The organism is Kribbella steppae (genome assembly GCF_004342025.1).
Taxonomy (GTDB): domain Bacteria; phylum Actinomycetota; class Actinomycetes; order Propionibacteriales; family Kribbellaceae; genus Kribbella; species Kribbella steppae.
The window spans coordinates 406,619-521,961 of the sequence record NZ_SLWN01000001.1; the positions used below are offsets into that span (position 1 = coordinate 406,619).

Below are 115,343 nucleotides of genomic sequence, written 5' to 3' on the forward strand. Positions count from 1 at the left end.
AGCTCGCGGTCGACCACCGACTTCTCCGCGGCCAGCTCGGCCAGGGTCTTGTGCTCGGGGAGCGATTTGCGTTTGTGGGCGACCTGATCCAGCTGCAGGTCGAGATCCTGCAGTTCCAGTAACCGGCGTTGGACAGCGGGCTCGGCGTTCAGAGTCGGCTCCTTAGTTCGTTCAGTTGTCAGTTGCCGCGGACTCAGAGCCGCAGGTTCCACGCGTCCGTACGGAGCGTCGAGATGTGAGTGTCCACGGTACTGCCTTGGTCTGCCAACCCTTCGAGCAGGAGCCGCTCCGCGTCCCGCAGCCACGGCCACTCGCTGGCCCAGTGCGCGACGTCGATTAACGCGGGTCCTTCGTCGTACGCGCGGGCCTCGGTCGCGGGGTGGTGCCGGAGGTCGGCAGTGACATACGCGTCCACGCGCGCGGCGCGAACTCGGTCGAACTCCGAGTCACCCGCTCCCCCGACCACGGCGACAGTCTCGATGGTCCGGTCAGGATCTCCGGACACCCGTACGCCGTGCTCCGTCTGCGGAAGGTTGTCGGCGACCAGCCGGGCGAAGTCCTTCAGCAGCATCGGTTCCGGGAGTACGCCGACCCGCCCGCCGCCACGCTCACTCGGCAGCACGGCCAGCTCGTAGATGTCGAAGGCCGGCTCCTCGTAGGAGTGGGCTGCCTTCAGCGCTTCGACGACGGCTCGACGGTTCCGCCGCGGCACGAGCATCTCGAGCCGGTTCTCGGCGACCACCTCGATGTCGCCGACCTGTCCGACGGTCGGGTTGGCACCTTCGAGCGGCCGGAAGGTCCCTTCGCCGGTCCCACTCCAGGCGGCCCGTTCGTAGTCCCCGATCCGGCCCGCACCGGCCTTCGCCAACGCGTCGAGCATGGCCTGCGTTTCCTCGACCGGGACGAACACGACGAGCTTGTCCATCGGGTCGGACGGCAGGGCCTTGAGCGGACGGGTGTCCCGTAGACCGAGAACGGCTGCGAGGGCGTCACTGACACCTGGGTTCGCATTGTCCGCGTTGGTGTGGCACACGTGCAGAGCCGTGTTGCTCTTGATCAGGTCGCGGACGACGCGGCCCTTGGGCGTCGTACCCGCGACGCTGTGGACCCCGCGCAGCAGGAGCGGATGGTGGGTGACGAGGAGGTCGAAGTCACCAGTGATGGCTTCGTCCACGACGGCCCGCATCGGGTCGACCGCGAACAGAATCCGCCGTACCGGTTGGTCCGGATCCCCGGTCACCAGCCCGACCGCGTCCCAGCTCTCCGCCCAGGCTGGGTCATACAGCCGATCGAGCACAGCAACCACGTCACCAACCGTCGGATTCACAATCCCCATCCTGCCGCACGGGGTGGCGTACTCGGTCCGTGGATCCTGGGTGGTCATGTCTGTCGGTCCAGCGCCGTAGCGAGCAGGTGCTCGGTGCGGTGCATCGGCGTGCTGGAGCGAAGGTCTCGATGTGGTTTTCATCGTGACCTTCGCTCCAGTGCGGCGAGGTGCCGTGCCGAGTGCCGCACAGTAGGCGCTGGACCGACAGACATGGCCTCGGCAGGATCCACGGATCGAGGGTCAGATCAGCCAGGCGGTGGTGTCACCCGGCAGTTTGTCGCCCTCGAGTGGACCGCTGGCCAGGACTACCGCGGCCTCGGGGAGCTCGACCGGGGCGGCGCCGAAGTTGGTGATGGACTGCCAGCCGCCGGGCCGGGTGAAGTGCAGGACGAAGTCGCCGCCGTCAGCCCAGGTGAGCGAGTTGCCTGTCTGGAGTCCCCGGCGTACGGCGAGAGCCTTGCGGTAGAGGCTCAGCGTCGACCCCGGGTCGCCCTCCTGCGCCTCGACCGAGTAGCCGCCGAACCACTTCGGCTGCACCAGGTGCGAACCGCCCGAGCCGAAGCCGAACGACAGTCCGTCGACCGTCCACGGGATCGGCACCCGGCAGCCGTCGCGACCCTTCTCAGCACCCTTCGACCGGAAGTACGCCGGGTCCTGCAGGTTCGCCGCCGGCAGCTCGCCGACCTCCTGCAGCCCCAGCTCCTCCCCCTGGTACAGGTACGCCGATCCCGGCAACGCCAGCATCAGCAGCACCGCCGCACGCGCCCGCCGCAGGCCCAGCTCGACGTCGACCGTCGGCTCGGTGCCGTTGCTGAGCAGCCACGCCTTCCCGTCCTGCCAAAGGCCGGACGGGTCCTTCGGCAACCCGTACCGGGTCGCGTGCCGGACGACATCGTGGTTGGAGAACACCCAGGTCGAGGACGACCCGTTCTGCTCGGCCAAGGCGAGGTTGTCCTCGATCACCTGCCGGAACTTCTCGTACTCCCAGTCCGCCTGCAGCAGGTCGAAGTTGAACGCCTGCCCGAGCCCGTCCGCACTCGCGTACCGGGCCCGGCGCGCGGCTGGCACGAACGCCTCGGCCACCGCCGACCGGGGCGGGTCGTACTCGTTCAGGACCGTCCGCCACTCGCGATAGATCTCGTGTACGCCGTCCTGGTCCCAGAGCGGATGCGCGCCGTTGGACTCGGACTGCCGGGGCAGCGTGGTCTTCGACGGGAACGGCTCGCTCAGGTTCTTCACCAGGGCGTGCGCGACGTCGACGCGGAAGCCGTCGACACCGCGATCCGACCAGAACCTCAGTGTCGTCAGGAAGTCCGCGCGGACCTCCGGGTGCTCCCAGTTCAGGTCCGGCTGCTCGGCCGCGAACAGGTGCAGATACCACTGCCCGTCCTCGAGCTGCGCCCACGCGGATCCGCCGAACACCGAGTCCCAGTCCGACGGCGGCTCGTCGCCGTCGCCTTCGCGGAAGATGTACCGGTCCCGGGCCGGCGAGTCCTTCGGGGCGTCCTGCGCCTCGACGAACCATTCGTGCCGGTTGGAGGTGTGGTTCGGGACGATGTCGACGATCAGCTTGATCCCCGCCTCGTGCAACGCGGCGACGAGCTGGTCGAAGTCGTCGAGGGTCCCGAGCCGCGGGTCCACGTTGCGGTAGTCGTCGACGTCGTACCCGCCGTCGGCCAGCGCGGACGGGTAGAACGGGCTCAGCCAGACCGCGTCGATACCCAGGGACGCGAGGTACGGAACGCGGCTGATGATGCCCGGCAAATCGCCGACACCGTCACCGTTGGCGTCGGCGAAGCTGCGCGGGTAGATCTGGTAGACGACGGCCTGGCGCCACCAGTCTCGGTCTGTCGTCGGCTGCGTGCTGGTCAAGAAGGCCTCACTTGGGTCGGCAGGCGCGGGGTTCAGGTTTCCAGGCGGTTGCGGCGACATTGCCCGCTTGTTTATATAGACTCTAAATTTAGATTCTGCAGTATTCTGCGCTTCCGTTCCACGACAGGTCAAGGGGCTTTTCATGGCGAGACCAGCGGCCACTCCGCCCACGGCGACGCCGCCGATGCTGCGCCGGGTCAACGCGGGGAAGCTACTCGGTGTGCTCGCGAAGGCCGGGGTGATGACAGGAACCGGCCTGATCGAGGCGACCGGCCTGACCCGCGCCACCGTGCACGCGGTCTGCAACGACCTGATCTCGATGGGCTGGGTGGTCGAGCTCGATCCGGGCCGCGACACCTCCGTTGGCCGGCCGTCACGGCGGTTCGAGTACAACAGCCGCGCCGGATGCGTGCTCGGGATCGACATCGGCGCGGGTAAGACCACCGTGCTGGTCACCGATCTGCGCGGCGAGACGATCGCCAAGGTGGTGCGCTCGGTGTCCGGCGACCCGACGGCGGCCGACCGGACCGAGATCGTGCACGAGACCGTCGTCGAGGCGCTCGAGACCGCGCAGGTGACGGATGCGCAGGTGCTCGCGGCCGGCGCCGGTGTGGCCGCGCCGGTCGATCGGGACGGCAACATCCTGGTCGACGACGAATTTTGGCGGCGCTTCGACACCGGTCTGGCCCCGCGACTGACCGTGCTGCACGGCTGGCCGGTGCTGCTGGAGAACGACGCGAACCTTGCTGCCCTCGGCGAGCACTGGCGTGGCGAAGGCCGGAACGTCGGCGACCTCGCCGTACTGCTGGCCAGTGAGCGGTTCGGGTCGGGCTTGATGGACTCCGGCCGACTGCTGCACGGCAGCCGCGGCGGTGCCGGTGAGATGGTCTATCTCAAGCTCGTCGAGGGCGTCGGCGACACCCACGGCATCGCCCGGATCGCCCGCGAACGCGGTGTCGCGGCCGTCGCCGATCCGGCGGTGGAAACGGCACTGCGGACCCTGGCCGGCGACCGACCGGTCACCGCGGAGCTGGTCTTCACGGCCGCGGACGCCGGTGACGAAGTTGCCCTAGGCATCCTCGAGTACGTCGCCGGCCGGACCGCCCGGGTGGTGGCCACGCTCGGCATCCTGTTCAACCCTGAGCTGATCGTGCTGGGCGGCGCGGTCGCCGAAGCATCCAAGTCGCTGCTGCCCGAGATCGAGGAGCAGTTGGCCGGCTTCACCAGTACGCCGCCGCGCGTCGCCGTCTCGTCCCTTGGCGACGCGATCGTCTCCGTCGGCGCCGTCCGGCACGCCCTCAACTACGTCGAGCAGAACGCCCTCGACCTGCGCCTCAGCTGCCGGCCCGGGTAAGGGCTCTGACGACCGCTTCGAGGACGATCAGGTTCCGGCCGGACGTCGTACCGGTGGCGACGCCCTCCGGGACGAGCGCGCGATCCTCCGGGATGCCGGTGCACAGGACGACGGTGTCCGGGCCGCGGTTCTGCAGCAAGGTGGTCAGCGCTTCGCGCATCCACGGCGTACGTACGGCGTCCTGCACCGCGATGACCAACGGGCGACTGGCCGCGGCCGCCGCGGCACGGGCGATAGCACCCTCGGACTGGGTGCCGGCGCCGTCGAGCAGCCTGTGTTCGCCGCGCAGGACCACGCCGTCCGAACCGGGTGCGATCCGGCTGAAGATGTCCGGAAGCCCACTGAAATAGGGGTTCCAGGCCGGGTGCAGGCCCTGAGTCAGGTCGACCACGTACGGCGCGCCACCGAGCGCCGGCAGGGTCTGGCCGGCGACCACACGAGTGGCGACCTCGCGGATCGGGGCGCCGTCGAGGCCGGGCTGCCGGGTGCGGGTCTGCAACGTCGCGGCGAGGGCACGGACCCGGCCGGCCGCGTCGGCGACCCGCTCGGCGTCGAGGGAACCGTTGCTGACCGCATCGACCATGCGGGCGGTGAGCGCGCGCGGGTCGGCGGCTCCGATCGCGATCATGGCGAGATCTGCACCGGCCCGGACGGACGCGACCGCGGCGTCCTCGATCGACTGGTTCTTGGTGATCGCCTGCATCTCCAGCGCGTCGGTGGTGATCACACCGTTGAACCCGAGTTCCTCGCGGAGCAACCCGGTGAGGAGGCGACGCGACAGCGTGGCCGGCTGGTCGTCGTACGCGGAGAAGACGACATGGGCGCTCATCACCACGTCGGCGCCGGCCGCGATGGTGGCCTTGAACGGAGCGAGCTCGACCTCGGTCACCTGCTCGATCGAGCGGTCGACCCGGGGCAGGTCGAGGTGTGAGTCGACACTGACGTCTCCGTGGCCAGGGAAGTGCTTCGGGCAGGCGGCGATCCCGGCCTCGTGGACACCTTCGACGAAGGCGACGCCGTGCCGCGAGACCAGGTCCGCGGTGGCGCCGAACGAGCGGGTGGAGATGATCGGGTTCGCCGGGTTGCTGTTCACGTCGACCGACGGCGCGAGCATCAGGTCGATACCGAGACTCGCCAGTGTCGCGGCGGCGTCCCGCGCGGACGCGCGGGTCAGGTCCACGTCGTCGAGGTCGCCGAGGATCCGCGGCGAGGCCAGCGGCCAGGGGTTGGCCGGAGCGAGGTGGCTGAACTCGCCGCCCTCGTGGTCGATCGCGATGACCAGGTCCGGCCGCTCCGCCCGGAGGGTGGCGGTCAGGGCGGCGACCTGTTCGGCGTCGGCGACGTTGCGGGTGAACAGGATGACCGCGCCGAGTCCGGCCGCGACAGCGCGACGCAGGTCGTCCGGGGCGGTGGTCCCGTCGAAGCCGACGATCAGCGCGCCGGCGGCCTCACGATCCAGGTGATCACTCATTCCCACACCTTCTCGTGCCCACGGTCCTCCCGCCACCCGACCCCGTCACCCGACCCCACCTCGCTCCCCACCGCGATCCTCTCGCTGCCCTGACCCCTGCCCCGCTGCCCCTGCGCCCCGCCCCTGCCCGTCGGCACCGCCAACTGCTGCCGCGAGCGCCTTCGCGCGCTGGACCGCCTCCGGCGGAGGCCCTTAGTGAGCGCGGGAAAGCGGGTGCCCAACCCATCACGGACAGCTAATAATTAGCGCCCGTCGCCACCCTGAGTGCGATCGTTGTCAGGGGTTGTCAGGGCGAATTCTGAGCGTACGCACGTGGGTTCTGCCCGGATTCCTGGAAATGACCCCTCGCTGTCCGGGCCGACTACGGATAACGTTGTCTCTCGACCTTGACCGCTCTCGACGGAGCCAGACACCGTGACCGTACAGATCACTCACGTCTCCTCGCCCGAGTTGTTCGCCGGCAGCGACGACGATCCCCGCCAGCTGCTGCGGGTGGAACTGACCCGTTCCACCAGCGACGGCGCGCTCTCCGTGCGAGTCGCCGGCGACGGCGTCTCCGGTGCGGCGGACCTGCCACCAGGCGACGGCCCGGTCCGGGTCGAGGTCCCGCTCTCGGTCGCTGATGGGCTGCGCACGCAGTACGGCGCGAGTGTCGCGGCGACCGTGACGGTCTCGGCGGACGGTGTCGACGTGGCGGACGGTGTGGACGTGGCGTCGGACAGCGGCACGGTGGTGATCGCCGAGCCGGGCTGGACGATGGTGATGGTGTCGCACTTCCACTACGACCCGGTCTGGTGGAACACCCAGGCGGCGTACACGACCAGCTGGGACCTGCAGGGTCCTGACGGCACCACTCGGCCGGTCTACACGCACAACGCGTTCAGCCTGGTCGACGCGCATCTCAAGCTGGCTCTGCGCGATCCGGCGTACTGCTTCGTGCTGGCCGAGCTCGACTACCTCAAGCCGTACTTCGACACCTTCCCGGAGAACCGCGCGGTCCTGCGTCGGCTTATCGCGGAGGGCCGGGTCGAGATCATCGGCGGCACCTACAACGAGCCGAACACGAACCTGACCGGTGCGGAGACGACCATCCGCAACATCGTGTACGGCGTCGGGTACCAGCGCGACATCCTCGGCGGTGACCCGCAGAACGCGTGGCAGCTGGACGTGTTCGGTCACGACCCGCAGTTCCCTGGGTACCTGGCCAAGGCCGGGCTGACCGGGTCCGCATGGGCACGTGGGCCGTTCCACCAGTGGGGACCGCTGCGGCAGGCCTGGGGTGACCCGAAGGCCGGGACTGCGGCGGTCATGCAGTTCCACAGCGAGTTCGAGTGGATCAGCCCGAGTGGGGACGGCGTACTGACGCACTACATGCCGGACCACTACGGCCCGGGCTGGGAGCTGCAGCACGCGCCGAGTGTCGAGGCAGCGGGCGACACGGCGTACCAGCTCTTTGCCACGCTGAAGACGGTCGCAGCCACTCGCAACACCCTGCTGCCGGTGGGTGGGGACTACACACCGCCGAACAACTGGATCACCGCGCTGCACCACGACTGGAACGCTCGCTACGCCTGGCCGAAGTTCGTCTGCGGTACGACGAAGCACTTCATGGACCGGGTCCGGTCCGAGCTCGCCGAGACAGGGCGCAGGCCGTCACCGCAGTCGCGGGACATGAACCCGATCTACACCGGCAAGGACGTGTCGTACATCGACACCAAGCAGGCCCAGCGCGCGGCCGAAGTGGCCGCGGTCGACGCCGAGAAGCTCGGGACGTACGCCGATCTGCTCGGGCTCGGCCGGTTCGCTGAGGCGTCGCTGGACAAGGTCTGGCGGCAGCTCGCGTACGGCGCGCACCACGACGCGATCACCGGGTCGGAGTCGGACCAGGTGTACATCGACCTCGTCACCGGGTGGCGCGAGGCGCACGATCTGTCGGATGCCGCGCGGACCGCTTCGTTGGAGGCGTTCGCGGCACGGATCGACACGTCGGCCTTCGGTGCGCACGCGGTGGTCGTGACCAACACGCTGTCGTTCACGCGGACCGATCTGGCGACCGTGCAACTGCCGGACTCCGGCGGTCCGTGGCAGATTGTCGACAATGCTGGTGTTGACGTTCCGTCGGTGGTCGAGGGTGACAAGCTCACGTTCCTGGCCGCTGAGGTGCCGTCGCTGGGGTGGCGGACGTACGCACTGACTCCTGCGGCTGGCGCTGGTTCGGCCGGCGGTGGTGCTGCATCGGCTGCTGGGGCTGGTTCCGCTGCTGGCGCTGGCTCGGCTGGTGCTGGTGTTTGGGGGCCGGCGGATGCGAGCGAGTCGGTGGAGAACGAGTTCTTCAGTGTGACCGTGGATCCGTCCCGCGGCGGTGGGATCAGCGAGATTGTCGACAAGCGAACCGGTCGACAAGTTCTCAAGGGCCTCGGCAACGAACTGCGGGTCTACGAGGAGTACCCGGACCACCCACGCTTCGGCGAAGGTCCGTGGCACTTGCTCCCGTCGGGTCCGGTGGTCGGCTCGAGCGAAGCGCCGGCGAAGGTCTTCACGCAGGCCGGACCACTCGGCAGCCGGATCGTCAGCCGTGGTGAGGTCGACGGGATCTCGTACGAAGCTGTCGTCACGGTGTACGACGGTCTCGACCGGATCGAGTTCACCACCCGGATCCTGGACCACGCCCAGTCGGATCGTCTGGTCCGGGTCAAGTTCCCCGCCGACGTCCCCGGCGCCCTCCCGCTGAGCGAGGTCGCCGGCGCCGTCGTCGGCCGCGGCTTCGGCCTCATCGACGTCGACAGCGCCCAGGCCCCCTGGACCCTGGACAACCCCGCCAACACCTGGTTCGGCCTAGGCTCCACCGCGCGAGTTGACCTGGTGGATGCTTCAGGCAACCACGTTGGCACCCGCCCGCTGGCGATCGCGGAAATCGTCGTACCAGACGACTCCGACCCAGCCGAGGTCCGCGACCTGGTCGTAGCCCTGGCCCGAGTAGGCGTCACCGCCACCACCTCCCTCGCGAGCGGCTCCCGCTACGGCCACCTCAAGGTCGACTCCAACCTCCCCGACCTCCGCATCCTCGTAGGCGCAGCAGCCTCACTACTGCACCAACTCGACAAAGACACCGAGGCGATGCCCGCCGCCGCTCCTCCGAGCGAGCCGCCCGCCCTCTCCCCAACATCCACCGCCGTCTCCCCCACATCCGCCGCCCCCTCGCCTGCGTCCGCCGCTGTCTCCCCCACCTCCGCGGCCGAGGCGGAGCCCGGCGCCGCTGCTCCGGGCGAGCCGAACGCCCTCTCCCCCACATCCGCCGCGCTCTCCTCCACATCCGCCGCCGACGGCGGGGCTTTGTTTGTTCCGCCTCGGACTGCGTTGGCTGAGGTTTGGCAGCCCAACGCGGATGTTCGGGATGTGCGGGCTATTCCTGCTCTTGTTCTGCCTACGCCGGCTGCGGTTGCTGCGGCTGTTGCCGAGCTCGCCGAGGCGCGCGTTACCGCGACCGTTCAGGGCGAGGGCGTGATCGAGGAGTTCGAGGATCGGACTGTTGCGCTGCTGACGTATGGACTGCCTGGGTTTGCGGTGGATGCGACGGGTGCGTTGCATGCGTCGTTGATGCGGTCGTGTACCGGCTGGCCGTCGGGGATCTGGATCGATCCGCCGCGGCGGTCGGCGCCGGACGGGTCGGCGTTCCAGTTGCAGCACTGGACCCACGAGTTCCGGTACGCGTTGACCAGCGGCGACGGCGACTGGCGCAAGCAGCAGTTGCCGAGCCGCGGCCAGGAGTTCTCCTCACCGTTGCTCGCGGCAACCACCACCGCGCACGACGGCACCTTGCCGGCGACACACTCGCTGCTCCAGGTCAGCCCGGAGCGCGCCGTGCTGGTCTCCACGCTGAAACCGGCCGGCAACCCCATCGCCCGCGGGTCGGGTGTCCCGGCCGACCCGCGGGACGGCGTCACCCTGCGCTTGATCGAGGCAACGGGCCTGGGGTCGACGGCAACGGTCACCTCTGCCCTCCCGATCACCGGCGCCCACCACGCCGATCTGCTGGAGAACCCGGCCGCCCCGATCGAGGTTGCTGACGGCAACTTCACGATCGACCTGGCCGGATCCGCTGTCGATACCTTCGTACTCGAGGTCGATGGTTCGGCCCCCGCGAACCCCGCCGTACTTGGCCAACCGGGCGAGCTGGCCCAACCGTCGTACGCACGCTACTGGCTGCACAACCGGGGACCCGCGCAGATGGGCTTCCTGCCGGTCAGCCTGTCGGTCTCCCCGACCGTGGCGCGCACCGCGGGCAAACCGTTCGAGATCTCGATGGTGATCGCGAACCAGTACGCCGACACTCCGGCCGAAGGATTGTTTACAATCGGACTCCCGGACGGGTGGACAACTGACCAATCCGATCGTTCACTCCGGCTCGAGCCGGGTGGTTACGTCCGCCACCTCGCGAACGTGACACCACCGGAGAACTGCGAGCCCGGGCAGTACTTCGTCGCCGCCCGGGTGCTCACCAAGACCGACGAGCTCGCCGGTGGTGCCGGCGTCACGGCGGTCGAGGACGTCGTCACGGTGTTCGTCGGCGAGAGCCCAGAGCTGACCGCGACTCTCGGCTTCGGGATGCCACCAACCGAGGAGCCGGAACACGGCTCGGGCGCGGTCGAGGGCGAGCCAGGACGACCGACCGGTCTGACCGTGACGCCGTCGACGCAGGACCTGCGGCTGACTCCCGGTACGTCGGAGACATTCGAGCTGGAGTTCGCGAACAACACGTCGTCGGAGATCCGCGCCGAGCTGCAGCTGGCATCGCCGTACGGGACCTGGTCGTGGTTGCCCGACCCGGTCCGGCTGGTCGTCGTGCCGCCGAAGTCGTCTGTCACCGTTCCGGTGCCAGTGCAGGCTCCGGCGGGTGCGACACCGGCGCACGCCTGGGTGCTGCCGAAGGTGATGTGGTTCGGCCGGGCCCAGTACGCACCCACCGTCCGCCTGGAGATCCTGTGACGGCCGCTGTCACCGTGGGCCACGGTCATGGGCACAGCCACGGGCAGGGGCACAGCCAGGCGCCGGTGGCGCCACCGGAGGTGATGGCGTACCTCAACGGTGAGCCCGTGCCCCGCGAGCTGCTCGACGATCGGCTCGCGGTCCTGCGGGCCGGCGACGCCGCCTGCGTTCTCCCCCGGCCGGACAGCCGCGAGGGCCGCCAGCTCACCCGCTGGGTCGCCCAGGTCGTCCTCACCGAGCAGCTCTGCCTAGACGAACTCCACCGCCACACGAACGCCGAACCCGAGACTCCGCCCGGACCGCAGGACGTCGCACCCGCCGAGCCTCCTGCCGCCCCGCGGGACGTCGAACTCGAGACGTCTGCCGGGCCGCAGGAGATCGCGCCCGGGGCGTCTGTCGGATCGCGGGATGGTGCCGATGCGGGGGCGATCGACGTGTCGACGGCGATTGCGGTCGGGTCGATCACGGCTGCGGCCCTTGCCGGTTCGGAAGCGGTACGACGGGTTGCCGGGCTGGTGACCGCGGACGTACGGATCGCGGCCGAGCAGTTGGCGTACGCGGCCGACGTACTGGGTGAGGAGCCACCGGCGGATCCCGGCGTACCCGTGGCGGGCTGGCATCGCGAGTTGCTGCTGAGCGCCCGGCTGGAGGCGTTCGCGCGCTGGCTGAACGCGGCCATGCACGAGCGGGTCCAGCTGGTCCGCGGGCTCGAGCACCCGGGCGATAGCAGCCAACCTGACAACCTGCACCGGCACTGACGGGGGGACGATGAGCGACGATGCAGTGAGTACGGTTCTCGGAATCGACATCGGCGGCACGAAGATGGCCGCCGCTCTCGTGTCCGCCGACGGCCGGATCTTGACCGGGGACCGGATCCTCACCCCGGCCGGCGGCGCCGACGAGGTGTTCGCCGCGCTGGCCGAGTTGATCGACAAGGTCCGCGGCGACGCGACGCCGCTGGCGGTCGGGATCGGTTCGGCCGGGCCACTGGACCAGACGCATGGGTTGGTGTCGCCGGTGAACATCGGCGGCTGGCGGAACTTCCCGCTGGTCGACCGGGTCCGCGCGCTGGTCGGCGACGTACCGGTGACGCTCGGGGTGGACGGGCACTGCTTCGCGCTTGGCGAGTTCTGGACCGGGGCTGGGCGGGAGGTCGACACGCTGCTCGGCATCGTGGTGTCGACCGGTGTCGGCGGTGGACTGGTCGTCGACGGGAAGCCGCTGATCGGTCAGTCGGGGAACGCCGCGCACATCGGTCACGTGGTCGTGGACCTGGACGGCGAGTCGTGTGCGTGCGGGTCGTCCGGGTGCGTCGAGGCGTATGCGAGCGGGCCGCGGATGGTTGCCCGGGCCAAGCGTCGCGGCTGGCGGGCCGACGAGGCGGTGGATGCCGCCGTACTGGCTGCCGACGCGGCCGCCGGGGACGAGCTCGCGCTGGCGACCTTCGATGACGGAGCCCAGGCGCTCGCCGCCGGTATCGTCGCGACCGCGGTCACCGTCGACCTCACCACGGTGGTCATCGGCGGCGGAGTCGCCAAGGCCGGCCCGATCCTCTTCGACCCGGTCCAGGCCTGGGTCAAGCGCCTCGCCCAGCTCCCCTTCGTCACCGACCTCAGCGTCGAACCCGCCCAACTCGACAACGCCGGTCTCCTCGGCGCCGCCCACCAAGCGTGGTCCACTCTCAGCTGAACTCCCGCGACCCCGGTTGAAGCGCTCTCACCACCTCGAGTGATTCATTCGTGACCTCACGCACAGTTATCTCGTGCAGAAAAGGGTGTCCCGCGCACCTTTGCGCAATTCTTACCCAATTGCCCCGAACCGTGTAACGACCGCCCCCTCGTACCCGATGCAACGAATGGATGGGGTGGGGGCACGTCATCCACGGTCGGTCGAGGGGGCCTGGACTGACCACAACGGCCGGTCACGGGGGGCCTGGACCGACCAGAACGCGAGTGCGGCGGAGAGGAGACTCTCCGCCGCCATCGCGTGGCAGTACGTCAGTGAGGTAGCAACGTCCGCCAGCGTTGTCCGAGGCAACGCTCGACCCAGAGGGATCGGTCCGGATGGACGTCGCCGCACTCCTCCTCTTCGCTACCTTCATCACCGCTGTCGCCGTCGCGCGCGGCGTTGCCGCCCTGCATGGTTGCCTGCGCGGACGAGCCCTCGCCGGCTCGGCTCCCGCCGCGACCATCGCAGGCGCGGTCACGGCCTGCTCACCGGAGACCGGCACCGGTTCTCGCCCGGGTGCTCTCCCGGGCTCCGGCTCGGGTTCCGGTGGGCAGGGCGACGGCGGGCACGCACGCCGGATGGGCGTGCTCGGCTGGACCGGACCGTTGATCGCGCTGGTCGTGATCACCTCGGTCATGGCGCTCGGGTCCGGATCCGGTGGGAACGGAACTGGCCCGGCCGGCGTCGGAACCACGGCCGGCAGTGTCGGGTCAGCGCTTGCGATCTACTCCGTGCTCGTCTGCGTGATCAGCGCCTCATCGCTGTTCCGCGGCAGACCTGCACGGAGTGCGATCGGTCCTCAGGAGGGATGAGGATCGACGCGGGTTCTGCACCGTGGACGGTGGGCCGGTGGGTGCGGGAGGGCTGCCACCGACACAACTCCCGTCCCCGGTGCAGAACCGACGTCCTGGCCTAGACCTCGCCTGGGCAGCGCTCTCCGCGGCCGGGTCTGCTGACAACCGCAGATCCCGGTCGCACCACGTCAAGCTGGCGCACTGCGTCGTACCCCTCGCCACCGGCCGAAGCGTCGCACCGGTTAGGGCTTGAGCCACTCGGGTTCGGGGAGACGGCTGCGGTCCAGCCGGCCGTTGTCGTCGAGCGGGAGTTCCTCGATCGGGATCAGGTCGGCCGGGACCAGGTAGATCGGCAACTCCTTGCCCAGGTCAAGCATCAACCGGGCCAGCACCGCGGGATCGCTGTCCTCCAGTACGACGTACCCGAGCAGGCACGTGTCACCGGCCAGATCCGCACACGCGACCACCACCGCGTCGACCACACCCGGCTGATCTGCCAGTACGTGTTCGGTCTCGCCCGGCTCGACCCGGTGACCGCGGATCTTCACCTGGTCGTCCGCGCGACCGAGGTACTCCAGCGTCCCGTCCGCCCGCCAGCGACCGAGATCGCGGCTGCGGTACAGCCGACCGCCCGGATGACCCGGGTCCGGTACGAACACGCGCTCGGTCTCGTCCGGACGGCCGATGTAGCCCTGGGCGACGGCCGCACCGCCGAGGTGGATCTCCCCGACCGCGCCGACCGGCACCGGCCGGAGCGCCGCGTCCAGCAGCCGTACGACGACGCCCTCGACCGGACGGCCGATCGACGGCCGGTCCTCGGCCGGGTCGACCTCGTGGATCGTGGTCACGATCGACGCCTCGGCCGGGCCGTACTCGTTGAACAGCCGGCAGTCCGGATGCACCTCGAGGAAGTCGCGCACCTTGTGCGTGAGCACCATCGCCTCGCCGCCCGCGACGATCTCGCGCAGCGCGGGCAGTTCCGGCAGTCGGCGCATGGTCGCGAGCAACGCCGTCAACGGGCTGAATGCCATGAACAGCCGCTCGACACCGTGGTCCCGCAGCGCCGCGATCACCGCGTCCGGGTCGTACCGGTCGTCCTCGCCGATCAGCACCAGCGGCGCACCCGACGCGAGCGCGGTGAACAGCTCCTGCACGTGGACGTCGAACCCGAACGACGTCCACTGCAACGTCCGCAGCGAGCTCCGGGTCCGCAGGTAGTGCCGGATCAGGTTGACCGGCCCGCGATGCGGAACCAGCACGCCCTTCGGGTTACCGGTCGAGCCAGACGTGTAGATGCAGTAGGCAACATCATCGGCCGCCGACCGCACTGGCGGTCCCTGCTGCGACCGCAGGTCGCCGTCCACCGCCGCGACCGGAACCAGCCGCAGCCCGAGCCGATCGGCCAGCGCCGCGTCGTCACCTACCAGCGCGACCGCGGACGAATCCTCGACCATGAACGCCCAGCGCGACTCCGGTACGCCGGGATCCAGCGGCAGGTAGGCCGCGCCCGACTTCAGTACGGCGAGCACCGCGACGACGAGTTCGGTGCCTCGGGCAACACGTACGGCGACCAGTTGCCCGGGCTTCACGCCGAGGTCGACGAGTTGCCACGCGACCGCGTTGGACCGGCGGTCGAGTTCGGCGTACGTCAGCTCTCGCTCGCCCTGGATCAGTGCGATCGCGTCGGGTGTCCGGGCGACCTGCTGCTCGAAGAGCGTGTGCAGTCCGCTGAGCTCACCGGCCACCACCGCGTTCCGCCGTACCCGGCCGATCAGACCGGCGGGGTCGATGTCGCCCTCCAGCTCACGCAACGTCTCGAGGTCGGACTCGATCGGCAGCATCAGGTCGGGCAGGCGCAGGTGCGGTTGGCTGGTCGCACGACGCAGTACCGCTTCCAGGTACCCCAGGAGGCGATCGATGGTGCTCTGCTTGAACAGGTCGGAGCGATAGTCCGCCGTACAGGTGATGCCGGCGCCGTGGTGAGTCAGCCGCAGCCGCAGGTCGACGTGCTCAGGCAGCTCCTCCTCACCTTCCTCGAACTCCACCAGCACCTGGAAGAGCGGGTCACGCTCCAGTACGGCGAGATCGGTGCCGGCGTGGTCGTACGCACCGGTCGTGACGTCGCGGACCCGATGCGCGAGCTCCCCGAGATCAGGCTCGCCGGACAGATCGATCCTGATCGGCAACGCGCGCTGCGCCGTCGTCGAAGTGTCGCCCTTCGGCCGGATCAGCGCGGTCCCGATGGTCACATCGTCCTGCGTCGTGAACCGTCCGAGCACAGTCCCCACCGCTGCCAGCATCACCATCAGCGGGCTGACCTTGCGCTCCCGGCTGAACACAAACACCGCGTCGCCGAGCTCGCTCTCCAACTCCTGCTTGACCGAGGCAACACCCGGCTCACCCGCCGGGCGATCTCCCGGCAAGACCAACGGCTCCGCCCCGGCCAAAGCCAGATCCCAGTACTCGAACTCCCGCCGCCGAAGCTCCCGCTCCTCCCGCAACGCCTCCGCGGCAGCATCATCCGGTACGACGCCGGCAGCCGCCGAACCTCCTGCGGACACCTGCTCCGCCCGCACCCTGGTAGCCGAAGCCAGTGAGGCTTTGGCCTCGCCGGCGGATGCCTCCTCCGCAGCGCTCGCCGGGACGTCGGCACTCTTCGGGACGTCGGCGCTCTGCGGGACTTCGGCACCCTCCGGCTCTGAAGCCTCATCAGTGGTGCCTGCGGTTTCTGGAGTGTGCTCGTTGAGGAGGGCCAACTGCTCGCGCATCAGCTTGGTGACGCCGTCGACCAGCTGGCCTGCTACCCGGAGCTGTTGAGACATGAGCGCGGCCATGCCGGACCCAGGCAGCTCAGCCTCGCTGGTTGCCTCCGCCGCCTCGTCCACCTTCGCGGCCAACTCAGCGAGCCCCGACCCCAGCACCGCCAACGCAGCCCGCGGATCGCGAGCCGGCGCTTCCTCGGCCGGATCCTCAACAGCAGAAGGCGTTTCAGCCACCTCGGCGCCCTCGGCAACTTCTTCGGCCATGTCTGAGGGTTCGATGTCCTCGGCAACTTCTACGCCCCGGATCACCGCGGTCTCGGGCTTCGGAGTTTGGACGGCTACCGCGGTCGCGAGTTTGTGCGGCGTCGTGTGCGCAGTGAAGAGGTCTTCGGGCGTGAGCTTGACGGCGAAGCGCGTGTTGATCTCTTCGATCACGGGGGTCATCGACGCAGGGTTGGCGCCGAGTTCCGCAAAGGTGTGGTCGACGGTCAGGTCGTACGGGTCGAGCGACAGCTTCTCGCAGGTCAGGTCGAGCACCACGTCGAGAGACTCGCGGTACCGCTCAGCCGAGACCTCGTCACCCGACAAGGAGCCCGCCTGGAGCAGGTAGTCCGCATCCAGCTGATGCGTCTCCGCCGGTAGAGCGAACGGCGACCGATCCCCCGCCTCGTTCTCGTCTGCCTTCGCAATCTCGGCCGGATCCGGCTCGGTCGGCGGGTCCAGCGGGATCCTCTTCACCGCGGGACCAGTACCGCTCACCGGCTCGAAGGCCGCAGCCTGCGCCCGCGCCGCCCGCTCGAACGCACTCGGCTGCATCCGCGTACCCGACCGCCCAGCAGCCGCGTCATCGGTATCACCCGCAGCAGAACCAGCAACAGTGGCCGAGGGGTCGATCGGGTGGTGCACCCGACGGAACGGGTACGTCGGCAACGGCACGCGACCGCCATCGGCGTACACCTTCGACCAAGCGATCTCCGTGCCCTGCTCGTATAGCTCGGCCAGGCCGTTCATCGTCGCCAGGACCGGATCCTGCCCGAGCCGCTGCGCCGGAATCCACGTGCTGTTCGGTGCGATCCGGCGACCGGCCGGGCTCAATACGGCGTCGGGCCCCAGCTCCAGGAAGCGCCGGCACCCAGCCGCAGTGACCGCCTCGACCGCGTCGCCGAACAGCACCGGCTGGCGCAACTGGCCGACCAGGTAGTCACTGTCCAGCACAGTCCCCGACTCGAGCAGCTCGCCGGACCAGCTCGACACCATCGGCGTACGCAGCGGCTTCAGCGTGATCTCGCGAACGATCGCCGCGAAGTCCGCGAGGATCGGGTCCACCAGCGAACTGTGGAACGCCCGGTCGACGTCCAGCCGCTGCCACGCGACCTCCAACCGGTCGAGCTGCGCGGCCAACTGCCCGACGATCACTTCGGACCCGGTCAGCACGAACGACTGCGGACCGTTGCCTGCGGCAATCTCCACACCCGGCGTCTGCGCCAACTCGCGGACCCGATCGGCATCCGCCCGTACGGCGACCATCGCGCCAGGCACCGTGCCACGCTGCATCAGCTCGCCGCGCTTGGCCGTCAGCCGTACGCCGTCCTGTAGCGACAACGCACCGGCCACACACAGAGCGGCGTACTCCCCGACACTGTGTCCGACCACCAGTGCGGGCTGTACGCCGAACGACTGCCACAACCGCGCCAACGCAAGCTCAAACGCGAACAGAGCAGGCTGCGCGGTCTCTGTCGGCCAGACGCCCTCAGACGAACCGGCAGGCGTCAGCAACAGCTCAAGCAGGCTGCCACCGGTCTCCTCGGCGTACACGCGGTCGCACTCGTCCAGCACCGACCGGAACACTGGGAAGCGAGCTGCAAGCCCAGCAGCCATGCCACGACGTGCGGCACCCTGTCCGGTGAACGCATAGCCCAGTGGCCCGGGTCCACCGCGCGGCACCTCAGCTGCCTGCGCTGTGCCGAGTGCATCGACCAGCTCGGCCTCCGACGAGCCGGCGACAGCGATCCGGTGCCGGTACGCCGGCCGGCCGAGTGCCGCCGTACCAGCAAGGTCGATGAGGCGGTGGCCGGTGCCGTGGCCGAGGTCTGTGCGGTACAACTCGACCAGGTCGGCCAGCGCGTCCAGGTCGGGCGCGGACAGCGGCAGCACGACCGGACCGTCGTCGCCACGGCGGATCTGCCGCGGTGCCTCCTCCAGGATCACCTGTGCATTGGTGCCGCCGGCATCGAGTGCGCCGACGCCGGCGCGCAACGTCGTACCGGCCTCCCAGTCGCGGACTTCGGTGCCGATCACGAACGGGCTGCCCTCGAGCGCGAGGTCCGGGTTCGGCTCGGTGTAGTTGATCGTCGGGACCAGCATCCGGTGCTGCAGCATCAGGATGGTCTTGATCAGGCCGGCCATCCCCGCGGCGCTGTCGAGATGACCGATGTTCGGCTTGATCGAGCCAATCGTGCAGAAGCCGACCTTGTCCGTGTGCCGGCGCAGCGCGGTCGTCAGCGACTTCACCTCGGCCGAGTCAGCGGTCGCGCTGCCGATCGCGTTGGCCTCGATGTAGCTGAGCGAGTCGGCCGCGAATCCGGCGCGCTCGAGCGCCCGTTCGATGAGTTCGACCTGGTTGCCCGCAGGCGCGTCCTCGTTGCTGACCGCGGTGCCACGGATGACGGCGTACACGGTGTCGCCGTCGGCCACTGCCTGGTCGAGCCGCTTGAGCAGTACGGCGGCCACACCATTGCCACCGACCGTGCCGTCCGCCCCGGCGTCGAACGCGCGGACCTGACCACTCGGCGACAGGATCGACTCCGGCGCCGGGTGATAACCCGTTGCCTGAGGCACCTGTACGGCGGCCGCACCGGCAAGCGCGAGATCCGCGTCGCCGGATCTGAGGGCCTGGCAGGCGAGATGCACCGCGACGAGCGAGGACGACCAGGCGGACTGTACGCCGATCGCGGGGCCGGTCAGGCCGAGACGGTACGCGACCCGGGTAGCCAGGGAGTCGCGCGGCTGGTTCTGCTGGGCGTAGAGGTTCATGCCGGAGCCGGCGAAGACGCCGACGCGGCTCGCGGTCCCGGCGTACCCGCCGTGCTCGAGCGCCTGGTAGCAAACCTCGAGGAACAGCCGCTGCGCCGGATCCATCAACTCGGCCTCGCGATCGCCGAGCCCGAAGAACTTCGCGTCGAACGACGCCACATGATCGAGCGCACCATTCACGGCGACGAGATCGTCGTCCGGGTGCCCACCGGCCTGGCTCACCTCATCGGGCGTGTACCGGCGGATGCTCTCCACCCCACCCACCAGGTTGTCCCAGAACTGCTCCAGCGTCTCCGCCCCCGGGAACCGCCCAGCCAACCCCACCACAGCCACCGGCTCAACCACCGCCGCCTTACCACCCACCCCCCGCCCAACCTGCCCCTGAGCCGCAGCCGCCGCCAGCGCGGGCTCGGACGCCACCACAGTCTCGGATCTAGCCTCGCCCCCGACGGCTGCAGCCGCAGCGATCCGCGCGGGCTCCTGCTCGAGGGTCGACTCGCCCTCGGCGCTCTGCTCGGGCTCCGCGGTCTGCTCGGGCTCCACAGCCTGAGCAACCTCCTCCGCGGCTACGACGCCCGGCTCAGCCTCCTCCGCGACAGATGCAGCCTCGGCAGCAACCTCCTGAGACCCGGAAGTCACGTCCTGCTCGGAGGTCGACTCGCCTTCGGCGCTCTGCTCAGGCTCCGCGGTCTGCTCGGGCTCCACAGCCTGAGCAACCTCCGCGGCTACGACACCCGGCTCGGAGTCGGCCTCGCCGGTAACGGACTCGGTCTCGGTCTCGGCGGCAGGCTCAGCCGCCTGAGCAACCTCCTCCGCCGGTACGACGCTCGGCCCGGACTCGGCCTCCCCCGCGACGGATGCAGCCTCGCCAGCAACCTCCTCGGCCCCGGAGCTTTGCTCCTGCTCCGAGGTCGTCGCCGGCTCGACAACCCCAGAAACCTCAGCCTCCGACTCAGCCCTCAAGCCAGCGACCTGCTCGGCCGCGGGCTCGACCTCGGCGGATTGCCCGGCCTCAGGAGCGTCCTCCGCGGGTACGACGCCCGGCTCAGATCCGGCCTCGCCGGTAACGGACTCGGCGGCGACGTCAGGTTCGGACGTCGCCTCCGCCTCGGCGGTGACCTCGGGCTCGGGGTCGGCCTGGGGCTCGACGGCCTGCGCGACCTCCGCCTCCGACTCACCACTCGAGTCGGCGACCTCATCGGTGCTCGACTCGAGCTCAGTGGTCTGCTGGGGCCCGGCGGTGTGCTCGGGCACCGCGGCCTGAGCGATCTCCTCCGCAGGTACGACGCCCGGCTTGGACTCGTCCTCCCCCACGACGGATGCAGCCTCGCCAGCTACTTCCTCAGCCCCGGACGTTAGCTCTTGCCCAGCGGTCGACTCGCCATCGGCGGTCTGCTCGGGCTCGGGAGTCTGCTCGGGCCCGGCAGCCTGCTCGGGCTCCGCGGCCTGAGCAACCTCCTCCGCAGGTACGACGCCCGGCTTGGACTCGTCCTCCCCCACGACGGATGCAGCCTCGCCAGCTACTTCCTCAGCCCCGGACGTTAGCTCTTGCCCAGCGGTCGACTCGCCATCGGCGGTCTGCTCGGGCTCGGGAGTCTGCTCGGGCCCGGCAGCCTGCTCGGGCTCCGCGGCCTGAGCAACCTCCTCCGCAGGTACGACGCCGGGCTCAGATCCAGCCTCGCGAGCGAGCGGTCCAGCCTCGGCGGCAACCTCCTCGGGCCCGGAGGCTAGCTCCTGCTCAGAGGTCGACGCCTGCCCCGAGGTCGGCCCGGGCTCGACCACCCGAGCAACCTCCGCCTCCGACTCAGCGCTCAAGCCGGCGACCTGCTCGGTGGTCTGCTCGGACTCGGCGGTCTGCTCGGACTCGGCGGTGTGCTCGGGCTCCGCGGCCTGAGCAGCCTCTTCCGCAGCTGCGGTGTCCGGCTCGGACTCGGCCTCCCCCGCGCCGGACTCAGCGCTGGCCGCGTCGGCCTCGGCCTCGGTGGCGACCTCAGCTTCGGAAGCCGGCCGCGCCTCGGCGGTGACCTCGGGCTCGAGGCCGGCCTGGTGCTCGGGGTCGGCCTGGCGCTCGACGGGCTGCGCGGCCTGAGCGGCCTCCTCGGCAGGTGCGGCGTCCGCCTCGGACTCGACCTCCCCTGCGCTGGACTCGGCGCTGGGCATGTCGGACTCGGCCTCGGTGGCGACCTGAGATTCGGAAGTCGGCTCCGCCTCGGCGGTGACCTCGGGCTCGAGGCCGGCCTGGTGCTCGGGGTCGGCCTGGGGCTCGACGGGGTGCGCGGCATCCTCAGCTGGATCAGTGACCTGCCCGGTGGTGGCCCCGACCTCGGTCGCGGCCTCAGGCGCCTGAGCAGCCTCCTCCGGGGGCACGACGGTCGGCTCGGAACCAGCCTCGCCGGTGCGGGACTCGACCGCGGCGGCGACGGTTTCGGTCTCGGAGCTGACATCGGGAACCGAGATGGAGTCGAGCTCCTGGGTGGGCTCGGCCTCGGGGTCGGCGGGCTGCGCAACCTCCGCGGCAGCCTCAGCGACCTGCTCGGTGGAGGGCTCGGGCTCGATGTCGGTCTCAGGCTCGGCAGCCTGAGCAACCTCTTGGCCAGGCTCGACGCTGGAGCCGGATCCGGCCACGCCGGTGCCGGACTCGGCCTCGGCGGTGGAGTCGGGCTCAGGGGTGGAGTCAGGCTCCGGAGTGGGCTCGGCCTCGGCGGCCAGAGCAACTTCTTCCGCGGGCTCGACCCTCGGCTCGGGGCCGGACTCGGAGGTGACAGAGCCGGGTTCGGCTGTGGCCTCAGGCGCGGGAGTCGAGCCGGCTTCGGAGTCGCTGTCAGGCTCGGCGGCGGCCTGAGGCTCGGCTACTCGAGCGGCTTCCGACCCAGGCTCGGAGGTCGACTTGACGACGGGTTGCGTGGTGGATTCGGGCCGAGGGTCGGCCTGAGCAACCTCCTGCGCGGGCTCGGCACTCGGTACGGGGCCGGGCTCGGCGGTGACGGAGTCGGCGGTCACCTCGGGCTCAGAGGTGGCGGCTGTGGGCTCGGGGGTCGGCTCGGGTCCGGCTGTGGGCTCCGGTTTGGCTTCGGCGGTGGGCTCGGGTCCGGTGGTGGGCTCCGGTTCGGCTTCGGCGGTGAGGTCCGGCTCGGCCTGGGCGGTGGCCTCAGGTTCGGCTTCGGCGGTGAGGTCAGGCTCGGCAAGCCGAGCGGCGTCCGTCGCGGTTGCCTCGATTGGCTCGCCGGTGGTGTCTGGCTCGGGCTCGGTGGGCTGGGCGACCGCCTGCTCGGGCTGCTCGCTCGGCCTGGGGCCGGGCTCGGCGGACTCGTCGTCGGCGCCGGGGGTTGGCTCGGGGTACGGGAGCGACTCGTGGGGTGCGGTCGCAGTCGGGGCCTGTGCGTCGGCTTGCGGGCTGACGGGCGGCTCGGTTGGTGCGGGCGCGGCGTTGCTCGGCACCGGGGTGGTGTTGGCCGTTACCCGAGGGAGCAGGGTGGTGGCGTCTGGGTCGGCGGGTACTGGCGCCTGCTCGGGGTGGCGGGAGAAGGCTGTGCTGTCGAAGTAGGCGTTGGTTTCGTCGGGCTCAACTCCGGAGTCCGGCTCGACCGCAGAATCCGGCCCGACTGCAGGGGCCGGCTCGACTGCGGGGTTCGGCTCGACTGCAGAGTCCGGCTCGACTGCGGGGGCGGGCTCAGCTGCGGCGTCAGGGGCTCGGGGGGCGCCTAGGGTGGGGCGTTCGGGTGGGGTGGGGATGGATTGTTGGAGTGTGCGTTTCCAGGCGAGGCGGACGACTGGGAGTTCCATCGTTCGTTCGCTGGCGTCTTCTTCGACCGAGACGCGGGTGTCGGCGGCGTCGGCGGCCGGGCCTTCGCCGGCTGGGCCGGAGTAGGAGCTGGCTCCGGCTGGTTCGACGTACGGGCTGGGAGGCGTCTCGAGGGTGCCGTCGATCCAGCGTTGGCGAAGTAGCGGGCGGAGGATCTTGCCGCCGGGGGTGGTCGGGAAGTCGCGTCGCGGTACGCCGATGACCTTGGCCTCGAGGCCGAGCCGCCCCTGGATCAGGCTTCGGATCGCCTGGTCCATCCCCGGGATCGACTCGGGTGTGAGCGCGTAGAACACGACCAGCCGGTCGGTCCCGGTCTCCGCATCCGCGATTCCGCAGGCCGCGATCAGGCCGTGTTCGGCGCCGACGACGGATGATGCGACCGACTCGATGTCGTGGGCGTAGTACAGCTTCCCGGACATGATGATGCGTTCGCTGTCCCGGCCGGTGATGATCACCTGCCCGCCGGTGATGAAGCCCTGGTCGCCGGTCGCGAGCCACTTGCGGGCCGGCCAGTTGCCGATCGGGAACGCGGCCCGATCCGCCTCCAGGTTGCCAAGGTAGCCAGGTGTCACCCGAGCGGACGCGATCTGCAGATGCCCGATCCGGCCCTCCGGCAGGACCGCGCCGTTGGGCGCGACGATCCGTACGGTCGTCCCCGGCGCAGGTGCACCCACCGACACCAGGCTCAGTACGCCGGGCGCCTCGGCCCGCGCCTTGCCCGGTCGAGCCACCGCGACCTTGCCGGTCGAGGGTCGCTGGTCGACCCACTCGACGATTCCGGTCGGCGGGATGCGGACGCGGTGCACGTTCGGCGTCAGCCCGGGGCGCGCGAACGTGATCCCGGTGACGGTCTCGGTCATCCCCCAGGCCGCGACGAACGTCTCGGGTACGACGCCGAAGCGGTTCGTCAGCCGGAGGAACTCGGACATCACCGGCACGGTGATCTGCTCACCACCGCTGACGAGACTGCGCAGCGCGGACAGGTCCCAGTGCCGGTCCGTCTCACCCGCGATGGCCTGGGTGGCGAGGCGGTAGCCGAAGTTCGGCGACCAGGAGTGGTTGACCCGGTGCTGGTCCATCAGGTCCAGCCAGCGCAGCGGGTTGGTCAGCACCCAGTCGGTGTTCACGTGGATGTTCGTGCAGCCGGTGAACACGGGCAGCAGGTGGTACAGCAGGAACGCGCCACTCTGGTCCAGCGGCAGCCAGTTCAGCGTCGTCTGTCCTGGGCGGACCGGCAGCATGGCCGGCGTACCGGCCGCGAACTCGACCAGCCCGCGATGGGTCAGCTGCACGATCTTCGGCGTACCGGTGCTGGTCCCTGACGACATCATCAGTACGGCGACATCGTCGGCAGCCGGCCGATGGAACTCAGACGTCGGCTCGTGGCCGGCCAGCGCGTCCGGGTCGAGGACGGGCAGGCCGAGGTCGTTCGGGAGGTCGGACGGGCGGCCGATCAGGACCGTCCAGCCGAGCAGGTCGGTCACCTTGCGGAGCCGCTCGCGGCCCTCCTCGGTCCGGTCACCGTCGGCGCTCGGCGCCATCAGCAGCGGGCGGATGCCGCCCAGCGTGCAGGCCCAGAACGAGGCGAAGAAACCGACCGGTTCTGTGCAGTGCACGACCGCGGGATCTCCGGCGCGTACGCCGTTCGCCCGCAGCCCGGCCAGGATGCGAGCGGCGAGTTCGAGCAGGGTCGGGAAGTCGAGCTTGGTCTCGCGACCGTCCGGCCCGATCTCGACGACACCGGCGCCGCCGAAGTCGCGGGCAGCCCGCAGCAACGCACTCGGTAGGTCGCGCGGGTACCCGGCCGGAATCATCAGGGCCGGTCCGGTGCTGATCGCCGGCCGGTCCACACTGCTCCTCACCACGCCGATGCCACCGCCGGGAGGAGGATGGGTACGGCGTCAAGCGGGAGCGCAGGCCGACACGTCACCGGGGCAACGGTGGCCGGTTGGCGACCCACGGACACGCGCCTCCCCAACTGGACGGAGCCGGGCTCAGGGCAGACCCGTCTCGCTCTCACCGACAGAAAGCCCCGTAATTCCGCCTGCCGGAATGATGCCGTGACCGAGTGTTCCCGGTGCGTCATCGCGCCGACCGACAGCCGTGAACCCTACCAGCCGCGACCCGCCCTGGAGGAGTCCGATCTCGGCAGCCGACAGTTAAGAATTCGCTCGCCCGCCGCCACCCAGCACAACGAGCAGCGCCGCCCCCGGGTACGCCCTCCGCCGACACCGTCCGATCACCGGAATCCCACCGGGCGGACCGCCAGGCCATCACAATGCAGCGACGGTCAGGAGCCCCCGCGGCAACCCCCGCCGAACCGTCAGTTGTGATGGCCTGGCGGTCCGCGCCGTCCCGACAAACAGCGTCGAGCTCGGTAGAAAGACCGCCCCGCCGAGGAACCAGAAACGCAACGAGCGAGGTCGGCGCGCGCATTTTGCGCGGCGGACCTCGCTCGTGAGCGAGTGGGCGAAGAGGGGATCGAACCCCCGACATCTTCCTTGTAAGGGAAGCGCTCTACCGCTGAGCTATCCGCCCTCGCATCGACGGCGCAGTCTACCCGAGATGTGGAGTCAGACGTGCCAGGGCCTCGGCGTAGTCGTCCGGGTTGCGGGCCTCCGGGATCGGGTTGACCACGGACCACCGGATCACGCTGTTGCGGTCGACCACGAAGGTGCCGCGCAGCGCACAGCCGCGCTCGGAGTCGAAGACGCCGTACGACGACGCGATCGCCCCGTGCGGCCAGAAATCGGTGAGCAGGCCGAACTCGAGCTTCTGGGCGTCCGCGTACGCCCGCAGCGTGAACATCGGGTCACACGAGATCGCCAGGAACTCCGCCGCCGCGAGCAGGTCGGGCCGGTCCCGCAGCGTGGTCAGCTCACTCGTGCATACCCCGCTGAAGGCGTACGGGTAGAAGACCAGGACAACGTCCCGGCGGCCGTGGAAATCGGCCAGCCGGACCTGTTCGCCGTGCTGGTTCCGGGCGGTGAAGTCCGGTGCCCGGCTGCCGACCGCAGGCGTCACCAGACGGTCAGCCCCGGCCGCGCGCAGACTTCGGCACCACCAGCTTGGTGGCCGACCAGTCGTCGGTCACGGTCAGGCTGCTCGTCGTCGCGAGTCCGGCCGTCGGCGCGGCCTCGGCGATGTCGCTGGCGTCGACGTACCCGTCGCGGCCGACCTTCGGGGTCAGCAGCCACACCACGCCGCCGGCCTTCAGGTCGGTCAGGATGTCGAAGAAGGCGTCGACCAGGTCGCCGTCGTCCTCCCGGAACCAGAGCAGGACGACGTCTACGACCTCGTCGGTGTCGTCGTCGACGAACTCCTCTCCGGTGATCTGCCGGATCGCGTCGCGGAACTCGTCGTCGCAGTCGTCGTCGTACCCGATCTCCTGCACGATCCAGCCGGTCTCCAGGCCGAGCCGGGAAGCCATGGTCGGCCCCCCGCTCTTGCCGTCCGCGTGGTCCGCGGTCGCGCTCACGTGTCCTCCTCCGTGGTCCCCGCTTGCCTGGGGGTAGGCGTCAGTAGCGATAGTCCATCGTGGCCTACCGCGTCGCGCAAGTATGCACGAGGGTTCCGTGACGTGTCCGGTATCCGCGGGGTGAGCGCGGTCCGTGTCCGGTGGGAACACGCTCGAACGACCAGAATCGGGCCCCTGTGGAAGGCGAAGTAGAACGCATTCCGAACAGGTGACAGGATTGCGGTGAAGACAACCAGAGAGAACGGCAGGACACCGTGGCTTCCGGACACGAACCACCAGCCATCATCACCGAGGGGATGCCCACCCAGCTCCCCGACATCGACCCCGACGAGACGCGTGAGTGGGTCGAATCGCTCGACGCCGTCCTGGACGAACGGGGCAAGGCGCGAGCGCGCTACCTGATGCTCAAGCTGATCGAACGAGCCCGGGAGCGACAGGTCGGGGTGCCCGCGCTGCGGAGCACCGACTACATCAACTCGATCCCGCCCGAGCGGGAGCCCTGGTTCCCCGGTGACGAGCACATCGAGCGACGGATCCGCGCCTTCATCCGGTGGAACGCCGCGGTGATGGTCAGCAAGGCCAACCGCAAGGGCCTCGAGGTCGGCGGCCACATCGCCACCTACCAGTCCGCGGCCAGCCTGTACGAGGTCGGCTTCAACCACTTCTTCCGCGGCAAGGACCACCCCGGCGGCGGCGACCAGGTCTTCATCCAGGGCCACGCCTCCCCCGGTATGTACGCACGCGCCTTCCTCGAGGGACGGCTGTCCTCGGACCAGCTGGACGGCTTCCGCCAGGAGGTCTCCCGCGGTCCGCACAACGGACTGTCGTCGTACCCGCACCCTCGGTTGATGCCGGACTTCTGGGAGTTCCCGACCGTCTCGATGGGACTGGCCGCGCTGAACTCGATCTACCAGGCCAGGTTCAACCGGTACCTGCACCACCGCGGCATCAAGGACACCAGCCAGCAGCACGTCTGGGCGTTCCTCGGTGACGGCGAGATGGGTGAGCCGGAGTCGCTCGGCGCGATCGGCCTGGCCGCCCGCGAGGAGCTGGACAACCTCACCTTCGTGATCAACTGCAACCTGCAGCAACTGGACGGCCCGGTCCGCGGCAACGGCAAGGTGATCCAGGAGCTGGAGGCGTTCTTCCGCGGCGCCGGTTGGAACGTCATCAAGGTGATCTGGGGCCGGGAGTGGGACAACCTGCTGGCGCAGGACCACGACGGCGCGCTGGTGAACAAGATGAACACCACCCCGGACGGCCAGTTCCAGACCTACTCCGTCGAGTCCGGCGAGTACATCCGGAACAACTTCTTCGGCGGTGACCAGCGGCTGCAGGCGATGGTCCGCAACCTGTCCGACGAGGACCTGCGCAAGCTGCCCCGCGGCGGTCACGACTACCGCAAGGTGTACGCCGCGTTCAAGAGCGCGACCGAGCACGTCGGCCAGCCGACGGTGATCCTGGCCCAGACCATCAAGGGCTGGACGATCGAGGCGCTGGAGGGCCGCAACGCGACCCACCAGATGAAGAAGCTGACCTCGGACGACCTGAAGGCGTTCCGCGACCGGCTCTACCTGCCGATCGAGGACAAGGACCTCGAGGACGCGTACAACCCGCCGTACTTCCACCCCGGCACCGACTCGTCGGAGTACCAGTACATGATGGAGCGGCGCAAGCAGCTCGGCGGCTCCCTGCCGGAGCGCCGGGTCGCGCCGAAGACGACGCTGAAGCTGCCCGGCGACGACGTCTACAAGCCGCTGAGCAAGGGCAACAACTCGCCGGTGGCGACCACGATGGCGCTGGTGCGACTGTTCCGCGACCTGATGAAGGACCCGGAGATCGGCCACCGGATCGTCCCGATCGCGCCGGACGAGTACCGCACGTTCGGTATGGACTCGATGTTCCCGACGGCCAAGATCTACTCGCCGCACGGGCAGCAATACGAGGCGGTCGACCGCAATCTGCTGCTGTCGTACAAGGAGTCCGAGCAGGGTCAGCTGCTGCACGAGGGCATCAGCGAGGCCGGCGCGATGGGCTCGATGATCGCGGCCGGTACGGCGTACGCGACCCATGGCGAGCCGATGATCCCGTTCTACATCTTCTACTCGATGTTCGGGTTCCAGCGGACCGGTGACTCGCTCTGGGCGTTCGGCGACCAGCTCGGCCGGGGCTTCCTGGTCGGCGCGACGGCCGGCCGGACCACGCTGACCGGTGAGGGTCTGCAGCACGCCGACGGTCACTCGCCGCTGCTCGCCTCGAGCAACCCGGCCGCGGTGCACTACGACCCGGGCTTCGCCTACGAGGTCGCGTACATCGTGAAGGACGGCCTGCGCCGGATGTACGGCTATGGCCTGGACAAGGACAAGCCGTTCGGTGAGGACGTGTTCTACTACCTGACCGTCTACAACGAGCCCGTTCCGCAGCCGGCCGAGCCGGAGAACCTCGACGTCGAGGGACTGCTGAAGGGTATCTACCGGTTCAGCGAGTACGAGACGGCCGAGGGCGACGACGTACCGCGGGTGCAGCTGCTCGCGTCCGGTGTCGCGCTGCCGTGGGTCCGCAGGGCCCAGCAGATCCTGGCCGAGGAGTACTCGGTGGCCGCCGACATCTGGTCGGTGACCTCGTGGAACGAGCTGCGCCGGGACGCGATCGCGGCCGAGGAGCACAACCTGCTGCACCCGGACGAGCCGGAGCAGGTGCCGTTCGTGACCGAGCAGCTGAAGGACACCAAGGGCCCGGTGGTCGCGGTCAGCGACTTCATGCGGGCGGTCCAGGACCAGATCTCCCGCTGGGTGCCGAACGACTACACCTCGCTCGGGACCGACGGCTGGGGCCTGGCCGACACCCGGGCCGCGGCCCGGCGCCACTTCCACGTGGACGCCGAGTCGGTCGTCGTCGCCACGCTGGAGATCCTGGCCAAGCGCGGTGACGTCAAGCCGGAGGTCGCCGCCGAGGCAGCCCGCAAGTACCGCATCGACGACCCGACCGCGGTCGCCGGCGTGAAACAAGAGGGCGCCGGCGCCTGACGGTTGTTTCGGAACAGCCGCTCACCTTCCCGGTGAGCGGCTGTTTTCGTTCCCGTGGGAAAACGGCGGACCTCCAGGCCCGCACACCGGGGTACGACAAACCTCGTAGGGAGCGGTCTACGCAGGTTGCGCATTCCGTCCGACGCGCCTCGCGGCCCCCGGTCCCTACCGTCGGTGACATGACTGGCGCAAGCGTTGCTCTTCTCGCGGGGACGGTGTCCACCCTCCTCTTCGCGTCGAGCGCGCTGCCGATGGTGATCAAGGCGATCCGGACCCACGACCTCAGGTCGTACAGCCCGGCGAACCTGGTGCTCGCGAACGTCGGCAACGCCGTCCACTGCATCTACGTGGTGCACCTGCCGCCGGGACCGATCTGGGCCCTGCACGGCTTCTACGTCGTGACGTCCGCGCTGATGTTGCTGTGGTGGCTGCGCTACCACTCCGGCCATCGCGGCGTCGCCACTGACGGGCGGAGGCTCGCATGAACACCGAAAGTATCGAGACCGTCATCATCGGTGCCGGACAGGCCGGACTGGCCACCGGCTACCACCTGCGCAAGCGTGGCCGACCGTTCCTGATCCTGGACGGCAACGTCCGGATCGGCGACCAGTGGCGGGCGCAGTGGGACACGCTGCGGCTCTACACACCGATCAAGTACGACGGCCTGCCCGGACTGCCGTTCCCGGGTGAACGCTGGGGCTACCCGACGAAGGACGAGGTCGCCGACTACCTGGAGTCGTACGCGGACCGCTTCGACCTCCCGGTCCGCAGCAGCACCCGGGTCGAGAAGCTCGAGTCGTCCGACGGCCGGTATGTCGTGACCACGGGCACCGGAACCATCCACGCCGACAACGTGGTGGTTGCCACCGGCACCTTCGGCAAGACGCCGTACCTGCCGGACTTCGCCGTCGACCTCGACCCGGCGATCCGGCAACTGCACTCCAGCGAGTACCGCCGGCCCGAGCAACTGAAGGACGGACCGGTGCTGGTCGTCGGCGGATCGCACTCGGGGACGGACATCGCGTACGAGGTCGCCACCAGCCACCCGACCATCCTGTGCGGACGCGATCCCGGCCAGATCCCGGTGCGGCTGGGCACCCCCGGGGCGCGCGTCTTCTTCCCGGTCTTCCTGTTCCTCGGCAAGCACCTGATCACCCGGCGGACCCCGATCGGGCGGAAGGCCATGGACGAGGTCCGGTTCCACGGCGGACCGATGCTCCGTGTCAAGCGCGAGGACCTGCTCGAGCGAGGGGTCGAGCGGGTCCTCGACCGGGTCACCGGTGTCCGCGACGGGCTGCCGGTGCTCGGCGACTCCCGGGTGCTGGACGTGGCGAACGTGGTGTGGGCGACCGGGTTCAAGCAGGTCTTCGATTGGATCCAGCTGCCGGTGACCGGTGCGGACGGCTGGCCGTCGGAGCTGCGGGGCGTGGCTACCGACGCGCCGGGCCTGTTCTTCTGCGGCCTGTCGTTCCAGTTCGCCTTCAGTTCGATGGTGCTGCCAGGCGTCGGCCGGGACGCCGCGTACGTCGCCAAGCGGATCGCGACCCGATCGGTTCGGACTCTTGCCGCTGCCTGATCCATCGCGCATGCTCACGGGTGAGGGGCATGTGATGGGGATTGTCGACGATCTTGAGCGAGCTCGGGCGGCGTTCGAGCGGCGCGACTGGGCCACGGCCTACGAGCGGCTGGCGGCCGGCACCGACCTGCAGGCCGCCGACCTGCTCTCGCTCGCCACCGCCGCCTACCTGGTCGGCGACAACGACGCCTGTATCCGCGCGTTGCAGCGCGGCTACCGGCTGCAGGTCGACGACGGCAACCCCCTGGGCGCGGTTCGGTTCGCCTTCTGGCTCGGCCTGGTGCACAACCTCCGAGGTGAAGTGGCCGTCGGCAACGGCTGGTCCGCCCGGGCCGAGCGGCTGCTGGCGGATCAGCCCGACGACGTGGTGGAGCACGGCTACCTCCGCATCCACGAGTTCTTCCGTCAGCTGGGACAGGGTGACTTCGCCGGTGCGTTGCGGCTCGGCACCGAGATCACCGAGCTGGCCAGGCGGTTCGACGACTCCGACCTGCTGGCCCAGGGACTCGTCTGCCAAGGCCGCTTGCTGATGTACTCCGGCCGCGTGCCCGAGGGACTGGCACTGCTGGACGAAGCGATGGTCGGCGTCGCGGCCGGCGAGGTGTCGCCGATCTTCGCGGGCAACACGTACTGCGCGATGATCGAGGCGTGCCAGGAGATCATGGACTTCGCCCGCGCGTCCGCGTGGACGACGGCGCTGACGCGGTGGTGCGACACCCAGCCGGATCTGGTGCCGTACACCGGGCAATGCGCCGTACACCGGGGACAGATCCTGCGGTTGCACGGTGCATATGGGGACGCACTGGCGGAGTTCAACGACGCGTGCCGTCGGTATGCGGCGTCAGGTGCGCAGGCAGCCGCGGGACTCGCGTTGAGTGAGTGCGGCGACATCCTGCGGATTCGTGGTGACTACCTGTCAGCCGAGGCGTCGTACGACGAGGCCGCGGGATTCGGGTACGAGGCTCAGCCGGGCCGGGCGCTGCTGCAGCTGGCTCGTGGGCGTACGCCGGCCGCTCTTGCCGCCGTACGACGGTTGCTCGCGGAGACGGGCGACCAGGTGCACCGGTCCCGATTGCTCGGGCCGGCTGTCGAGGTGCTGCTCGCCGGTGGTTACGTCGATGACGCAGACGCGGCCGCTGTGGAGTTGTCGGGGACCGCGACCGGCTTCGGGTGTGCGGGGCTTCGCGCAGCGGCGGAGTACAGCTTGGCTCTGGTCGCGTTGGAGCGTGGCGATCCGGACCACGCGCTGCCGCACGCTCGGGTGGCGACGCAGGTGTGGAACGGGCTCCAGGCGCCGTACGAGGTTGCCAGGGCGAAGGTGCTGGTCGGACGGGCGTTCCGGCTGCTCGGCGACGAGGACTCCGCGGCTTCCGAGTTGACGTCGGCGGTCCGGACCTTCACCGAGCTCGGTGCGGCACCGGCCCGGCAGGAGGTCGAGAAGCTGCTGCACCGCGACATCGCCGGCGGGCTCACCGGGCGCGAGCTCGAAGTCCTGCGCTTGGTTGCGTCGGGCAACAGCAATACCGAGATCGCGCACCGGCTGGTGCTCAGCGACAAGACGGTGGCGCGGCACCTGACCAACATCTTCACCAAGCTCGATGTCCCGTCCCGCACCGCGGCAGCGGCGTACGCCCGGGACCACGACCTGCTCTGAAACGCTCTCGGGAGGGAACCGGTTCACTCTCACGGGTGAGGTCCGGCCACGGGCGGACGTTGAATGCTCGGAGTGTGAAAACGACTGAGCGACCTGTGCCACCGTGGGCCTACTGGCTGGCCCACGCGATCCCGTTCATGACCCTGCCGTCCGGTCTGTGGCGACTCGGGCTCGTGGCGGGGTCCTCGATGGGCGTAACCAACGACGCCGGCCACCCGATCTACCTGGAGGGGACCGGCGAGACGATCTACGTCATCTTCCTGTCGCTGTTCTCCGAGGCAGTCGCGCTGATCGCCTTCGGCCTGGTCAAGCCCTGGGGCGAGGTCGCACCCCGCTGGATCCCCTTCATCGGCGGCCGCCGGGTCAACCCCTACGCCGCCATCGTCCCCGCCGTCCTCGGCGCCCTCTGCCTCATCGCCATCTGGACCTACGGCTTCCGGGACCTCTTCACCAACCACTTCATCCCGTTCTCCAGCCCAGCCTGGAAAACCCTCATGATCGCCTGCTACGCCCCGCTCCAGCTCTGGGGCCCAGCCCTCCTGGTCCTCACCTGGGCCTACTACCGCCGGCGCGTCAGCGTGCCCGTGGCCTTGGTTTCAGCGCGATAGCGGGTAGCGCGGGTGCCGGCAGCGGGTCGCCGTCGTAGCCCGGCACCATGCCGAAGCGGTCGGTGCCGCTGGCGGCGATTGCTTCCTGCCAGGCTTCGCGGGCGGTGACGATCTCTTCGTGGCTGCGGCCGATGAAGTTCCACCACATCACCAACTGCTCTTCGAACGGTTCGCCGCCGAGCAGGAGGAGCCGGGTGCCGTTGTCTGAGGCAACTAGATCGACCGACTCACGGCCGTCGCCGAGGTAGACCATCTCGCCGAACGACGGGGTGAGGTCGCCGACTGTGACGGAGCCGTCGACGATCAGTACGGCGTACTCGTTGGACGGAGTGAGTGGCACCGTCACCGTGCGACCGGGGTCGATGGTGAGGTCGGCGCCGACGAGTGGCGTGTAGGCCGGGGCGGGTGAGGTGACGCCGGCGACGGTGCCGACCATGACCGTGGCTCGGGCGCCGTCAAAGTCGATCGTCGGCAAGTCGGCGTACGCGTTGAAGGCGGGTGGGACCGTCGTACGCACGGAGTCCGGCAGCGCGACCCACAGTTGGGCGCCGTGCAGCATCGGCGGCGCGGTCGGGGTCGATACCTCGGAGTGCGCGATCCCGTTGCCCGCGGTCATGATGTTGAGCTCACCCGGCCGGACCATCGCGTGCGATCCGACGCTGTCGCGATGCTCGATCTCGCCTTCGAACAGCCAGCTGACCGTTTGCAGACTCGTGTGCGGGTGCGGCGGGACCCGCATCCCCCGCTCCCCTGGTACGTCGTACGAGTCGACGCGACTCGTCAGGTCGTCCGGCCCGTAGTGGTCCACGAAGCACCACGCACCGACCATCCGCCGGTTCTTGTTCGGCAGCAGCCGGCGTACCTTCGTCGTCCGGCCGAGGACGACCTCACGCGGCTCGAGAAACTCCAGCACCGGCCCATCATTGCCGCCGACACACACGATCTCGGCCGGGTCCTTCTCCAAGTCGCTCACGAGTCCCATCCCTTCGCTGCCTGCCGAGCGATTCGCACGATACGCCGATTCAGCGGGCCTGCTACACGCGCCCTTGGATCAGGGTGCGGATGCCGAGTGCGACCAGCACCGTGCCACCGATCGCTGAGACCGACCGGGTCAACGCCGACCCTCGGCTGTTCGCTGTCACGAGCCGGAGGACGCCTGTACTTACGGTCAGCCAGACGGCCGTCAGTGTGACGTGCACGGCAGCGAGCGCGAGCAGGCCGGGCAGCCCGATCGCATCGCGCGAGAGGAACTGTGGAGCCAGCGTCAGATAGACGGCCGCCGCCTTCGGATTGAGCACATTGGCCGTCCACGCGGACCGCAGCGTCACCGGCCCGAGCCGTCCGTTCGCGACCGGTGCCGACCGTGTCCGCGATCGCCACAGGGTGATGAGGCCGAGCCCGATCAGGTAGAGCGCACCGACGAGCCGGACCACCTCGTACGCGGTCGCGGAGCGCATCACCAGCGCCGACAACCCGGCCGCGGCGAGACCGGCGTGCGTGAAGATGCCGAGACCGGTGCCGAGGACAACGGTTCGTACGCCGCGGACGTTGCCGGCCAGCGCCTGCGTCGTCGCCAGCGCAAGACGGAGAAAGTCATAATCGGCACCCTAATGCATAAATTGAAATATCCGTTAGAGTGTCATCATGCAGAACGTGGTCCTCGACAGTGGCGCCGACGGCGAACTGGCACTGGCTTTCGTCAGCACGATCCGGCACGACGGACACGGCGGCGTTGCCGACGACTTCGCGTCCGACCATCAGGTGGCAGCCTGGATCGAGGCACACTGGCCGGGCACTCGCGCCGACGCCACGACCCTGCGAGAACTCCGCCGGGCCGCCCGCGCCGCCTTCGCCGCGACGGTCTCCCCCGCACCTCCCAGTCGCGCGGACGCCACGAACCTGATGACCCCGGCGACAGCAGGAAGGCTGCTCACCGACGCGATCGCCGGGCTGGGGCTGACCCACGAGGTCGATCTGGACAGCGGCTCAGTGGAGGTCCGTCGTACCTCCGGCAGCCGCGGTGAACCGCTGGTCCTCGGCTCGCTCGCGCTGGCCGTGGCCGACTTCCTCAGCGGCCCATTGTCCGGCCGGCTCCGCAGCTGCCAGGCACCCCGCTGCGTCCGCTACTTCGTCCAGAGCCACGGCAAACAGCAATGGTGCAAACAGTCCTGCGGTAACCGCGCCCGCGTCGCCCGGCACGCGGCCCGCCAGCACTGATCGCTAGCTGGCCCAGTCCCGCAGCTTGTCCTGGTCCCAGGTGTTGATGACGCGGTCGGGGGTCACACCGCAGTCCTCGGCGCGCTCGCAGCCGTACACCTGCCAGTCGAGCTGGCCGGGCGCGTGCGCGTCGGTGTCGATGGAGAACATGCAGTCCATCTCGACCGCGAGCGACAGCAACCGCTTGGGCGGGTCCAGCCGCTCTGGGCGGGAGTTGATCTCGACGGCGGTTCCGAACTGACGGCACGCCTCGAACACGATCTCCGCGTCGAAGTCCGACTCAGGCCGGGTACCGCGGCCGCCGGTGATCAGGCGGCCGGTGCAGTGGCCGAGGATGTCGACGTGCGGGTTCGCGATCGCCCGGACCATTCGCTCGGTCATCGGCTCGGCCGCCATCCGCAGTTTCGAGTGGACGCTGGCGACGACCAGGTCGAGCCGGGCCAGGATCTCGGTGTCACAGTCGAGCGAACCGTCCTCGAGGATGTCGACCTCGATGCCGTTCAGGATGGTGAAGCCGTCCAGCTCGTCGGCCAGCTTCTTGTTCAGCTCGGCGACCACCTCGAGCTGCTGCATCCGGCGTTCGCGTGACAGCCCGTTGGCGACGGTGAGCCGGGCCGAGTGGTCGGTCAGCGCCATGTACTTGTGCCCGAGACTGTGCGCCGTACGCGCCATCTCCTCGATCGGGCTGCCACCGTCGGACCACTCCGAGTGCAGGTGCAGATCCGCCTTGAGCTCCGTGCGCATCGCCGTACCAGCGGTGGTGAGAGCGCCCGCGGCCTCCTCGAGTTTGACCAGGTACGACGGCGTGCTGCCGTCCATCGCCTCGAGGATGACGGCCTCGGTCTTCGGCCCGATCCCGGGCAGCTCGGTCAGCGTCCCGGCCCGGCGGCGGGCCCGAACCTCGGCCGCCGGCAAGGCCGCGATCGTGTCGGCAGCTCGCCGGTACGCCTTCACCCGATGTGTCGGCTGCTGGTCGCGCTCCAGGTAGTACCCGATCGCCCGCAGCGCCGCCACCGCATCCGCCACACCTTGCTTGTCCGTCATCACCCCATGATGGCAGCGCGGACCGCCAGGCCATCACAAATGGGCGATCGGGAGTCGCCCGGGCGAGAAGGTGGCCGGGGTCCGCGATTGTGATGGCCTGGCGGTCCGCGGCTCCGGTTATGGTCGACACGTGGCGAAGGCGTCGAAGGGGCATCTCGCGCGGGCGGAACGCTTGCAGGGCGCGACTGGCGCGCTGGCCACCGCCGCGATGGCCGCGATGGACGAGAAGCTGCCCTGGTTCGGCAAGCTGTCCGCGCAGGACCGGTCCTGGATCGGGTTGGTCGCGCAGTCCGGCATCACCGCGTTCGTCGACTGGTTCCGCGACCCCGAGGAACACTCGTCGATGCCGATCCGGATGTTCGGTTCCGCGCCGCGCGAGTTCACCCGGGTCATCTCGCTGCACCAGACCGTCGACCTGCTCCGGACCACGATCGAGATGATCGAGAACACCATCGGCGACCTGCTCCCGCCCGAGGACGTGCCGGTGGTCCGCGAGGCGATGCAGCGCTACGCCCGCGAGGTCGCGTTCGCCGCGGCCACTGTCTACGCGCAGGCCGCCGAGATGCGCGGCGCCTGGGACGCCCGGCTCGAGGCCCTGGTCGTCGACTCGGTGATCCGCGGCGAGGCCGACGAGTCGGTCCGCTCCCGCGCCTCCGCCCTCGGCTGGACCGGAGCCGGTACGACGGGATCCGGGGAGGTGACCGTGGTCGTCGGCCGGGCGCCCGAATCGGAGCCCGGCAGCGCCAACGTGGCCGACGTGGTCCGGCACGCGGCCCGGGAGGCCGGTGCTGACGCTCTGTGTGCGATGCAGGGCGACCGGCTGGTGGTAGTACTCGGTGGTACGAGCAAACCTGTCGAGATCGTACAAAACCTCGCTCAGTGGTTCGGACCCGGTCCGATCGTTGTCGGACCGGTGGTGAAAGACCTGATGGCGGCCGTCACGTCCGCTCGCGCGGCCATCGCCGGACTCCGCGCGGCACCCGCGTGGCCGGCGGCTCCACGACCGGTCCAGGCCGACGAGCTGCTGCCGGAACGATCACTCTCCGGAGACGGCCACGCGCGTCGCCAACTCGCCTCTGACGTCTATGGCCCGCTCACAATAGGCGGTGGCGTGCTACTCGACACCGTGTCGGCGTACCTCGACTCGGGCGGATCGATCGAGGCGACGGCTCGGGCGATGTTCATCCACGCCAATACTGTCCGGTATCGACTGAAGCGTGTGGGCGAGATCACGGGCTACTCGCCACTGAACCCCCGAGACGCTTTCACACTCCGTGTCGCACTGGCCTTGGGCCGCCTGCTCAACCCCGAGCCGGGTAGCTCCGTTTTGTAGGATTCCTACAAAGTCGGCCCGGTAGAATTCGTGCGGCATTCCAGCCCACGGACGGCCCGGCTCAGGGAGAGTTGTCACGTGCTCGTCATCGTCGCGCCCGGTCAGGGTGCCCAGACCCCAGGATTCCTCGAGCCGTGGCTGGAAGATCCCGCGTTCGAGAGCCGGCTGAACTGGCTCTCCGCGGTGGCCGGCTTCGACCTCGCCAACTACGGCACCAAGGCCGACGCCGACACGATCCGGGACACCGCGATCGCGCAACCGCTGCTGGTCGCGTCCAGCATGCTGGCCGCGCTGGCGGTGTTCCCGCACCCGTCCGACGCGCTCAGCAAGGTTGGCGCCGTCGCCGGGCACAGTGTCGGTGAGATCGCGGCCGCGGCCGGCACCGGCGTGCTCAGCGCCGAGCAGGCGATGGTGCTGGTCCGCGAGCGTGGCAAGGCGATGGCCGCCGCCTCAGCGCTGACCGCCACCTCGATGACCGCCGTCCTCGGTGGCGACCGGGACGAGATCCTGGCCAAGCTGGCCGAGTACGGCCTGACCGCGGCGAACGACAACGGACCCGGCCAGATCGTCGCCGCCGGCACGGTCGAGGAGCTGGCCGCGCTGGCCGCCGACCCGCCGGCCAAGGCCCGGCTGATCCCGCTGTCCGTGGCCGGTGCGTTCCACACCAAGCACATGGAGCCCGCGGTCCAGACGCTGGCGAAGTACGCGACCGCGATCAGCACCCACGACCCGCGGACCCGGCTGATCTCGAACCGCGACGGCCAGGTCGTGCACGACGGCCAGGAGGTCCTGAGCCGGCTCGTCAGCCAGGTCAACTCCCCGGTCCGCTGGGACCTGTGCATGGAGACGATGGCCGACCTGCAGGTGACCGGCATCCTCGAGCTGCCGCCGGCCGGCACACTGACCGGGATCGCGCGGCGCGCCCTCAAGGGCGTCGAGACGTTCGCACTGAAGACTCCGGATCAGCTCGACGACGCCCGTGCGTTCGCCGAGAAGCACGGCAGCCCGTCCGAGATCGACGCGTCGCCGACCTGGCGGTTGCTGGTCGCGCCGATGAAGGGCACGTTCACCCGCGAGGCCCAGGTCCGGCGCGAGCCGGGCGACACGGTCGAAGCCGGAGAGGTTGTCGCCCAGGTGAAGAGCCTGCGCGACGAGCTCGACGTCAAGGCACCGCACGGCGGCATCGTCGTCGAGTGGCTGGTCGAGGAGGGTGACCCGGTCTCCCCCGGACAGCCCCTGGTCCGTCTGCACCCCAACGGAACGAACTGATGACTCAGTCCAGGCCGGGAGGCCCCATGACCGCGATCACCGCTCAGACAGGTACGCCGTACGCCGGTGTTCTCGGCATCGGGTCGTATCGCCCGCGCCGGGTCGTGCCGAACTCGGAGATCCTGGAGCACATCGACTCCAGTGACGAGTGGATCCAGACCCGGTCCGGGATCAAGGAGCGGCGCTGGGCCGAGGAGGACGAGACCGTCCTGATGATGTCGGTGAACGCCGCGAAGGACGCGCTGGCCGACGCCGGGATCGAGCCGGCTCAGATCGGCTGCGTCATCGTCTCCACCGTGACGCACCTCTACCAGACCCCTGCGATCGCGACCCGGGTCGCGGTCGAGGTCGGCGCCCCGACCGCGGCCGCGTTCGACATCTCCGCCGCCTGTGCGGGCTTCTGTTACGGCGTCGCGATGGCCAATGACTTGGTCCGCGGCGGCAGCGCGAAGTACGTGCTGGCGATCGGCGTCGAGCGGCTGAGCGACCTGACCGACCGAGCCGACCGCAGTACGGCGTTCATCTTCGCCGACGGAGCCGGTGCCGCGGTGGTCGGGCCGGCCGACGAGCCGGGGATCGGCCCGGTCGTGTGGGGTTCCGACGGGACCCAGCACGAGGTGATCAGCCAGGAGGAGTCGTGGCAGGAGGCGGTCAGCAGTTCCAACTGGCCGCACCTGCAGATGGACGGCAACCCGGTGTTCCGGTGGGCGTCCTTCGAGATGGCGAAGACCGCGCAGCAGGCGCTCGACGTGGCCGGCGTCAAGGCCGAGGACCTCGACCTGTTCGTGCCGCACCAGGCGAACATGCGGATCACCGACGCGATGCGGCGGACGCTGAAACTGCCCGAGCAGGTCAAGGTGGCGCGCGACATCGAGCGGCAGGGCAACACCTCGGCCGCGTCGATCCCGCTCGCGATCACCGCGATGCGCGAGTCCGGCGAGGCGAAGAGCGGCGACCTCGCGCTCATCATCGGCTTCGGCGCCGGATTGGTGTACGCCGCCCAGGTCATCCGGCTGCCGTAGTACTCGTCCATAGTTGTCCGGGCCGGCTCAGGTGGCCGGCCCGGCTGAAGTAAGCCAGAGAAACTCCGAAAGGGAAACCAAGAACATGGCCAGCACCGAAGAGATCCGTTCCAACCTCGCCGAGATCGTGAACGAGATCGCCGGCATCCCGGTCGAGGACGTCCAGCTGGACAAGTCCTTCACCGACGACCTCGACGTCGACTCGCTCTCCATGGTGGAGGTCGTGGTGGCCGCCGAGGAGAAGTTCGACGTGAAGATCCCCGACGACGAGGTGAAGAACCTGAAGACCGTCGGCGACGCGGTCGCGTTCATCGAGCGCGCCCAGAACGGCTGACCAAGCCCTGCTTTGTGCTGGCCGGTGCTCATCGGACCCCCGGTCCGGTGAGCACCAACACACCCCTCGTTGACCGATCCCCGAACTTTGAAGGATGAGGTAACCATGTCGAAGACCCGAGTCGTCATCACCGGGCTCGGAGCCACGACCCCGCTCGGGGGTGATGTCTCCAGCACCTGGGAAGGGCTGCTGGCCGGCCGCTCCGGCGCGCGACGGCTGACCGACGAGTGGGTGGAGAACCTGGCGGTCCAGATCGCCGCCCCGGCCGCGGTCGAGCCGACCGAGGTGATCGAGCGCGTGAAGGCCCGCCGGCTCGACCGGAACGCGCAGCTCGCCGTCGTCGCCGCTCGCGAGGCCTGGGCCGACGCCGGCCTGGAGGACTCCGGGCTGGACAAGGAGCGGCTCGGTGTCGCCTGCGCCTCCGGCATCGGCGGTCTGCACACCACGCTGGCCAACTACGACGCGCTGAAGACCAACCCGCGCCGGGTGTCGCCGCTGGCGATCCCGATGCTGATGCCGAACTCGTCCGCCGCGTACGTCAGCCTGGAGTTCGGCGCCAAGGCCGGCGTCCACACCCCGGTCTCGGCCTGTGCCTCCGGCAACGAGGCGATCGCGCTGGGCCTGGACCAGATCCGGCTCGGCCGCGCGGACGTCGTACTGGCCGGTGGGACCGAAGGCGCGATCATGGCGCTGCCGCTGGCGGCGTTCGGGCAGATGATGGCGCTGAGCAAGCGCAACGATGAGCCCGAGAAGGCGTCGCGGCCGTGGGACGTGGACCGGGACGGGTTCCTGCTCGGTGAGGGCGCCGGCATCCTGGTGCTGGAGTCGTACGAGCACGCCAAGGCGCGGGGCGCGAAGATCTACGCCGAGCTCGCCGGCGCGGGTATCTCCGCCGACGGCCACGACATCGCACAGCCCGACCCGACCGGTTCCGGCGCGCGCCGGGCGATGGAGCGGGCTCTGGTCGAGGGCGACCTGGTCCCGGCCGACATTCGCCACATCAACGCGCACGCCACCTCGACCCCGCAGGGCGACATCGCGGAGTCGCTGGCGATCCGGCTGGCGCTCGGCAAGGACGCGGACAACGCGATCGCGACCGCGCCGAAGTCGATGATCGGTCACCTGCTCGGCGCGGCCGGCGCGGTCGAGTCGATTGCGACCGTCCTGGCGCTGCACCACCGGGTGTCGCCACCCACCATCAACCTGGACAAGCTCGACGACCAGATCGAGCTGGACGTCGCGACGGAGCAGCGCAAGCTGGCCGACGGGGACATCGCGGCGCTGAACAACTCGTTCGGCTTCGGCGGTCACAACGCCGCCATCGCCTTCAAAACGATCTGAACCGTAAACGATCTGACCGTAAAACGGGCTGACCGTTCGAGGGTCCAGGGCCGCATCCCGGTCCTGGACCGCAGTTTCCTTCTCACCCCCGGAGACGCCATGACCACCGCAGCTCCACAGAAGCCCGCCAAGCTAGCGCGCGAGGAGGACCCCCGGAACCCGGTCGCCCGACTGACGCACCTGCTGGACCCGGGCAGCCTGGAGCTGATCACGCCGGACACCTTGTGCGGGATGCTCGCGGCGCGCGGCACGATCGCGGGCGCTCCGGTGATCGCGTTCTGCTCCGACGCCACGGTGATGGGCGGCGCGATGGGCGACGAGGGCTGCGACGTGGTGGTCAAGGCCTATGAGGTGGCGCGACGGGAGGAGCTGCCGATCATCGGCCTGTGGCACTCCGGCGGTGCCCGGCTGGCCGAGGGCGTGCTCAGCCTGCACGCGGTCGGCAAGATCTTCTACGCGATGACACAGGCGTCGGGGAAGATCCCGCAGATCTCTGTGGTGCTCGGCCCGGCCGCGGGTGGCGCGGCGTACGGCCCGGCGCTGACCGACATCGTCATCCTCGGCCCGGAGGGACGGATCTTCGTCACCGGTCCGGACGTCGTCCGCTCGGTCACCGGTGAGGACGTCGACATGCTGCGCCTCGGCGGTCCCGAGCCGCACGGACGACGGTCCGGCGTCGTCCACATCACCACCGACACCGAGGCTGCGGCGATCGAGCAGGCGCGCCGGCTGGCGGATCTGTTCGCGAACCAGGGGTCGGTGTCGGGCGACGTACCGGACACCGATCTGTCCGGGTTGCTGCCGGAGTCGGCCAAGCGTGCGTACGACGTCCATCCGCTGGTCGGAGGGGTGCTCGACGAGGACTCCTCCGTCGAACTGCACCAGCGATGGGCACCGAACATCGTCACCACGCTCGGCCGGCTCGGTGGGCGGACCGTCGGCGTGATCGCCAACAACCCGCTGCGGTTGGGCGGTTGTCTCGACGCTCTCTCGGCCGAGAAGGCGTCGCGGTTCGTGCGGATGTGCGACGCGTTCGGCGTCCCGCTCGTGGTCCTGGTCGACGTACCCGGGTATCTGCCCGGTGTCGGTCAGGAGTGGGATGGCGTCGTACGGCGTGGGGCGAAGTTGCTGCACGCTTTTGCGGAGAGCGTCGTACCGCGGGTGACGTTGGTGACCCGGAAGACGTACGGCGGGGCCTACATCGCGATGAACGCCCGGTCGCTCGGCGCTACCCGGGTCTTCGCCTGGCCGCGAGCCGAGGTGGCCGTGATGGGCGCGGTGGCCGCGATCCGGGTGCTGCACCGGCGCAAGCTCGCCGAGGTCGATCCGGAGTTGCGCCCCCAGGTCGAGGCGGAATTGGCCGCCGAACACGAGAAGATTGCGGGTGGCATCGAACGCGCCCGCGAGATCGGCGTCGTCGACGAGGTGGTCGACCCCGCCAAGACCCGCTCCGCCCTGGCCGCCGCCATCGCCGAAGCCGACACCGGCCGCCGCGGCCAGCACGGCAACATCCCGCTCTGATCAGGACCGCGCAGCCATCGAGTCGCCTGAATCTGGGATCGCGACACGATGGTGATGTGGTTGACACGGCGAGGTTACTGGTGTTGGTGGGGTCGGTGGTGCAAGATGTACGCAGTGTTCTGTCGGGTGCCTTGTGGTGCCGGGTGGGAGGCTGGTTCCGCTGGGATCGACACGGATGTTCGAGAACGCTGGGGAAGGCGCCCCTCGAGCACAGGAGGTCCCGGTGGCGACAACTCGTGGCGTTCTCTACGTCCACACGGTGCCGTCAGCGTTGTGCCCGCATGTCGAGTGGGCCGCGGGCGGCGTACTTGGCGTGCCCGTGAAACTGGACTGGACGCCTCAGCCGGCGGCCCAGGGCACCTATCGGGCCGAGCTGTCGTGGCAGGCCGAGGCCGGCACCGCGGCGAAGCTGGCATCCGCGCTGCGCGGGTGGCAGAAGCTCCGGTTCGAGGTGACCGAGGAGCCGAGCAACGGTGTCGAGGGTGAGCGGTACTCGTTCACGCCCGAGCTCGGGGTCTTCCACGCGACCACCGGCGTGCACGGCGACATCATGGTGCCGGAGGAGCGGCTGAAGGCGGCGATGCTCAAGGCTGCCAGCGGCGAGGCGGATTTGACCGAGGAGGTCGAGCGGCTGCTCGGCCGGCCATGGGACGACGAGCTCGAACCGTTCCGGTACGCCGGTGACGGCGCGCCGGTGCGGTGGCTCCACCAGGTCGTCTGAGGCTCTCACGGATGGGGCGAACCTGAGAACTTCTGAAGAAAGCCGAGAAAGGTACGGACTTCGCCGAACTTTTGGACAAGACTCAGCATCAGACATCTCACTAGGGTGGGAGGGGCCGTGGCCGCTGGGCCACCGGGTGTCGGGACACCCCCGGTTGTCGCAAACAGCGGCCGCACCACGTGAAGGGCGCGGATCTTCGGATCCGCGCCCTTCGTGCGTCTACGCAGAGGACCTGGGGACCAGGCGATGAAGACGCCGTCCAGGTCGGGTACTTCGCCAGCAGTTCCTCCATCGCGCGGCTGCCGCCGTCCTCACTGAAGTCGCCGACGCCGAAGCCTGAGACGCACGACCTGAAGACGCACGGGGCCTGAGACGCACGAACGCCCCCGCGATCACTCGCGCGGGCGTCGGGCGTTCACCGGACCAGTCGGGCGTTCACCGGATCAGGGGAAGCGGGACGCGAGAGCGATACAGGCCCCCGCGGCCGCCAAGGTGAAGAGCATCGCGATCCCGGCGAAGCGGGCGGTGACTTCCTTGTCCACCTCGTCGTACCCGACCGAGGAGCCGATGTCCTTGTAGACGTCCTCGAGCTCACCGGCCGACTCGGCCGTGTAGGCCTCGCCGCCGCTGACCTCGGCGACGCTGCGCAGCTCGGCGCGGTCCGGTGGCACCCGCTGGCGGATGCCGTCCATCTCGATGAAGCCGGAGTCGGTGCCGAAGCAGATCGTGTAGACCGGCGTGTTCTTCGCCTTGGCGGCCTGCGCGCCTTCCTGCGCGGTCCGGCCGACCGTCCGCTTACCGTCGGACAGCAGCACGATGCGCGCCGGGGCCGGGTCGTTCGGGTGGTCCGGGTCCGGCGGGACCTGGGTGAGCGCCTGCAGCGAGGTGAAGATGCCCTCACCGGTCGCGGTCGACTCGGCCAGCTCCAGCCCGTCGACCGAGCGCAGCACGGTGGCCCGGTCGGTGGTCGGCGGCACGATGATGGACGCCGTACCGGCGAAGTTGACCAGCGCCACGTTGAACTTGGACGGCAACTGGTTGATGAAGTTCTTCGCCGACTTCTTCGCCGCTTCCAGCCGGTTCGGCTCGATGTCGGTCGCCATCATCGACAGTGACACGTCGATCGCGACCACGATGGTGGCCCGCTCGCGCGGCACCTTGACCTGGTCCTTGGGCTGCGCGAACGCCACGATGCACGAGACCGCCGCCAGCAGCGCGAGGACGACGGCCAGATGCCGCCGCCACTGCGGACGCCGCGGCGCGACCCGGTCGAGCAGCGCGATGTTGGTGAAGCGGAGGGCGTACTGCGCCCGGCGGTGCTGCAGGAAGATGTAGCCGGCGACCACCACCGGGATGATCAGCAGGAACCACAACCGCCCGGGAGACAGGAACTCCATCAGCGAGACACTCCCTTCGGCGGTTGGTGCAGGCGGGGCGCCACTCGCCGGTACGCGAGCACGAACCGCACGGTGTCGGCGACCCAGTCACGGTCGGTCCTCAGTACCAGGTGCCCCGCACCTACCCTACGCAACGCGGTCCTGGTTCGTTCCCGTTGCGCCAGAGCGGCCGCCGCGAACGCCTCGCGGACCTTGCGCCGCCGGGTGTCGATCTCCCGGACCGCGCCGGTCTCGGGGTCACCGATCATGACCACGCCGATATTCGGCAGTTCCAGCTCGCGCGGATCGACGATCTCGACCGCGAGCACCTGGTGCTGCGCGGTGAGCTTGCGCATCGCCCGCTCCCAGGACGGCTCCATCCGGCTGTCGACCTCGCCGTCCTCCGGGGTGAGGAAGTCGGACACGATCACCCGCAGCCCGCGCTTGCGCTGGGTCCGGGCCATCGATTCCAGCGCCGCCGCCAGATCACTGCGGTGCGCCTCCTGGTCTCCGCTGACCTGCTCGGCCAGCAGCGCCCGCAGCAGCCCGTACAGGGCCAGCCGCCCGGACCGTGCCGGCCAGCGCCGCAGCGCCGAGTCGCGCAGCATCAGCCCGCCGAACCGGTCCCCCAGCCGGTGGGTCAGGAACCCGACCGTGGCGACCGCTGCCACGGCAAGCTCGCGCTTCTCCAGCTGCGACGTACCGAAGTCCATCGAGGCGGACAGGTCGACCAGGGCCCACGTCTCCAGCTCACGGTCCGCAATCAGGTCCCGCACGTGCGGAACCGTCGTACGCGCCGTCACCGCCCAGTCCATCCGCCGTACGTCGTCCCCGACCTGGTACTCGCGGGCCTCGGCCAGCTCGGTGCCGGGACCAGGCAGCAGCCCCAGGTGCTCACCGTGCAGATAGCCCTCCAGCCGCCGTACGACGGTCAGCTCGAGCCGCCGGAGTGCACGCTCGGGAGCGAGCTGCGAGATCGTCATCGCAGCCCGCGGGTCCGGTCGGTTGGGCATCTAGTGTCCCGGCTTCGGGGTTGCTTGAGTGATTTCGGTGTCCAGGTGCGTGCATCGCGGTGCTGAGCGAGCGTCCTCAATGCGGAGCATCGTGGATGCTCGAGCAGTGCCGTGAAGTACGTGCATGGGCGCCGAAAGCGCCAAGCAACCCCGGAGCCGGGACACTATACAAACTCCGGACGGCCGGAGCCGTCGGTGCCGTCGCGCCAGACCGGCTGCGGCGGCGGGACGGTGGCGAGGATCCGCTCGATCACCGCGCGCGGGTCGATGTTGTCCGCGACCGCGTCGAAGGTGAGGCCGAGGCGGTGGCCCATCACGTCCAGCGCGACGGTCTGCACGTCACTCGGCAGCAGGTAGTCGCGGCCGTGGATCAGCGCGAGCGCCCGGCCGGCCGCGATCATGCCGAGGGTGGCCCGCGGGCTGACGCCGAGCTCGATGATCGGCTCCAGGTCGGGCAGGTGGAAGTCGGCCGGCGTCCGCGTCGCCATCACCAGGCGGACGGCGTACTCCGCGACCAGGTTGTGGACGAAGACCTGCTCGGCCGACCGCTGCAGCTCCAGGATGGTCTCCGGCTTGAGCACCTGCCGCGGCTCCGGCGGATCGACGCTCATCCGGCGCAGGATCTCGAACTCCTCGTGCCCGCGCGGGTGCGGTACGTCGATCTTGACCAGGAACCGGTCGCGCTGCGCCTCCGGCAGCGGGTAGACGCCCTCGGACTCGATCGGGTTCTGGGTGGCGATCACGATGAACGGCTTCGGCATCGGGAAGGTCTGGCCGCCGATCGACACCTGCCGCTCGGCCATCAGCTCCAGCATCGCCGACTGCACCTTGGCCGGGGCCCGGTTCACCTCGTCGGCGAGGACGAAGTTCACGAACGTCGGGCCGAGCTCGATGTCGAACGCCTCCCGGGTCTGCCGGTAGATCCGGGTACCGACGATGTCGGACGGGACCAGGTCAGGAGTGAACTGGATCCGGGCGAACGTACCGCCGACCACTGACGCGAAGGTCCGGACGGCGAGCGTCTTGGCGACACCGGGGACGCCCTCGAGCAGACAGTGACCCTTCGCGAGCAGCGAGACCATCAGAGTCTCGACCATGTGCTCCTGGCCGACGATCACCCGCTTGACCTCGCTGATGGCTTCGCCGATCAGCCGGGACTGCTGGGCCACCGATCCAGCCGGCACAGTGGTTTCGGTCATGCCTGTCCTTCCGGGGTCCACGCTCGGACCTTTGTCAACGCCGCGCCGTCTTCCGGCGCACTCACAACACCGGCCATTCCATCAGATCCCCGGGTCCCCCGGGCGCACGGCCCACCAGGTCCATCCCTATCCTCCCCATCCGCTCAAATCCGCACTCCCCCGGCGGCCTGTCGTCACTGGGGGTGTCTGATGGTTCCGCGCCGTAGCGAGCAGGTGCTCCGTGCGGTGCATCGGCGTGCTGGAGCGGGAGGTCTCGATGCGGAGCATCGTGGCCTTCGCGCCAGTGCGCTGAGGTGCCGTGCGTAGTGCCGCGCAGCAGGCGGGGAACCATCAGACACCCCCACGGCCGGTGAGCATCGCCCGGTCCGGAATCCGGGTGTGGCGACAGTGCTACCAGGGATGTGGTGGGATTGGGGGTGATGACTGCGACGGAATCACACACCGAGGTGCGGCCGGCGGATGCGCCGGAGGAGACCCCTGCCCGGTTGATTCCGGAGGCGCTGCCGCTGATGCCGGAGGATCCGCCCCGGGTGGGCGAGTTCTGGCTGCGCGGCCGGCTCGGCGCGAACGCGGCCGGTTACCTGTACACCGCCGCCGACGAGCACGGCCGGGAGGCCGTGGTCGCGATGATGACCGAGGGCTCGGCCGACGACGCCGCGGCGCGGGACCGGTTCGTGACCGCGGTCGACGAGGTGCCGGGCGACGCCGTCCTGGCGCACAACGACTCCGACGACGACGATCTGGCGCTGTGGGTCGCGATCGGGCCGATCCGGGCCGACGACGGGACCAGCGCGGCCGCGGACGAGCGGCTGATCGCGGAGCGTCGCGGTGAGGACGTACTGTCCGCGGTCCTGATGGACCGGATCCCGCACACCGGCCGGTTCCGCGGCCCGGACTTCCTGCACTACTGGGAGGGCCGCCGGCGGCCTGGACTATTCCGGATCTGGCCGCTGCCGTGGCCGAACTCACTCCGGGCGGCGTCGCGGTGGGCGCTGATCCTGTCCCTGATCACGATGGCGATCATCATGGCGCTGGCGGTGTTCCTCGCCTGGCTGCTGTTCCGCAATGCCGAGCCGCTGGAACCGGAGCCGGTCATCCCGACCCCGACCGGTACGGCGACGGTCACGGTCACCCCGACCACACCGCCGCCGAACACCGGGTCACCGTCCGGCTCACCGTCGACCGGCCCCAGCCCGACTCCGGTGCCTACGACCGGCATCCCGACCGGCGTCCCCAGCTCCCCGGGCTCCCCCGGCACCGGCGATCCCGGCGACAAGTTCTAGGTCGTCCGCTCGGGGACTGATCTAGGTCGTCTGTTCCCCGGGTGCGGCTGAGGCTCAGCAGGCCGATCAGGCTGATCACGGCCCAGCTCCCTTCGAGCAGCAGGAAGCCCCACGACGACTCGACCGCGGCGATCACGGCGAGCACAGCGGAGCCGACCAGGTTGAGGAGTTGGTACGACGCGGTGCGCTGCCGCAGCCATCCGGCCTGGGCGGCCGCGAAGGCGGTCAGGATGGTGAGCGCACCGGCGATCTCGACGAGGTCGATTGCATGCATCGGAGTGCCCCTCCAGGGGCGGGCGCCGTCTTGTCGTGGACCGGGTACGACGCCAACTCGTCCGGGAAGCCGTAGAACACGGCTCCTCCCTTCAGGTTACCAACTTGAGCAACTCCGGATCGCGCCAGAGCGTGGACGGCACCGGCTGCCGGACCAGTGCCGCGTCGGCCCGGATCTCGGCCGGGCTGGCGGCCGCGATGAGCACCGAGGTGACCGCGGAATGCCTGCTGGGAAAGGCGAGTGCGGCCTGCGGCAGCGAAACGCCGTACCGCTCGCAGACCGCCGAGATCCGCCGCGCGCGGATCGTCGCCGGGTCGCTCGACTGCTCGGTCTGCAGCACCTGCGGGGTGAGGATGCCGGACACGATCACCGACACCCCACGCGCCAGGCATCGATCGAGCAGCGGCGTCGCGGACTGGTCGAGCAACGAGTACTGCCCGGCCAGCAGGACCGCGTCCAACTCGACGTCGCGAACGATCCGGTCGAGCACCCGCCAGTCGTTGCACGCGACACCGATCGCCTTGATCACACCGTCGCGCCGAAGGTCGTTCAGGACCGAGTACGCCGCTTCGTCCTGATCCCGGATGAACACCAGATCGACGGCCAGCCCGAGCCGGTCCATACTCGACCGCACCGAGTCCCGCGCGTCCGCGCCGGCCACCTTGGTCGACAGCAGGAACTCACTCCTGGGCCGCCGCTGCAACGCCGTACCGAGGCGTTCCTCGGAGACGCCGTACGCCGGGGAGGTGTCGAAGAACCGGATGCCGGCCTGGTACGCCGCGTCGATCGTGGCGATCGCCTGCGCATCCCCGTCCGGACCCGGTGATTCGCCGAGTCGCGAACCACCGAGCCCGAACCGGGGTGGCCTGAAGTTGCGCGCCGAGACCGGCGCGAGCGCGTGACTGGGAGCGGCCATCGCACTGTCACCTCGCCTGGTCGGGTTGCTACCAGGATCGGGGTTGCGCGACGAGTTCGCATCTCGAAACCGCACGCTCTTTCGTGGCTCAGCGACCCGAGTCGTAGAGCGTCCTCACCTCCGCATCGGTCAGCGCGCGGTCGTACAGGTGGACCTGGTCGACAGTGCCGTCGAGGTAGTCGACCTGGTTGCCGCCGAACTTGGCCCGCCCGATCACCGTGTTCCCGGTCGACGTCGCATCCAGGCTGCACGCGCCCTTCGTGGCGACCAGTTCGCCATCCAGGTAGAGCTTCAGCTCACCCTTCACCACATCGCGTACGCCGGTCAGGTGGTACCACTGACCCGGGTTCGGCTTCGTCGGTGAGAGCGCCCGCAACCCCGGGAAGCTCATCGCGAACCGCTGGTCCTGACCCGAGTACTGCAGGAAGAACGCGCTGTCGCGTTCGCCGTCCTGGCTGACGATGGTCTGGAACGCACCATCGGCCTTGTTCAGCCTCACCCAGGCCGCGGCGGAGTAGTTCCCGTTGGTATCGAGCAGCGCGGCGCCGGTGTCGACGTACTGCCCGGATCCGTTCAGGGCAACGCCTTCTCCGTTCTTGCCCGGGGCAAAGGTTGCCCCGCCCACCAATGTCGCGTCGTTGTTGCCTACAGCATCTTCTGTGGTTCCGTCGAGTGGATAGAAGTGGATGCCGTCGGCACCTGGTGTGCCGGGTCCTGGGTCCGGATCGCCGGTCCCGGTGCCGTCCGCGCCGGCGATGATCGCGTTGTTGATGGTCCGGACCTGGGCGAAGTCCATCTTCGGGACCTGGCGGTCGTAGGTGAAGAAGCCGTTCAGCTCGCCCTCGACATCGGTGATCTGGGTGTAGACCGAACCGCTGATACCGCAGGTGTTGGCCGATCGCAGTACGTCGCGCTGGTTCTCGACGTACCGGCGGGTGAGGGTGGCTGAGTCCGGTGTCATCTCGTAGGCGAAGCCGTCGCCGAACCACATGTGATCCGGCGTCTTCAGACCGAAGCCACCGTGCTCGCCGTCCACCGCAGCACGCTCACCTGCGGGTGCCGGTGTCGCCGGGCCGAGGTACGCGTGGTGGTCGATGAGGTCGCCGCGACCCGAGTCACCCTTGGAGTTGCAGCAGTTCATTCCGCTGTGTGCGTTGACCAGGCGGGACGGGTCCTGCGCCTTCACCGAGTCCGCGATCTGCCCGGTCTCGACCCGGTCCCATTCGCCCCAGCCCTCGTTGAACGGCACCCAGACGGTGATCGAGGTGAAGCTCTTGTGTTCCTCGATCAGCTCGTGCAGCTCGGCCTTGAACTGGGTCCGCCACGGCTCGGGCATCGCGTCCGTCTTCGACGACGGCATGTCCTGCCAGACCATCAGGCCGAGCTTGTCGGCCCAGTAGTACCAGCGATCCGGCTCGACCTTGATGTGCTTGCGGACAGTGTTGAAGCCGAGGACCTTGTGCTGTTCCAGATCGAACCGCAGTGCCTCGTCGGTCGGCGCGGTGTTCAGTCCGTCCGGCCAGAAGCCCTGGTCCAGCGTCGACAGGTTGAACAGGATCTTCCCGTTCAGCGCCATCCGGAGCTTGCCGTCGGCACCTTTCAGCATCCCGACCGAGCGCATTCCGGCGTACGAACTGACAGTGTCGACCGTCTTGCCGCGGTCGATCAGCCGGGCCTTCACGTCGTACAGGAACGGGCGGTCCGGGGACCACGTCCTCGGGTTCAGGATCGGCAGCCGGAGCTCGGTATCGGCCTTGCCGCGGACCTGGCCGACCGCGCGACGACCGTCGTACGCCGTGACTTCCACCTCGAGCCCGGACGGGCCGGAGGTGTCGGCGGTGACTCGCAGGTTCTTGCCGGACGGGTGGAAGGCGAGGTGGCGCGGTCCGGCACCGGCCTTTAGTTGCGGCAGCGGTGACACCGAGGAATCCGCGGCGGGTGATTCTCATGCCACCGGGATGCTGATCGAGGACGGGTCGCCGGCCGGCGAGCTGAAGGTGACCGTCTTACCGATCGCGCTGCGGCCGAGGTACCGCGGGTCGACCGTGTCCACCACGAGGACGAGGTGATGGCCGGCAGGCACCTCCCAGCTGGTCGCTTCCAGTCTGAGGTCGATCGGAACAGCCTTGCCGGGTGTCGCACCGCGCAGCGTGAACGGCTTGTGCGAGATGAGCGAGCCGAGACCGAGTGCGTCGACGTCGTACAGATAGGCGAACAGCGACGTATCCGGACCGGATGGCTTGACTGTCAGGTGCAGCTTCGGCGAACCGTTGACGATGGCGCCACTGGGGTAAACCGGGCCGGACCATACACCTGCGAACGACCTGTCCACCAACGGCGTCGCCACACCGGTCGGAATCGACAGAAGCCCTTGCAGAGCGCCGGAAACGAGCGCCACACCGCTGTCCGCGATCGTCGGAACACCGGCCCCGATCCCGCTGCTCCACCCCGTCGATGCCTGCGTCTGGAGCGCGCCGGTCCGCGACAATCCGGTCGGCTTGGTGAGGTACGACGTACGCGATTGACCGACAGCCGCCCAGCTCGGGTATCCCCGCCAGACGCCGCGTTGCGACTTCAGCTGGACCGGCGCTTCATCGTCCGCGCCGTTGTTGGCGCCGGTCAGGTAGTGATGCAGCCAGGCGGCGAGTTCGTCCCAGGTCTCGTTGGGCAGGCCGATCGCGCCGGTCACCTCCGGGGTCGCGTGATCGCCGTGGGCCAGCAGTAGCCGCTTCGGCCCGGTCAGCCGGGTGAAGAAGTCGGTGTACTGCGTCGGCGGGAAGATCGAGTCCTCGAAGGCGTTGGCGAGGAACACAGCTGGCTGGTTGGCGTTGATCCGGTCGACCACGGTCGCCGCGGAGCGGACCGGCGCCAACTGCTCCGCCTCCGCGATCGCCCCGTCGAAGTTGCCGCTGAGGAACTTGGACTGCAGCGACGTCATCTCCGGACCGGGCCGGCCGGTGATGTTGCCGAGGGCAAGCAGGCCGGCGACGGACTGGAGGGCGAGCGTCCCGTTCGGGTCGAGTGAGACGATCAGGTCGGCCCAGCCGCTCATCGCGCCGACCGCCTTGATCCGCGGGTCCTGCGCACTCGCGAGCAGCGAGGTGCCGGCGCCGTACGAGATCCCGACCGCGGCGACCCTGTTGGTGTCGGCCGGCGTGTGCTGGTCCGCCCAGTCGATCACTTCGGTGACGTCGGCGACGGTCGGCGGGCCGGCGATATCGATACCGCCGCCGGTGTCCCAGAAGCCGCGACTCGAGTACGCGATGACCTGGAACCCGGCAGTGGCCAACTTCGTGCCTTGGCCGACATACTCGACGTTCGGCACACCCCAACTGGACGGCATCACGACCAGCGGGAACGGCCCGTCGCCCTGGCCGGTCGGGGTCAGCACGACGGCGCCGATCTCGATCCCACCCGCGCCGGGGATGCGCTGGTACGACGTACTGAACCCGGCCTGATCCGCCTCGGCACCGACGGCCGGACCGATCGTGATCAGGGCAAGGACGACAGCGAGGGCGGCTGCGATTCTGCGCACGGGTGCGACCTCCGGCTCGGGATTACCGGAGGGTAACCGCAAAGTTGCCGGTGTGTCACTACCTCGGCACGGTGAGTGTCGGATCGACTCCGGTCGCCTCGACCGACCAGGCCCACAGCCGCTCGGCCAGTGCCGGGTTCCGCGCGGTGCGGGTCAGCCACGCTGTCGTCGGCGCACCGCGGAACCCCAAGAAACGTGGACCGTAGTAGCCTCCGGGCGGCATGTCCGGGGTGGTCGCGGCGTACAGGCTCGGCCAGGCTCCGGCGGCCGCGGACTGCGCGACCAGCTTGTTGACACCGGCCCACATCCGGACCTCGAACGCTCGCCCGGCCAGCTCCGGCCCGGCCGCCTGGAGGTGCGTGGCCGCGTAACCAGGATGCGCGCCGGCGCTGAGCAGGTCGACCCCGGCAGCCCGCGCGCGGCGGTCGAGCTCGAGCATGAAGAGCACGTTGGCGAGCTTGGACTTCCCGTACGCGACCCACTTCGAGTAGCCCTGCTCCGGCCGCCGGAAGTCGGTGGCATCGATCCCCCGGGCGGTCGTGTGCATGAACGAGCTGACCGTCACCACCCGGCTCGAAGGTGCCTTCAGCAACAAAGGCAGCAGCCGGCCGGTGAGGGCGAAGTGGCCGAGATGATTCGTGCCCAGCTGCAGCTCGAACCCGTCCGCGGTCTGCCGGTACGGCGTTGCCATCACGCCGGCGTTGTTCACCAGGAGATCGAGCTTGTCGTAACTCTTGACGACCTGGTCGGCGGCTTTCTCGACGCTGGTGAGGTCGGCGAGGTCCAGCTCGACGACAGCCGGCTCCCGGCCCGATGCTTGGGTCAGGTCTTGAGCGACCTGCGCAGCCTTCTCCGGATTGCGCGCCCCGATCAGCACGTCGGCGCCGTGTCTGAGCAGTTCGAGCGCCGTCTCGTAGCCGAGTCCGCTGGTGGCTCCAGTGACGAGCGCGCGACGTCCGGTCAGATCGGGGATGTCCGCCGTATTCCAGGTCATGGGGCCTCCCGGCCTGGACTGAGGAGTGGAGGGAGCGAAGCGACTGGAGTGACGAGGGAAGGCCGGGAGTTAAAGCCCCATGACCCGCCGCGCCGGAGGCGTGGCATCAATACAGTCATGCGCCCACAGTAGTCGGGGGCGCACAACCTGGCGTCCGCGTGGATCAGAGGATTTTGCGGGCCTGGAAGGCTTCGGTCACCTTCGCGGCCGTGGCCTTGCCGTAGAGGAGACGGGCCGCCTGCACGGTGACCCGGGCGGCGTCGGCGAACGTGGTGTCCGGCGCGTAGAAGAACGTGCCCTCGAGGATCACCTTGTTGGCCTTGGTCCGGCCGAGCGCCTTGTGGATGTCCCACAGCGCGTTCGACCAGATCTCGCCGTCGTCATGCACCTGGTTGACGATGTCGTCGGTGGTCTTGCCGGTGTCGGTCCGGCGCAGGCAGTGCGGCTCGGTCGTGGTGTACGACGTCGCGTCCCAGTCCATCACGCACGGCAGGTCGAAGTTCCGGCTGACCGGCACCGACATCGTCACGGCCCAGTAGTCGCCGAAGCCCTCACCGATCGCGCCGGCCTGCACCGTCTCGCCGTACCCGGGGACGATGTCGTCCTGGATCGCGTGACCGTACTCGTGCCAGATCACCTCGGCGTCCTCGCCGTCGTCGACCCCGCCCTCGCCCATCGTGATGACGTCCTTCGACGGGTCGTAGAACGAGTTGTCACCCTTGTAGGTGTTGATCTCGAAGTCCTGCGACTCGTTGTTGACCTCGGTGAAGCCGAGGCTGTGGATGTACTCCTGCGTCTGGTTGACCTGGTAGTACGCCATCACCTGCTCGAACCGGTCGTCGTCGCGGTAGTACAGGAACTGGTTGTTCGCGCTCTCCGCCAGCCCACCCTTGGCCTTGACGATGTTCACGTACAGTCCCTCGAGCTTGCCGTTGCCGGCCAGGTTGCGCAGGATCACGTTCTTGTGCGCCGGGAACAGCTCATCGGTGTTCGCGTCGTCCTGGTCCGTCAGCTTCTCGTCCCGCTCACTGACCACCGGGTTCGGGTCGAACACGAGGCCACGGCCGTCGACGTGATCACTGATCACCTTCGACTCGACCACGCTGCCGGACTTCGCGTCGACCAGCGAGCGGGTGACGCCTTGGGCCGACCTGCTGGTGACGTTCCAGACCAGACGCGCGTCCGGACCGCCGATGACAGCCAGCTGCGCGGCACCGGCGGTGGCGGTCGGGGCCGGCGTCACGTCCTTCTCCGGCCCGGCGATCCGGGCCCGGGCGGCGCGGGCACTCACGGCCGCGTTGGCCGACTTGGTCGCCGTTGCCGACGGCACCTTCGCGGTCACATCCAGATTCGCCGGTACGGCGTCGCGCCCGTCGGCGACCTGGACCGCGCCGGACTTGGTCACATGCTTGGCGTAGTACCCGTTGATCACGGGCAGGCCCTTGAAGGTCTGCTGGTACCAGTAGTGCTTGCCGAGCAGTGAGGTCTTGGTCTTGATCAGCTGGAGACCGGCCGGGTTCGCCGCGGAGCTCTCCGGCGCCGCCCCCGCAGCACTGGTGAAGGACAGCCCGATGGCGGCGGTGGCCAGACCGGCGGTGACGACCGCGATCACGCGTTTCGCCATATTTCCCCTCCTAGGTAGACGAGTTGCGTAACGCAACAACTACGATCCGTCGACCCTAGTTGGCCGAGTGCGCCGGTGGGAAGGAAAAGTTCTCGCCGTTCCGCGGGCGCAAGGGAAATCAGCCACCAGCTCTTGAGCCGGCACTTGAGGCTCCGACGCCTGAGCCGCCGGTGCTTGAGGCTCCGGGGCTTGAGCGTCGGGGCTTGAGCCTCCGGTACTTTGGCCGCCGGGCGCTTCAGCCGCCGGCGAGGAGCCGGATGACGTTGGGGAGGACCGAGACGCCGACCTCGGGGTCGATCGCGCGCTGGACGCCGAGGCCGACGCCCAGGCTGAGCAACGCGGTGGCACAGTCGGCGGCCGGCATCGGCAGCGTGATGCCGAACTCCTTCGCGTGCTCCTCGAGCAGCCCGGTGACCGCGTCCCGGATGTACGCGTTCCGCTTCGCGAGTTCCCGTCGTACGACGTCGTCCTGGCGCGCGCGGGTGGCGAACTCGACCTCGAAAACGGTCCACGCCTGGTCGCCGATGGTCGCCTCGGCCCAGCGCTGGAAAGACTGGAGCATCGCCTCGAGCGTCGTGGCGCCTTCCAGCGCGGCCGCCATCCGGTGCGCCTGGTCGGCCCGGATCGCGTCCACCACAGCCAGGCAGAGCTCGTCCTTGTTGCGGAAGTTCGAGTAGACCGCGCCCTTGGAATAGCCGGCCTCGTCCGCGACCTTCTCCAGAGACGTGGCGCCGTACCCGTCTCGCAGGAACAGTTCGGTCGCGGTCGCCACCAGCGTCTCGCGGGTCCGCGCCTGGCTCTCCGCCCGCGTCATCCTCGGCATGGTCCGACTCTAGTGCCTACGGTATTGGCATCCTCTTGGTATTCGGATACCGTCAGTCTCTGGATTTCGGAGGTGCTCATGGATGTAGTCGTAGTCGGCGCCGGTGCGTCGGGGATCGGGGCGGCGATCCGCCTGCTGCAGGCCGGGATCACCGACTTCACGGTGCTGGAGAAGTCGTCGGAGCTCGGCGGGACGTGGCGCGACAACACCTACCCCGGGTGTGCGTGCGACGTACCGTCCGCGCTGTACTCGTACTCGTTCGCGCCGAACCCTTCGTGGACCCGCGCATTCGCCGGGCAGTCGGAGATCCGCTCGTATCTGTCGGACACCGCTGCTCGGTACGGCGTCACGCCGTACATCCGCTGTGGAGTCGAGATGCTGCGGGCGCAGTGGGACGGGGCCGCGCAGCGGTGGTTGCTCGAGACGAGCGACGGGCCGTTGGAGGCGCGTGTGCTGATCACGGCGACCGGGCCGTGGCACCAGCCGCTGATCCCGTCGATCCCGGGTGCGTTTGATGGACCTGTCTTTCACTCGTCGCGGTGGGACCACTCGATCGACTTGAGTGGTCTTCGGGTGGCCGTGGTGGGGAGTGGCGCTTCGGCGGTGCAGTTCGTACCGGCGATCCAGGAGCTGGTCTCGTCACTGCATCTCTTTCAGCGGACCGCTCAGTGGGTGTTGCCGAAGCCGGATCATCATGTGCCGGGTGTTGAGCGGTGGGTGTTCCGACGGTTTCCGATGGTGCAGCGGTTGTTGCGGCGGCTCGAGTACCTGGGGATGGAGGCTCTCGGGCTCGGGTTCCGGCATCCGTGGATCATGCGGGCGGTGCAGCAGGTGGGGCTGTTGCATCTTCGCCGTTCGGTGCAGTCGGCATCGTTGCGTGCGGCACTCACTCCGTCGTACACCCTTGGATGCAAGCGACTGCTGATGTCGAACACGTACTACCCAGCGCTTGCCCAGAGCAACGTCTCCGTGCATCCGACTGCGGTCGCATCGTTCGACGGTCGCCGGGTGATCGGGGCCGATGGCACCGAGGCGCTTGTCGATGTGGTCATCCTCGGCACCGGTTTCCGGATCCTCGACTTGCCGGTGGCAACGAAGGTGTACGGCGCCGACGGGCGCTCGCTGGCCGATCACTGGCAGGGCAGTCCGCGGGCGAATCTGGGGACCGCGGTGGCCGGGTTCCCGAATCTGTTCAACCTGCTCGGGCCGAATCTCGGGACCGGGCACACGTCCGCCTTCATGATCCTGGAGGCGCAACTCGACCACGTGCTGGGCGCTGTTTCGTCGTTGCTGGATCACGGCTGGTCGAGCCTTGACGTACGTCCTGAAGTGCAGGCGTCATTCGTCGCGGAGGTCCAGGAGGCCTTGCGCGGGACCGTCTACGAGACGGGCGGGTGCGCGAGTTACTACCACGACGTGAACGGCCGGAACAGCTTCAGCTGGCCCTGGTCCAGCGGCCGCCTCAGAACACGCGTCGCCCACTTCGATGCCTCCGCCTACACCATCTCGGCCCCCTTGGAGGTCGTCCGATGAAACCCATCGACCTGTCCCACGCAGTCGTCGTCATCACCGGCGGAGCCCAAGGAATCGGCCTCGCCACAGCCCAAGCCTTCGCCACCACCGGCGCCACTGTCTACACCGGCGACCTATCCCCCCACCCCACCACCCCCACACCCTCCGACGCCGCCAGCGCTCCCACCGACCACCCCCACACACCGACACCCCACGCACTCTCCCAGTCCGCAGCCGGTCCTGATCCCGACGCCATCTCCCCCGACAGCGTCGGCGGCGCCGGTCGGATCCATGGGCCTTGGGTGCTGGATGTCACCTGCCGGGAGTCGTTCGCGTCTTTTGTTGACAATGTGATTGCCGACGCCGGGCGCATCGACGTACTGGTGAACAACGCCGGCGTGATGCCGCTCGGCTGGTTCCTGGACGAACCCGACGCGCTCAGCCGGACCACGCTCGACGTGAACGTCTGGGGCCTGATCCACGGTATGCGCCTGGTCCTGCCCGGCATGATTGCCCGCGGCAACGGCCATGTGGTGAACATCGCCTCGATGGCCGGCAAGATCCCGTTCCTGGGGATGGCGGTCTACAACGCGTCGAAGTACGCCGCGGTCGGCCTCACCGCCGCCGTACGTCGTGAACTCCATGGCACCGGCGTGACCGCGAGCGCCGTACTGCCCAGCGCCGTACGTACCTCCCTCTCCTCCGGTGTCCGCCTCGGCGGCCTACTGCCGACCGCGGACCCGTCCGACGTCGCGGCCGCCGTACTGCGAACCTGCCGGACGCGACAGGCCGAGGTCGCGGTGCCGCGTTGGCTGGGCGGGTGGAAGGTGCTGGACGGGTTGGTGCCGTCGTCGGTGATGGCGCTCGGACGCCGATTGGCCGGCGACGACCGCGGCCTGATTGTCGACAATGCGGCGCGCGCAGCCTACGCGGATCGGCTCACGTCTTTCAGCCGGATGCGAGAGGTTTGACCGGATACTCGCGGAGCACGAGCGAAGTGGTGACCGGACCCAGCCGACCGATCGCGTCGACGACCTGCTCGAGCCGGCCGGCGTCAGGAGTGTGGACGTCGAGCAGGAAACAGTCGTCGCCGGTGAGACGGTAGGTCGCGGTTACCTCGTCGAGTGTGGCGAAGAGCTCGAGCGCGTCGGGGATCCGCGCGTGCGTCGTCCGCACCCGGACGGCGGCGTGGATGTTGAGGCCGATCCGTGCAGGATCGACGACAGCGCGGTAGCCGGTGATCACGCCGGACCGTTCGAGCCGCTGGATCCGTGCCGACACCGCCGGCTGCGACAGATTGACCTTGCGGCCGATGTCCGCGCCGCTGAGCCGTCCGTTCGTCTGCAGGATCGCCAGGATCTCCCGGTCGATGTCGTCCAATGGATTCGTGTTCGATTCGCCCATCTGCCTTCACTTCATCAGTTCACGTAGTCCGACGATGATGATCTCGCCCATGATGGCAGCTCACTGCAGCCACCAAGGGAGTCTTCCATGCGATTCATCATCGTCCCCGGCCTCGACGGCTCGGACGACAACCACTGGCAGTCCACCTGGGAATCCGGTTGGCTCCCCGGCGCGACCCGCATCAGACCGGCCTCCTGGACCCACCCGGACCGCGACGACTGGAGCACCGCCATCGGTAACGCGATCGCTCTCGCCGACGATCCCGCCGTACTCATCGCGCACAGCCTCGGGTGTCACGCGGTTGCACATTGGCTGACCACGGTCGGCTCACCCACCGTCCGCGGCGCCTTCCTGGTCGCGCCGCCCGACCCACTCGCGCCCACCTTCCCCGTGGACTTGCTCCCGACCTTCACCAACCTTGACGCGAAACCCCTCCCCGTTCCAGCTCTCCTGATTGCCAGCGACAACGACCCGTATTGCAGCGTCGACGCCGCCACCCGACTGGCCACCGACTGGGAAGTTCCTCTCATCACCACCGGCAACGACGGCCACCTCAACTCGGACAGCCAGCTCGGCCTCTGGCCGCTCGGCCAGCAACTCCTGACCAGCTTCCTCGCCGGGCTCCGCGCCAGCTGAGTAGAGGTCCAAGGCTGACCGCTTCTCCTCCTAGCGTTGGATCCGTAAACCAGGAGAGGATCAGCCATGTCGAAGTTGAGTCTGCAAGCCCTGAACCGCGCCACCCTGCACCGCCAGTGGCTGATCGAGCGCCACGACGCGACCGCCCTGGAGGCGATCGAGCATCTGGTCGGCATGCAGGCCCAGTCGCCGCTCGCGCCGTACGTCGGATTGTGGACCCGCCTCAACGGTTTCGATCCCGCCGAGCTGGCCAGGCTGATCGAGGACCGCGAGGCCGTGCGCGGTTCGATGATGCGGGCAACGATCCACCTGATGTCGAGCCGGGACTTCCTCGCGTTCCGCCCGCTGATCCAGCCGCGGCTCGAGCGCGAGGTGTTCCAGAACATGACGTATGGCCGGCACCGGCTCGAGGGGATCGACATCGACGCGGTGCTGAAGGCCGGTGCCGAACGCATGGCCGAGGGCCCGGCGACCGCCGTACAACTGCGTGAACACCTCGCCCCGCTCTGGCCCGACCGCGAACCCCCCGCGCTGGCTCACGCCGTACGCTGCCTGCTCCCCACCATCCAGACCCCACCCCGCGGCATCTGGGGCAAGGGCGGCAACCCCGCCATGTCCACCGCCGACCTCTGGCTCGGCGCCCCAGTCGACCCCAACCCCTCGGCCGACGACCTCGTCCGTCGCTACCTCGGCGCCTACGGCCCCGCCTCGGTCGCCGACGCCCAGAACTGGTCCGGCCTCACCCGCCTGTCCGAAGTCTTCGACCGCCTCGACCTCCGCACCTACACCGACGCCGAATCAGGCCGCACCCTCTACGACCTCCCCCACATCGACCTCCCCGACGAGGACATCGAGGTCCCGACCCGCTTCCTCCCCGAGTACGACAACCTCCTCCTGTCCCACGCCGACCGCACCCGCTGGATCGACACCGCCACCCGCCAATCCCTAACCCTCCAAGAGGTCCTGACCCGAGGCTCCACCCTCCACAACGGCCAAGCCACCGCCCTCTGGAAACTCACCAAATCCACCAAAACCCAAGCCACCCTAGAAATCCAGCCCATCACCAAGCTCCCCCGCTCCACCCGCACGGATATCGAAGCCGAGGCCACCACCCTCCTAACCTTCACCTCCCCAACCGCCACCCACGAGATCAGGTTCATTTCATAACCTGACGAACATGGCACGCGGATCAGATCGCGGAACATGAAGCTGTGTTTGAGGAGATAGGGTCGCTGGACGCACCTCGAGCGCCTGGTTGCGCTTGGCGACCGACGGGTGCACGCGAGCTAATCCGGCTATACAAAGGCCGCCCCCGAGCATCGCTCTGCTGCATCTGCCAGTCGGGTCACATGCTGCTAGCAGACACCACTTCCGGTCGCCGAATCGTGCGACCGTGGTCGCAAACTGCTTCCTCGCCGGTCGTGGCTCAGGACGGATCTGGCAATGTGCCTGGGTTTGCCCTTTCGAGAGTTTGGACTCTCTCGACCAGGGAAGGCGTACTCGACATCAGTTGGGTCCTGCGATTCGTGTCTCTGCCGAACATCTGCTGATTCTGCATCTGCCAGCCGTACAGGACCTGAATGAGAGTGGCTCCATACCCCATGAGCGCCGCCCGTCGGTCAGCCTGCTTGACCTGCCAACGATTGAGCCACGCGAGAATCGGTGGTGCGATGAACGGGGTCAGGAACAGCATCGCCGTCAAGTAACCGTCGCCGAACGTCAGGACCGCAAGCAGGATTCCAGAGTAGGCAAGGAAGAGAAACCCCCCGACGGCGCAACCAATTGCGGGGACTTTCTTCATCAGTTGGACCAACGCTCGCACACCGACCAGCGCACAACGAGCGGGGATCGAATACCAAAAGTTGAGCAGACTGAGCCAAGCACGGCCGCCAACGTGGTAACTAAGCTCATGCGCGAGGACCGCCTCCAAGTGAGACGGCGGCAGCGTGTACAGGGCCCATCGAGTCACAGCGACGGTATGCCCCGGTGTTGGGGTTGCATTCACGTCATCAGACTCCTGAACCCACAGGGAAAACCGACGACCGTCAACAGCTGCCCGGCGGAGCAACTGCAGCCAGATCGGCCCCAATCGTTGCTCCTCAACGAGCGTTGGCCGCCGCAGTCGATAGAGGTAGCGGGCGACCAGATCCTCTACCGGACTCACGAACGTCACTGCCCCGGACAGGATCCACAACCCAACGACGAGCCAGTTCCAGCTCCCGAAGATGTTGGAGATCCAGATGACGATGACGAGGCTCCAAAAGAACCACGGCACAGCTACGAGCAGCGTCGTCGCTGCGGAGACTTCCGGGCGTGTTCCCGATCCCTCTCTCCCCTTGCCGACTCCGCCGTTCTGCTCATTGCCAGGAGGCAGCTGGTTCCACGGCGTTTGAGGCGGCATCTGTCGAGGCTCATCCATTGACGGCTGATCAAATGGCTGCCCAGGAGTGCTTCCCACCTGATCACTCTGATCGTTCGGTTCACTCGGGCGGGTCATCGATCTCATTCCTCCGGAACGGCTGGACAATCGCAATGGCGCACAATCAAGTGTCCACTCAGTACACGGACACGTGGACGTGGTCGAAGTGGCCGCCGGTGGCGTCGGTGGGGCTGTAGACGCCGCCGCCGTTGTACGGGATCCAGGTGCCTCGGCGGGCGGACCAGATTTTGCCGTACCAGATGACGTAGCGCACGCCGGTCTGGCCTGCGGTCTTGACCGCCCAGTTGGCGATCTGGTCGCCACGGGCGCGTGCTGGCGATGATCTGCGTGCGTCGGCGCCGACCATGATGTCGCAGGCTTTTCCTCGAGGGTGGTCGCTGGTCGGGTTCCAGACGTGTGCGTCCCAGCAACTCATGCTCAGTGTGCCCAGGTTCTTCCGCGCTTCGGCGACCCAGGCCGCCGTACGCGGAGTGACCATGCCGCCCGTTCCGGTCGGGTCCGTGACGGTTTGCTGCTCCGCCGGCCACACGCCGTTCACCGGCTGGCCTGAGATGAGCCCTTCCCCACCGCAATCCTCATCGTCCGAGACGCCTTCAGTGATCGTCCCGCCAGCGGGTGCCTTCGATCGGCCGGCGTACGGGTTGCCGGACCGCTTGAGGTCGATGCCGGCGGCGGCCGCGATCTGCCGTGCCTCTCCCTCACGCAACGCGTAGCGATCGGGATAGGCGGAGACTTGAACGCGCTGAGCGGCGTCGCCGTACCCCATGGACGGCCAGCCGTTGATGTCGACCAGGCCGGGCGGGTTGGGTGCCCCGGATCCGCCGAAGAACGCCTCCGCGGCGTAGTGCGGATTCATGATCTGGGTGACCGAACCCCAGCCCGCCCCGGGACGTTGCTGGAAGAGACCGACCGAATCCGCGTCGCCGTAGGTCAGGTTCTGCAGGTCGGATTCGACGAGCGCGGTCATCAGGGCGATGAGCGTCGCCTGGCCGGGAAGCCCACGTTGCACCGCGACCTGGTCGATCAGCTTGGCGAACGCCACCTGAGTCGCCCTCAGCGGACCGCGGGCAATGGGGTTGCCGACCTGACCAGGTTGCCCCGGGAGGCAGGCTGCCTGCGGCTGGCTGGCCCCTCCGAACGGAGCAAGCATGAGGAGGCTCGCAACCCCGACCACGGCCAGGGCGGCCGCGGCTTTAACGAACACACCTCTGCTCGCGACCGCGAGGAGTCCCCTGCCGAGATCGCGCTCATCGAACATCGCAGCCCCGCACGGATGTGGTCATGGCCCTGTACCACCTGACACGTCACTGATGACCCATTGGGCGTTCTGATTCACCAACGTGACGAGCAGGGGTACGTCGAATCGCTGAGCGTTCTTTCCGGTGACATCGATGGTGACCTTGATGAATCGCGTGATCCGCGCCGGTGTGTCGACCGGCGCCTCCGCATTGGCCGGCGGGGAACTGACCGGCCACGAGATCACGGTCGACTTGCCACCGTCCTTCTTGAGTGCCTCGTACGTCGGGTCTCCGGCCGCAGTGAAGCTCGACGCGACCTCCGGAGTCATGTACTTCGCACACTTGGAGACCAAGGCCGAATACGTCTCAGCGGCCGGGTTCCGGGTGTAGAAAGCACGTGCCCAGGCACCGACCACATCGGTTGCCTGCGCGGTCGACTCAGCGGACGGCCGCCGAGTCTGCGGCGGCGGAGTCGTCAGCGGCGGCGTCGTGACTTGCGGACTCTCCTCCTCTTCCGGCTGGGTATTCGACGGTGCGGTCGGCAGAACCACCGATCGACCAGGCGTCAGCAGGCCAACGGGAGCGCTGTCGTCGGAGCTCTCGCCACCGAGCAGGCGCGGCAAACCGCCGCCCAGCCCGAGGATGATGATCGCCAGCAGGACGACCAACGCCACGATGACCGCAGGGCTGGTCGGCTCGGCCTGGCGCTGGTTGCGCAACCAAGCCATCCGCTGCGCATGGTCCTCACGCCGCCAGTTCTTCTTCGCCCGACGGCGCTCACGACCGCTGAGCTCGTCCAGATCCTCCGGATAGTCGTAGTCCGTACTCATCACCGAACGCCAACTGTCCGGTGCGTCCGGCTGCCGACGTTCCGCGCGCGCCTCGTACTCGGCGTCGGCTGGAGAGTTGCCGCGATCGCGACGACGCGGCCCACGGCCGGCGCCTTCCCGGCGATTCTCAGTCGATCGTTGCTTCCGAGCCATCCGCATCACCTACGCGTCGGCACGTGTACGGTCACGCCGTCCTTCGTGATGGCGGAGTACTCACGGAACCGGCGCTGCTGCTGAGCGGGTGCCCGACGCCGCTGACGATTCTTCGGCGGTCCCTCGCGGAGGCTGGCCGAACGGGTGTGCACCACCCTGGGGTCGTACCGCGTCTCACTGACCGGTGCGGGCGCGGGGCGACGCGAATGGCGAGCCTTCTGCGCTTCGGCTGACACGCCACGCGAACTCCCTGAGCCGCTCGCGGGAACCACGTTGGCAGCCGAGACAGAGATCGTCCGCCGCCCTTCACCCTTCGACTGGGCGCGAGCGCGGGAGAGATTCAACGCAGACGTACTCTTCGCCGGCCCACCGGCGCCGGCCGCCCGAACACCGCCGGCTTCACCAGCCATCTGCTGCCCACCTGGCCCGACGCCGCCGGACGTTCCAGCGCCTTCAGTTCTGCGCCGTTCTGGCCCTGCGGTGAGCTCGTACGGCGAACTGGCCGCGCCCCCTCGAGTCAACGACCCAACCGCAGGCGCCTGTCGGTAAACGCGAACAGAGGTGACCCGCTGCGAGCCTCCTTCGGTTGGTCGCAGGCGATCCTTGCTCCGCTCAGGGAGAGGTGCAGCGCCACGGCCACTGAGCGCGCCCATGACTCGCCTGACTGCGCCCATAGCCCCTCTACGCGCAAGCCCTCCGAGCATGATGCTGCCAGCTCCGGGTCGCATCATCGAGGTCAGGTTGTCCAGAAGCCGACGGAGCTTGAAACCAACGATCAGGACCGCGATCGCAAGGCCACTGACTGGGAGCCAGCCCAGGCTGCCGCTAAGACTGAAGACAGCTGTCACAAGGGTCAGCGCCGTACCGAACACCAACATGGCGAGAAAGGATTGGAGAACCAACCCAATCAATGCTTCGAACCAGTTCAGCCCCCATTGTCGTGGTCGGCCGGGAATGATCCATAGGCACGCGAAGAAGACTCCTACGACAAGTAGTAACAGGCAGCCGATGAAGGCCATCAGAGCGGTGAACGCCAAGGCAATGTTCAAGAACGCGAACAGAGTCGCGGCAATCGCCGCCAGCATAACGACGGCCACGCGCCCGAACGGATTATCACCCTTCACCCATTTCACCGTTGGCGCATCGCCGCCACCTTCGGCCGGAGTGATCACGTCATCTATGTACTTCTTTCGCGCCTCAGGATCGACACCGGTGTCGAGCATCCCCTTGCCATACCGCTGACACGCCGCGATCGAACCAAACTCTGAAATGCACCATGGTGTGACGGCGAATCCACGCCAGCTTGCATCAGCGGACTTGCGTAACAGCGTGTCTTTCGGCGTTCCGGTGAACCCCGGCTCCGGCCAGGGCAGAGGAGACTGCATCGTTGGCCCCATGGCATCCGCCGAGGCCGTCATCACCGCACCCGCACCGAGCTGACGCGCTCCATCCACTCCGCGCAGCCAGGTGGCCGGCGCCAGTGCGAAGCTGATGCTCAGGACCCCTGCCACGAAGACCCACACCAACTGACCGAGCGCGGTCCCGGTTGCCTTCCGCTGCGTGTACGCCGCGACAGCACCGAAGGCAAGTGCTGATGGCAACAACCAGCCGACCAATTGAGTACCGGTGGCCCCGATCGTCGCTGCCGTCGCATCAGTCAGGGGCTTCACGTCCGTAAACGAGAAGAGCCACCACCCGACCGATATGGCGCCACGTGTAATGGCGACGATGTACATCATCACCAGATACGCGTAGCCGTTGAAGATCATGTTGAACGTATCGCTGATGCCCTTGTCGAAGTCCAGGCCGTACACCATGGGGCTGTACTGCTCGAAGAGCGTCCGAGTGTCGCCGTGGGTGAGGTCCGGAGTCGGGAGCAGGTCGGCGAAGCCTGTCGGGTTCGTTGGACCTTGATCTGGGTCGGCGGCCAGGGCGAGTTGGGTGGTGACGATCAGGGAGATGGCGAGCACTGTCACGGCCGTCCGCAGACGGCGTGACCAGGTCATGCGACGTGCTCCTTGTTGCCGGAGTTTGAGGTCTGGGAGTTGCCGTCTGGGGATGTGGTGGGGGTTTCGCCGTGGGCCGGGTACATGGCTTCGTTGTAGGCGGCTTCGTCGGCTTCTTGGTCGTAGACCTCGTCGGGGCCGATGGGGGATTCGTAGCGCAGGGGGTGATTGTGGTCCTGGCCGTTGGCGTGGCCGTGGTCCTGGCCGTTGGTATGGCCGTTGGAGTGGTTCTGGTTCTGGCCGTTGGAGTGGTTCTGGTTCTGGCCGTTGGGGTGGTTGTGGCCTTGGCCGTTGGGGTGGCCGTTTTGGTGGACCGGGGTGGTGGCGGGCGAGGGGTGTGGTGGTGCCTCGGGGGCCGCGGGGGGGTGCTGCGGCGCATATGACGCCTGGGCCGTGTGTGAAGGCTCGACCGTTGGGGCTGTCTGCGCCGCGTGTGAGGGCTCGGGGGTTGGAGCCGTGGGCTGCGGCGCGGGGGGCGGCGGGGGTGCCGGGAGGGTGGACTCCTCGGTGGGGGTTTGGGTGTGGGCCTCGGCTTGGGCTGTGGCGGTGGCGGCGGGGGTGAGGACTTCTTCCTCGTCGTCGGCGAAGGGGTCGACGTCCTGAACGACGGGGATGGATTGGGTGGGTTGGGTGGCGTGTTCGGATTCGGGGGTGGTGCGGAGGAGGGCGGCGACCTGTTGGCTGGGGATGTCGATTTGGACGGTCGCTACTTCGTCCCAGCGGTCGCGCATGATGCAGTGGCCGTGGCGGATGCTCTTGCCGTTGGCGGCGGTGTTGATGCCGCGGACAAGGGTTTGGTACGGCGGCGTCTGCGGCCGGCCCAACAGCTCCAGCAGCGAGTCGACCTGCTCGCGGGATCGGAGGCTGAAGGCGAACAGGGTGGTGATCTGCTCGACCAGGCCGGGGAGCTTCAGGATCGATGCCGGGTCCTGGGTGTCGAGGACCAAAGAGGCGCCGAGGGCGCGGCCGACACGGGCGATGTAGTCGAGGAAGGACGCGCCGTCCGGGGTCTTCGTCAGCAGGTGCACCTCGGGCACGATGACGACCTTCGAGCGGCCACGGAACTCGCGGCGGCCCGTCGTACGGACCATCCAGGCGAGGCAGCCGCGCAGGCAGGCCATGCCGACACGTTCGATCGGCGACCAGGATTCCGGTGCCGACTCGGGTGAGGGCAGGGTGAGGCCTGGCATCTGGACGACCCACAGACCCGGGTTGGTGGTCAGCGAGGACAGGCCGGACGGTGGGCCGGCCACGACGGAACCAAGGCCGGTCTCGACCAGGTCGCGCAGGGCGAAACCGACCGTACGGATGGTCTCCGATTCGGAGGCGCAGAGCCGCTGGATGACGCCCCAGGACGATGGATCGGGCGACTGGATCTCGGCCCGGGTCGCGGCCATGACCGGAGCTTCGGCCGCGCCACGCAGGTGTGGAGGAAGCAGCAGCATCAGCTGCGAAGGCGCCTGCAGCAAGGCGTCGTCGACCGGGAGAACACGGAGCAGGTCGGCAGCGCCGGAGAACTGTGCGGTGATCTCGATGACAGCAGTCGGTACGCCGTACTCCGCAGCGACCGCGGACACGCCGGCGGCGTCACCCTTCAGGTCGAGGAGCGGCACCCAAGCGCCGGCGAAGGCGGAGTCGAGACCACCGAGCATGGCGGCCGTCGTCTTGCCTCGACCAGAACGACCCAGGAAGAGAGTCGTCGTCGCGTCACCCAAAGCAGAACCGGCGGCCGCATCGAAGCGGACCAGACCCGGCGTGGATCCGGTCAGGTAGCCGATGGCCGGGCCGGTCGCGTCACCGATCGACGCGCCACCCCAGAACCAGGAGCCGAAGAACGCCGTCGACTCACGCACGTGCCCGAGGTCGGGTACGCGCAACTGGTCGCCTGGCAGGGATTCCAGCCAGAGGTCGCGCTGTTCGTCCGCGCCGGCGGCGACGCTGATGCCGCGGTCGGCGTAGTGCGCGATGACCGCGTCGACGTACGCCTCCAGGTCCTCGCGGGTGTCCGCGCTGACCAGCAGCCGGGGGTGGTCCTCGACCAGGGTCAAGCCGCTGCGGTTGATATCGCGTTTGACCTCGCGCATCACGCGCTCGGTCTCGACGATCTCGTCAGCGGTCTCCTCCGCGGTGCCCTTGGCGGCGGACCGGCGCTGTTCCTTCGCGCTCTTACGAGTCTCGTCGACCAGGTGCCGCGCGGTCTTCTTCGTCAAGACCCGGAAGCGAACGGACGCCTCCACGGTCACGTCGATCTCGTCGCCGTCGTCGTCGATCGCCTTGATCTCGGACAGCGTGCGCAGCCACTCCCCCGGGCCCGGTGTCTCGAGCTCCTCGGGGAAGTCGGTCATCGCGAGCACGGTCGTGTACGCCGCGATCTGGCCGCGAGCGTCATAGATGCGCAGGTGATCGGTGTACGGCACCACCCGGCCCGAGGTGAGCCGGGCCAGGGACGCACCGGTGATCAGGCCACGGCGGGGCGCGGCGACGGCACCACGGTGCATTTCGCGGCTGATCAGCCAGGAGATCACCTCGGCCGGCGCGGTGTGCGCCCGCCAGACGGTGGAGCCGAGCTGACGGCCGAGCTTGCGGACCCGCTCGTCCAGGTGGGCGAGCTCACGGGCGCTGACGCGCCACGACGTCGTACCGAGGGCGTCGCTGATGGAGCCCCGGACCTGGGCGGTCGCGCGGGGGTCGCGGTCACTGAGGTGTACGCCGAGGGCGACGTACCGCTCCGGCATCCGCATCTCGTCGATCCGGTCGGCCCGGGTCTGTGCCCAGGCCTCGTGGTCGCCGAGCCGGTAGTGGCCGGTCACGGAGTCGATGTAGTCCTGGCCGGTCGAACGGCCCCAGACCACCTTCAGGTGGCTCAGCCGGTCGCCGAGGATCGTCGCGGCAGCACTCACCGCGGCGTCGAGGGCCGCGTCCTGCTCGGACTCGGTGGCCAGGTCCGTGTTCGCCACCGAGATGAGGAACCACGCCTCGGCACTGCGTTCGGTGACGAGCAGGCCGTCCGCGATGGCGACCAGGCGAGGCGGCGGCAGGCCGCGCTCGCGGCCGACGCCCACCAGGTTCAGGAGCTTGTCAGCGATCTTCATCTGTGCCTCTTCCCAGACGACGTCCTGCGACTGACCCGCTGCACGTGGTCCGCCCCAAGCAGGCGGGCACGCTGGTTGACCGTGATGTCCGCACCGGCGCGGACTCTCGGATCCAGCTCCACCACGACCTCGCGTTCCCATTCCGGGGTCACCCTGGCCTTCGCCAGGTTGGCCACCTTCTGGGTCGCGATGCGCTCACGCCATGGCAAGTACTCCGTCTTGTCGGCGGCCCGGGCGCCGAGTCCGATGATCGGGCGGTGGGCGCGCAACGCGTAGCGGACGGCGAGCGCCCACTCGGTCACGCGGCGGCGGCGTTCGTGGAACTTACCGGGGCGCCAGCCGAAGGCGGTGATCACGAACGGCGGGACGATGTACAGGCTGACAGTGGACTTCTGCGGCACCCCGATGAACGGGACGAGCAGCGCGACCCAGAGCACGATGATCACCGCACCGAAGATGATCATCCGCCGCCGGGCGCCTTCTCCCAGATCGATACCCAGCAGGTCGTACTGCCGGGTCTCGATCTCGAAGTGGTGGGTCAGGGTACGGCCGACACGCATCAATTACCTCCGGACAACAATCCCCAGAAGCCCTTCAGCACATTGATGGTCTGGTTGTTGGCGTAGATCAGCCCACCCACCAGCACCCCGGCCGCGATATGGCCGAACAGCTCGCCCCACTCGCGCTTGAAGTAGTGCCCGATCGCGCGCAGCACGAGGATGGCGATGAAGATGTTCCCCGCGATGACCAGGACCCAGTCCTTGAAATCCGCGCCCGTCGGGACGTTACTGTCGACCAGTGGCGCGGCGAGCTGAACCACGCTCGCAGCAAGTTCGTGCGTCATCATTGCGGTGTCTCCCTTAGTGCCTCGGTCGTCCGACGGCTGGTCGCTGGTGTCATCCGACGGCAGCCACTTGCCATCGTTGTGCTCCGTCCGTGGCGACAGTGCGCCTCAGCGTGAGCGTGTACGTCTGGTCCAGGGTGGTATCTCCCGCCCCGTCCCAGGTGACGGCCGCGGTCGCCCGCCGCTCGTCGTCGTTGCCGGTGAAGACCTGCCAATCCTTCAGTTCGCCGAACTTCACCGAACCGTTCAAGCTGCGGATGGTCGAACCCGGTGCGGTCACTGCCGACACCTTGTTGTCGGACTCGGCGTACGCAGCGAAGAAGGCCTCCGCATCCTTGAGCGTCGCCGCGGTCAGGTCGTCGTCCGGTGCGCCGGCCTCCGGCATGTTGTCCGGTAACGCGGCCCGCTCGTCCGGTACGAACGTCGGCGGCCCGCTGGCCACGATGCGTGACGCGGTCCGGGCGACCGGGACGGACAGCCGCTCCCAGCTGTATCGCCCAGCGACCCACGCTCCGCCGCGCTTGGTGTACGGCCTGACTTCCACGCGTACGTCGACCACGGCGGTGACACCACCGGAGTCGACCTTGACCTCGCCCGGGTAGGCCCGGTCGGCAGTCTGCTTGCCGCGACCGTTCCAGCCGGCCCGGCTGTCCAGTCCGGCCGCCAGGTCGAGGGCGATCTGGGCCGGCCGGGCGTCCGCATTCGCCTCGTCCCAGTTCAGGTAGGAGACGGCGTACCGGGTCGCGACCGCGCGGGCCTCGTCGGCCGGGAAGCCGCTCTGATTGCTGACCACGGTCTCCGGGGTCCGGTTCGGGGCGACCCAGGAGCGGACGCCGCTGATCGCTGCCAGCAGCAGCACGACGACCACCAGGCCGCGGAAGAACCGCCGGGCCCAGGTGGAGAACGACGACTCGGGCTCGGTCGACCACGGCGGCTGCCCGGGCTCGAGCGGCTCCCGGACCGGTCCGGGAGCAGTGTGCGAACCATGCGGCGAGCGCTGTTTCAAACGTTCGGGTGTGCGGTGGCCTGATTGTGAGGCGTCCGGCGTACGCGAGGACGGACGACGTGGCGGTGCCATCACTCCGCCGGCCGGCGGATGCGCTTGAGGAGCCGAGTACTGCGCCGCTACGCCCTGTGCCTGGCGAGGGGTGGGTGACACCGGTCCATCGGGGTGGTCCCACCACTCCGGGGCGGTGTTCGACGGGCGTTTTTTGCCCGGCTTCTTCGTGCGCCGCTGATCCGACCATTGCTCACCTTTTGGCGGCAGATTCAGCAACGTTCGCCACCAACTCATCGCTACCCGCCCCTCAGACAGCAGTTACGCGGACAGTAGCCGGGAGAATACGGCAAGCAACTGCCGTCCGGGAGACCTCAGACCAGGATCCGGATGGTCTATCGCTCCCCGCAGCCATACTGTTACCCCGCTTGCGGGCAGTGTCACCCATATCGGGCAAGAGTGACACCTTCAGTACCGTCGTCATAGCTCCTCTCTCATGCCCGATCCGGTCGATCGGGCAGCGCACACCATGCCACACGCTGCGGGCAGGTTCGAATATCCGTGCGAACAACATGGTAAAGAACAGATCAACTGTCACGCATAGTAACCGATCTGTGGACTCGGCCTGTGGAAAACTCTCCCGTGGCGAGGGGTCAAATACCGCTTTCCCGGGCATAGGGTCGCAGTAACCCTGCTACCCCTGGAGGACCAGGATGGAAACTCGCCGACTGGGCAGACTCGGGCACGACAGCTCGGTCCTCATCTACGGCGCCGCATCGCTCGGCGGGGTCGACCAGGATCGGGCCGACGCCTCGATCCAGGAGGCCCTTGATGCCGGTATCAACCACTTCGACGTCGCAGCCGATTACGGCGACGCCGAGCTCCGGCTCGGTCCGCGGATGCCGGAGATCCGCGACCGCATCTTCCTCGCGACCAAGACGGGCCGCCGTACCGCTGAAGAGGCGTGGGCCGAGATCAATCGGTCGCTCGAGCGACTGCAGACCGATCACGTCGACCTGATCCAGATGCACGCGGTCTGTGATCTGGAGAATCTCGATCTCGTCACTGGTAAGGGCGGTTCGCTCGAAGCGGCGATCCGGGCCAAGGAAGAAGGTCTGGTCCGGGCGATCGGAATCACCGGGCATACCGACCAGGCGCCTGCCGTCCATACCGAAGCATTGCGCCGGTTCGACTTCGACAGCGTGCTGACACCACTGAACTACCGGCTGTCGACGGATCCGCAGTACGCCGCCGACTACGCCGCCCTGGTGGATGCGGTGAAGGCGTCCGACGCCGCGCTGATGACGATCAAGATGATTGCCCGGCGCAACTGGCGGGAGGGCGAGGAGAAGACCTACGACACCTGGTATCGGCCGTTCGACGAGCAGCGCTATGTCACCGCGGCGACCGCGTGGCTCCTCAACGGGCACCCGGAAATCACCGGCCTCGCCACGGCCGGCGAGACTCGGTTGCTGCGCCAGATGGTCGTCGCCGAGCGCGAGCGTGCCGACCTCACACCGGAGGCCGCCGCCGCCATCCTCGGCGAGGTCCAGGACTACACGTCACCCTTCGTGGACATCCCGATCTGACGGGACGTGTGCCACGTCACACCCGTTTCGCCGCATTTCGGTCACCTCCCGATACGGTCAAGCGCTTGTACGTCGTACCTGCGTTCGGACGCCGGTACGACGTACATCGGCCGGGAACACCCGCGGCCGATTCGGTGTTGTAGAGGCTGTATTCGTCTAAATTTCGGAGGTCGTAGTGGCAACGGTCGAGCTGTCCCAGGAGAACTTCAACGAGGTCGTCAGCGGTGAGGGTCTCGTGCTGGTGGACTTCTGGGCGGAGTGGTGCGGCCCGTGCAAGATGTTCGGACCGGTGTTCGAGAAGTCGTCCGAGGAGCACTCGGACATCACTTTCGGCAAGGTCGACACCGAGGCACAGATCGAGCTCGCCCAGGCGTTCGAGATCCGCTCGATCCCGACCCTGATGGCCGTCCGTGACGGCGTCGTCCTCTACTCCCAGCCCGGCGCGCTGCCGGCGCCCGCCCTGGAGGATCTGATCGGCCAGCTCCGCGCCGTCGACATGGAAGAGGTCCGGGCGCAGATCGCCGCCCACGAGGCCGAACACGGCACCGAGCCGCACACCCACTGAATCAAACGTCTGTGAGCCAGAGCTCACAGACGGCGGTACAGCGAATCCGAGTGCTCAACCATGGAGTGCTCGGATTTGTCTTGCCACGTCACCCCTGGCGCTGCCGTCCTTGAGGTGCGGACTTGCGTCGATGGCCGATCGCAGCGCGGCATGCTCGGCCGGCGAGAGGCGGTTCCACTCGTCGCGGACCAGCCTGAGCGCGTGGTACTGCTCGTTCCCGGTCAGCGGTCGGCTCACGGCCTCGAGCAGGATCTCACCGTCGATCAGCGAGGGATCACCCTCCATCAGGCCCAGGGCGAGCACCCGCACGATCGGCGTACCTTCGCGGAACATCGCCTTGACCTCGTCCTGGTCGAACTTCTCGACGACCGCTGCGCCGGCCACGCGCTCGATGATCCGGTCGAGCACCATCGCCCGGACGTTCTTGAGTTCGGGACCACGCAGCTCTGTGTAGATCGTGGCGTAGGCATCGAGCTCGCGGCCGAGGCCAAGTCGCTGCAGGCTGTTGGCAGCTCGCCGGGCACTGGCGGCGACCTGCCGCACCAACTGCACCTCGAACTGGCCGAGTCTCGTCGACCTGATCCGGTCGATGATCGACGGCGTGATGAGCAGCAGGACGCCAATCCCCAGCACCAAGGCCAGAACGCCTTCGTCGACGTCGGAAAAGAGCCCCACCAGGCCGGTGACGAGCAGACCGACGCCCGCCAGGAGACACACAGCGCGAGCCGCGACGTCGAGTGTCCTCGGCGCCTGGTCCAGCCAGGAACTCCTTCGCGCAACCGGGCCGCGTGGACCGGGCGCCTGAGGAGGCATCTGGGGTTGGCTGAACGGCTGTGGGGCGTGACGACCAGAAGCTGAAAGCCCTTCGTTGGTGTCGGACATCGTCGTGGCCTCCCAGGTCGATGAGGTGTCAACGATGGTGCTCCGCAGCCCGACGTTCGGCAACAGCCCGGCCAAGCGACCTCAGGTTGTCAGCTTCGCGTCACTGGTACGGCGCATGAGGAGTGAGCGGCCGACCTGGTCGGTGAACACCCTGTCACAAGGTGATGGGAGCGGGCCCTGGGCAGGAGAACTCGGCCAGGGCCCGCTCCGGGCTGACCGGAGGCGGCGGCAGGTGAGCCACAGGTGGCGCAGGGCGGGTGAGGCAGAACCGCCCGGGACGGGTCACCTGGAGTGCCGCTCGAGGTGTGGGTCAGCGCAGGTGGAGGGACCACGTCATTGGAGTCCCTCCCGTTGTTGTCAGCGGAGTGGGTTGAACGGTGCCAGCTCGCGCGGGCTGCGGCCGGTGGTGATGGTCTCGGCCAGCAACTGTCCGGTGATCGGGCCGAGGGTGATGCCCCACATGCCGTGACCGCCGGCGGCGAAGACGCGCGGTGACGCGGTGGCGCCGATCAGCGGGAGGCCGTCCGGAGTGCACGGGCGCGGTCCGACCCACTCGAAGGTCCGCGCGTCCAGGTCGGCGTCGCGGAGCAGCGGCCGGGCGGCCTCGACGATCGCGTCGATCCGGCGCGGGTCGAGCTTCGCGTCCGGCTTGCGGAACTCCATCATCCCGGCGACCCGCAGCCGGTCACCGAGCGGCGTGCAGGCGATCCGCTGCGCCGGGAAGTACACCGGGCCGGCCGGCACGTGCGCGATCGGCACGCTGAAGCTGTACCCACGACCGGCCTGTACGACGGTCTTCACGCCGAACCGCCGGGCCAGATCGCCGAGCCACGCCCCGGTCGCCATCACGACGGCGTCGAACGGGTCGGTCTCACCGTCACCGGTGATGAGGCGGACACCGCGGATCTCGTCGACGATGTCCTTCACGACGACTCCGCTGATGATCTGCCCGCCGCGGGCGATCACCGAGTCGGCCAGCATCCGCACGTAGTCGCCCGGGTTGATGAACCGCTGTCCGTGCAGCCGGATCGCGGCGCCGATCTGGTCGGACAGCGAAGGCTCGATCTCACGGGCGTCGTCACCGCTGATCGGCTCGAACTCGATGCCCTGGCCGGCCGCGTGGATGTGCTCGATCTCCTCGAGCAGCACGCTGCGCTCGGCCTCGGTCCGGTACGCGGCCAGGAACGACTTGGCCTCGTACGTCTGCGCCTCGACGCCGGCCTTGGCCAGGAAATCAAACGCAGTCAACGCCTGGCGGTTGATCGGGACCAGCGACTCCATCGCGGTCTTCCAGCGTCCGGCGGTGCTGTTGCGAGCGAAGCGGGTGAGGAAACTGAGGAGCCGCGGGCTCGCGGTCGGTGGAACGTACACCGGTGAGGAGGGGCTCAGCACCGCGCGGACGCCGTACTTGAGGACGGCCGGTTCCGGCAGCGGGGTGGCCAGGCCGGGCGTGAGCCAGCCGGCGTTACCCCAGGACGCGCCCGCGGCGACGCCTTCGCGATCGAGCACGGTGACCTCGACGCCGGCTTCCTGGAGGAACCAGGCGGTGGCGAGTCCGACCATGCCCGCGCCGACGACAGCGACGCGATCGGGAACGATGTGGGTGGAACCAGTAGCAGAACCAGCAGCGACCATGTATCGATGGTGCGTCGACGGCGGACCGCTGTCATGGTGCGATCACACCACAGAAGAGACAAATGACTGTGCGCAGAGCACAATAACCTCCATGATCACCGCGCCTGACTTGATAGTCGCCGTCGGCCCTGCCCTGTTCGAGGTGGTGGTGACCGGCAAAGGCGACCTAGAGGTCCGTGACGTCTTCCTGGCCGACCCGCAGGAGCCTACGACCGGTCAGCCCGGCGATCTGGTGCTAGGACTCGGTCTGCGCGACGCAGAGGACGCGGTGGAGCTGGTGGAGCGCTGCGCCGCCGGCAACGCGTCAGGAGTCGTTTTGCGTACGACGCTCGCCCACGAACCCACTGTGATCGCGGCAGCCGAGCGCTGGTTGCTCACACTCGTCGCACTGCAGCCGAGCGTCACGTGGGCCCACGTGGTCTGGCTGCTGCGCGGTGTCATCGACAGAGCCGCCGCACCCGACTCCCCTGCCGCTGGAGACGCCGGAGTGCACCAGGAGCTGTTCGCACTCGCAGACGCGGCCGCAGCGATCGTGGACGCGCCCGTCACCATCGAGGACAACCAGTCACGCGTACTGGCGTACTCCTCCGGCCAGGACTTCACCGACCCCACCCGTGTCTCCACCATCGTCGGCCGACGCGTTCCGGCCGAGGTGATCGCGCACTTCCGGGCCCGTGGCATCTTCCGCCGGCTGGCGCGGTCCAGCGAGCCGTTTCTGGTGCCTGACGGTCCCAACGGGATCCGGCCGCGTCTCGTCGTACCTGTGCGGGCTGGTGGTGAGTGGCTCGGGTCTATCTGGGCTGTGGTGGACGGGCCGGTCAGTGATGAGGTGACTGCCGAGCTGAGCAACGCTGCGTCGGTGCTGGCACTGCATCTGCTGCGGCTACGGGCACAGGCGGATGTCGCACGGCGGAGTGCCATCGACCGGTTGCGGACGATCCTCCGGCAGTTCTCGCCCGACAATCCGATCGACGTACGGCTGCCACCCCAGCCCTGGCGGGTCGTCGCACTCGGCTCGCCAGACGGGTACGACGTACCGCAGCAACTCGATCTGTGGGAGTCGACCGGTCGTCGGCACGGGTGGAGCGAGCCGCAACTCGCAGACCTCGACGGCACCGTGCTGGCAGTCGTCACGGACGCGGACGGCCCCGGCTCGTGGAACTGGTTGAGCAAGCTGGTCGCAGAGCAGGCCAAGACCGCTCCCGGCACCATCGCCGCGGCAGGCGGTCCCGCACGTGCTCCTGCCGACCTGCCGAGCTCACGCGCCCAGGCAGTCGAGCTGCTGGGCCTGGTACGACGGGGAGCCGCGCCCGGACCCGCATTACGCGTGGAGGAGGCCTGGCATGTGCTGACTGTTCACCGAGCAGTCACCTCGTTGGACACCAGCAAGCTGGACGGACCGCTCGCGACACTGCTGCGACACGACATCGAGCACGACACCGGGTTCGTCGACACGTTGCAGGCGTGGTTGGAGTACCCGGGCCAGCCGCAGCGCGCGGCGCGAGAACTTCACTTACACACGAACACGTTGCGGCACCGGATGAAGCGCATCGGCGAGATCGCGGCACTGAACCTGTCGGATCCGCGGGAGCGGCTCGCCCTGCAACTGCAGATCGCGGCGGTGCGCACAGAGCACTGAGATGTTCGCCACAGCCCTACGTAACAAGGCTTCACATTCCGGCAACTGTTGGGCAACATCCGCCTGATTAAGTCTTCCTCAGAAACACCGAGCAACACCCCAAGGACTGTCCCAGCTTTTCACCAGGAAGCTGGGGCACCGTTCCAGCCTTTCACCAGGAGGCTGGACCGGCCGGTCCGAGCTTTTCACCAGGAAGCTCGGGCTTCTCGTGGGCCCGGCGGTTGTCTGAGCGATCGCCGGGCCCCAGGAGAAATCCCTGCCACGACAGGGAAATCAGGCCAGTCGATTGACGATCCGGGTATAGAGCCCCGGCAGCAGTGTGGCGGCCGGCACGATACGGGGTGCGAGCAACGATCTGTTGCGGGCCCAGAGCAACGATCCGGTCAGCAGCCGGCACTCCCAGGACACCCGGCGCCAGGCCGCTTCGTAATCCTCGGGCCGATCCTGTTCCACACAGCGGACCAACTCCGCGGAGGTTCGCAGCGCGACCGCGATTCCCTCACCGGTCAACGCGTCGACGTACCCCGCGGCGTCGCCCACCAGCAACACTCTCCCGGCCACCCGCGCCCGCACTCTCTGCCGCAGCGGGCCGGCTCCCATCACCGCGTTCGCCGGACAGGAGCCGCGGAGCCGCCGCTTGAGCGCCGGGAACGCGTCGAGGTGCGAGTCGAAACTCCCCCGGGCCGAGGTGAGGATGGCAACGCCGACCAGATCGTCGGCAACAGGTGTCACGTAGGCCTCGCCGAGCGGTGACCAGTAGACCTCGACGAGGTCGGTCCAGGGGGAGACAGAGAAGTGCTGGCGCAAACCCCGTCGAACCTCGCCCGATGCAGGAGAGGCAAGACCTAGCTGGCGACGGATGCCTGAGTGGAGGCCGTCGGCCGCGGCCAGGTAGCGGGCGGTGTAGCCGGCCGCCGTGACTGAAGTGGTGTTCTGGGTGATGGGGCCTACGCGAGCGTCGACCACCGGCACGTCGAGCGAGGCTAGGCGGTCGATCAGGGCTTGGTGGAGCGTCGTACGGCGTACGCCCAAGCCGGGACCGGCGTGAAAGCGGGCGTCGACCTGGTGGTGGGCGTCCAAGTATCTGATGCCGTAAAACGGGCGGCCCGACAAGCCCACCTCCAACCGGCCCAGATACTCGGCCGCGCTGTGCGCGATTCCCTCCCCGCAGGCCTTGTCGATGGGAGCCGTCCGTGGCTCGACCACCACGACGGACAACCCGGACATCGCCGCGCGGATCGCGGTCGCCGCGCCGGCCGGCCCGGCGCCCGCCACCAGGAGGTCGATCACTTGAGCAGCGCCGAGTTCAGGGCCGCCTCCTCGGTCCGGATCCGGACCGCCAGCAACGGAATGTTCAGCACCGTGAACACTGTTGCCGTCACCCAGGCCGTGTGGACCAGCGGCAACGCGATGCCCTCGGCAATCACCGCGACATAGTTCGGATGACGCAGCCACCGATACGGGCCGCCCGCAACCAGCCGCAGCCCTGGTACGACGATCACCCGCGTGTTCCACTGATGGCCGAGCACCGCGATGCACCACCACCGCAGCCCCTGCGACAGCAGCACCACCGCGAACATGGTCCACCCGAGCCAAGGCACGAACGGCCGATGAGCCGCCTCCGCCAGACACCCCGCCAGCAGCCCGGTGTGCAGCGCCACCATGAACGGATAGTGCCCGCGTCCCGACTCCACTCCACCCTGCGCGAAACTCCATCGGGCGTTCCGCAGCGACACCACCAGCTCGGCCACGCGCTCCAACGCGACCAGCAGCACGAGTACGACGTACCAGCTCATGGGGCCTCCCGGCCTGGACTGAGGAGCGCAGGGAGCGAAGCAACTGGAGTGACGAGGGAAGGCCGGGAGCCAAGGCCCCATGACCACGCCGGCGCCGAAGGCCCGGCCATGTGCACAGTCATGACCACTCCAGCAGGACGAGCTCCGAACAGAACCCAGGCCCCATGGCCAGTAGCAATCCCATTCCGACAGGATCTCGCCGCATGGTCTCACCGAGCACGTGCAGCACCGATGACGACGACAAGTTGCCAACCGCATCGAGCGACTGCCAGGTCAGATCCAGCGCTCTCGGCCGCAACGACAGCGTCTCCGCAACCGCCTCCAGCACCTTCGGCCCGCCGGGATGGCTCACCCACGTCCCGATCTCCGGCACGGTCAGCCCCTGACCGGACAGGAACTCGCGCACATCCCCGCCGAGGTACCGGCGCACCACCTCCGGCACGTCCGCACCGAGCACGATCCGGAACCCGCCCGACCCGACGTCCCACCCCATCACCCGCTCGGAATCCGGGTACAGCCGGCTCCGCGTCGCCACCACCGACGGCCCGGACGCCAACGGATGCTCCGACCCCATCAGCACCACCGCGGCCGCACCGTCCCCGAACAAGGCCCCACCCACGAGGTTCGGCAACGACGAGTCGTCCCGTTGCAGAGTCAACGAGCACAACTCGACAGACAGCAGTACGGCGACGTGCGTCGGCCAAGCCTTCAGATAGTCGTGCACACGAGCGACCCCCGCCGCCCCGCCCACACAGCCCAGCCCGAACAACGGCAGCCGCTTGATGTCCTCCCGCAACCCCAATCGCAACGCGACCCGCGCGTCGATCGAAGGCGCCGCCACCCCGGTGACCGTGGTGAACATCAGCAGATCGACATCGTCCAGCGTCAGCCCGGCATCCTTCACCGCCCCGGCGACCGCCTCCGCACCGAGGTCCACAGCCGCCGCGATCCAGGCGTCGTTCGCCTCGCCGAAGTCCTTCAGTACGGCGTACTGCTCCAGCGGCAACGCGAGGTGCCGGTACGACACCCCCGCGTTCGCGTGCAGCCGGCGGAGCAACGCCGTACCGCTGCCGTCGGGCAGGCAGATCGAGGCGAAGGCGTCGGTGAGCTCGGACTGCGGATAGCGGTACGGCGGCAACGCGGGCCGGACCGCTGCGATCCGCGTCATCGTGGCATCGTTACTTCGGTGAGCCCAGTCTTCACGACCGTGAGAGGTCTCGCGCTGGCCTGCCATCCCGGACCGACGGCCGCCGTCACCGCACTCACCACGGCCGTGGCCTGGTCGGCCGGGCGAAGTCCGGCCGGGTGTCTCCTCGTCGCAGCAACGATCCTCACCGGCCACCTCTCGATCGGCTGGAGCAATGACGCGATAGATGCCGCCCGCGACACCATTGTGAACCGCCAGGACAAGCCAGTGGTACGTGGACTGGTGAGTCGCCGCACTCTGATCGTGGGTGCCACGGTCATGCTGATCGTCACCATCCCCGTCTCACTGGCCAACGGAACAGCCGCCGGCCTGATGCATCTGCTCTTCGTCGCCTGCGCCCTGGCGTACAACCTCGGCCTCAAGTCGACCGTGATCTCCTGGCTCCCGTACGCCGTCGCGTTCGGCGCACTCCCCTCGTTCGTCACCCTCGGCACGACCGGCACCTGGGCGCCCTGGTGGGCCACCGTTGCCACCGCCCTGCTCGGAGTCGGTGCCCATCTGGCAAACGTCGTACCCGATCTGGCCGACGACCTCGCCACCGGCGTCCGCGGCTGGCCGCAGCGGCTGGGCGCCTACGCCCGCCTCCTCGCGCCGATCCCGTTGGCCGCGGCCACGCTCCTGCTCGTCGTCGCGCCGCCTGGACCTGTCGGCCTGATCGGCTGGATCGTGCTGGCGGTCGTCGCAGCGCTCCTGACCATCATCCTGACCTGGAAGAACGCGCCCTTCCTGGTCACCATCGCCGTCGCCGCGGTCAGCGTGGCTGCCCTCGTCATCCGCGGCGACGCGCTAGTGCCGTAGCTCCTGGAGCTTGGTCTTCACGCCTTCCTTGAGCACACCCCAGCGGTCCTCGTCGCCACGCCACAGCGACTTGGCCGTCTTCTGGATCTGGTCCCAGCCGGCATGTGGCGGAATCGGCGGTACGTCGGGATCGCAGTGCACATCGAGCAGCGTCGGCCGGTCCGCGGCCAGCGCGGTGTCCCAGGCCGACCCGAGTTCGTCGCCGTCCCGAACGGTGACCGCCGCGAGTCCCACCGAGCGCGCGAAAGCCGCGTAGTCGACCGAGGGGAGCGTCTGCGAGTCCGGGAACTTCGGTGCACCCTGCAACGACCGCATCTCCCAGGTCACCTGGTTGAGATCGTTGTTGTGCAGCACGGCGATCACCAGCCGCGGATCGCTCCACTCCTGCCAGTACCGCTTGATCGTGATCAGCTCGGCCAGCCCGTTCATCTGCATCGCGCCGTCACCGGAGAACGCGACGACCAGCTTCCCGGGGTGCGCGATCTTCGCGCCGATCGCGTACGGCACCGCGGACCCCATCGTCGCCAGCGTCCCGGACAACGAACCGTGGGTGGTGTCGTTGAACCGCAACTGCCGCGCGTACCAGTCAGCCGCCGAGCCGGAGTCCGCGACCACAATGCAGTCGTCGGGCAGGCGCTGCGAGAAGTCGTGGAACAGCCGCTGCGGGTTCACCGGATCGGCCTCGACCTGCGCGGCCGCGGCCATCACGTCCCACCAGCGCTGGACGCCGTCCTCGATCCCGGACCGCCAGGACCGGTCCTCCTTCTGCACCAGGTACGGCGTGAGCTCGCGCAAGGTCGCCGCGGCGTCGCCGACCAGGTTCACCTCGTACGGGTAACGCATCCCGATCATGGTCGGATCCACATCGATCTGGACCGCTCGCGCCGAACCGAAGTCCGGCAGGAACTGCGAGTACGGGAAGCTCGACCCGACCGTGAGAAGCGTGTCGCAGCCCTGCATCAGCTCCCAGCTCGGCCGGGTCCCGAGCAATCCGATCGAGCCGGTCACGTACGGCAGGTAATCGCTCAGCACGTCCTTGCCGAGCAGTGCCTTGGCCACACCCGCGTTCAGTAGCTCTGCGACCAGCTCAACCTCACGCCGGGCACCGCGCGCGCCCTGGCCGACCAGGATCGCGACCTTCTTGCCACTGTTCAGTACGTCGGCCGCCCGCAGCAGGGCCTGCTCGTCCGGCAGTTGCGTGGCAGCCGCGAACCCGAGACTCGACGGGACCATCTTGAACGCGTGCGGAGGCGGTGAGTACTCCAGCTCCTGTACGTCGGAGGGCACGATGATCGCGGTCGGTGCGGATCGGGCCAGTGCGGTCCGGATCGCCCGATCGATGACATTCGGCAGCTGCTCGGGCACGTTGACTGTCTCGAGGTACTCACTCGCGACGTCCTTGAACAGGGAGTGCAGACCCACCTCCTGCTGGTACGAGCCGCCCATCGCGGACCGGCTCGTCTGGCCCACGACGGCGACCACCGGGACGTGGTCGAGCTTGGCGTCGTACAGGCCGTTCAGGAGATGGATCGCGCCGGGGCCGGAGGTGGCCATGCAGACGCCGACGCGCCCGGTGAACTTGGCGTAGCCGACCGCCTGGAAGGCACTCATCTCCTCGTGCCGGGACTGGACGAAGCGCGGCCCTTCCTCGGTCCGGGTCCAGGCGGCGAGGATGCCGTTGATGCCATCGCCCGGGTAGCCGAAGACGGTGTCCACCTGCCAGGCCCGGAGCCGCTCGAGCAGGTAGTCACCGACGGTCGTCGCCATGGTTCAACCTCCGAGAGAGGGGATACTCGTCGGGTGCCCCAGGGCGCCTCGTTTATGCGGCGTCGGGTTTCAGGGGTGCGTTGCTGCCGAGGATGGCGGCGGTGAGGGCCTCTGCGGGCTCTTTGGCGGCGCGGGGGTTGGTGATCAGGACCAGGTCGATGGCCGGGAGTTCGGGCAGGCCGGCGCTCGGTGGGGGTTCGACCAGGTCGGCCGGCATCAGGGAGCGGGCGAAGATCGCGATGCCGAGGCCGGCCCGGACGGCTGCGAGTACGCCGTTCACGCCGCGGACGATGCAGGTGATCCGGCAGGACCGGCCGGCCTGCTCCAGCGTCTGCACACCGAGCGACCGGCTCAGGCTGGGTGCCTGGTACGCGACCAGCGGCACCGGACCGTCCGGCGCGATCCTGGTCCCGTTGATCCCGGCCCAGACCAGCGGATCCCGCCGTACCAGCCGTCCGTTCGGCTCGTAGCCGGTGCCGACGCTGTGCTTCACGTAGGCGAGGTCCAGGTGACCCGACTCCACCCGGCGGAGCAGGTTGGGGCTCTGGGCAACCGTGAGCTCGAGGTCGATCCGCGGGTACAGTTGCCGGAAGTCGCGCAGGATCCGCGGCAGCGGGGTGAGGGCCAGGTCGTCGGTGACGCCGAACCGCAGCCGGCCGCGCAGCTCTGAGCCGGTGAAATACCCGGCCGCCTCCTCGTGCGCGGCCAGGATGGTCCGGGCGAACCCGGCCATCGCCTCGCCGTCCGCGGTCAGCGTGACCGTCCGCGTGTCGCGCAGGAACAGTGGTCGCCCGACCGCCACTTCGAGTTTGCGGACATGTTGGCTGACCGTCGGCTGCCGGATGCCCAACCGCTCGGCCGCCTGGGTGAAGCTGAGCGACTGCGCCACCGCCAGGAACGTGCGCAGCTGATCAGGGTCGTACATCGATGGACCTCCCATTACACGACGCTATAAGAGTAATAGGAGTAATTCGCTATCCGAATTCAGTACCCAACCGTGAGGATGGAGGTGTCCTCCCCTGACCAGTCCACTCGTGTAGGGATCGCTCTTGACCACCCGGGCCACCGGTACTGTCCCATCCGCCCCCGACTTCCACACCCACCGCCGTACGAGCAGCGCCGAACCGCAGCGGCGCCCCGGCTTCCGGGACACCTTCAGCGCTCTGCAGGTCCGCAACTTCCGCTTACTGGTCAGCGGACTGCTGGTCAGCTCGACCGGCGGCTGGATCCAGCGCATCGCCCAGGACTGGCTGGTGCTCACCATCACCGGCAGCGCCACCGCGGTCGGCATCACCACCGCGCTGCAGTTCCTCCCCACCCTCCTGCTGGGCCTGTACGGCGGAGTGATCGCGGACCGCTTCCCGAAACGCAAGGTCCTGCTGGTCACCCAGACAGCGATGGGCACGGGGGCCGCCGTCCTCGCCGTGCTGGCCTTCACCGGCCAGGTGCAGGTCTGGCAGGTCTACATGATGGCGCTGTTCCTCGGTCTGGCCACGGCCGTCGACAACCCGACCCGGCAGTCCTTCGTCACCGAACTGGTCGGCAAGGACCGGGTCCGGAACGCGATCAGCATGGTCTCGTCGACGTTCCAGCTGGGCAGCCTGATCGGTCCGGCGCTCGGCGGCATCCTGCTCGGCACGCTCGGCACCGGCTGGGCCTTCACGCTGAACTCGGTCACCTTCCTCGCCTCGATCTCCGCGCTGCTGATGATGCGCGAGCACGAGATGCCCGGGCTGCACGCGGCCCGTCGGGCGAGTGCCGGGATGCGGATCCGCGACGGGCTGAAGGACGGCGTGCGCTACGCGTTCCACGAGCCGGCCGTCCGCTGGGCGATCGCACTGGTCGGGATCTACGGCATGTTCGCGATCAGCCTGCCGGTGACGCTGACCGCCTTCGCCGACCGCGTCTTCCACACCGGCGCGACCGGGTACGGCGTACTGAACTCGGTGGTGGCGGTGGGAGCGCTGATCGGCGCACTGTTGTCCGCGCGGCGGGTCCGGACACCTCGGCTGCGGAACCTCGTCGGCATCGCTTCACTGCTGACCGTGACTCAGGTCCTGGCCGCGATCCAGCCGTCGCTGTGGACCTTCATCCCGGTGCTGTCCGCAATGGGCATGGCGACGCTGATGTTCCTTACGGCCGCGCAGTCGATGGTCCAGCTGACCACCCCCGACGGGCTGCGCGGGCGGGTCTCCGGGATCTACAACCTGGTGTTCATCGGCGGCGGTGCGGTCGGCGGACCGCTGGTCGGCTTCCTGGCCCAGAACTGGGGTGCGCGGAGTGCGCTGCTGATCTCCGGACTGATCCCCGCTGTGGCGACCATCGCGATCGCCTTCCGGCTCCGGCGCGACGGCCGGCTCCGGCTGGTCCTGGTCCGGACCCGCTCACCCTGGCACCAGCCGCCGGTCCGACTCAACCTCGAGCAGACCTCGATCCAGCTGTCGGCTCCCACGAGCCACCCGACGACTCCGACTTCGCGCCCCTTCGTGCTCGGACGTCGTCAGCACCAGCGCACCGACCCGCACGCCCGCCCCCTGCGCCCCCGCCGCCGGCCGCAACACCACTGAGCTACCGGGACAGGGTCGAGTAGCTGCCACCCGGCCCTGTCCCGGTCACCGCGCCTACAGACAGTCATCGGGCTCGAATACTTGACGTTGTAAATTAAGCGACTCTAGGGTCGGGGGCGTCCGCTCTCTCCTCCCCTGGAGGAACACCCACATGTCTGTCTCCCCCCGGCGTACCAGACGCCGTACCGCAGCCGTCGTGCTGGCCGCCGTCGCCCTGGTGTCGACGGCAGCCGCGATCGCACCGGCCGACGCGGCCCAGCCAACAGCAGTCCAGCCGGGTCCCAAGCCGACCCTGGTCGAGCCCGACTCCGCCTTCCAAGGCACCCCGGACCTGACGCCGTCGGCCAGGACGCCGGCGAAGTACCCGCAGGTCGCGGCCAAGCCGTACATGGGCTGGAGCAGCTGGAGCCTGCAGTCCACCAACTACCCGGGGGTGAACCCGGACGGCCCCGGCAGCTTCATCAGCGAGAAGAACATCCTCACCCAGGCCCAGGCGATGGCGAGCAAGCTCAAGCCGTACGGCTACGAGTACATCAACATCGACGCCGGCTGGCAGCTCGGCGGTGACGAGTACGGTCGCCCGGTCGCGAACACCCAGCGCTTCCCGCGCGGGATGAAGGCGGTCGGCGACGACATCCACAAGCTCGGCCTGAAGTTCGGCATCTACACCGTGGTCGGCCTCGGCTTCGACGTCTACCGCGACGGCAACACGCCGATCTACGACGCGCCCGGCTGCTTCACCCGCGACATCGTCTACCCGGACCTGCGCACCACGAACGGCTGGGACCAGGCGTACAAGATCAACTACGCGAGCCCGTGCGCGCAGAAGTACGCGGACTCGATCGCCAACCTCTTCGCCGACTGGGGTGTCGACTTCATCAAGATGGACGGTGTCGGCCCCGGTTCGTGGAAGGGCGCCCCGGACGACCCGAACCACAACAACACCGAGGACGTCGAGGCCTGGTGGCGCGCGGTGCAGAACGCCGGCCGCCCGATGATGTACACGCTGTCGTGGTCGCTCAGCCACCGGTACGCCGATGTCTGGAAGCAGAACTCGAACGGCTGGCGGATCGACACCGACGTGGAGTGCTACTGCGACACCATCGTCCGCTGGGACGGCTCGGTGAAGCAGCGCTGGTGGGACCTGCCGCAGTGGGTCGACGACGCCGGACCGGGGCACTGGAACAACCTGGACGCGATCAACGTCGGCGTCGGCGAGATGGACGGTATCAACGAGGCCGAGCGGCAGAGCTACATGACGTTCTGGGCGATCAACGCGGCCCCACTGTTCGTCGGTGACGACATGACCAAGCTCGACTCGTACGGCCTGAAGCTGCTGACCAACCGCGAGGTCATCGCGATCAACCAGGCCGGCAACCCGGCCCGCCCGCTGAACCAGGACCAGCTGCAGCAGGTCTGGTACGCCAAGAACGCCGACGGCAGTGTCACGGTCGGTCTGTTCAACCTGGCCGAGACCCCGGCCACCGTGACCGGGAACTTCGACCAGCTCGGCATCACCGGCAAGGCGACCGTCCGCGACGTCTGGGCCAACAAGAACACGCGCAACGTGACCGGCCAGGTCAGCGCTGCGCTCCCGGCCCACGGCTCGAAGCTGTACAAGATCACGCCGAACCTGCCGGAGTCGCCGACCAAGCCGGCCGACCTCACGGCGACCGACGTGAGCCGTACGACGGTCAGCCTCGGCTGGCAGCCGAGCACCGGTGCCTCGTCGTACAAGGTGTTTGCCAATGGCAAGCAGGTGGCGAGCAGCACGAGCACCAGCGTGGTCGTGAGCGGGCTGCTGCCGCAGACGCAGTACACCTTCGAGGTCAAGGCGATCAACGGCGGTCGTACGTCGGACGCCAGCGCGCCGGTCACCATGTTCACCTCGAAGTCGGGTGGACCGGTGAGGTACGAGGCCGAGGCGTCGACCAGCACGCTGACCGGGAACGCGGGCATCTCCGGCTGCACCCTGTGCTCGGGCGGCGCGAAGATCGGCAACATCGGCTACGACGCATCGGTGACGCTGAACAACATCACGGTGCCGACCACCGGCACCTACCTGGTGAAGATCGCCTACACCGACGGTGACACCAGCCGGCAGAGCATGCTCACCGTCAACGACGCCGACAGCTATTGGGTGAACTACCACGGCCTTGGCGACAACGACTGGGGTACGCCGCAGGTCACCTACCTGCCGATGAAGCTCCAGGCCGGAGCCAACTCGATCAAGGTGCACAACCCGTCCGGCTACATCGCCGACATCGACTGGATCACCGTCTGACGGCTGTCCACAGATCGCGGGGCCGGCCTTCCCCTGGGCCGGCCCCGTGCCTTTACTGGATGAATGAGCGCCTACCCCGAACCTCTGGTCCCCGCCGGCTCGACGGCTCCGGTCCCCCGACGAATCCGCGCGACGCTCGGCGATCGCGTCGTACTGGACACACAGGACGCGATCTACCTGTGGGAGTTCCCGCCGTACCCGCAGTACTACGTCCCGGTCGCGGATGTGGCCGACGGCGTGCTGACCGACACCGGCGAGACCAAGACGTTCGACCACGGTGTCGCGCGGATCCACACCGCGGGGTCGGGTAAGGCGTGGGTGTACGACGACGGGATCGCGAAGGACCGGGTCCGGTTCCAGTGGGACGCGCTGGACAGTTGGTTCGAGGAGGACGAGGAAGTCTTCGTCCACCCCCGAAACCCGTACGCCCGCTGCGACGCGATCAAGTCGACCCGTCACGTCCAGGTCGCCGTCGACGGCGTCGTCCTCGCGGAGTCAGCGTCGACCGTGATCGTCTTCGAGACCGGGCTGCCGCCGCGCTACTACTTCCCGCGCACCGCGGTGAAGCTCGAGCAGCTCACGCCGAGCAGCACCGTCACGGCGTGCCCATACAAAGGCAAGACGTCGGCCTGGTGGTCCGTCGGAGAGCACCCGGACCTCGCCTGGTCCTACGACTTCCCGACCGCGCCGCTGCTCCCGATCGCCAACCACATCGCCTTCTTCGACGAGAAGGTCGACACCACCGTCGACGGCGTACAGCAGGCCCGCCCGATCACCCCGTTCTCGGACTGAGTTCCGCGATCATCGACTGGAAGTGCGGGCATTCGGTGAAGTCGGGTGCTTCGCAGGTCAGGGCGTGGCCGATGAGGCGCTTGGACTCCTGAGCTTGGCGGATCTGCTCGTCCAGGGCAGTGTCCTGCTCAACCAGAATCTGCTTCCGTTCTGGACCGCTCGGCGCATCGAACATCCGGCGGATCTGGTCGAGGCTGAGACCGGCCGCCTTGGCGCGCTGGATCATCACCACGCGCGCGACGTGCGATTCGTCGTACTGGCGCCGTCCGCCGACGCGGCCGGCCGGGGTGAGCAGCCCTTCGTCCTCCCAGTGCCTGAGGACGTGGGTCGCGAGCCCGAACCGGCCCGCCAGTTCGCCGATCCCGAACCTCAGATCGCCGATGTTACGCCGCCATCCATGGTGATGATCGCGCCGGTGACGTAACTGGCCAGCGGGGACGCGAGGAAGACCGCGACGTTGGCGACCTCGGCGGGTTCGCCGACGCGACCCATCGGGATCTCGGCGACCATCTCCGCCAGCAGCTCGTCCTTCGGGCGACCGCTGGCGCGGACCGCGGCCTCGAGCCCTTCGTCCACCCGGGCCGTGCGGGTCATGCCGGGGTTGATCACGTTGACCCGGACGCCCTGAGCGGCGTACGCCTTCGCGTAGCCGACCGACGCCAGCATCAGTGCCGCGTTGGCCGCGCCGCCGCCGATGTGCAGCGGGTTCGCCGCGCGGCCGCCCTGGCCGACCACGTTCACGATCGCGCCGCTGCCGCGCTCGGCCATCTCGCGGATGATCGCCTCGGTCGCGTGCATGTAGGTGAAGTACTTCGCCTCCATCGCCGCGTGCAGCGCCTTGCTGTCGAGTTCGTCGACCGGCGTACGGCGGGCCGCTCCCGCACAGTTGATCAGGATGTCCGGTACGCCGATCCGCCCGAACGCGGCCTTGGTCGCGTCGGAGTCGGTGAGGTCGACCGCCTCGACGTCGTACTGCAGCCCCTTCGCCGCCAACTCCTCCTGCGCCTTCGCGAGATTGCCGGGATCACGGGAGATTCCAGTCACCTTGGCGCCCTCGCGCGCGAGCGCCTCCGCGCAGGCCAGGCCGATGCCCTTGCTGGCTCCGGTGACGACCGCGGTCCGGCCGGACAGTTGCAGCTCCACGTGACTCCTCAGGGTTGACGTCCTGGTCTTGCCGTCAGTCAGGGTTTGGCGTCGTACTCGTCGCGGGCGGCGCTGATCTCGTCCATGTGGTCGTACGCCCAGGTCCGCATCGTCGCGACCGCCGCGGCCAGGCTCAGGCCGAGCGGAGTCAGCGTATAGCTGACCGTCACGGGCACCGTGGGCACGACCGTACGCCGGACAACGCCGTCGCGTTCGAGATGGCGCAGGGTCTGGGTGAGCATCTTCTGGGTGATGCCCTCGATACTCACCTTCAGCTGACCGGACCGCAGCGTGCCCCGTTTCTCGAGCGTGCTGATCACCAGCATCGTCCAGGTGTCGCCGATCCGGCCGAGCACCTGACGGGTCGGGCAGGCGCCTTTCGTGGCGTCCCACCTGCTTCTGACCTGGTCGGTATCCATGAGGTGCCTAGAGCAGTAATAAGTGCTGTCTTCCGCTCGCCACGAGGGGGTTCGTAGCGTCGTTGCCGAGTCTAGGTGAGGGAGCAAGACAGCGATGAGAGCAATCGTCCCGGTGGACAGTGGCAAGGTCGGATCGGCCGAGGTCGATGAGGTCCGGCCGGCCGCCGGCGAGTTGGTGATCGAGGTGGCGGCGTTCTCGATCAACCGCGGTGAGACTTTCCAGTTGGAGCGGCCGCGCGACGGCTGGCGGCCGGGCAAGGACATCGCCGGTCGCGTCGTCGAGTCCACCAGCGACGGCCCGCCGGTCGGATCCCGGGTGGTCGCACATCTGCCGCACTCGGGCTGGGCCGAGCGGGTGACCGCACCGGCCACACAGGTCGCCGTACTGCCGGACAACATCCCTTTCACGCAGGCTGCCGCGCTTCCGCTGGCCGGGCTGACCGCACTGCGTTTGTTGCGTACGGCGGGCAGCGTGATCGGACGGCGGATCCTGCTGACCGGAGCATCCGGCGGAGTCGGCCACTACTTCACCGAACTCGCGGCCGCGGCCGGCGCATCCGTCACCGCCGTCGTCTCGTCCCCCGAACGCGGCCAGCGACTGCTCGAGCTCGGCGCCGAGACCCTCGTGTACGACGTCTCGGACGCGAGCGGACCGTTCGACCTGGTCCTCGAATCGGTTGGCGGCTCGAGCCTGCCGATCGCATTGTCGAAGCTCACCGCCGGCGGTCAGCTGATCTGGTTCGGACAGGCGAGCCGGCAACCGGTCGAGCTGGACTTCTTCAACCTCTTCACCGGACCGGAGAACGCGACCATCCGGCACTTCCATTACACCGACGGCCGCGACGACGAGGATCTGGCGACGCTGGTCCGGCTGGTCGCATCCGGCCGGCTGCACCCGGAGCTCGGCCGGATCGAGGACTGGTCGCAGACGAACGTCGTACTCGATGCCCTACGCAATCGTCGCATCCGCGGCAACGCCGTACTGACCCTGCAGGAGGAGACACCACTGATGGACCCGAAGACAGTTGTGACCAAGTACGTCGAGGCGGCAGCGGCCGGAGATCGGCCGACGATGCGGGAGAGCTTCGCGCCGGACGTCGTGTGGACCTATCCGGGCGACCTCCCGTTGTCCGGCGAGTGGAAAGGCCGGGACGCGGTCCTGGACGAGTTCCTCGGTGCCGCCGGCGATCTGTTCGCGCCGGGTACCCGGGTGACGATCACGCTGACCAATGTCATCGCCGACGGGGAGCAGGTGTTCGCCGAGTGGACCTCCAGGGCGACGGGGCGGGCCGGTGGTGCCTACGACAACAAATGTGCAGCGGTCTTCACTGTTTCCGGCGGGCAGATCGTCGCAGTCCGGGAGTACACCGACATCGACCACACGCGCCGGGTGCTGTTCCCGCACGGGTAGATGCCCTGAGCAATCGTCACCTTTCCGGATTCCCGGGCCTTCGGCAACGAATTGGAATTGTCGCTACCTCCGGCCTTGAACAGGCAAGTACGATGAGTAACCAGATCGACACTCTTTGTTTCGACGCCTGATGCCCAGAGCACCGACGCCGGAGGGACCCGTGCCGACCATGTCACCTTCCCATTCCCCGCCAGCGACCAGTACTGCGTCCGAACGCAGTACCTGGCGGTCGATTCTCCACCATGACCTACCGGCCTCGCTGGTGGTCTTCCTGATCGCCGTTCCACTCTCCCTGGGGATCGCCGCCGCGTCCGGCGCCCCGCTGATCGCCGGCCTGGTGGCCGCAGTGGTCGGCGGTGTGGTCGCCGGCGCGCTCGGCGGCTCCCCGTTGCAGGTCAGCGGTCCAGCCGCCGGCCTCACTGTTGTCGTCGCCGGCCTCGTCAGCCAGTACGGCTGGGCCGCGACCGCCGGCATCACCTGTGCCGCCGGCCTGTTGCAGATCCTGCTGGGAGTCACCCGGATCGGGCGACTCGCCCTCTCACTTTCTCCCGCCGTGGTGCACGGCATGCTCGCGGGGATCGGCGTCACCATCGCCGTCCAGCAGCTGCAGGTGGTGCTCGGCGGGCAGGCGCAGAGCTCATTGATCGCCAACCTGACAGCGCTGCCCGGCCAGCTCGTGGCCCATCACCCCCACTCGGTGCTGGTCGGCGTACTGACCGTCGTCATCTTGCTGGCGTGGCCCAGACTGCCCAAAGTCAAGGTGATTCCGGCACCACTCGTCGCCGTCGTCGCCGTGACCGCACTGGCCGCTGTCTTCATGGCGGACGTCACCCGGGTCAACCTGCCGGACCAACCACTGCAGGAGCTGATCCTGCCGACCATCCCCGACGGCGCCCCGATGGAGATCATCACCGCCGTACTGACCGTCGCGTTGGTCGCGAGTGTTGAGTCGCTGCTCTCGGCCGTTGCCGTGGACAAGCTTCATCGCGGCAAGCGGAGCAACCTGGATCGCGAGCTGATCGGCCAGGGTGCGGCGAACGCGGTGTCCGGCGCACTCGGTGGCATGCCGGTGACCGGCGTGATCGTGCGCAGTTCCACCAATGTCGCGGCCGGTGCGCGCACCCGCGCCTCGGCGATCCTGCACGGCGTCTGGATCGCGGCGTTCGTGCTCGCGGCCGGCGCGATGCTCGAACTCATCCCGATGGCGGCACTGGCCGGCGTACTGCTCGTCACCGGGTTGCGGCTGGTCCAGCTCGCGCACATCCGCACGCTGCACCGGCACGACGAGTTGCTCGTGTACGTCGTCACGGCTGCCGGCGTTGCCGTGCTCGGTCTGGCCGAGGGCGTCCTCATCGGACTGGTACTGGCACTCGCCCGAGTGCTGTATCGGTTGGCCCGGGCAACTGTCACCGCGACCGAGCAGGACGGACTGTGGACCGTGCGGATCCGCGGCACGTTGGTCTTCCTCGGCGTCTCGTCACTGATCCGGACCCTGCGGACGATCCCGGTCGGCGCTCGGGTGCGGGTCGAGCTGGAGGTCGACCACCTCGACCATGCCGCCTACGAGGCGATCGAGGACTGGCAGCGTGGTCACATCGCGCGCGGCGGTTCGGTCGAGCTGAACCGGACGGCGTTCCGGGCCGCGATGCGGACCGATCCGGCCCGGCGGCTGCTGCCCTGGCAACGCCAGGTGATCCCCGAGCCCGACCAGCGCGTGTCGATGCTGGACGGTATCCGCGAGTTCGAGGCGTCGGCCGATCTGATCCGGCCGATGCTGGCGAAACTCGCGGCCGATGGGCAGCGCCCGGCGCACTTGTTCATCACCTGCGCCGACTCACGGATCGTCCCGAACATGATCACCACGAGTGGTCCGGGCGACCAGTTCTGCGTCCGCAACATCGGCAACCTGGTTCCGCCGAAGGGGTCGAACAGCAACTCCGTCGACGCCGCGATCGAGTACGCCGTCGAGGTGCTCGGTGTGCAATCGATCGTGGTCTGCGGTCACTCGCACTGCGGTGCCGCGGCGGCCGCACTGGAAGCGAACATCCCGGCCGGCTCCGGCCTGCAGAACTGGCTGCGTCATCTGGAGCCCTCGATCCGGCGCGCTGTCGGCCTGCCGGACATCGTCGACCCGGCGACCGGCGTGAAGCTGTCTCCGGCCGACAAACTGTCGGTCGCGAACGTCGGCGTACAACTCGCGAACCTGCGCAGTTTCGCCTGTGTGCGCACGGCGGAGGACGAAGGGCGGCTCGAGCTGATCGGCCTGTGGTTCGATATCGGTGCGGCCGCGGCCCGCCTGGTCCTCGACCGCGAGCCTTACCTGGTCCGCACGGACGAGGAACTCGCCACCGCGAGCACCTTGTCCGAACGCTGATCCTCGGCGGGTGCGTCCTTCGGGCGCACCCGCCGGGCGTCGAAGATCAGCAGCAACGGCAGCGCCAGCGCGATCGCGACCAATCCGTCCAGCCAGTAGTGGTTGGCCGTCACCACGACGACGGCGAACGTGAGCACCGGATGTGCGATCCACAACCAGCGCCAGCGCGAGCGCGTCGCCCGGATCAGGAACACCGCGACCATGAACGACCAGCCCACGTGCAGACTCGGCATCGCGGCGAACTGGTTCGCCACCCCGGAGTCCGTGGTCGGACCGTAGACGGACTGCCCGAGCAGTACGCCGGTGTCCAGCCAGCCCGGCATCATCCGCGGCGGCGCCAACGGGAAGAACATGTGCCCGATCAACGCCAGCCCGGTCAGTGACGCCAGCGCCCAGCGGGCTTTGCCGTACTCGGCCGGTCGCCGGATCATCAACCACAACAGGACTGCCGCGGTCAGCGGGAAGTGCACACTCGCGTAGAAGACGTTGGCAGCCTCGGCAAGTCCAGGGACCTGGAGCGCCTGGTGCTGCACCGTCGCCTCGCTCGGCAGCCCGAGACCGGCCTCCCAACCGATGAGCTTCGCAGCATGTTCGAACGCCGACCCGGCGTGATCGGCGGACAGGAAGCGCCCAAGGTTGTAGACGCCGAACAGAACCGCCAGCAGTGCGACTTCGCGAATGATCCGCCGTACGCCGGCCGGCGGTTTGACCGCCACCTGTCGTGCCGGTTGCTCCACCCGCTCCAGAGTCATCTGCGCCACGCCGACCCCCACCTCAAACCGAACGCTCGTTCTCTGAAATTCCAGCCTGCTCCCGTAGCCTGCGGAAAATCAAGAACGGTCGTTCGTTTTGCCCTGTGATCCTGACCGCATCGAGCCACGTTCCAAATTATCGCAATCTGCTGATAGTTGCGAAGAATATGAAGGAACTCACACCCGGCCCGGAAATCCGTTGGCGCCCGGTGGGCGGGCGGGGAAGGGTGGTCGTGCAGGAACCCGGAGCTCGTCCCCTGAGTCCGGAGAGCCGACTGAAGGAGGACCAGGCGACCGTGGTGACCGTCTTCATCAGGTGGACCTGGATGCGGGCGGTGCTGCACAACGGGTGGTGGCTCGTGACGAGCGTCTACCTCGTCGTTGACGCCGGCCTCTCCCCCGCTCAGCTCGTCCTGATCGGTTCGGTGCAGAGCGTCTTCGCGTTGCTGTGCGAGGTGCCGGCCGGCGTCTTCGCCGACACGATCAGCCGCAAGTGGTCACTGGTGATCTCGCAAGTCCTGATGGGTACGGCGATGCTGACCACCGGCCTGGTCTCATCGTTCCCGTTGCTCCTCGCCACTCAGGTGCTCTGGGGCATCTCCTGGACGTTCGCCAGCGGTTCCGACGTCGCCTGGATCACCGACGAACTCGATCAGCCTGGCAGCATCAACGCCGTACTTGCTCGTGCTGCTCGTGCTCAGCTCACCGGTGCGGCGACCGGGCTGATCGTGCTCGGCCTGCTCGCCTGGGCGACTCGGCGCGATGTCACGATCGTCGTCGCCGGTCTCGCGATGATGTCGCTCGCGCTCTACATCGCGCTCCGCTTCACCGAGCAGCGGTTCGTCCCGGTGCGGACCGCGCGCTGGTCGTCGTCCTGGACCACCTTCCGCCGGGGTCTCACGCTGGTACGGCGAAGTCGCGAGATCCTGCTCATCTTCGCCGCGACCTTTCTTGTCAACGGCGCCTCCGACGCGGCCGGGCGGCTGACGCAGAAACAGCTTCTCGACCTCGGGTTGCCCAGCGAACCCGATCCGGTCATCTGGTTCACCGGTCTCGGCGTGGCCGGTCTGATCGTCGGTGCGTTGACCTTGCGAGTGTTCGGCCGGCGCATCGACGGCGACCATGCCCGCACGGACTACGCCTGGGCGGCCGTCGCCGGGGTGGTCAGCATGCTGATGCTCGCGCTCGCCCGCGATCCGGTCGTCGGTGCGATCGCCGTCGTACTGGTCGCCGGGATCGTCACGCCGTTGACCCGGGTGATCAGCACGATCTGGGTCAACGCGCGGACGACGGCCGATGTCCGGGCGACCACGCACTCGTTCCTCGCGCAGCTCGAGTACCTGGGCGAGATCGTCTGTGGTCTGGGCATCGCGGCGATCGCCCGGCTGACGAACCTGCCACTGGCGCTCGGCGCGTGTGCGGTGCTGTTCGCGGCGACCGCCGTACTGATGAAGCGTCAGCCGACCAGGGACGAGGCCGCGTTGTAGGTGTTGCAGGCGCCGGGGCCGGCCGCGTTGAAGCCGGCGTTGGTCCAGCGGACGTGGTTCGGCGCACTGCCGTGGTCGCGTTCGGGATCCTCGGTCGCGGCGACGACCTCGTCCCAGACGTCCAGCCACTCGTCGTCGGCCGGGAAGTACTCCCGGTCGGCGCCGAGGTAGACGGCGCTGAAGCAGGACGCCTGGAGTTCCAGCCGCCGGTTCTCCTCCAGTTGCAGGTCGACGCCGTTGAGGTGAAGGCCGCGCTGGTACTTCGCCTCGAGGATCCCGGTCAGCGCTTGGACGTGATGCCCGTACTCGTGCCCGATCAGCAACGCCATCCACGCCCGGGCCCAGTCGGGATCCTCCTTGTACGCGGTGATGTCGGTCTCGGCGTCCATGTAGATCGTGTCACCGCAGTAGTAGGCCTGCCCGTCGTCGAAGTCGCAGGGCGACGACGGCGACTGCCCCAGTACGACGGCCAGCTTCGGCGGGACGAAGGTAAAGCCGGCCTTGCGGATCGCCGGCGCCCAGACCTCGTCGAGACAGGCGACGTACTGCGAGTAGTAGCTGCGAACGTTCGCGAGCGAGGTGGCCGGAACCGCCGGCTCCTCACACTCGGATGCGGCCAGCTTGCCGACCCGGTAGATCGGGTTCTTCGCCAGAGCGGTCGGCTGCGGTGGCGCGGACACCGGCGCGGTCGGCTCGGGCGTCGGTGTGGTGGTCGGCAGCGCGGACCTGAGCTTCTCAGCCTCCGAAGCTGCTGCCGCGTCGGTGCCGGACTGTGCGGTTGTCCCGCAACCGGCGAGCAGCAAAGCAGCGGCCGCGCAGACGGCGGCCACACCCCGTGTGTTCACCGGGCGAATGTAGTCACCAAGTGATCGTGGCGTCGAGCAGATCGGCCTCGACGCGCAGGAGCCGGTCGGTCGGCAGGTCGTCGTACGCGGGCCGATCGACGACGATCACCGGAGTCGCGAGGCCGTAGAGCTCATGGGCGACGAGGGCACCCAGGGCGATGATCGTGTCGGGACGGGCGAGGATGATCGCGGCCGGTCCGGTGCGGGCGCGGATCTGCTCGGCGAGCACGCTGGACGCGGAACTGGAACCTCGGCCGGACTCCATCACCAGCACGCGACCGGCCAGGACCGTGCCGCACTGCGGGTGATGCGCGTCGACGATGCGACCCTGCTCGTCGGTGCCACCCCAGAACGACAACGGCGCGGTCAATCTGATGGGCTCGCCCGATGCCGTGCCGGGGTTGAGGGTGCGCGCGTGGATCACCATGCGTCGAGTACGACCTTTCCAGCGCGGGCGGAGGCCACACATTCCGCCAGCGATCCGATGACGACGTCGACGCCGATGTTGCCCGGTGCGTAGTGCGCCCACTTTCCGGAGTTCGTCATCACGTTCTTCCAGGCCGGCGACAGGATCGAGGTCACGTACGTGCAGGTGTCCACCACGACCGTGACACCGGCGGACTCGAGAGTCTCCAGCACTCCGGTGTCCTCGGCGCGAGCTCGCGTCGCCCGCCCGGTGGACAGGTAGAAGGGCACCTGGAGAGGTGGCCCGTCCCGGAGAAGATCGGCCAGTTGTAGACATTCGGCGTACGACGCATGCGGAGTACCGACACTCACCGCGTCGAGCGCACCCGATGCGATTGTCGACAATCTCCGCCGGGTGGCGCGCATCGTCTCGAGGTCGACGTCGTATCGCGGCAGGTGATCGAGCGAGCCGGTCGGCGCCTCCGGGGTGACGCCGACGACGTGGAAGAGTGCGACTCCCCCGGCCGACGCGGCCGCGGCGCCGAACGCCTTCAGACGGTCCTCGCTCACATCCTCGGGAATCCCAACCAGCACAGGGATTTCGCTGCCCACCAACGAGCCGACGTGATGTCCGAGCAACGGGTACGCCAGGTCGGACCGCAGGAACCGATCGCCGAGCGACCGACAGTCGAAGACCACGGTCCCGCGCCGCGCCTCGGTCGTCTGCAGTCCGGAGTACGGCGCTCGCCCGGTGATCGCGGCGCAGATGTCGAGGAAGTCGCCGTACCGATCGGTCCTGGCACCGAGGACCGAGTTGGCGAACACGATCGCGTTGGACTCCGCCCACGCGACATGCTCGCCGAGACCGGGACGGTTCGGGAGTTGGTACGGCGCGCAGGTCCACGTCGGCGTGCAGCCGAGATCGACGTACGCGGACATCAACTCGCGGCCGCGGAGGGCGATCTCGCGTTCGGCGTCGGTGCCGGTGCGGATCAGGCCGGGATGCAGGAGGTCCATCGAGCCGACGTTCAGGGTGGTCGGGACGCGGACCTTCGCGCCGAGCTCGACCAGTTTGTGGGCGAAGTCGAGGCTGACCTGGCCGTGGTACAGGCACGAGTCGACGTGGGCGGAGGTGATCTCGACCAGCCGCGGCGCACCCTCGATCCGGGCCAGGCTGACGATCACCCGCAGCGCGAGTGCGACACCGTCGCCGTCCTGACCGCCGAGCATTCGTTCTTCCTCGGCGGTCAGGCGCAGATTGTCCACAATCCGAAAGTTACATCCTCAGATGATCGACGATCTTCGGATGGTTCGAGATTCAGACGGTGCGGCGGCGGGAGGCCACCAGCGCACCCGCCTTGTATCCGTCAGCTCTGAGCGACTGGCCCGGCGTGACCTCCAGGATGTCGATGCTGAGCGGCGCGCCGGTGAGGTCCTCGGAGCTGATCGGCCGGTTGTCCAGGTACAGGTCGACCCGGTCGATCCCTTCCACGTTCAGCGTCACGGTGAGCGTCGTACCGCTGAAGGACGTGGTCACGCCGAGACTCCGGTGCGGCATCGCCGCCAGCAGCGAGCCGGCCTTGGCCAGCAGGTCGACGTTGCCTTCGAGCAGGTCGGCCTGCGTCATCTTGTGGGTCTCGTGCGGCCGGATGCCGAGGTCTTCCACCGGGGTGCCGGACAGTTGACCGACCCGGAGGGTGCGGCGGATCGAGACGCGCATGTTGGCACCGTTCGGCAGCGCCTCGTACGGCGAGGTCGAGTCCGGTGGCGGTGGTTCGTTCAGCAGCGCGGCGAGCAACCCATGGGTCCAGACGTTCGCGCCGCCCGCGCCGGTGTTGTCGTCGACGCCGAGGATGGTGCCGATCTCGTGGTCGGCGAACCCGGCGGCGAAGATGTCGGTCGCCGAGTACACCCGGGCGTCGGTGATCAGCACCACCGGGCCGTGGTACGTCTGGCCGATGTCGTTCGCGCCGTCCTCGGGGGTGATCGGCTTCGCGGCCGAGTACGCCGCACCGGTCTCGGTTGCCAGGTCGAGCGAGTCGAACCACGGTCCGAGGTCGATCCCGGCCGGATTGTCCTTGTGCCGACGGCAGATCCTCAGGTTGAGCGACGTACTGATGAACTGCACCGGCTCCGGCGAGATGTACCGCGGTGTCAGCGTCTGCAGAGTGAACTCGCTGGCGTAGATGTGGCCACCGCCGTTGTCGCGAACGTCGACGATCAGACCACGCTGCGGCAGCAGGCCGGCAAGCCTGACGAACTCGTCCCGGAACGCGACCGGGTCTTGCACGCTGAAGGTGAAGATCCGCAGATGCCCGAAGGTCCCGGACGGCGTGACCGCCTCGCGGGCCCGGAACACACCGGGCATCGTGGTCGGCAGATCCGCGCCGCCGACCGCGGCCGGCGTCTTCAACTCGGCCGAACTCTGGCCGTCTTCCAACTCGACCACGTCGCGCACGTAGAGAGCCTTCTTCGCCCGGGCCTTCTCGTCGGAGTCCAGGTCCAGGCCCATCGATGCGGACGTCTCGCTGACCGCGTCCAGGTCTGTCATCGGCGGAAGGTTGGTGGTGACCTTCCACTGCTCGCGCAGCTCCTGGGTCGAGCCGTCGAGACCGATGTAGGTGAGGTTCACCCAGTCCTCGTCCGGCGGCGACTGGATCACCAACGGTCGCAGGGTGAGCGACTCCAGGCCGCGCGCCAGGTTGGCCGCGTCGTTGCTGCCGGCGAACTGCGCGCCGTTCAGGGCCACGGCGCGGGCGATCGGCGTACCGTTCCAGTGCGTCACCTCGGCACCGGGGCCGAACTGCGGAGCCGAGTAGCCGGTGACGGTCCGGGTGATCAGGTAGTGCTCCTCGCCGGCTCCGTCGTAGCACTTCTCGATCATGAACGGCAGGAAGGCGATCTTGCCGGCGAACGGGACCGGCAGTAGGTAGTTGGTGTGCAGGTCGCGGACCGAGTGGAAGATGCTCGACATCTGCCGGTGGAACATCCACTCGGGTTCCATCGTCTCGGCGGTCTGGCGCTCCATCCGCGCACGCATCACGCGCAACCGCTGCAGTGGGTTGACCGCATGCATCGCGGCCTTCAGCGGCAGGTGCACGTAGTTCTGGTCGAGGATCAGCAACGCCTGGTCGACGAGCAGTTTCCGCTGCCCGAGCGTCAACGTGCCGGCCGAGGCGAGGAAGTCTGGCAGCGGTACGGCGGCCGCACCCTCGACCGCGGCGGCCCGGGTGGCTTGCGTCCTGGTCGCGCGGGTCCCGGTGGTGCTCGCCATGGTCTGCTTGGCCGCCCGCTTGCTTGCGGTTGTCCGCTTGGCCGTGGCCTTTTTGGCGGTGCTCGTCCTCTTGGCTGTGCTCGTCTTCTTGGCTGTGCTCGTCCTCTTGGCTGTGCTCGTCTTCTTGCCGGTACTGGTCTTCTTGGCGGTGCTGGCCTTCTTCGCCGTCGTCTTCTTGGCAGTGGACTTCATCGTGCGTGGCTGTGACATCTCTCCCCCAATGCGGCAGCCCCTCCCCGGGCCGCGATTCCTCAACCGTCGTCCGCGCACCGCACGATGTCAACGCCCTCGGCTCGTTGAGTCGACCGGTCTGCCACGAGCCGGCGCGGATTGCGTCGTACGGGCAACCGAGGCGTCAACTGAAGGAGCGCGTGACCGTCCACATCCCCTTCCCGTCAGCAGTTGACCACGTGGCTGTAAGGATGGGGCGATGAACGAGGTCTGGGACAGCTTGACGTCGGTGCAGCCGGAGCCGTCGCTCCGGGTGGTGATCGGCACCGGGATCGCCGCGCTGCTGCTGATCGCGTGGCGGCCGATCTGGCGGCACACGCGGCAGGTGGTGACGATCGCGCACGAGGGTGCGCACGGACTGATCGCTGCGCTCGTCGGGCGGAAGCTGGCCGGGATCCGGCTGCACTCCGACACCTCCGGAGTCACGGTGTCGCGTGGTCATCCGACCGGTCCGGGCATGATCGCCGTACTACTGGCCGGCTACCCAGGACCGGCACTGTTCGGGTTGGCTGCGGCGTTCGTGCTCAGTCGTGGGTACGCCGTTGCGCTGCTCTGGGGACTGTTGCTCGCGTTGGTGATCCTGCTGCTGCAGATCCGCAATCTCTACGGTCTCTGGTCGGTGCTCGTCTTCGGCGCGGTCGTCTTCGCGGTGTCCTGGTGGGGATCGCCGGACGTGCAGTCCGCGTTCGCACATGTGCTGACGTGGTTCCTGCTGTTGGCCGCGCCTCGCGCCGTGCTCGAGCTGCAGCACTCGCGCCGAGGTGGTGGCGGCCGGAGTTCCGACGCCGATCAGCTGCGGCGACTGACCGGCGTACCCGCGTTGATGTGGGTCGGAGTCTTCGGCCTGGTGACGCTCGGGTGTCTCGCGCTCGGCGTTGTGTGGTCGGGTGTCCTACCGGGCTAGGCCGGTGGTGGGAGCGTCACGCCGAAGCCGGTGATCGCGAGGCGGACGAGCACCTGGCCGGGTCGGAGGAGGTCGGCGATCTTGGCGGCGCTGAGGAGTTCCAGCTCGTCGAGGCGGGTCGCGTACGCCGTTGGGCCGTCGAGTCGGGCGCGTTGCAATTCGGCGGTGTTGTGCCAGACCTTCTGGCGGGACTCGCGAAGGAAGCGCTGCGACGAGAGTCGGTTGAGTGGGGTGAGGACGCGGTCCACCAGGCTCCTGGCGCCCCCGAGCTGATCGTCTTCCGCACCGACGCGTTCCGCGAGTACGCCGTCGATTCGCTCGTGGTCGCGGCGGCGCCGCTCCATCAGCCGCGAGTCGGTGAAGTCCTCGTCGCTGATCACCGCCAGGAGACCTTGCGGTAGGTCGTAGTTGACGTGCGCGTTGATCCCGAGCAGGACATGCCGCAGCGGCGGCAGCTCGGCAGGTGCGTCGAACGCGAGCCGCCAAGGCCGAGCGGTGCTCCGGCCGGCCAGATCTGCGTCGTGAGCGTCCAGGTAGAGCTCGGCGAACTTCACGTCCCAGTCCGCCACCCACTCAGGGTCCTCGAAGCGCGCCTGCTCGATCGCCGTTCCCACCGCCTGAGTGGTCCGCAGGTAGGTGCCGAGGAAGATCTGCCGATGGTTGAGCTCCTTCGGCAGTTCGTCCAGCCGCTGCTGCATCCGGGCGACCACTCCGGGAATACCATCGTTCATCGGATCTCCTCAGAGGGGGGCTCATGGGGGCTTCTGGACCACGGTCGTTCGACCCGGTTGTCGTCGGCAACCGCGAGACTGACGCCTGGACTGCGTACTACCTGCACGACTGGCGTCGCTTCCTCGTCGCCTCCGTCGGGCTGGTCGGAGCCGCCTTCGGGATGACGCCGCGCCGGACCGTACTCGGAGCCTGGTTCGTACTGCGCGCCAACCAGGTTTGGGCACCGTATCCCGACAACGAGCCGGACGCGGCCCGTGCCTACATGCGCCGGTTCTTCGAGCTCGTCGTCCAGGAACACGGGCTCGATCTCGACCCTGCGCAGGCGGCCCGGCTCGAGGTCGAGTGGTGGCGCATCCACCGCGACGGCCCCGAGGAGCAACTCGAGGACGCGCTGGTCGACCTCTACAGCTATGCGTACGACGCCAAGCGCGAAGCGATCCGCCCGGCCGCACGCAAGCGGGTCGAGGCGATGGATCTGTCCGACCGTTGGGTCAAGGCAGGGTGCCGTCGCGACGACCCGCTGCTCGCCGGAGAGCGGCGGGCGCTGGTGGCGTCGTACGCCGCTCTCCGGACTGCAGTCGAGGTCAGGCCCGACCGCCCGTGATCGGGCGGTCTCGCTGGTCGGTGCCCGGGCCGCCGTACGGGTAGTCGGCAGCACCTGGATCGCTGGCCTCGTTGAGCTTCGCCGTCTCGTCCTCGGTGAGGTGGAGGTCGGCGGCGGCGAGGTTGTCATCGAGCTGCTCGAGGGTGCGTGCACCGAGGATGACCGAGGTGATCGCAGGCCGGTCGACCAGCCACGCGAGCGCTACCTGGGCCATGGAGATGCCCCGGGCCTCCGCGATCTCGCGAACCGCATCGACCACGTCGCGGACGCGCTGGTTGCGGCTGCGGCGGTGCCAGGACTCGACACCGCGGTCCGGGTTCTCACCCAGGCGGGTCGCGCCGGTCGGCTCCTCGTCGAACGAGTACTTCCCGGTCAGCCAGCCACCTCCCAGCGGCGACCACGGCAGCAGACCGAGCCCGTTGTCCTGCGCGGCCGGGACGATCTCCCACTCGATCTCACGGACCAGCAGGTTGTACTGCGGTTGGAGCGTGACGAGCCGCGACCACCCGCGCCGGTCGATCAGGTCGCACGCCTTCTGCAGCTGCCACCCGGTGAAGTTGGACAGACCGGCGTACGAGATCTTCCCCGCGCGTACGGCGTCCTCCAGGAACCCGAGCGTCTCCTCGAGCGGTGTGACCGGGTCCCACGCGTGCAACTGGTAGAGGTCGACGTGATCCACGCCGAGGCGGCTGAGCGACGCGTCGAGGGCGCGGCGCAGGTGCCGGCGGGAGGTGCCGACGTCGTTGGGTGAGTCGCCGGTCGGGAACCGGCCCTTGGTGGCGAGGACGACGTCGTCGCGGGCGGAGCTCTTCGCCAGCCAGCGGCCGATGATGTCCTCGGAGGTGCCGGCGGTGTAGACGTCGGCGGTGTCGATGAGGTTGCCGCCGGCCTCGACGTACCGGTCCAGCTGCGCGTGCGAGCCGGCCTCGTCGGTCTCGTTGCCGAACGTCATGGTGCCGAGGGCGTAGGTGGAGACGACGGCGCCGCTCGCGCCCAGAGTGCGATATTCCACGGTTGCTCCCTTTCTCAGAACTGTCCCAACCGCAGACTACGGTGGCCTTCATGAAGACGAGTGAACTGCTGATCGACGCACACAGCCGGATCCAGGAGGTCGTGCACGACGTCGTCCAGGGTCTCGACGACAAATCGCTCGCGACCCGGCCGGGCGAGACGGCCAACTCGATCGCGTGGCTGGTCTGGCACCTGACCCGGGTCCAGGACGACCACCTGGCCGACGCCGGCGGGTACGAACAGGTCCATACCGCCGGCGGCTGGCACGAACGGCTCGGACTCCCGCTGGAGCCCGCCGACACCGGGTACGCGCACACCCCGGAGCAGGTAGCGCTGGTCCAGCTCTCGGCCGAGCAACTGCTCGGGTACTACGACGCGGTGCACGCGCGCACGGTCGAGTTCCTGGAGTCGGTCACCGACGAGGGCCTGGACCGGATCGTCGACCGCCGGTGGAACCCGCCGGTCACGCTCGGCGTGCGGCTGGTCAGCGTGATCAACGACTGCGACCAGCACGCGGGGCAGGCGGCGTACGTGAAGGGTCTGCTCAGTTGAGCGTGGTCTGCCAGAGAGACGTGCCGGCGATCAGGTAGAGCTTGCCGGCGTCGGTGAGGGCGGCATCGGTGACAGGACCTTCCGGGCCGCCGCTCGACTCCCGCACGGTCCAGCTGCCGTCGTACCCGCTGACCACCTTCACCTTGTTGTCCTGCGCAACGATCTGGACGAATTTATCGCCGACGACCATCGGCGGCGGCAGCTTGTCCTTGTCCCCGACCGGGATGTCCGGCACGCCGGTCATCCGTTTGGCGGGGCCACTGCGCTCCACGTGCCAGAGTGCCAACTTGTTGTCGACGTACCCGGAGACCAGGCAGGACGTCGGCGTACAGGACGCTGTCACCGCCTGACTACGGTTGCCCGGCTCAGGCAGCGCGATCGCGCGCCACCCCTGGTTGAGCTTGGTCGACCACCAGACCGCGGCCTCCTGGGCGACCACGTTCGGCGCGAGCCGGACCTGGGACCCGACGAGCACGAGGCTGTCGCCGAGCGTCGTACCGAAACTCGGTCCCACCAGGAGCGACGGCGTACTCTGCAGCGCCGTCTTCGCCGGGTTCTGCCGGATCCACTTGGCATCGCTCTCCGGCAGCCAGACCGCGGCGTCGTTCCCGGTCTCGACACCGCCCCAGGAGCCGAGCAAGGCGCGGCCGCTCGGCGTGATGACCGCACTGAAGAGGGCACCGGCGGTCTGGCCGCCGAATGTGTTGAACTCCTGCGGATGCTCGACCAGGCCGGTCTGGACCGAACCGGTCCACACCGTCCAGCGCACGTTCGAGTGCGCACCACCGGCCGCTCCCCCGAGGGCGAGCAACTGCTTGCCGTCGTACGCGATCGAGTACCAGATCGCTTCGAAGGCGTACGGGCTCGCGGGGTTCGGCTTGACCGCGATCGGCTTGCGCTGGTCACCGTCGAGCAGGACGAGCTCGGGGACGACCTTGGCGCCACGATGACGCAGGCCGACCAGGACCTGATCGCCGTGTTCGGTGAGTACGACGGGCTCCGCGCCGACGTCGACCTTCGTCCAGGCGACGGGCGGCGGTGTGGGCGGCTTGTCGTCGCTGCAGGCGGCAAGGATCGCCAACGTGCCGACGAGGGCGGCGACCGCTAGACGACGCATCAACGGTTCTGCGGGAGTTTGGTGGTGGTCTTGCGACCGCTCCGCGGTGCGGACGGCGGCGGCACGACCGGGCCGATGTCGCCGTCCGGCGCGACGTCGAGGTCGAGCATGACCGGCGCGTGGTCGCTCGGGCCGGTGCCCTTGCGGGCCTTGCGATCGATCCACGCGGCCTTGACCCGGTCGGCGACCGGCTCGGTCGCGAGCATCAGGTCGATGCGCATGCCGAGGTCCTGGTGGAACATGCCGGCGCGGTAGTCCCAGTAGCTGAAGATACGGTTGTCGGGCCAGCGGTCGCGGACGACGTCGTGCAGGCCCTTGGCCGACATCAGATCGGCCAGCGCCTGCCGCTCCGGCGCGGTCACATGAGTCTGACCGACGTACGCCGCCGGATCGAAGACGTCGGCGTCGGTCGGGGCGATGTTCATGTCGCCGCAGACGATCTGGTCGGCGGGGCCGGCCGCGACGACCTCTTTGAGAGCCGCCAGCCACGCGAGCTTGTAGTGGTAGTGGTCGGATTCCGGGACGCGACCGTTCGGCACGTAGAGCGAGTAGATGCGGATGCCGCCACAGGTCGCCGCGACCGCACGAGCCTCGGGGTTCGGGAAGCCGGGCGCACCGGCCACCCCGGTCTCCACGTCCTCCAGCCCGACCTTCGACAGTAGAGCGACTCCGTTCCACTGCACTTCGCCGTACAGGGCCGTCTCGTAGCCTCGGGCGGACAGCTCTGCGCCGAGCAAGTCGGTGAACGCGTCGTCCGCGAGCTTCGTCTCCTGCAGGCACACCACGTCCGGCTGCCGCTCGTCCAACCACCCCAGCAACCGCGGCAGCCGTTGCTTGACCGAGTTCACATTCCACGTCGCTACTCGCACCCGACCACGGTAGACCCCAGCACGGACCATTTCAGGTCCTAGGCCGTCGGTGGATGTGCTTACGGGCTCACGGCCTGCTTCGGGGCTCGCCAGACCAGCGTGTTGCGGAGGTCGGTCGACGGGCGTTCCACGCTGTTGTTGTGCCTCGGCGTGTCCTTGCGACCCCATGCGTCGTTACCCAGCCACGGCGGTACACCGAACGGCAGGTCGCGAGCCGGGATGCAGGCGTAGTCGGACTCGAGGAACTTCGGACCGTAGTTCGGCACCGAGGGATCACCGTCGGAGTCGGGCGTGACGAGGGTCCGCAACTCCGTGACCGCCTCGCGCCAACTGTCCAGCAGAACCTTCGGGCTGCGACTCGACGGATGCGGCACCTCGAACACCGGCACATCGGGCTTGTCGTCCCAGAGCCGAACCGCCGACCGGGCCTGAGTCCCGAACGCGACGATGGCCTGCAACTGCGGACCGGTGATCATCTCCAGCAAGGTGTTGCGCCACGCCAGGTGATCGGGTTGCGACAACAGCGGCGCCGCCTGCTGAGCCCGCGACGGCAACAATGCATACGCGTAAGCGTTGACGAGTGCGTAGCTGCGGGTCAGACCGACTTTGGTCAGGAACCCCTGCACGCGCTGGCCGGCGTCCCCCACCAGCGTCCGCCCGGCGATCCGCTCGGTCGGCCCGGGATCGGACGCGATCGCCAGCAGCCGGGCGGTGCGATTCAGCCGGCCGCGGTAGAACACCGGGCCCCAGTCGTGCCAGAACAGTTCACGGTAATCCGCATAACTGGGCATTTTCGCTAAGTGTCGCGCCACCGTGGCCGGCGGGCCCGGATCGAAATCGGCCATCGCGAATACCTCCCCCTCATCGATTCGTGACCTACGCTCGTGAACAGGGGCGGCACGGGGATTGTAAAACGGGAGGGACGATGTTTGTACTGCGCGGAACCGTGGTGACGATGCGGCCGGACGGACAGGTGCTCGACCAGGGCGCGGTGTATGTCGGCGACGACGGACTGATCGCGGCGGTCACCCCGACCGACGCCGTACCCAGCGGTTTCGAGAACGCGCCGCACATCGTCGCGGGTGGCCTCATCTATCCCGGTCTGATCGACCTGCACAACCATCTGATGTACAACAGCCTGCCGCTGTGGACCGAGCCGTCCCGCTCGGAGCCGTGGACCTCCCACAATCAGTGGGGCCGCGCACCGACGTACAGCTCGCAGATCAGCCAGCCCGCCCGACTGCTCGGCGCCGCGGCCGGTCGCGCCTTACTGAGGTACGTCGAGACGCGCGCGATCGTCGGCGGTACGACGTCGATCCAGGGCAACCCGCGGGGCGCCGTACCACCGGACAACGATCTGATCCGCAACGTCGACTCGGAGAAGCTCGGCACCCATGACGACTTCATCCGGGTCAGCACACTCGTTGCCGACAGCAAAGAAGCGCTGGCGCCGTACGCCGCCGCCGTCCAGCAGGGCCGGGGATTCATCGCGCACTCGGCCGAGGGGTCGGATCCCAAGCTGCGCAAGGAGTTCCAGCTGCTGGACGAGGTCGGCGTGGTCACACCACAACTGGTCGCCATTCACGGCGGCGCGCTGACCGCGGCCGATTTCGCCCGGATGCGGGACGGGAATTCGAGTCTGGTCTGGTCGCCTTTCTCCAACTACTGGCTGTACGGCGCGACTGCCGACGTCGCGAGTGCGAAGGCGGCCGGCGTACGACTCTGCATCGGGTCGGACTGGGCACCGTCGGGCACCCACAATGTCCTGTGGGAGTTGAAGGTCGCCGATCTGTGGAACAAGGCACAGCCTTCGCCGGTGTTCACGGACGAGGAACTGGTGCAGCTGGCAACGTCCAACCCCGGTGAGGCGTTGTCCGGCGTCTGGCCGCATCCGCTCGGCCGGATCGAACGAGGTGCGCTGGCCGACCTGATCGTCGTACGACGGGATCACGCCGACGTCCACCGCAACCTGATCGCGGCGACGGAACCCGATATCCGCCTGGTCGTGATCGGCGGGCGAGCCCGCTACGGACTCCAGTCACTCATGAAGCCGCTGGCGCCGAAGGCGACCTCGATCTCGGTGGGTCGCCTCTCCCGCTCGATCGACTACGGCGACCCTTTGGTCACCTGGAAGTCAGTGATCACCGAACTCGAGCAGATCCGTCAGGATCCCTCAGCGGCTGCCATCCGAGCTGCCGACACATTCGCCGCGCTGGCAGCCGCCGACCAAGCAGCCTTCAACGCACTCGTCACCGCCTACGGTCCTGCGGATCTGGTGGGCAGCGACACCTTCGTCCTCCTCCCCGACATGCCGGCCCCGGAGCTGGACTCCGAGGTCCGCCGCCGAGGCCCGGCCGGCGCGACTCCCGTCGCTGTCACTATCCCGCCGTTCGAACCCCTCACCACCGGCCGCACCTGGTTCGACACCGTAGACGCCAACCCCTTCCACAACGGCCTCCTCTCCGGCCTCCGCACCTACGCCTAGCCCGCACTCCCCGCTGTACGACGAGCGGACCGCGGCGCAACTGGCGGATGATACGCCCCACCGCGGCGGCGAAGCCCTTTATCCACAGAGCAGATCCGATGACCTCGGGTAGTTATCCACCGACGGAAAGTCAGTGCGTTCGGAGCGGCCTGATCACGGCACTCTCTTTGACGAAGAGAGGGGAACGGATGGCCGAGCTCGACTGTGAACCCGCCGACGTGACCGCGCTGGTCGCCTACCTGCGCGACATCGGACACCACGAACTACTGACCCTGGAGGAAGTCAACGAGCACTCGTACTGGATCGAGGCCGGGCTGCTCGCAGCCGAGCGGCTGGAGGCCGGCGAGCCCGGCCGGCACGACCCCGCCGAGCTGCGGCAGGTGGTCGCCCTCGGGAAGCGTTCGCGGCGGCGGATGATCGAGAGCAACCTGCGGCTGGTCGTGTCGCTCGCCAAGCGTTATACCGGCAAGGGCATCTCGTTGCTCGACCTCATCCAGGAAGGCAACATCGGGCTGATGCGTGCGGTCGAGCGGTTCGACCACCGGCTCGGCAACCGCTTCTCGACGTACGCGATCTGGTGGATCCGCCAGTCGATCGGGCGCGCGATCTCGGACAGATCCCGGCTGGTGCGGATGCCGGCCCAGGCGTACACCGACGCCTGCCGCCTGGCAGCGATCCGGCACGACCTGACCCAACGCCTCGGCCGCGAACCCACTGTCCCGGAGCTCGCCACGTCAGCCGGCCTCACCGTCGCCCGAGTCGAACGCGCCCACGCGTGGCGCATCCACCCCGAGACCCTCGACCTGGACGACTCCGAGCCGCTGATCGACGACGACGCCGTCGTACTCCGCGCTGCCCTGCGCCGGGACATCGCCCACCACCTCCAGTTCCTGGACGACCTCCACGTCCAAGTCATCCACCACCGCTACGGCCTCAACGGCCACACGCCCGCCACCCCCGACGAAACCGCCACCGCCCTCAACCTCACCCCCGACGAGGTCCGCACCCTGGAACGAGAAGCCCTCCGCCACCTCCGCCGCCGAGCCACCCACCACCTCCGCGACTACGCCGCTTAACCCCGCCGCTCCCGCACACACCCCGACGGCTGCGGCAGCGGCACCCCACCCGACGACCCTTTGCCCAACTGGAATGATGGGAGCGTGAGATTCAGGCGCACCACTTGGCCCCGCGAACTGACCGAGTCAGTGACCGCCACCTCGAGGCACGCGGCCGGCGGCAAGGAAGACATCCTGGCCGCGGTCCAGCTGACCGACGGTCACTGGGTCGCCGGTACACGCGCCGCCGTCTACCTCCCGACCGACTCCCCCGACGCAGTCCGCCGCGTCGGCTGGGAGCAGATCGAGCGCGCCGGCTGGGACTCCGAGGCATCACTGATGCACATCTACGAGACCACCGCGTTCGGCACCCCACTCCGCGCAACCGAACTGAAAGTCGAGGACCCGGGCCGCTTCGGCCAGCTCCTCCGCGAACGCGTCGACGCCAGCATCGTCGTCCAGCGCCACGTCCCGCTGTCCGGCAAGCGCGGCGTCCGCGTCGTCGGCCGCCGCAACCCGGCCGACACCGACGCCCCGGTCGCCTGGAACGTCGTTCTGGACAAGGGATTGGAGCCCGACCAGCCCGGCGTCGTCGACGCCGCCGAAGCCGCCCTCAAATCCGTCCGCGAAGAGTTCGGCATCTAACCCACAGCAGGCCCCAAACCTGCCCCGGAAGCCAACCTCCCAGCCCCGGAATCCCGTTTTTGTAGTTCGACCCTGGCCTGCTAACCTACTCAGGTCCTCAGGGATCGGGGGCAAGATACACATCGATCCCGCGTAGCTCAATTGGCAGAGCAGCCGGCTGTTAACCGGCAGGTTACTGGTTCGAGTCCAGTCGCGGGAGCAAGACGAAGCCGGTTTCCCTCCAGAAACCGGCTTTCTTCATCCCCAGCCGAGGTACGACGTACGCCGTACCCGCCCAACATCCACCGCCAGCGCACACATGCGCCGTCCCAGACCTGAATCCGCCCCCGGGCAGACCGAACAGCCCTCAACCGACCGGCTGAGGGCTGTTGTGCGCACGAAACCCCGACTGGCACGCAGCGTGACGCGCCCTGACCGCGTCAGGCGGTCAACTGCCGGCAGACCTGCCGACAGAGCCAAAGCTCAGATCAGCAACGCGGCGCCGTCTTCGAGGCGCACCATGGTGCGCGAAGATTCGGCGCCGCGTTGTTGTTGCCGCCGGTTGTTGGCGGGGTTGAGACTGGTTGGGTTCGTCGTGGTCGACCCCGTATTCCTCTGTGGTGCCGGTGAGCCTGTAGGTCAGCATGGTGGTGGAGGGCTTCCACGGGAACCGTGGATTGGTGCCATCGAGCCCGAGCGTCAGACTTTGAACTTCTCCCTGCCCTCCCCGCGACGGACGCTTCGGGTGGAGTCTTGGGAGGGGGTTGGTGGCGATGGAAGTGGTGCATGGTCGGTGTGCCGGGCTGGACATCTCCAAGAAGGATGCGAAGGTGTGCGTCCGTGTTGCCGGCGCGGGTCGGCGGAAGACGGTGGAGACGGTCACGACGTGGGGGTCGATGACCAGTCAGATCCTCGCGTTGCGCGATCATCTGGCCACCCAGCAGGTCACGTGTGTGGTGATGGAGGCGACCAGCGACTACTGGAAGCCGTTCTACTACCTGCTCGAGGACCTGCCCGGTGTGGAGGTGCTGCTGGTCAACGCCCGCCACGTGAAGACCGTCCCGGGCCGCAAGACCGACGTCGCGGATGCCACCTGGCTGGCCCAGTTGGGGGCGCACGGGCTGGTGCGGGGCTCGTTCGTGCCGCCGGCCGAGATCCGGCAGTTGCGGGATCTGACCAGGGCCCGTACGGCGATCACCCGCGAACGCGCCCGGGAGGCCCAGCGGCTGGAGAAGCTGCTCGAGGACGCCGGCATCAAGTTGTCCGCGGTCGCCTCCGACATCCTCGGGGTGGCGGGGCGGGCGATGCTGGAGGCCCTGATCGCCGGCGATCGCGACCCGGCCGCTCTGGCTGACCTGGCCAAGCGGCGGCTGCGGGCGAAGATCCCCGAGTTGACCGAGGCGCTGAACGGGCGGTTCGGCGAGCATCACGCGTTCCTGGCCCGGGTGCATCTGGACCTCATCGACCGCCACACCGCCGCGATCAACCAGCTCACCGCCCGGATCGAGCAGGTGATCGAGCCCTTTCAGGCCTTCCGGGCACTGAGCTGCACCATCCCCGGGATCGCCACCCTGACCGCCGACGTGATCATCGCCGAGACCGGCGCCGACATGAGCCGCTTCCCCACCGCCAAGCATCTGGCTGCCTGGGCCGGCACCACACCGGGGAACAACGAATCCGCCGGGAAGGTGAAGTCCAGCAAGACCAGGCCGGGCAACCCCTACCTGCAAGGCGCCCTCGGTGCCGCGGCGATGGCCTGCGCCCAGAACCCGCGCACCTACTACGGCGCCCGCTACCGCCGCATCGCCAGCCGCCGCGGACCCAAGAAGGCCAACGTCGCGATCCAGCACTCCATGCTCATCGCGATCTGGCACATGGCCACCACCGGCACCCTCTACACCGACCCCGGCGCCGACTACTACACCCGCCTCAACCCCGAACGCACCCGCACCCGAGCCATCCGACAACTCCAAGCCATGGGCTACCGCGTCACCCTCGACCACGCGTCCTGAAATGCCACTGACGCGAAGACCACCGTGGTGAATCTTCGCGTCAGAGGCGGGTACTCAGGGCTTGTCCTTGCGGCGGTCGATGGCGCGCTGAATACGCTGCTGCGGCTGCCCCGTCAGCTTCGCCAGCAGCGGGACGCGGTACTTGTACGCCGCGATCGCACCCACCACGAGCACGAGGATGATGAACCAACCCATCGGTCTTCCCTTCGTCGGGACCTGCCTCCATCATGCCCGGTCCCCGGTAACTACCCCTCAGTCAAACCCCTGACGCGCCCCTGGTTTCATGGCCCACCCACCCAGACCAGATACGATCTGCCGGACATGGGGCGGTAGCTCAGCTGGTTAGAGCAGGGGACTCATAATCCCTGGGCCGCGGGTTCGAGTCCCGCCCGCCCTACCACGCATAACTGCAGGTCACGGCCACATTCGGCCGTGACCTGCGACCGATCCAAACCCGCCCGTGACATGAATCGTATTAACGTCAGAGTATGGCTGCTTCGGGAGCCGCGGGAGCGGCAGCGTGGCAACATCACCGTGCTCCCCTCGGGGGGCGATGCGAGTGCGCGCATACGCCGGCCAGAACCCGTTACGAAGAAGTCCGTGACGACGCCGTTGCGCACGTTGGTCGATTGCGCGCGGACCCTGTCGCTCGGGCCCGCGCCCGCCATCGCCGACTCGCCCGCCCGGGCACGATCGGTCAGTCGCGCCGAACTGCTGGCCCCGCTGGTCGGCAGCTGGGCCGTGCGGGTCGCGGCGCCGTACTCCGGGTCGCCGAGCATCTGGACGGACGCAGCGAGTCGGTTCTTGAATCGATACTGCGAGCGGTGTTGATCGAAGCCGAGCTCGACGGATTCGTTCCGCAGGTGCGGATCGGCGACGATCGTTTCCACGCCCGGGTCGACCTGGCGGACACCGGCCGGCGGCTCGTCATCGAGGCGGACAGCATGGCCGCCGCTTCGCCGTCCGCCGGCGGACCCGCGGCGCACGAAGGATTCGTCCCGGCTCGCTCATCGCTGGCTTTCCTCACACGGGCGGTCGGGCGTGGAGCCCGGAC

Annotated in this window: 91 protein-coding genes, 3 tRNA genes and 1 riboswitch (2 of these 95 running past the window's edge); of the genes, 43 read left to right on the top strand and 51 right to left on the bottom strand. The window is 68.5% G+C overall.

The features are described 5' to 3' along the window. The 3 genes from EV652_RS01860 to EV652_RS01870 all read right to left on the bottom strand — a co-directional run. On the bottom strand, positions 1 to 212 hold the 5' portion of the coding sequence (locus tag EV652_RS01860; RefSeq protein ID WP_242001493.1) for a zinc ribbon domain-containing protein. 592 nt of this gene lie to the left of the window's left edge; 212 of the gene's 804 nt are visible here — the first part of the coding sequence; it begins with the start codon at positions 210 to 212; the stop codon falls past the left edge of the window. Continuing rightward, entirely contained in the window at positions 194 to 1,327 is a 1,134-nt protein-coding gene (locus EV652_RS01865; protein ID WP_199237955.1) for a Nif3-like dinuclear metal center hexameric protein, read from the bottom strand. Before EV652_RS01865 ends, EV652_RS01860 begins: the two co-directional genes overlap by 19 nt. Positions 1,328 to 1,567: 240 nt before the next feature. Then, positions 1,568 to 3,259, bottom strand: a complete 1,692-nt coding sequence (locus EV652_RS01870) for a glycoside hydrolase family 13 protein (RefSeq protein WP_132207179.1) — start codon at positions 3,257 to 3,259, stop codon at positions 1,568 to 1,570. An 82-nt stretch (positions 3,260 to 3,341) separates the two neighbouring features. On the opposite strand from EV652_RS01870, the gene EV652_RS01875 reads away from it, so the two are divergent. Then, complete coding sequence (locus EV652_RS01875; RefSeq protein ID WP_132207180.1) at positions 3,342 to 4,553, top strand: ROK family protein; 1,212 nt, start codon at positions 3,342 to 3,344, stop codon at positions 4,551 to 4,553. Here EV652_RS01875 and nagZ read toward each other — a convergent pair. Further along, the gene (gene nagZ, locus EV652_RS01880) at positions 4,534 to 6,024 is read right to left on the bottom strand and encodes a beta-N-acetylhexosaminidase (protein ID WP_132207181.1); all 1,491 of its coding nucleotides are present in this window, start codon (positions 6,022 to 6,024) and stop codon (positions 4,534 to 4,536) included. The two genes, EV652_RS01875 and nagZ, sit on opposite strands and share 20 nt — an antisense overlap. Positions 6,025 to 6,438: 414 nt before the next feature. On the opposite strand from nagZ, the gene EV652_RS45040 reads away from it, so the two are divergent. The 4 genes from EV652_RS45040 to EV652_RS01900 all read left to right on the top strand — a co-directional run bounded on the left by EV652_RS45040 (position 6,439) and on the right by EV652_RS01900 (position 13,550). Continuing rightward, positions 6,439 to 11,010 carry a glycoside hydrolase family 38 N-terminal domain-containing protein gene (locus EV652_RS45040; RefSeq protein WP_132207182.1) on the top strand — a complete coding sequence of 1,524 codons (4,572 nt, stop codon included), beginning with the start codon at positions 6,439 to 6,441 and terminating at the stop codon, positions 11,008 to 11,010. Then, positions 11,007 to 11,768 (top strand): DUF7158 domain-containing protein, encoded by a 762-nt coding sequence (locus tag EV652_RS01890; RefSeq protein ID WP_132207183.1) that lies wholly within the window; start codon positions 11,007 to 11,009, stop codon positions 11,766 to 11,768. Before EV652_RS45040 ends, EV652_RS01890 begins: the two co-directional genes overlap by 4 nt. Before the next feature lie 10 nt (positions 11,769 to 11,778). Beyond that, positions 11,779 to 12,699 carry an ROK family protein gene (locus EV652_RS01895; protein ID WP_132207184.1) on the top strand — a complete coding sequence of 307 codons (921 nt, stop codon included), beginning with the start codon at positions 11,779 to 11,781 and terminating at the stop codon, positions 12,697 to 12,699. A 374-nt stretch (positions 12,700 to 13,073) separates the two neighbouring features. Next, a complete protein-coding gene (locus tag EV652_RS01900; RefSeq protein ID WP_132207185.1) occupies positions 13,074 to 13,550 on the top strand; it encodes a hypothetical protein in 477 nt (158 codons plus the stop codon). A gap of 224 nt (positions 13,551 to 13,774) precedes the next feature. Here EV652_RS01900 and EV652_RS45965 read toward each other — a convergent pair whose 3' ends face one another. From EV652_RS45965 to EV652_RS01920, 4 genes are all read right to left on the bottom strand, one after another. Beyond that, a complete protein-coding gene (locus EV652_RS45965) occupies positions 13,775 to 24,991 on the bottom strand; it encodes a non-ribosomal peptide synthetase/type I polyketide synthase (protein ID WP_132207186.1) in 11,217 nt (3,738 codons plus the stop codon). Between the two features lie 604 nt (positions 24,992 to 25,595). After that, a tRNA-Val gene (locus tag EV652_RS01910) sits at positions 25,596 to 25,667 on the bottom strand. A gap of 18 nt (positions 25,668 to 25,685) precedes the next feature. Continuing rightward, positions 25,686 to 26,153, bottom strand: coding sequence for a peroxiredoxin (locus EV652_RS01915; protein ID WP_132207187.1), 468 nt, complete (start codon positions 26,151 to 26,153; stop codon positions 25,686 to 25,688). 7 nt (positions 26,154 to 26,160) lie between these two features. Continuing rightward, positions 26,161 to 26,607, bottom strand: coding sequence for a DUF3052 domain-containing protein (locus tag EV652_RS01920; protein ID WP_199237956.1), 447 nt, complete (start codon positions 26,605 to 26,607; stop codon positions 26,161 to 26,163). Positions 26,608 to 26,861: 254 nt separating this feature from the next. On the opposite strand from EV652_RS01920, the gene aceE reads away from it, so the two are divergent. The 5 genes from aceE to EV652_RS01945 all read left to right on the top strand — a co-directional run bounded on the left by aceE (position 26,862) and on the right by EV652_RS01945 (position 33,471). Further along, the gene (gene aceE / locus EV652_RS01925) at positions 26,862 to 29,633 is read left to right on the top strand and encodes a pyruvate dehydrogenase (acetyl-transferring), homodimeric type (protein WP_132207188.1); all 2,772 of its coding nucleotides are present in this window, start codon (positions 26,862 to 26,864) and stop codon (positions 29,631 to 29,633) included. Between the two features lie 179 nt (positions 29,634 to 29,812). Then, positions 29,813 to 30,118 (top strand): hypothetical protein, encoded by a 306-nt coding sequence (locus tag EV652_RS01930; protein WP_132207189.1) that lies wholly within the window; start codon positions 29,813 to 29,815, stop codon positions 30,116 to 30,118. Next, complete coding sequence (locus EV652_RS01935) at positions 30,115 to 31,209, top strand: flavin-containing monooxygenase (protein ID WP_132207190.1); 1,095 nt, start codon at positions 30,115 to 30,117, stop codon at positions 31,207 to 31,209. Before EV652_RS01930 ends, EV652_RS01935 begins: the two co-directional genes overlap by 4 nt. 34 nt (positions 31,210 to 31,243) lie before the next feature. Beyond that, positions 31,244 to 32,863, top strand: a complete 1,620-nt coding sequence (locus tag EV652_RS01940) for a LuxR C-terminal-related transcriptional regulator (protein WP_132207191.1) — start codon at positions 31,244 to 31,246, stop codon at positions 32,861 to 32,863. Between the two features lie 74 nt (positions 32,864 to 32,937). Then, complete coding sequence (locus EV652_RS01945) at positions 32,938 to 33,471, top strand: hypothetical protein (RefSeq protein ID WP_242001495.1); 534 nt, start codon at positions 32,938 to 32,940, stop codon at positions 33,469 to 33,471. Here the strand turns inward: EV652_RS01945 and EV652_RS01950 are convergent. Both EV652_RS01950 and EV652_RS01955 read right to left on the bottom strand, forming a co-directional pair. Further along, positions 33,437 to 34,444 (bottom strand): pirin family protein, encoded by a 1,008-nt coding sequence (locus EV652_RS01950; RefSeq protein WP_132207192.1) that lies wholly within the window; start codon positions 34,442 to 34,444, stop codon positions 33,437 to 33,439. The two genes, EV652_RS01945 and EV652_RS01950, sit on opposite strands and share 35 nt — an antisense overlap. A gap of 61 nt (positions 34,445 to 34,505) precedes the next feature. Then, entirely contained in the window at positions 34,506 to 35,048 is a 543-nt protein-coding gene (locus EV652_RS01955) for a LysE family translocator (RefSeq protein WP_132207193.1), read from the bottom strand. 67 nt (positions 35,049 to 35,115) lie between these two features. Between EV652_RS01955 and EV652_RS01960 the strand changes: the two genes are divergently transcribed. Next, positions 35,116 to 35,688, top strand: coding sequence for a CGNR zinc finger domain-containing protein (locus tag EV652_RS01960; RefSeq protein ID WP_132207194.1), 573 nt, complete (start codon positions 35,116 to 35,118; stop codon positions 35,686 to 35,688). Positions 35,689 to 35,691: 3 nt separating this feature from the next. Here the strand turns inward: EV652_RS01960 and EV652_RS01965 are convergent, their stop codons facing one another. Then, complete coding sequence (locus EV652_RS01965; protein WP_132207195.1) at positions 35,692 to 36,732, bottom strand: PHP domain-containing protein; 1,041 nt, start codon at positions 36,730 to 36,732, stop codon at positions 35,692 to 35,694. Between the two features lie 130 nt (positions 36,733 to 36,862). Here EV652_RS01965 and EV652_RS01970 point away from each other — a divergent pair, with 130 nt between their 5' ends. The 7 genes from EV652_RS01970 to EV652_RS02000 all read left to right on the top strand — a co-directional run bounded on the left by EV652_RS01970 (position 36,863) and on the right by EV652_RS02000 (position 44,273). After that, a complete protein-coding gene (locus EV652_RS01970; protein ID WP_132207196.1) occupies positions 36,863 to 38,065 on the top strand; it encodes a PucR family transcriptional regulator in 1,203 nt (400 codons plus the stop codon). Positions 38,066 to 38,143: 78 nt separating this feature from the next. Further along, a complete protein-coding gene (locus EV652_RS01975; RefSeq protein ID WP_132207197.1) occupies positions 38,144 to 39,334 on the top strand; it encodes an acyltransferase domain-containing protein in 1,191 nt (396 codons plus the stop codon). A gap of 26 nt (positions 39,335 to 39,360) precedes the next feature. Further along, the gene (locus tag EV652_RS01980; protein ID WP_132207198.1) at positions 39,361 to 40,356 is read left to right on the top strand and encodes a beta-ketoacyl-ACP synthase III; all 996 of its coding nucleotides are present in this window, start codon (positions 39,361 to 39,363) and stop codon (positions 40,354 to 40,356) included. Between the two features lie 85 nt (positions 40,357 to 40,441). Continuing rightward, positions 40,442 to 40,690 (top strand): acyl carrier protein, encoded by a 249-nt coding sequence (locus EV652_RS01985; RefSeq protein WP_130446978.1) that lies wholly within the window; start codon positions 40,442 to 40,444, stop codon positions 40,688 to 40,690. A 105-nt stretch (positions 40,691 to 40,795) separates the two neighbouring features. Beyond that, positions 40,796 to 42,031, top strand: coding sequence for a beta-ketoacyl-ACP synthase II (gene fabF, locus EV652_RS01990; RefSeq protein WP_132207199.1), 1,236 nt, complete (start codon positions 40,796 to 40,798; stop codon positions 42,029 to 42,031). Positions 42,032 to 42,130: 99 nt separating this feature from the next. After that, complete coding sequence (locus EV652_RS01995) at positions 42,131 to 43,552, top strand: acyl-CoA carboxylase subunit beta (protein ID WP_132207200.1); 1,422 nt, start codon at positions 42,131 to 42,133, stop codon at positions 43,550 to 43,552. Positions 43,553 to 43,775: 223 nt separating this feature from the next. Then, positions 43,776 to 44,273 (top strand): DUF3145 domain-containing protein, encoded by a 498-nt coding sequence (locus EV652_RS02000; RefSeq protein WP_132207201.1) that lies wholly within the window; start codon positions 43,776 to 43,778, stop codon positions 44,271 to 44,273. A 443-nt stretch (positions 44,274 to 44,716) separates the two neighbouring features. On the opposite strand, the gene EV652_RS02005 is transcribed toward EV652_RS02000, so the two are convergent. From EV652_RS02005 to EV652_RS02015, 3 genes are all read right to left on the bottom strand, one after another. Further along, positions 44,717 to 45,670, bottom strand: coding sequence for a VWA domain-containing protein (locus EV652_RS02005; protein ID WP_132207202.1), 954 nt, complete (start codon positions 45,668 to 45,670; stop codon positions 44,717 to 44,719). Then, a complete protein-coding gene (locus EV652_RS02010) occupies positions 45,670 to 46,662 on the bottom strand; it encodes a DUF58 domain-containing protein (protein WP_242001496.1) in 993 nt (330 codons plus the stop codon). Before EV652_RS02010 ends, EV652_RS02005 begins: the two co-directional genes overlap by 1 nt. A 164-nt stretch (positions 46,663 to 46,826) precedes the next feature. Then, positions 46,827 to 47,861: an AAA family ATPase gene (locus EV652_RS02015; protein ID WP_132207203.1), complete on the bottom strand. Its 1,035-nt coding sequence runs from the start codon at positions 47,859 to 47,861 to the stop codon at positions 46,827 to 46,829. Positions 47,862 to 48,280: 419 nt separating this feature from the next. Here EV652_RS02015 and EV652_RS02020 point away from each other — a divergent pair, with 419 nt between their 5' ends. Next, positions 48,281 to 49,144 (top strand): hypothetical protein, encoded by an 864-nt coding sequence (locus EV652_RS02020; protein WP_132207204.1) that lies wholly within the window; start codon positions 48,281 to 48,283, stop codon positions 49,142 to 49,144. Here EV652_RS02020 and EV652_RS02025 read toward each other — a convergent pair. The 7 genes from EV652_RS02025 to EV652_RS02055 form a co-directional block, all read right to left on the bottom strand. Further along, complete coding sequence (locus EV652_RS02025; protein WP_199237958.1) at positions 49,068 to 49,418, bottom strand: CBU_0592 family membrane protein; 351 nt, start codon at positions 49,416 to 49,418, stop codon at positions 49,068 to 49,070. The two genes, EV652_RS02020 and EV652_RS02025, sit on opposite strands and share 77 nt — an antisense overlap. A gap of 19 nt (positions 49,419 to 49,437) precedes the next feature. After that, positions 49,438 to 49,506, bottom strand: a riboswitch (guanidine-III (ykkC-III) riboswitch). Between the two features lie 3 nt (positions 49,507 to 49,509). Beyond that, on the bottom strand, positions 49,510 to 50,334 hold the full coding sequence (locus EV652_RS02030; protein WP_132207205.1) for an aldo/keto reductase: 825 nt from the start codon (positions 50,332 to 50,334) through the stop codon (positions 49,510 to 49,512). Between the two features lie 88 nt (positions 50,335 to 50,422). Beyond that, positions 50,423 to 52,255 carry a LamG-like jellyroll fold domain-containing protein gene (locus tag EV652_RS02035; protein ID WP_132207206.1) on the bottom strand — a complete coding sequence of 611 codons (1,833 nt, stop codon included), beginning with the start codon at positions 52,253 to 52,255 and terminating at the stop codon, positions 50,423 to 50,425. 24 nt (positions 52,256 to 52,279) lie between these two features. Continuing rightward, positions 52,280 to 53,869, bottom strand: coding sequence for a CocE/NonD family hydrolase (locus EV652_RS02040; protein WP_132207207.1), 1,590 nt, complete (start codon positions 53,867 to 53,869; stop codon positions 52,280 to 52,282). Positions 53,870 to 53,927: 58 nt separating this feature from the next. After that, positions 53,928 to 54,863 (bottom strand): oxidoreductase, encoded by a 936-nt coding sequence (locus EV652_RS02045; RefSeq protein WP_132207208.1) that lies wholly within the window; start codon positions 54,861 to 54,863, stop codon positions 53,928 to 53,930. Positions 54,864 to 55,026: 163 nt separating this feature from the next. Further along, on the bottom strand, positions 55,027 to 56,487 hold the full coding sequence (locus EV652_RS02050) for a M4 family metallopeptidase (RefSeq protein WP_132207209.1): 1,461 nt from the start codon (positions 56,485 to 56,487) through the stop codon (positions 55,027 to 55,029). Positions 56,488 to 56,722: 235 nt separating this feature from the next. Then, complete coding sequence (locus EV652_RS02055) at positions 56,723 to 57,310, bottom strand: TetR/AcrR family transcriptional regulator (protein WP_132207210.1); 588 nt, start codon at positions 57,308 to 57,310, stop codon at positions 56,723 to 56,725. A gap of 78 nt (positions 57,311 to 57,388) precedes the next feature. Between EV652_RS02055 and EV652_RS02060 the strand changes: the two genes are divergently transcribed. Then, positions 57,389 to 58,843, top strand: coding sequence for a flavin-containing monooxygenase (locus EV652_RS02060; protein WP_132207211.1), 1,455 nt, complete (start codon positions 57,389 to 57,391; stop codon positions 58,841 to 58,843). Continuing rightward, positions 58,840 to 59,793 (top strand): SDR family oxidoreductase, encoded by a 954-nt coding sequence (locus EV652_RS02070; protein WP_206752079.1) that lies wholly within the window; start codon positions 58,840 to 58,842, stop codon positions 59,791 to 59,793. The genes EV652_RS02060 and EV652_RS02070 overlap by 4 nt, the downstream gene beginning before the upstream one ends. Here EV652_RS02070 and EV652_RS02075 read toward each other — a convergent pair. After that, on the bottom strand, positions 59,771 to 60,226 hold the full coding sequence (locus EV652_RS02075) for an Lrp/AsnC family transcriptional regulator (protein ID WP_132207212.1): 456 nt from the start codon (positions 60,224 to 60,226) through the stop codon (positions 59,771 to 59,773). The two genes, EV652_RS02070 and EV652_RS02075, sit on opposite strands and share 23 nt — an antisense overlap. 87 nt (positions 60,227 to 60,313) lie before the next feature. On the opposite strand from EV652_RS02075, the gene EV652_RS02080 reads away from it, so the two are divergent. Both EV652_RS02080 and EV652_RS02085 read left to right on the top strand, forming a co-directional pair. Continuing rightward, positions 60,314 to 60,862 carry an RBBP9/YdeN family alpha/beta hydrolase gene (locus tag EV652_RS02080; RefSeq protein WP_132207213.1) on the top strand — a complete coding sequence of 183 codons (549 nt, stop codon included), beginning with the start codon at positions 60,314 to 60,316 and terminating at the stop codon, positions 60,860 to 60,862. 66 nt (positions 60,863 to 60,928) lie between these two features. After that, positions 60,929 to 62,029, top strand: a complete 1,101-nt coding sequence (locus EV652_RS02085; RefSeq protein ID WP_132207214.1) for a winged helix DNA-binding domain-containing protein — start codon at positions 60,929 to 60,931, stop codon at positions 62,027 to 62,029. A 259-nt stretch (positions 62,030 to 62,288) separates the two neighbouring features. Here the strand turns inward: EV652_RS02085 and EV652_RS02090 are convergent, their stop codons facing one another. Genes EV652_RS02090 through EV652_RS02125 form a run of 8 tightly spaced genes read right to left on the bottom strand, consistent with a single transcriptional unit; the run spans position 62,289 to position 72,471 of the window. Further along, positions 62,289 to 63,359, bottom strand: a complete 1,071-nt coding sequence (locus EV652_RS02090) for a M48 family metalloprotease (protein WP_206752080.1) — start codon at positions 63,357 to 63,359, stop codon at positions 62,289 to 62,291. A 58-nt stretch (positions 63,360 to 63,417) separates the two neighbouring features. Then, on the bottom strand, positions 63,418 to 64,560 hold the full coding sequence (locus tag EV652_RS02095) for a VldE C-terminal domain-containing protein (RefSeq protein ID WP_132207216.1): 1,143 nt from the start codon (positions 64,558 to 64,560) through the stop codon (positions 63,418 to 63,420). A 21-nt stretch (positions 64,561 to 64,581) separates the two neighbouring features. Then, positions 64,582 to 65,523, bottom strand: a complete 942-nt coding sequence (locus EV652_RS02100) for a hypothetical protein (protein ID WP_132207217.1) — start codon at positions 65,521 to 65,523, stop codon at positions 64,582 to 64,584. Between the two features lie 5 nt (positions 65,524 to 65,528). Beyond that, positions 65,529 to 67,529, bottom strand: coding sequence for a hypothetical protein (locus EV652_RS02105; RefSeq protein WP_132207218.1), 2,001 nt, complete (start codon positions 67,527 to 67,529; stop codon positions 65,529 to 65,531). Then, the gene (locus EV652_RS02110) at positions 67,526 to 70,621 is read right to left on the bottom strand and encodes an ATP-binding protein (RefSeq protein WP_132207219.1); all 3,096 of its coding nucleotides are present in this window, start codon (positions 70,619 to 70,621) and stop codon (positions 67,526 to 67,528) included. Before EV652_RS02110 ends, EV652_RS02105 begins: the two co-directional genes overlap by 4 nt. Beyond that, on the bottom strand, positions 70,618 to 71,181 hold the full coding sequence (locus tag EV652_RS02115) for a hypothetical protein (RefSeq protein WP_132207220.1): 564 nt from the start codon (positions 71,179 to 71,181) through the stop codon (positions 70,618 to 70,620). The genes EV652_RS02110 and EV652_RS02115 overlap by 4 nt, the downstream gene beginning before the upstream one ends. After that, complete coding sequence (locus EV652_RS02120; protein WP_132207221.1) at positions 71,181 to 71,468, bottom strand: hypothetical protein; 288 nt, start codon at positions 71,466 to 71,468, stop codon at positions 71,181 to 71,183. The genes EV652_RS02115 and EV652_RS02120 overlap by 1 nt, the downstream gene beginning before the upstream one ends. Positions 71,469 to 71,517: 49 nt before the next feature. Next, positions 71,518 to 72,471, bottom strand: coding sequence for a conjugal transfer protein (locus tag EV652_RS02125; protein ID WP_158441068.1), 954 nt, complete (start codon positions 72,469 to 72,471; stop codon positions 71,518 to 71,520). A 704-nt stretch (positions 72,472 to 73,175) separates the two neighbouring features. On the opposite strand from EV652_RS02125, the gene EV652_RS02130 reads away from it, so the two are divergent. Continuing rightward, the gene (locus EV652_RS02130) at positions 73,176 to 74,051 is read left to right on the top strand and encodes an aldo/keto reductase (RefSeq protein ID WP_132207223.1); all 876 of its coding nucleotides are present in this window, start codon (positions 73,176 to 73,178) and stop codon (positions 74,049 to 74,051) included. Between the two features lie 175 nt (positions 74,052 to 74,226). Next, positions 74,227 to 74,616: a thioredoxin gene (gene trxA, locus EV652_RS02135; RefSeq protein WP_132207224.1), complete on the top strand. Its 390-nt coding sequence runs from the start codon at positions 74,227 to 74,229 to the stop codon at positions 74,614 to 74,616. A 54-nt stretch (positions 74,617 to 74,670) separates the two neighbouring features. Here trxA and EV652_RS02140 read toward each other — a convergent pair whose 3' ends face one another. Then, entirely contained in the window at positions 74,671 to 75,333 is a 663-nt protein-coding gene (locus tag EV652_RS02140) for a hypothetical protein (protein ID WP_132207225.1), read from the bottom strand. A gap of 522 nt (positions 75,334 to 75,855) precedes the next feature. Further along, on the bottom strand, positions 75,856 to 77,133 hold the full coding sequence (locus EV652_RS02145) for an NAD(P)/FAD-dependent oxidoreductase (protein WP_132207226.1): 1,278 nt from the start codon (positions 77,131 to 77,133) through the stop codon (positions 75,856 to 75,858). Positions 77,134 to 77,224: 91 nt separating this feature from the next. Here EV652_RS02145 and EV652_RS02150 point away from each other — a divergent pair, with 91 nt between their 5' ends. Then, positions 77,225 to 78,772, top strand: a complete 1,548-nt coding sequence (locus tag EV652_RS02150) for a helix-turn-helix domain-containing protein (protein WP_132207227.1) — start codon at positions 77,225 to 77,227, stop codon at positions 78,770 to 78,772. A gap of 273 nt (positions 78,773 to 79,045) precedes the next feature. Here the strand turns inward: EV652_RS02150 and EV652_RS02155 are convergent, their stop codons facing one another. From EV652_RS02155 to EV652_RS02165, 3 genes are all read right to left on the bottom strand, one after another. Further along, entirely contained in the window at positions 79,046 to 80,062 is a 1,017-nt protein-coding gene (locus EV652_RS02155; protein ID WP_132207228.1) for an NAD(P)/FAD-dependent oxidoreductase, read from the bottom strand. After that, the gene (locus EV652_RS02160; protein ID WP_132207229.1) at positions 80,059 to 80,568 is read right to left on the bottom strand and encodes an isoprenylcysteine carboxyl methyltransferase family protein; all 510 of its coding nucleotides are present in this window, start codon (positions 80,566 to 80,568) and stop codon (positions 80,059 to 80,061) included. Before EV652_RS02160 ends, EV652_RS02155 begins: the two co-directional genes overlap by 4 nt. A gap of 118 nt (positions 80,569 to 80,686) precedes the next feature. Beyond that, the gene (locus EV652_RS02165; RefSeq protein WP_132207230.1) at positions 80,687 to 81,736 is read right to left on the bottom strand and encodes a type III polyketide synthase; all 1,050 of its coding nucleotides are present in this window, start codon (positions 81,734 to 81,736) and stop codon (positions 80,687 to 80,689) included. A gap of 18 nt (positions 81,737 to 81,754) precedes the next feature. Here EV652_RS02165 and EV652_RS02170 point away from each other — a divergent pair, with 18 nt between their 5' ends. Continuing rightward, complete coding sequence (locus tag EV652_RS02170; RefSeq protein WP_242001497.1) at positions 81,755 to 82,573, top strand: UbiA family prenyltransferase; 819 nt, start codon at positions 81,755 to 81,757, stop codon at positions 82,571 to 82,573. Here EV652_RS02170 and EV652_RS02175 read toward each other — a convergent pair. After that, positions 82,562 to 84,340 carry a thiamine pyrophosphate-requiring protein gene (locus EV652_RS02175; protein WP_132207231.1) on the bottom strand — a complete coding sequence of 593 codons (1,779 nt, stop codon included), beginning with the start codon at positions 84,338 to 84,340 and terminating at the stop codon, positions 82,562 to 82,564. The two genes, EV652_RS02170 and EV652_RS02175, sit on opposite strands and share 12 nt — an antisense overlap. A 52-nt stretch (positions 84,341 to 84,392) precedes the next feature. After that, positions 84,393 to 85,280 (bottom strand): LysR substrate-binding domain-containing protein, encoded by an 888-nt coding sequence (locus tag EV652_RS02180; RefSeq protein WP_242001498.1) that lies wholly within the window; start codon positions 85,278 to 85,280, stop codon positions 84,393 to 84,395. Between the two features lie 109 nt (positions 85,281 to 85,389). Here EV652_RS02180 and EV652_RS02185 point away from each other — a divergent pair, with 109 nt between their 5' ends. The 3 genes from EV652_RS02185 to EV652_RS02195 all read left to right on the top strand — a co-directional run bounded on the left by EV652_RS02185 (position 85,390) and on the right by EV652_RS02195 (position 89,983). Continuing rightward, positions 85,390 to 86,907 (top strand): MFS transporter, encoded by a 1,518-nt coding sequence (locus tag EV652_RS02185; RefSeq protein ID WP_132207232.1) that lies wholly within the window; start codon positions 85,390 to 85,392, stop codon positions 86,905 to 86,907. Between the two features lie 151 nt (positions 86,908 to 87,058). Continuing rightward, positions 87,059 to 89,191 carry a fibronectin type III domain-containing protein gene (locus EV652_RS02190; RefSeq protein ID WP_132207233.1) on the top strand — a complete coding sequence of 711 codons (2,133 nt, stop codon included), beginning with the start codon at positions 87,059 to 87,061 and terminating at the stop codon, positions 89,189 to 89,191. A 63-nt stretch (positions 89,192 to 89,254) separates the two neighbouring features. Continuing rightward, positions 89,255 to 89,983, top strand: a complete 729-nt coding sequence (locus tag EV652_RS02195) for a DUF427 domain-containing protein (protein ID WP_132207234.1) — start codon at positions 89,255 to 89,257, stop codon at positions 89,981 to 89,983. On the opposite strand, the gene EV652_RS02200 is transcribed toward EV652_RS02195, so the two are convergent. From EV652_RS02200 to EV652_RS02210, 3 genes are read right to left on the bottom strand one after another with little or no spacing between them, the layout of a single operon-like run. Then, positions 89,964 to 90,365, bottom strand: a complete 402-nt coding sequence (locus EV652_RS02200) for a MerR family transcriptional regulator (protein WP_369409993.1) — start codon at positions 90,363 to 90,365, stop codon at positions 89,964 to 89,966. The two genes, EV652_RS02195 and EV652_RS02200, sit on opposite strands and share 20 nt — an antisense overlap. Then, the gene (locus EV652_RS02205) at positions 90,353 to 91,126 is read right to left on the bottom strand and encodes an SDR family NAD(P)-dependent oxidoreductase (protein WP_132207236.1); all 774 of its coding nucleotides are present in this window, start codon (positions 91,124 to 91,126) and stop codon (positions 90,353 to 90,355) included. Before EV652_RS02205 ends, EV652_RS02200 begins: the two co-directional genes overlap by 13 nt. Before the next feature lie 38 nt (positions 91,127 to 91,164). Continuing rightward, on the bottom strand, positions 91,165 to 91,545 hold the full coding sequence (locus tag EV652_RS02210; RefSeq protein ID WP_132207237.1) for a winged helix-turn-helix transcriptional regulator: 381 nt from the start codon (positions 91,543 to 91,545) through the stop codon (positions 91,165 to 91,167). Between the two features lie 94 nt (positions 91,546 to 91,639). On the opposite strand from EV652_RS02210, the gene EV652_RS02215 reads away from it, so the two are divergent. After that, positions 91,640 to 92,956 (top strand): nuclear transport factor 2 family protein, encoded by a 1,317-nt coding sequence (locus EV652_RS02215; protein ID WP_132207238.1) that lies wholly within the window; start codon positions 91,640 to 91,642, stop codon positions 92,954 to 92,956. A 169-nt stretch (positions 92,957 to 93,125) separates the two neighbouring features. After that, positions 93,126 to 95,330, top strand: coding sequence for a bifunctional SulP family inorganic anion transporter/carbonic anhydrase (locus tag EV652_RS02220; RefSeq protein ID WP_255512559.1), 2,205 nt, complete (start codon positions 93,126 to 93,128; stop codon positions 95,328 to 95,330). Here EV652_RS02220 and EV652_RS02225 read toward each other — a convergent pair. Then, positions 95,273 to 96,082 (bottom strand): phosphatase PAP2 family protein, encoded by an 810-nt coding sequence (locus EV652_RS02225; RefSeq protein WP_132207719.1) that lies wholly within the window; start codon positions 96,080 to 96,082, stop codon positions 95,273 to 95,275. The genes EV652_RS02220 and EV652_RS02225 overlap by 58 nt on opposite strands. Positions 96,083 to 96,315: 233 nt before the next feature. Here EV652_RS02225 and EV652_RS02230 point away from each other — a divergent pair, with 233 nt between their 5' ends. After that, positions 96,316 to 97,569, top strand: a complete 1,254-nt coding sequence (locus EV652_RS02230; protein ID WP_242001500.1) for an MFS transporter — start codon at positions 96,316 to 96,318, stop codon at positions 97,567 to 97,569. Here the strand turns inward: EV652_RS02230 and EV652_RS02235 are convergent. Genes EV652_RS02235 through EV652_RS02250 form a run of 4 tightly spaced genes read right to left on the bottom strand, consistent with a single transcriptional unit; the run spans position 97,539 to position 102,285 of the window. After that, a complete protein-coding gene (locus EV652_RS02235) occupies positions 97,539 to 98,414 on the bottom strand; it encodes a neutral zinc metallopeptidase (protein ID WP_158441069.1) in 876 nt (291 codons plus the stop codon). The two genes, EV652_RS02230 and EV652_RS02235, sit on opposite strands and share 31 nt — an antisense overlap. Before the next feature lie 13 nt (positions 98,415 to 98,427). After that, positions 98,428 to 98,841 carry an aconitase X swivel domain-containing protein gene (locus tag EV652_RS02240; protein ID WP_132207242.1) on the bottom strand — a complete coding sequence of 138 codons (414 nt, stop codon included), beginning with the start codon at positions 98,839 to 98,841 and terminating at the stop codon, positions 98,428 to 98,430. Continuing rightward, positions 98,835 to 100,085: an aconitase X gene (locus EV652_RS02245; protein ID WP_242001501.1), complete on the bottom strand. Its 1,251-nt coding sequence runs from the start codon at positions 100,083 to 100,085 to the stop codon at positions 98,835 to 98,837. Before EV652_RS02245 ends, EV652_RS02240 begins: the two co-directional genes overlap by 7 nt. Positions 100,086 to 100,137: 52 nt before the next feature. Next, the gene (locus EV652_RS02250; RefSeq protein ID WP_242001502.1) at positions 100,138 to 102,285 is read right to left on the bottom strand and encodes a S41 family peptidase; all 2,148 of its coding nucleotides are present in this window, start codon (positions 102,283 to 102,285) and stop codon (positions 100,138 to 100,140) included. 238 nt (positions 102,286 to 102,523) lie between these two features. Between EV652_RS02250 and EV652_RS02255 the strand changes: the two genes are divergently transcribed. Further along, on the top strand, positions 102,524 to 103,228 hold the full coding sequence (locus EV652_RS02255; protein ID WP_132207243.1) for a M50 family metallopeptidase: 705 nt from the start codon (positions 102,524 to 102,526) through the stop codon (positions 103,226 to 103,228). Here the strand turns inward: EV652_RS02255 and EV652_RS02260 are convergent. Next, a complete protein-coding gene (locus tag EV652_RS02260) occupies positions 103,225 to 103,959 on the bottom strand; it encodes a DUF5995 family protein (protein WP_132207244.1) in 735 nt (244 codons plus the stop codon). The two genes, EV652_RS02255 and EV652_RS02260, sit on opposite strands and share 4 nt — an antisense overlap. 23 nt (positions 103,960 to 103,982) lie before the next feature. Between EV652_RS02260 and EV652_RS02265 the strand changes: the two genes are divergently transcribed. Further along, entirely contained in the window at positions 103,983 to 104,564 is a 582-nt protein-coding gene (locus EV652_RS02265; RefSeq protein WP_132207245.1) for a hypothetical protein, read from the top strand. Here EV652_RS02265 and EV652_RS02270 read toward each other — a convergent pair. Further along, the gene (locus EV652_RS02270; protein WP_132207246.1) at positions 104,545 to 105,576 is read right to left on the bottom strand and encodes an aldo/keto reductase; all 1,032 of its coding nucleotides are present in this window, start codon (positions 105,574 to 105,576) and stop codon (positions 104,545 to 104,547) included. The two genes, EV652_RS02265 and EV652_RS02270, sit on opposite strands and share 20 nt — an antisense overlap. A gap of 50 nt (positions 105,577 to 105,626) precedes the next feature. On the opposite strand from EV652_RS02270, the gene EV652_RS02275 reads away from it, so the two are divergent. Then, on the top strand, positions 105,627 to 106,127 hold the full coding sequence (locus EV652_RS02275; RefSeq protein ID WP_132207247.1) for a mycothiol transferase: 501 nt from the start codon (positions 105,627 to 105,629) through the stop codon (positions 106,125 to 106,127). Here the strand turns inward: EV652_RS02275 and EV652_RS02280 are convergent. From EV652_RS02280 to EV652_RS02290, 3 genes are read right to left on the bottom strand one after another with little or no spacing between them, the layout of a single operon-like run. Further along, entirely contained in the window at positions 106,120 to 107,244 is a 1,125-nt protein-coding gene (locus tag EV652_RS02280) for a hypothetical protein (protein WP_132207248.1), read from the bottom strand. The genes EV652_RS02275 and EV652_RS02280 overlap by 8 nt on opposite strands. Continuing rightward, a complete protein-coding gene (locus EV652_RS02285; RefSeq protein ID WP_242001503.1) occupies positions 107,244 to 108,113 on the bottom strand; it encodes an exodeoxyribonuclease III in 870 nt (289 codons plus the stop codon). The genes EV652_RS02280 and EV652_RS02285 overlap by 1 nt, the downstream gene beginning before the upstream one ends. 59 nt (positions 108,114 to 108,172) lie before the next feature. After that, positions 108,173 to 108,904, bottom strand: coding sequence for a uracil-DNA glycosylase family protein (locus EV652_RS02290; RefSeq protein ID WP_158441070.1), 732 nt, complete (start codon positions 108,902 to 108,904; stop codon positions 108,173 to 108,175). A gap of 134 nt (positions 108,905 to 109,038) precedes the next feature. Here EV652_RS02290 and EV652_RS02295 point away from each other — a divergent pair, with 134 nt between their 5' ends. The 5 genes from EV652_RS02295 (at position 109,039) to EV652_RS02315 (ending at position 114,289) form a co-directional block, all read left to right on the top strand. Beyond that, positions 109,039 to 110,598 (top strand): amidohydrolase family protein, encoded by a 1,560-nt coding sequence (locus EV652_RS02295; RefSeq protein WP_132207251.1) that lies wholly within the window; start codon positions 109,039 to 109,041, stop codon positions 110,596 to 110,598. Between the two features lie 188 nt (positions 110,599 to 110,786). Next, on the top strand, positions 110,787 to 111,674 hold the full coding sequence (locus EV652_RS02300; protein ID WP_132207252.1) for a sigma-70 family RNA polymerase sigma factor: 888 nt from the start codon (positions 110,787 to 110,789) through the stop codon (positions 111,672 to 111,674). Between the two features lie 84 nt (positions 111,675 to 111,758). Next, positions 111,759 to 112,298 carry a hypothetical protein gene (locus EV652_RS02305; protein ID WP_132207253.1) on the top strand — a complete coding sequence of 180 codons (540 nt, stop codon included), beginning with the start codon at positions 111,759 to 111,761 and terminating at the stop codon, positions 112,296 to 112,298. 126 nt (positions 112,299 to 112,424) lie between these two features. Next, positions 112,425 to 112,497 (top strand) — tRNA-Asn (locus EV652_RS02310). 553 nt (positions 112,498 to 113,050) lie between these two features. Next, a complete protein-coding gene (locus EV652_RS02315; protein ID WP_132207722.1) occupies positions 113,051 to 114,289 on the top strand; it encodes an IS110 family RNA-guided transposase in 1,239 nt (412 codons plus the stop codon). 54 nt (positions 114,290 to 114,343) lie between these two features. On the opposite strand, the gene EV652_RS44455 is transcribed toward EV652_RS02315, so the two are convergent. Further along, positions 114,344 to 114,484, bottom strand: coding sequence for a hypothetical protein (locus tag EV652_RS44455; RefSeq protein WP_199237959.1), 141 nt, complete (start codon positions 114,482 to 114,484; stop codon positions 114,344 to 114,346). Between the two features lie 128 nt (positions 114,485 to 114,612). Here EV652_RS44455 and EV652_RS02320 point away from each other — a divergent pair. After that, positions 114,613 to 114,689, top strand: a tRNA-Ile gene (locus tag EV652_RS02320). 424 nt (positions 114,690 to 115,113) lie between these two features. Next, positions 115,114 to 115,343: the 5' portion of a hypothetical protein gene (locus tag EV652_RS02325; RefSeq protein WP_132207254.1), read on the top strand. The gene runs 133 nt beyond the window's last position; the window shows 230 of its 363 coding nt (coding positions 1–230); its start codon is at positions 115,114 to 115,116; the stop codon falls past the right edge of the window.

Coding starts and splice junctions, on each gene's coding strand:
- EV652_RS01870 (WP_132207179.1), bottom strand. CDS start 3,259: ATGTCGCCGCAACCGCCTGGAAACCTGAACCCCGCGCCTGCCGACCCA.
- EV652_RS01875 (WP_132207180.1), top strand. CDS start 3,342: ATGGCGAGACCAGCGGCCACTCCGCCCACGGCGACGCCGCCGATGCTG.
- nagZ (WP_132207181.1), bottom strand. CDS start 6,024: ATGAGTGATCACCTGGATCGTGAGGCCGCCGGCGCGCTGATCGTCGGC.
- EV652_RS01895 (WP_132207184.1), top strand. CDS start 11,779: ATGAGCGACGATGCAGTGAGTACGGTTCTCGGAATCGACATCGGCGGC.
- EV652_RS01900 (WP_132207185.1), top strand. CDS start 13,074: ATGGACGTCGCCGCACTCCTCCTCTTCGCTACCTTCATCACCGCTGTC.
- EV652_RS01930 (WP_132207189.1), top strand. CDS start 29,813: ATGACTGGCGCAAGCGTTGCTCTTCTCGCGGGGACGGTGTCCACCCTC.
- EV652_RS01935 (WP_132207190.1), top strand. CDS start 30,115: ATGAACACCGAAAGTATCGAGACCGTCATCATCGGTGCCGGACAGGCC.
- EV652_RS01940 (WP_132207191.1), top strand. CDS start 31,244: ATGGGGATTGTCGACGATCTTGAGCGAGCTCGGGCGGCGTTCGAGCGG.
- EV652_RS01960 (WP_132207194.1), top strand. CDS start 35,116: ATGCAGAACGTGGTCCTCGACAGTGGCGCCGACGGCGAACTGGCACTG.
- EV652_RS01965 (WP_132207195.1), bottom strand. CDS start 36,732: ATGACGGACAAGCAAGGTGTGGCGGATGCGGTGGCGGCGCTGCGGGCG.
- EV652_RS01980 (WP_132207198.1), top strand. CDS start 39,361: ATGACCGCGATCACCGCTCAGACAGGTACGCCGTACGCCGGTGTTCTC.
- EV652_RS01985 (WP_130446978.1), top strand. CDS start 40,442: ATGGCCAGCACCGAAGAGATCCGTTCCAACCTCGCCGAGATCGTGAAC.
- fabF (WP_132207199.1), top strand. CDS start 40,796: ATGTCGAAGACCCGAGTCGTCATCACCGGGCTCGGAGCCACGACCCCG.
- EV652_RS01995 (WP_132207200.1), top strand. CDS start 42,131: ATGACCACCGCAGCTCCACAGAAGCCCGCCAAGCTAGCGCGCGAGGAG.
- EV652_RS02005 (WP_132207202.1), bottom strand. CDS start 45,670: ATGGAGTTCCTGTCTCCCGGGCGGTTGTGGTTCCTGCTGATCATCCCG.
- EV652_RS02010 (WP_242001496.1), bottom strand. CDS start 46,662: ATGCCCAACCGACCGGACCCGCGGGCTGCGATGACGATCTCGCAGCTC.
- EV652_RS02015 (WP_132207203.1), bottom strand. CDS start 47,861: ATGACCGAAACCACTGTGCCGGCTGGATCGGTGGCCCAGCAGTCCCGG.
- EV652_RS02020 (WP_132207204.1), top strand. CDS start 48,281: ATGACTGCGACGGAATCACACACCGAGGTGCGGCCGGCGGATGCGCCG.
- EV652_RS02025 (WP_199237958.1), bottom strand. CDS start 49,418: ATGCATGCAATCGACCTCGTCGAGATCGCCGGTGCGCTCACCATCCTG.
- EV652_RS02030 (WP_132207205.1), bottom strand. CDS start 50,334: ATGGCCGCTCCCAGTCACGCGCTCGCGCCGGTCTCGGCGCGCAACTTC.
- EV652_RS02045 (WP_132207208.1), bottom strand. CDS start 54,863: ATGACCTGGAATACGGCGGACATCCCCGATCTGACCGGACGTCGCGCG.
- EV652_RS02050 (WP_132207209.1), bottom strand. CDS start 56,487: ATGGCGAAACGCGTGATCGCGGTCGTCACCGCCGGTCTGGCCACCGCC.
- EV652_RS02055 (WP_132207210.1), bottom strand. CDS start 57,310: ATGCCGAGGATGACGCGGGCGGAGAGCCAGGCGCGGACCCGCGAGACG.
- EV652_RS02060 (WP_132207211.1), top strand. CDS start 57,389: ATGGATGTAGTCGTAGTCGGCGCCGGTGCGTCGGGGATCGGGGCGGCG.
- EV652_RS02070 (WP_206752079.1), top strand. CDS start 58,840: ATGAAACCCATCGACCTGTCCCACGCAGTCGTCGTCATCACCGGCGGA.
- EV652_RS02075 (WP_132207212.1), bottom strand. CDS start 60,226: ATGGGCGAATCGAACACGAATCCATTGGACGACATCGACCGGGAGATC.
- EV652_RS02080 (WP_132207213.1), top strand. CDS start 60,314: ATGCGATTCATCATCGTCCCCGGCCTCGACGGCTCGGACGACAACCAC.
- EV652_RS02085 (WP_132207214.1), top strand. CDS start 60,929: ATGTCGAAGTTGAGTCTGCAAGCCCTGAACCGCGCCACCCTGCACCGC.
- EV652_RS02090 (WP_206752080.1), bottom strand. CDS start 63,359: ATGACCCGCCCGAGTGAACCGAACGATCAGAGTGATCAGGTGGGAAGC.
- EV652_RS02095 (WP_132207216.1), bottom strand. CDS start 64,560: ATGTTCGATGAGCGCGATCTCGGCAGGGGACTCCTCGCGGTCGCGAGC.
- EV652_RS02100 (WP_132207217.1), bottom strand. CDS start 65,523: ATGGCTCGGAAGCAACGATCGACTGAGAATCGCCGGGAAGGCGCCGGC.
- EV652_RS02105 (WP_132207218.1), bottom strand. CDS start 67,529: ATGACCTGGTCACGCCGTCTGCGGACGGCCGTGACAGTGCTCGCCATC.
- EV652_RS02110 (WP_132207219.1), bottom strand. CDS start 70,621: ATGAAGATCGCTGACAAGCTCCTGAACCTGGTGGGCGTCGGCCGCGAG.
- EV652_RS02115 (WP_132207220.1), bottom strand. CDS start 71,181: ATGCGTGTCGGCCGTACCCTGACCCACCACTTCGAGATCGAGACCCGG.
- EV652_RS02120 (WP_132207221.1), bottom strand. CDS start 71,468: ATGATGACGCACGAACTTGCTGCGAGCGTGGTTCAGCTCGCCGCGCCA.
- EV652_RS02130 (WP_132207223.1), top strand. CDS start 73,176: ATGGAAACTCGCCGACTGGGCAGACTCGGGCACGACAGCTCGGTCCTC.
- EV652_RS02145 (WP_132207226.1), bottom strand. CDS start 77,133: ATGGTCGCTGCTGGTTCTGCTACTGGTTCCACCCACATCGTTCCCGAT.
- EV652_RS02150 (WP_132207227.1), top strand. CDS start 77,225: ATGATCACCGCGCCTGACTTGATAGTCGCCGTCGGCCCTGCCCTGTTC.
- EV652_RS02160 (WP_132207229.1), bottom strand. CDS start 80,568: ATGAGCTGGTACGTCGTACTCGTGCTGCTGGTCGCGTTGGAGCGCGTG.
- EV652_RS02165 (WP_132207230.1), bottom strand. CDS start 81,736: ATGACGCGGATCGCAGCGGTCCGGCCCGCGTTGCCGCCGTACCGCTAT.
- EV652_RS02175 (WP_132207231.1), bottom strand. CDS start 84,340: ATGGCGACGACCGTCGGTGACTACCTGCTCGAGCGGCTCCGGGCCTGG.
- EV652_RS02180 (WP_242001498.1), bottom strand. CDS start 85,280: ATGGGAGGTCCATCGATGTACGACCCTGATCAGCTGCGCACGTTCCTG.
- EV652_RS02190 (WP_132207233.1), top strand. CDS start 87,059: ATGTCTGTCTCCCCCCGGCGTACCAGACGCCGTACCGCAGCCGTCGTG.
- EV652_RS02195 (WP_132207234.1), top strand. CDS start 89,255: ATGAGCGCCTACCCCGAACCTCTGGTCCCCGCCGGCTCGACGGCTCCG.
- EV652_RS02210 (WP_132207237.1), bottom strand. CDS start 91,545: ATGGATACCGACCAGGTCAGAAGCAGGTGGGACGCCACGAAAGGCGCC.
- EV652_RS02215 (WP_132207238.1), top strand. CDS start 91,640: ATGAGAGCAATCGTCCCGGTGGACAGTGGCAAGGTCGGATCGGCCGAG.
- EV652_RS02220 (WP_255512559.1), top strand. CDS start 93,126: ATGTCACCTTCCCATTCCCCGCCAGCGACCAGTACTGCGTCCGAACGC.
- EV652_RS02225 (WP_132207719.1), bottom strand. CDS start 96,082: ATGACTCTGGAGCGGGTGGAGCAACCGGCACGACAGGTGGCGGTCAAA.
- EV652_RS02240 (WP_132207242.1), bottom strand. CDS start 98,841: ATGGTGATCCACGCGCGCACCCTCAACCCCGGCACGGCATCGGGCGAG.
- EV652_RS02250 (WP_242001502.1), bottom strand. CDS start 102,285: ATGAAGTCCACTGCCAAGAAGACGACGGCGAAGAAGGCCAGCACCGCC.
- EV652_RS02255 (WP_132207243.1), top strand. CDS start 102,524: ATGAACGAGGTCTGGGACAGCTTGACGTCGGTGCAGCCGGAGCCGTCG.
- EV652_RS02260 (WP_132207244.1), bottom strand. CDS start 103,959: ATGAACGATGGTATTCCCGGAGTGGTCGCCCGGATGCAGCAGCGGCTG.
- EV652_RS02265 (WP_132207245.1), top strand. CDS start 103,983: ATGGGGGCTTCTGGACCACGGTCGTTCGACCCGGTTGTCGTCGGCAAC.
- EV652_RS02275 (WP_132207247.1), top strand. CDS start 105,627: ATGAAGACGAGTGAACTGCTGATCGACGCACACAGCCGGATCCAGGAG.
- EV652_RS02280 (WP_132207248.1), bottom strand. CDS start 107,244: ATGCGTCGTCTAGCGGTCGCCGCCCTCGTCGGCACGTTGGCGATCCTT.
- EV652_RS02290 (WP_158441070.1), bottom strand. CDS start 108,904: ATGCCCAGTTATGCGGATTACCGTGAACTGTTCTGGCACGACTGGGGC.
- EV652_RS02295 (WP_132207251.1), top strand. CDS start 109,039: ATGTTTGTACTGCGCGGAACCGTGGTGACGATGCGGCCGGACGGACAG.
- EV652_RS02300 (WP_132207252.1), top strand. CDS start 110,787: ATGGCCGAGCTCGACTGTGAACCCGCCGACGTGACCGCGCTGGTCGCC.
- EV652_RS02315 (WP_132207722.1), top strand. CDS start 113,051: ATGGAAGTGGTGCATGGTCGGTGTGCCGGGCTGGACATCTCCAAGAAG.
- EV652_RS44455 (WP_199237959.1), bottom strand. CDS start 114,484: ATGGGTTGGTTCATCATCCTCGTGCTCGTGGTGGGTGCGATCGCGGCG.